Raw genomic sequence first — 115,343 nt, 5'->3', positions numbered from 1 at the left:
TTTAAAAAACTGCTGCAGTACTTTCCTGCTCGCAGCGGTCATTCCCTTCCAGCCCAACAGTTCAATTTCTGACACGAAGGAAATAGCCAGCTTTTTCTGATTGACAAATGGATAAATGGTGGGATTCTGGTTCAATGCATATAAAACAATATTCGTGTCAATCAGGATTAAATCTTTATTCATCACGCCACTGTTTTTGCAGTGTCAGCGGATCTCCACCCGTCCATTTTATCTTACCCGCATATTTTGATAAGTCGACCGGTTTCAGCTTATCCGGTAGGGAAGCAATGATTTCTGTCGCCTTCTTTTTCGTTACTTTTTTCTTTACCTGGATGGTCATAAGTACAGGTTTTGGCTAAATTTAGTATTTTTTCCCCAATGCCAGGTAATGGCGCACATAGTCCTGCACACCTTCTTCCAGCGAATAAAACGGTTCGCTGTAACCAGCCTGGTGAAGCTTGTTCATATCGGCTTCTGTAAAGTACTGGTATTTGTCGCGTATATCCGCAGGCATATCAATGAATTCAATGTTGGCCTCTTTATCCAGCCCGGCAAACGTAGCATTCACCAAATCAATAAAGCTCCTGGCTTTGCCTGTGCCAAGGTTGTAAATGGCAGATACAGGCTGCTGCTTCATTAACCAGTAGATCACTTTCACCACATCTTTCACATACACAAAATCACGCAGCTGTTCACCGTCTTTATACCCCGCTTTGTGGCTCCGGAACAGTTTCATATGGCCATTTTCCCGTATCTGGTTAAATGCATGGAATATAACGCTGGCCATGCGTTTTTTATGCGCTTCATTCGGACCGTATACATTGAAGAACTTAAGTCCGGCCCAAAACGGCGGATGTGTGGCCTGCTGCAGTACCCACTTGTCAAACTCATTCTTGCTTTTGCCATAGGGATTCAGCGGCTGCAGTTCATTTACAATGCCATGATCATCTGCATACCCGTGTTCGCCATCGCCATAAGTAGCTGCAGAAGAAGCATAAATCAACGGCACCTGGTTAGCGGTGCAATATTCCCATACCTTCTGTGAATATTCCAGGTTCAGCTCCTGGTGAATGGCGTAATTGAATTCAGTAGTATCGGTACGCGCGCCAAGATGAATGATGCAAGCCGGTTTCACCGATTGCTGCAGCCAGTTAAAAAAGTTATACCGCTCTACAATTTCACTGAACTGCTTGTTTTCCCAGTTACCCCTTTTCGCTTCCACTCCAAAATCATCTACCAGCACCAGGTTGGTAAAGCCATTATCATTAAGATATTGCACCATGCAGCTGCCAATAAACCCTGCCGCACCTGTAACCACGATCAATGCCTGTGTATCTGTAATCTTATCTGTCATCTTTGTTCTGTATTATGGATTGCTTGTTCCAATTGTTCCATTGTTCCATTGTTCAATTGTTCAATTGTTCAATAATCTTAAACTTTAAACCTTAAACTTTTAAACCCTTGAACAATGAAACATTTGAACTCTTGAACATTTAAACTATTGAACGCGTAAAACGCGGCTTCGCCGGTGGCAAACCTAAGCCAAAACCCCGAGCCTCCCAAGCATGCCCGCAGGCGCAAAAATCCCCTTTGTAACCTGGATGAAGGGCCCAACCCATTACATTTTTTTAAATATTTGAAAAAAGCGTTCATTTTATACACAGACTACGAACAAAAAAGGCAAAACATTACGAAAATCAGGTTTTTTGGGACTTTTTTCCACATTTTTGTATTTTCGAGTTGTTATTCTTTGCAAATTAGCTTTGCTTTGTCCACGCAAAAATCAAATACCATATGTCTTTACGATTTCAGGCAATCAACAACTTAACAGATTTGGAGGAGGTGAAAGTAGAAGGCCCATCCAAAATCACGGCCATTTTTGGCGAGAATGTGTTCACCCTAACAAAAGCCCGCCAGTTCCTGAGCGATGAGGCTTATAAGAGCCTGATTGCCAGTATCAAAGGCAGCAAAAAAATTGATCGTGTAGTAGCCAACCAAATTGCCAACGGTATCCGTGCATGGGCCGAAAGCAAAGGTGTTACCCACTTTACGCACTGGTTTCAGCCTTTAACCGGTACCACTGCTGAAAAACACGATTCTTTCTTTACCATTAAAAGTGATGGCACGGCTATCGAAGAATTCGACGGCGCTGCGCTGATCCAGCAGGAGCCCGATGCCTCTTCTTTCCCAAGCGGTGGTTTGCGCGCAACTTTTGAAGCACGCGGTTATACTGCATGGGATCCTTCTTCACCCGCATTCATCATCGAAATTGGTTTTGGTAAAACCCTTTGTATTCCTACCATTTTCGTTTCTTATACAGGCGAATCACTCGATTACAAGGCTCCCCTGCTGAAAGCGCTCGAAAGCCTGAACAAGAGTGCCGTAGAAGTATGTAACTACTTTGATAAAAATGTTACCAAAGTAACTGCTACCCTCGGCTGGGAACAGGAGTATTTTGTAATTGACGAAGCCCTTGCCAATGCACGTCCTGACCTGGTACAGTGCGGCCGCACCGTATTCGGCGCTTCACCTGCAAAAGGCCAGCAGCTGGAAGACCACTACTTCGGTTCTATCCCCGAAAGAGTATACGCTTTCATGCGCGATTACGAAAACGAAGCCTACAAACTGGGTATTCCCCTGCGTACACGCCACAACGAAGTTGCGCCTGCACAGTTTGAGTGTGCGCCTATCTTCGAAGAAGTAAACCTGGCGGTAGACCACAACACCCTGCTGATGGACATCATGAGCCGTGTTGCCAAACGTCACAAACTGAAAGTATTACTGCACGAGAAACCTTTCGCAGGTATCAACGGTAGCGGTAAACACAATAACTGGAGCATGGCCACCGATACCGGTGTAAACCTGCTGGCTCCCGGCAAAACGCCGAAAACCAACCTGATGTTCCTTACATTCTTTGTAAATACCATCAAAGCGGTACACGATTATGCCGATCTGCTGCGTTCTGCCATCGCCTCTGCCGGTAACGACCACCGCCTGGGCGCAAATGAAGCTCCTCCTGCCATTATCTCCGTGTTTGTGGGTCAGTACCTCGCAAAAGTGCTGAACGACATAGAAACGCGCGTAGGTGACAAATTCGACGAGCAGGACGAAGCCATCCTGAAACTGGACCTGCACCGCAGCATTCCTGAACTGCTGTTAGACAATACCGACCGTAACAGGACTTCTCCTTTTGCCTTCACCGGTAACAAATTTGAGTTCCGTGCAGTAGGTAGCGCAGCCAACTGTGCCAGTGCTATGACCGTGGTTAACACCATTATGGCCGACACACTGAAAACCTTCAAAAAAGACGTGGATGCATTGATCGAGAAAGGCGACAAAAAAGAAATCGCTATCATGCACACCATCCAGAAATACATTGTTGAAAGCAAAAAAGTAGTGTTTGAAGGTGACGGTTACAGCGAAGAGTGGGAAAAAGAAGCAGAAAAACGTGGCCTGGCCAACGTAAAAACTTCACCGCTGGCGCTCGATGCCATGATTACCGACAAGGCCAAACACCTGTTCGAATCAAACAACGTATACTCACATAGCGAGCTGGAAGCACGCCACGAAATTGAACTGGAAAAATACATCAAGAAAGTTCAGATCGAAGCACGCATCATGGGCGACCTGGCCATCAACCACATCATTCCTGCAGCTGTTAAATACCAGAACACACTGGCAGAAAACATCAAAGGACTGAAAGCAGCCGGTTTACCCGAAAGCGCTTATGCCAGCCAGCTGGATATCCTGAAACAATTGTCTGAGCACATCCAGGTGGTGTACACTAAAACCGACGCCATGGTGGAAGCAAGGAAAATTGTAAACAACATGACAGAAAGCCGCACCAAGGCAATTGCTTACGAAAGCCAGGTAAAAGCGCCGTTCTTCGATGAAATCCGCTACCATGTAGACAAACTCGAACTGCTGGTGAACGATGCCGACTGGACGCTGCCTAAATACAGGGAAATGCTGCTGTTGCGCTAATTACCTGTTGTTTCATTTGTTCTTTATCTATTGGCATAGATACGGGGCTGTCTCCTTCCTGGAGACAGCCCTTTTTTATTGTTAAAACCGCCGGGCGGTTGTCGCAGAAAAAACGGCATTCATCGATCCATGGCCTTCTTTTCCTGCTGCAGATGTTAATCCGCCGTTAACCAGTTAAACCTTGCGGAAAGGCCCGGGTCTATCTTTCATTAGCAACAAAAAAAATGAATGCAATGAAAAAGATACTCTTCCTCTTCGCGATCGTATTGTTTGCAGCAGGCGCTGCACAGGCACAGACACAAGACAGTACTGCTGTAAAATCGCAGCACCAGCACAACCACATGGGTAAAGCGCACCACAAGAACCCGTTCAGGGAACTGAACCTGACAAAGGATCAAAACGATAAAATAAAGGCAATCAGCCAGGACGGCAAGGCTAAACGACAGGAAATAATGAACAATACTGCCCTGTCAGACGCAGACAAAAAACAGCAGCTGAAAGCATTGCACAACAGCAACCGCAAGGCAATAGCAGCTGTGTTAACGCCCGACCAGCAAACAAAGCTGAAAGAAATGCAAAAAAATCGTCGCCAGCATTCGCCCAAAAACCAGGGTACTTCACCGAATGACACCACACCCGCTAATAGCTAAGGCACGTTATTGGTAATTTCACTACTATAAATCTTAAAATATGAAAAAGATTATCGCATGCCTTGTGATGGTATTATCACTCACAGCCCTTCATTCATACGCACAGGACGGCGGCGGAGACCGCGCAGCCAGAATGCAGCAAATGAAAGAAATGCAGAAACAAAGACTGAAAGATTCATTGCAGATTGATGACGCAAAAGCCGAACAGGTTGTCAATATCCAGTTTGAATCTATGCAGCAGCAGCGCACGATCTGGCAAGACCAGTCTATCAGCGCCGACGACAAAAAAAGCAAAATGGCCGATCTCAGCGCCAAAACAAAAGACAAACTGAAAACCATTTTAACCGACGACCAGATTACCAAACTGGAAGCCATGCAACGTAACCGCATGCGCCAGGGCGGACCAGGCGGACGTGGTGGAAGAGGCGGCGATAATGGCAATAACTAATCATAGTGTTTCGTTTAGGAACAAAAGGGTTTCATACCGCGGTATGAAACCCTTTTTATATCCCTATCGGACAATATTTAGTCGTTACTCGCCAACAAGCCTCAAACGAACCTCAGACGATCATCCGACGAACCTCGGGCGAACCTATCAAATGCACCAAACAGGCAAACTTGCACCGCTATTGCCTATTCACTATTCACCAGCGATCTCCTCACTCACAATCCAACACCTCTTCCGCCAACCCAAACGAGAGCGTCATCCCTGCACCACCAAGGCCATTTACAATGGTAACCCCAGGCGCCACGGTTTCTATAAAATCGGTTTCCCCATTCGTGCGTTTGGGATAAATACCATTCCAGCTCTGAATAAGATCCCAGTTTTTAAACTGCGCAAATGTTTTCAGGTAATCCAGCACCAGCTGGTTCATCCATTGCTTATCAAACGGGTCGTGTACCAGCCCGTATTCGTGTGTGTCGCCAATCGTTAATTCGCCTTCCCCGTTTTGCGATACCATTACGTGAATGCCCCATTTCAAATAATCGGGCATTGTGGCTTCATACTGTTTGCGCAACTCAGCTAAAGCAGGCGCTACTTCAAAAGCTTTGTAATGAATCATGGATAAACCACCGCATAATGACGGACCAATACGCCAGCTGTCTGGCTGCGCAACCAGGCGCATCATCTGCAGCTTGCACTTGGTAAAATAATTCGCGGCAAACACTTCAGGATACAGGGTTTCAAAGTCTGCGCCGCTGCATATGTAAATGTTGTCTGCCGTATATTTTTTCCCGCCTGCCAGTACCGTATTGCCCTCAATGGCTGTAGCAGCTGCGTTGAATATAAATTGAGTGTGATATTTCGAAGTAAGATAAGCAGGCAGTTTTTCAATGGCCACGCGCGATTCAATGATCATTTCATCGCCGCTCCACAAAGCGCCTTTTAAACCGCTGGTATTTACAGCCGGGGATTTGGCAGCAGCTTCTGCCGCAGTAAGCATACCCACCGGGCGAAGGCCCTTGTTGGCGGTTACAAACTCTTCCATCACCTGCAGTTCAAGATCGGTATAAGCCAGGTGCAGGCTGCCCACCTCATCGCGCCACAGGCCGGCCTCGCTGCACACCTGTTGCCATATCTGTTTGGTTTTTACTGCGCGGTTATACATTTTACCGTTGGGCTGCCCCACAGGCCATACCATACCAAAATTGCGGATAGATGCACCCACCGCACGCTCGTTTCGTTCAATAACAGTAACCTTAACACCACGCTGTCCAAGACTGCGGGCCATAGCAAGCCCTACAATACCAGCGCCAATTACAATAGCTGTTTGCTCATGCATAAGAAGTTCCCATTTGAATTTGTGAAGAATGATATTTTTTTCTGAAGTAGAGCATTGCAGCAATGGTACCTGCAACGCCCAATATACTGATAACAATTACCGCATTGGTGAAAAAGGTTGTCCATGACACATGCAGACCGGTAAACTGTTTAATAAACAGCACCGCCACACTGCCCAGGTAACCGAACGAATCGGCCACATACATAACAAAACCTACATTGCCCTTAATACGGTAACTCGCAATCATGCGCTCAAAATACAGGCAGTTAAACGGCACATAACTCAGGTACAATCCCGCCCCTACCAGCATAATCCATACTGCGCCATTAACCTGTTGGTGCGAAAACAGCAGGGTGCTTACCAATGCCAGCACATAACCACCCATAATAATGTAATGATTAATGATAAAGGCTTTGATATTGCTTTTCACCATAATCAAAAAGCTCATGCACAACAGCACCACGATAGAAATAGGCACTTCCGTAGCTGCGAATATAGAAGGCTGGTTGCCATAGCCCAGCTCGTTCCACAACTCGTTGGCAAAATTATCCCTGAAATCGCGCAGTACAGTAAGCAGTACATAGGTAGTGATAATTACCGTAAGGCCTGGCAGGTAGGTTTGCAAAAACGCAGAACGTTCGGTTTTTGTCATGGGCTTGCGCTCGCTGCGGGCACTTACATCTGCAGCAGTAGGTGCAGGCATATGGTTAAGCAGCCAGGTAAACAGCAGCATGGGTACAAAAAACAAAGCGCCTGTATAAAAAGGCATCCACCATTCAGATACATGCCAGTTAAGCAGGATATACTTGCCTACCGTTTTTACAATACCCGATGAAAAAATAAAACTCACAGACAGAACTGCGCCCATGTACTCCGTTGCCCTGCGGCCTTCGAGAAAGCTGAACACCAGCCCCCATACCATGCCCAGCGGAAAACCGTTGAGCAGCAGGAACACGATGTTATACGGTGCAGGTGTAATGGCAAACAGCAGCAATGCCAGCCACGACCAGGTAATCAGCAGTATAATACTCGGTGCTCTTTTATCGCCCTTCATACTGCTGATAAAGCGGATGCCATAAAACTTGCTGAGCATATAACCAATTACCTGTGCAGTAACCAGCCATATTTTATAGTCAATGTGCAAAAACTGCTCGGTGTTGTAACCTGCCGCAGTAAACGGTTTTCTGAATGCATACATACAACAGTACACGCCGAAAGAACACACAGCGGCAAAGGTAGAGACCAGCCATGCCGGTGCGGTGGTTAATTGTTGTTGCAGTTTACGGGAGATGATCATAGCGTGCAGTTAGTTGTCGTTTAAATAATCCACCATCATTTTCTCAAAATGCGACAAGGGCAGCAGCACCGTGTCGGTACTTTTGGCCAGCTCATCCCAGCGGCGCACCTTAATGATGTCTTCAAAAAAGGGGTGGCGACTGAAGGCAGCCGCTTCCGTATCGCTCATGGGGCCACCCTGCCATTCCAGTGTTTGCAGGCTGGCAGGCGATAATTTTGCGCGGTAGCCGGGGTCTGTAGCCACCAGGTAACGCTTGGCCTGCACATGCATATCAACCATCGCACAAATGCGGTCAGAAAAACCATGCTGTTTTAAATACGCTGCCCCAATGCCTTCATGGTTTACCACGCCATAATCGCCCATGGCTTCTGTAGGCTGTTCGTGTTTCAGTAAATGACCGATATCGTGTAAAAAGGCGCCCAGCACCAGTTCCATATCACCACCCTCGGCCAGTGCCTGCATGGCACACTGTATCATGTGCGATGACTGGGTTACCGGTTCGCCGTCGTAATCTGCTGCGCCATGCTGTTTAAACAGCTGCATAATGCCGGCAGCTATCTGTTGATTTTTGTCTGAGTGAATCATGCCAGTCTTAGTTATTATTGTTCAAGTAAATTGCTCACAGGTTTAACCACAGGATGTGCAGGCACAAAATCAAAGCCCAGCAATGCAGCCATGGTAGGCGCCAGCTGGCGTTGATACAATTGCGTATGCGTATCTTCTCCCAATGGTTTTATACCGGGGCCCATGGCTGCCATCCATATCTGGTCGGCATCTTCCACTTTGGCACCATGATCACGCCATTGTTTTTTAATCTTATCGCCACGGCCATGATCGCAGGTTACCAGTAGCACCGTATTGTTGGCATAACCGGGTGTTGACTGCAGCAGGTGCCATATATCGGCAATCATGGCATCTTCGGCGTGTGCTGCTTTCAGGTACTGATCGTACAAACCGCCATGCGCAAAATCATCTGTTTCATCAAAGGCAATGTACAGCACACGTGGCTTATTGGCTTTTAAATATTCACGTGCAGCGAGGTAGGTAATTACATCCGGGCGCACACCGATGGGGCGCGGTGCCAGGCGTTGAAAATCGTTCGTGAGCTTTAATACGGCTGCATTGCCGGCCAGCGTATCAGTATCAGTGTTCACATAAATACCGCTGCGCTGTGCGTTGAGAATATAGGGAAACACATCCCAGGTAGTAAACGCAGCCACCTTGCCTTCAAAGCCTTTCTGTTTGTTGATAAACTCCAGTACATTGGTGTTTTTGTTCAGCACCTTATCGTTCGAGTTTACAGCTGTATCAGGATAGCCGGTAAAGATTTCGTTGTAGCCGGGATAAGAGAAACGGTATGGGTTGGTTACATTCACATAACTGCCTTTGTTGCGGTTGCCGAACAACTGGCCTTTGGCAACCACTTCGCTCCACAAAAACGGGAACAAGGTGCTGCGGCGCGCATTGGCGTCGTTTACCCACCACTTCTTTTCTTCTTCTTTGGGGTCTTCTGTAAAGGCATGAATCAGTGCGCTGTCTGCGCCGCCGAATACCTCTTCCCAACGCATGCCGTCGAGGGTTACAATTACCAGGTTCTGCGCCTGTTTATGCTGCGCATGCAGACCAGTGAGGCTAAGCATTACTGCAAGTGAGAGTGCGATTTTTTTCATGGTATACACTGTTATAAAAAGAAGTAAGCAAAGCCCCGCAGGGCTTCGCTTTACACTTTATGAAAAACCTTGGTTTAGTTGCTTTTCAACAGCCACATGGTACCGTTGATATCATCGTTGCCGCTGTACTGGTTTTTAAGCGCATCGGTATAGTTGGTGGTATTGGCCGAACGTTCTGCAGAGGGGTACTGGAAACGCTTGGGAATACGCTCACTGTTACCTGTACCCGGACCAGTGGTAAACACCGGTATTTGTGTTCTGCGGTTCTGGTAGTAGGCTTCCAAACCCGAATGACGGAACAATGCCAGGTATTTCTGCAGCAATATTTCTTTCAAACCATCGGGGTTATTGCCGGCATAAGCAACCGTAGGCTGGCCATAGTATGCTGCAAAATCAGTGTTTACAGTATAGCTGTCATACGTACCCAAGCTGGCACCTCTTTTCAGGAAGTACACAGTTAATGAACCTGTTTGCGGAATACCGTAAAAAGCCAGTGAGGTAAGCATACCGGTTTTGTAGTAGCTTTCTGCATTGCCGCTTATCCAGCCGCGGTTAATGGCTTCTGCAATATTGAAACACTGTTCTGCATAACCTACCTGTATGCTGGGCTCGCCTGTATAACCATCATAATAACGTTTCCTGTTCAGCAGTGAGTACACGCCTGCATTGGTTTCCTTGTACATGTCACCCAGGTCTTCGCCGGGGTCAGCACCAACAAATGCGTCAAAGCTGGTGGCTGCAATGCCTTTGTCCAGTTTGGCTGTTGCAGGCTCGGCTGTTACAAACACACGCGGATCTTTTAAAGAAGTAAGTAGCCCGATGTAAGTACCCGAAGTATTGTAACGCAGGGCATCGTTACCAAAGTTATTCTTGTTGTTGGGATACAGGTTGGTAGGCGCGATATAGAGAAACTGGAGGTTATCATTGGCATCCTGCAGCAAGGGGTATTTGCCGGGGTTGTTGATGATATCCGCAAACTGCTGTTTGATGTTCAGGTCAGCATCTGCTACCCTGATGCTCAGGTTAATGAGCAGGCGCAGCCTGTAGGCATTCACCACTTTCTGCCACTGTGCCAGCGGGTTGGAAGTGCTGCCGAAATAAAAATCGCCTTTCAGTGTCTGGCCTTCGGCTGTGTTGCTGCTTGCCTTGCTCGCCAGCTGGCCCAGGTCGGTATTGGCCGAATCGAGCCATTTAAACGCCTGGATAAAGATCTCTTTCTGCGTATTGTATTTCGGTGTAAGCGTAGCTTCCCCCTTCAATGCATCGTTCATGGGCAAATCACCCACTTCCAGGCTCATTTTGGTAAAGAAATAAGCCCTGAAAAATTTACCCAGCGCCTCGTACGGGTTTACCGCTTCACCGCCATAGGCAATGGCCTGCGCTTCCATTTTCTGTACGTTCTTCAGCGTGTTGTAATAATCATCCATACCGCCGAAATCGTATTTGTTATTGCCATAATAATCGTAGTTACAGCAATAGTACTGGCCCCATCTTTCCTTCATGGTATAGGGCGCATCGTACATGTTAAACAACACGCCGTTGAGCAGCAGTGAAGGCTGCACGGTGGTAGGCACGTTGGGGTTTGAGTTAAGACTGTCGAAGCTTTTTTTACAGCTCGTGGTTAGTACCACCGTACCCATTACAGGCAACAGCAATAACCGGTATATTAATTTTTTCATACTATGCTTGTTAATGGTGTTTAGAATACAACATTCAGGTTAATACCATACCTGCGGGTAGTGGGCGATTGCAGTACTGACAGCGAGGTAGGACCGTTGTACTGGTCAAGATCCACATCTTTAAAGCGTTTGTCGCCATAGAAGTAAATCAGGTTGCGGCCTACCAGCGATACGGTTACCTTGCTCATAAATGTTCTGTTCAGCCATTTTGCAGGCAGATCGTAACCAATGGTTACTTCGCGCAGTTTGGCGTAGCTTTTACTCATGAGGTTCGATTCGTCGATGCCGTAGTATTTACTTACATAGTCCTGTACGGTTGCCACATTCTTGTTGGGCGCAAACGTGAGGTCTTTGTAATTGTCAATAGCACCGGTAGTAGAGTTGTAGTTAATCTGGCCGCTGGTTAATACCACACCTTCACCTACATATACACCTTTGTAGTTGGCATCACCTGCATGGTCGTTATCGGCTGAACGGGCGGCACCCAGTGCACCTTCTGCAGTTTCTATGTTACGGCCACCGCGCATGGTTTTGTTGCGCATGTAATCAACCATTTTACCACCTACGCTTCCGTCAAACTGGAAGCCCATCGACAGGCCGCGGTAGCTCAGTTTGTTGTAAATGCTCCATGCATAATCGGCATTCAAATAACCCAGGAACTGTGCAGCACGTGAATCTGTTAAAGGTTTGCCTGCGTTATCGTTGATAATTTTGCCATCCTGTGTTCTTACAAATGCAGTACCGTAGAATTTATCTACACGGTCGCCTTTTTTATAGAAGGTGTTATACAACTGCTGTCCCGGAGGCAGCTCGTCATATTTTTCACGGAAGGTTGACCAGTTTACCAGCACATCCCAGTTAAAGCCTGTCCTCGTTTTTACCGGTGTGCCCTGCAGTGATACTTCATAACCTGTTTTCTTTGTTTTCAGCGCGTTCAGATAGTAGTACCCGTAGCCGGTTGAAGAAGAAATGGTGTTCTGCAGAATTTGCGGGCCATCTACGTACTGGAATGCAGTAGCGCTTAAGCCCAGCCTGTTTTTCAGGAAGCGGATATCAAAACCTTCTTCATAGTTTACGCGCGTTGCGGTTTTGATATTGGCGTTGTAAATATTGTTGGTATAGCTCGCTGAAGGCTGGTTGTTGTAATTTTTGTTCACCGAGTAAGCGGCAATTAATGCATAGTTAGGTCCGCCATAGGGTGATAAATAGTTGTTGCCATAACCCAGCGGGTAATCGGTAATGCTGTGGCCTGATGGTGAACCGCCCAGCGCTGAAATTGTTGAGAACGGTGCTGTACCTACTTCTGCACTGGTAGCATCGGCACGTACGTTCGCATAAGATGCACGCAGCTTCAGCAATGAAATAGCTTCAGGCAGTTTTACATAATCAGAGATAACGGTAGATACGGATACGCTTGGGTAAAAGAACGACTGGTAACCGATAGGCGCTGCAGATGATTTATCCCAGCGGCTGGTAAAACCAATGTTTGCATATTTACCCAGTGCGGCGTCCAGTGATGCATAACCGCTGTACACACGCATATCGCTGGCAAAGCTGCTGGCCTGCACAGGGTTCAGCGAATTGCTGAAGCTGTATACACCAGGCACGCTTAAATAATCGGTAGAGGTAAAGCTGGAGTTGTAGTTAAAGAACCGGCCGGTACCTCCTACCAAACCGCTCAGGCCCAGGAAGTCACCCACGCGGTAGTTGAAGTTCAGCTGCAGGTCTGTATTGTTTTCAAACAGGCTGCGGCGGTCTTCGCGGTAATCACCCTGGTTCTGCTCACGGCCATAAGGGTGGGCGGAATAAGGCATTTTTTCATTGCGCAGCAGGTCGTACGTAGTGATCTGCGTACGGGCCAGCAGGTTCAGGTGGTTGTCAATTTTATACGTAGCAGCTACATAACCGAAAATATCGTTTTTGTAGTGGCCGCGTGTCCACTCTTTCACCATGAACCATGGGTTGTGGTAACGCTGGTATTCGGCAAAAACAGACTGTGTACCTACTTTACCAGGCTGCCAGATGCCTTTGATATCAGGCGCATTCACATCCCAGTCAGCACCTGTCCATACAGCCATGTTGTAGATTAAGCTGTTGGGACCATAATCCACATCCGGGAAGTTGGGGGTATACTGCCTGTTGTAGTTCAGGCTACCTTCCACTTTTAAACGTGAACTGGGATTGTAAGAGCCGTACATGTTAAAGTTGGTAATGTTCAGCTGCTCGTTGGGAATAATGCTCTGCTGGTAAGAATGCGATAGAGAAAAACGCAGGTTGTAGTTGTCACCCGAAGTGCTCAGCGAAATATTGTCGGTGGTTTGGAAACCTGTACGCAAAAAGTGCTTCAGGTTGTCTTTACCGCGTGCAATAAACGGTGTTGGCTGAATATGACCTGTCCATACCTTACCACCCGGGAAAGTAGTGGTGAAAGTGGTGTTGGGATCGTATTTGCCATCATACTGGGGAATAAGCTGGCCGTTGAATTTGGGACCCCATACGTCATAATCATTGTCATTCAGGCCACCGCCCTTACCGTCACCGAATGCATACAGTTCGTTTTCGCCTGGACCGTATTCATCCTGCGTACGTGGGAAAGCGATAAAACCTTTATCAAATGAGTTGGTAGAGTTCAGCTCAACAGTAAAGCCTTTTTTCTTCAATCCTTTTTTGGTCGTGATCAAAATGGCACCATATTGTGCACGGGCGCCATACAGGGCAGCAGCAGTTGGCCCTTTCAGTACGGTGTAGGTTTCCACATCATCCGGACTGATATTCCAGGTGTCTGAGCTAATTGGCACACCATCTACCACATACAGGCTTATTTCGTTACCGCGCAGGATAACGGTAGGTTTGCGCAGCAGTTCGGCAGAAGGGCCTACAGATAAACCGGCGATTTTACCGGTTAAGCCTGTAACCGGGTTTTGATCCCTGGCTTTTACCAGGTCTTCACCCTTGATTTCCTGAACGGCATAACCCAGCTTCCTGGTTTCTTTCTTGATACCGAAAGCGGTTACCACCACTTCGCTCAGCTGCTTGGAAGAAGCGTTGATTTCGAGGTCGAGAAACGCGTCGCCGGTTACATCCACCAGCTTCACATCATAACCTACATAAGAGATGGTTAAGGCGTCACCTTTGGCAGATGGAATGCTGAAAGCACCATCATTACCGGTGGCTACGGATTTGCCCGATACACGGCTTGCAATGGTAGCACCGGCTACGGGATTTTTGGAAGTAGCGTCTGTAATCTTCCCTTTTAACTGGAAAGATTGCGCAAACACCACACTGAACATGAAAAGGGCAATTACGGTAAGTAACGGCGCCCTGAACCTTTGGGATAGTTGCAGATTCATAAGTGTTGTCAATTAGTTGGGTGACAACACAAATCTACCCGGCTCTATCCCGAAGGACGAAGAATGGGCGTTAACAAATAGTAAAGTAATTGTAAACTTTTAGCGCTTAACAATTGCTTAATTTTAGAATCACTAAACTTTAAAGTATTTTATTTAACATTTAGGAAGGATCGTCAAAAAAGTAAAATACCAGCATCGTGCAATCGTCACTGCTTAAACAGGTGGTTAAATGCGGTTTCCTGGCATCATAATAAAAAGAGTCCCCTTCTTCCAGCACATATATTTTATCGTCGATGGTATACTGCATGGCCCCTTTAATCATATAATCAAATTCGTAGGCATTGGTAGAAACAAAACCGCGCGGCGCATCTTTTTCCTGGCGGTACAGCACCACATCTACCAGTTTGCCGTTTTGTTTGAAAGAAGTAATACGCCTGTAATAGGAACCCTGCTTGTATTCGCGCTCTACCGTCTCGTACTGGCTGGCTTTTATCAGCAGTGGCTCATCGGCCTCTTTCATGGAGATATTGTCGAAAAACTCGTTCAAATCAACCTGCAGGGCCTTTATAATGCTCAGCAGTACTGTTAATGACGGAACGGTGCGGTTGTTTTCGATCTGTGAAATAAGGCCCTTGGTTACGCCTACCGATTCTGCCAGCTCCTGCAGGGTAATACTGTTCTCTTTTCGCTTTTCCTTAATGCGGTTACCTATTTGAAGAATAATATCATTTTGCATACTCAACGGTTTAATGGGCTCTTGCAATGTACATAAATCCATACGCCACTGCCTGTTTATTCCGGCATATGGGCTAAAGCTTCGGGCAATATATATAAACAAAAAGGTCCCGGCAAAGCCAGGACCTTTATCTTAAGATTATCGTTGTACGTGTTTACTTCATTTTAAAGCTTTCGAGGAACTTGGTATTGAAGTTACCGCTCCTGAAATCTTCGTTCTGCATCAACTGCAGGTGGAAGGGGATGGTGGTTTTAACACCTTCAATCACGTATTCGCTGAGGGCACGGTACATGGTATCGATGGCTTCGTCGCGTGTACGTGCCACGGTAATGAGCTTGCCGATCATGGAATCGTAATAGGGCGGAATAACATAACCTGCGTATACATGGCTGTCTACACGCACACCGTGCCCGCCGGGTGTATGCAGCGTGTTGATGCGGCCCGGTGAAGGACGGAAATCATTGTACGGGTCTTCGGCATTGATACGGCATTCGATGGCATACATCTGTGGCTCGTAGTTGCGGCCGGAGATTTTTTCACCCATCGCAATCTTCAGCTGTTCTTTAATCAGGTCGAAGTTGATCACTTCTTCTGTTACGCAATGTTCTACCTGGATACGTGTGTTCATTTCCATGAAGTAGAAGTTGCGGTGCTTATCTACCAGGAACTCGATGGTACCTACACTTTCATAGTTAATGGCCGATGCAGCTTTAATAGCTGCTTCACCCATTTTCTGGCGCAGTTCTGGCGTCATGAAAGGAGAAGGTGATTCTTCTACCAGTTTCTGGTGACGGCGCTGGATAGAGCAATCGCGTTCGCTGAGGTGACAAACAGTACCATAACGGTCGCCTGCTACCTGTATTTCAATATGGCGCGGCTCTTCCACGAATTTCTCCATGTAAATGCCGTCGTTTTTAAAAGAAGCGGCTGCTTCTGCTTTTGCTGTGTTGTAAGCGCGTTCCATCTCACTTTCTTCCCATACCACGCGCATACCTTTACCACCACCACCGGCTGTGGCTTTCAGGATAACAGGGTAACCCACCTGGTTTTTAGCCAGGTCAATGGCCTGTTCCAGGCTTTGCAGCAGGCCGTCGCTGCCCGGGATAACGGGAACGCCTGCTTTAATCATGGTTTCCTTGGCAGTGATTTTATCGCCCATGGCATTAATCATATCCGGCGTGGGGCCTATGAATTTAATACCATGATCACCGCAAATCTGTGCAAAACGGGCATTCTCGGCCAGGAAGCCGTAACCCGGGTGAATAGCGTCTGCATTGGTAATTTCTGCAGCAGCCATAATATGGGGAATGTTGAGATAAGAATCGCTGCTCTGGGGCTTGCCGATACAAACAGCTTCATCCGCAAATTTTACATGCAGGCTGTCTTTATCTGCTGTAGAATAAACAGCCACCGTTTTAATACCCATTTCCCTGCAGGTGCGAATAACGCGCAGGGCAATTTCGCCACGATTGGCTATCAATACTTTTTTAAACATCAAACTAATTTGAAAATTTGAAAATGCGGTGTAATGGTTCGATGGACAGATGGTTATATGGTTAATGCAACCATTCAACAATGCAGCCTGCAACCATCAACCAGTTAAGGTTCTACCAGGAATAATGGCTGATCGTATTCTACCGGGCTGGCGTCTTCTACCAGTATTTTTACGATTTTGCCGCTTACTTCACTTTCAATTTCATTAAACAATTTCATGGCTTCAATAATGCACACCACTTTACCGGGTGCAATTTCGTCGCCGATTTCTGCGAAAATGGGTTTATCGGGCGAGGGACGACGGTAGAATGTACCAATCATCGGGCTTTTAATGGTAATCAGGTTGTCTTTCTGCGGTGCAGCAGCAGGTTGCTGTGCGGCAGGCAGTGAACCGGCTGCAGGCGCTGCGGCCAGCTGCTGTACGGGAGCCTGTGCGTATATGGGAGCTGAGGGGGCAGCAACTACGGTCTGTATCTGCTGGTCTTCTTTCTGTTTGATAGTGATCTTAAATTCTTTCTCCTCAATGCTCAATTCCCCGATGTTGCTCTTATTGATAATCTTAATCAGCTCCTGAATTTGTTTAAAGTCCATACGACGTCAATTTTTGGGGTTTTAGTAAGTTTCTCGGCGTTTTTAGCTGAAAACGGGTGGCAAAATAGGTAAAATAGACAAAATTCCACCTTTTTTTTCAATTTTTTGCCATAGGGCACGGGATGAAAAAAGGGATGGTTTGCACCACCCCAAACAAGTATATCACCAGAAGGTTTATTCTTTTTCTTTTACTCTTTCTACGTACTCACCGGTTTTGGTGTTTACGCGGATCAGTTCGTTCTCATTTACAAACAGGGGAACGTTTACAGTGGCACCTGTTTCAATGGTAGCAGGTTTTAATGCACGGGTGGCAGTATCACCTTTTAAACCCGGTTCGCAATAGGTAACCAGCACTACAATTTTCTCGGGCAGCTCGGCACCGATAGGTTGTTCTGTTTCATTGTTGATGAAAACATACACTTCAGAACCTTCTTTCAGAAACTGGGGCGCGTCAATCATTTCTTCGCCTAAAGCAATCTGCTCAAAGGTTTCATTATTCATGAGGTTATAACCCGAATCATCTTTATACAGGTACTGGAAGGTTTTCTTCTCTACACGCACAGGAAAAATGTTCTCACCGCTGTTCCAGGTTTTTTCAATGGTACGGCTGTTGTCAACGCCTTTTAATTTTGCCCATACCTTGGCTGCCGCGCGGGCAGTTTTGTTCTCACCAAACTCTACCACTGAATACAGACTGCCGTCCAGTTTCAAAATCATGCCACGGCTGATATCTGATGTAGTTGCCATAAAAAATTTTGTTGATGGTTTAATGTCCTTTAACAACCGGCCCGGCGCCGGATTTTTGCAAAGTGTGGCAAATGTAGGGATTACGGTTGAAACCTGCATAAACAGGCAGGTATTTTACCGTATTCAACATTTTTCCCTGAAATTTGAGCCAAAATGAAGTCTTCCATGAAAAAAGCAGCCCTGGTTATTTTGTTACTGGCCGGATTTTTCACCGTTCATGCCCAACGTGATATCAGTTACGACACAACCGCCCCTTACCGCCACCACCCCGCTATTCCCGATTTTAAATTGCTGCAGCCAGACAGTACCTGGTTCAACAGCGCCGATTTACCCAAAAACAAGCACGTAGTTATTGTATACTTCAATCCTGATTGCGGCCACTGCCAGCAGGAAGCCAAAAGCATGATTGAACACAAAAGCGAATTAACCAACGGTGCTTTTGTATTTGTAAGTTACCACAACCCGCAGCAGATTGGTGAGTTTGTAAAAGAATACAAACTGAAAGAACTGGCGTATGTGGTAGCCGGACGTGATACCCAATATTATATACCTTCCTTTTTCCGTATAAAATTCACACCATTTGTAGCGGTATACGACAAAAAAGGTAACTTACAGAAAACGTTTGAAGGCGGTGCGGAAATTGACGCATTGAAGAAAGAGCTGTCCCTTTAAACAATACGTTGTATCCGGCGTTTTTCTTTCAGCAGGCGATCCCCCTCGGTATTAGTCACATCATTCCATAGAATTTTGTCATTTAATTATACCCAATTAAACAGGATGCTATATGAAAGTAACAGTAGTAGGAGCGGGCGCTGTAGGTGCCACTTGTGCCGACAATATTGCCCGCGCTGCTTTATGCGAAGAAGTTGTACTGCTCGACATTAAGGAAGGGCTTGCCGAAGGCAAAGCGCTGGATATAACCCAAACCGCAACACTGCTCGGTTTCGACACAAAGATTACCGGCAGCAGCAACGATTACAGCAAAACCGCCGGCTCACAGGTGGTGGTTATTACTTCAGGCATACCCCGCAAACCGGGCATGACGCGTGAAGAACTTATCGGCACCAATGCCGGTATTGTGCAAACCGTAGCACAAAACATTCTCCAATACTCCCCCGATGCCATTATTGTAGTGATCAGCAACCCCATGGACACCATGACTTACCTGGCACTGCAAAGCACCGGCCTTCCAAAAAACCGCATCATTGGCATGGGCGGTATTCTCGACAGTGCCCGTTTTAAATGCTATCTCAGCGCTGCACTCAACTGCTCTCCTGCCGATTTAAATGCACTTGTTATAGGCGGCCACGGCGATACCACCATGATACCGCTTATCCGCTACGCCACCTGGAACAGTGTGCCTGTTACACAGTTCCTGTCGGCCAATCAACAGCAACAGGTAGTGTCCGATACCATGGTAGGTGGTGCTACTTTAACCAAACTCATTGGCACATCTGCCTGGTATGCCCCCGGCGCAGCAGGTGCTGCATTGGTAAAAAGCATTCTCCGCAACGAGCAGCGCCTGTTCTCCTGCTGTGTTCACCTCGATGGTGAATATGGCGAAAAAGACCTCTGCCTGGGTGTACCTGTAACCATCGGCAAAAACGGCTGGGAAAAAATCATCGATTACCGGCTCAATGAGACCGAACAGGCCCAGTTCGCCAAAAGCGCCGAAGCCGTTCGCAGCATGAACGCCGTACTGCAGACTTTATCGTAGCGGTTTTGTGTTTCAAGTTTCAAGTTTAATGTTTCAAGTTCCATTGTTCCAGCGTTCAATAGTTCAATTGTTCAATTGATTGCATTGTTTAATACCCCTGCCCAAGGCTGTGTCCCCACAGCCGACGTATAGGCTATCTGTCTAAATTGAACAATGAAACTTTTGAACAAAACACTCATCGCCGATACCCACACACAAAAGCCATGTCCAACATTAAACGTTCAACGGGAAATCTTGAAACAGGAAACAGTTCTGTTTAGCGCCGGTTCCAGCGTTCAATAGTTCAATTGTTCAATTGATTGCATTGTTTAATACCCCTGCCCAAGGCTGTGTCCCACAGCCGACGTATAAGCTATGTGCCTAAATTGAACTTTTGAACAATGAAACTTTTTGAACAAACACTCATAGCTGATACCCACACACAAAAGCCATGTCCAACATTAAACGTTCAACAGGATATCTTGAAACAGGGAACAGTTCTATTTAGCGCCGGTTCCAGCGTTCAATAGTTCAATTGTTCAATTGATTGCATTGTTTAATATCCCTGCCCAAGGCTGTGTCCCCACAGCCGACGTATAAGCTATCTGCCTAAATTGAACTTTTGAACAATGAAACTTTTGAACAAAACACTCATCGCCGATACCCACACAAAAGCCATGTCAAACATTAACGTTCAACAGGAAATCTTGAAACAGGGAACAGTTCTATTTAGCGCCGGTTCCTGAGTTCAAATGTTCAAAAGTTCAATTGATTGCATTGTTTAATATCCCTGCCCAAGGCTGTGTCCCCACAGCCGACGTATAAGCTATCTGTCTAAATTGAACTATTGAACAATGAACTTTTGAACAAAACACTCATCGCCGATACCCACACACAAAAGCCATGTCCAACATTAAACGTTCAACGGGAAATCTTGAAACAGGAAACAGTTCTATTTAGCGCCGGTTCCAGCGTTCAATAGTTCAATTGATTGCATTGTTTAATATCCCTGCCCAAGGCTGTGTCCCCACAGCCGACGTATAAGCTATGTGCCTAAATTGAACTTTTGAACAATGAAACTTTTTGAACAAACACTCATCGCTGATACCCACACAAAAGCCATGTCCAACGTTAAACATTAAACTTGAAACGTTAAACCGAAACAGGTTAGCCCCTTGAACAATTGAACGCTTGAACTATGGAACCTTCAAACTATTGAACCTTCTTAATCCCCTTCTCCACCGCCTGCACAATGGCCGGGATATCCTGGTTGTTCATGCATTTAAAATGACCTTTGGGACATTTTTTATACCCTATTTTACTGCAGGGACGGCACGAGAGGCCATTTACTTCAAACACAGGGGCATTTACTACGGCATTGCCGTAATAGGGTGTCATACCAAAAGCAGGGACCGTATTGCCCCACACAGAAATGATTTGTTTTTTAAAAGCAGCCGCCACGTGCATTAAGCCGGTATCGTGTGTTACCACCAGCCTGGCATTGCGTACCAGGTGCGCGCTTTCATTGAGATTGAATTTGCCGCAGGCATTGTAAATTTTAACTGTATCCTGTGCGGCAATCAGTTCACCTGCTGCCCTGTCTTCAGGGCCGCCCAGCAACACAACAGGGTGTTGCAGCGAGGCGCACAACTGCTGCAGTTTGGCCAGCGGCAATTTTTTGGTATTGAGTGCAGCACCTATTACCACGGCTACGTAACCGGCATGATGGCTCATGGGTAAATCGGTAACAGGCACCTCATCTTTGGCCGGAATAAAATAATCCAGCCCGCGCCCATCGTTCACCACACCCAGTGTTTTGGCAGCATCCAGGTAGCGATCAACGATGTGCACCGGCGGCATGCGGTTTATTTTAAGTGCAGTGAGTAGCCATTTCTGCACATTGAGTTTATTGAACGAATAAGCAGGCACTTTTTTTAAAGCCCGTTTAATGCGAAGGGTGCGCAGGTTATGATGCAGGTCTATAATGCAGTCGAACTGCTCAGCCTGCAATGCTGCAATCATCGCATCCCAGTCATCGCCCAGCACATGCACCTTGCTTACATACGGGTTGCTGTTAAGCAGGGTGGCAAAGCTTTTCTTGGTTAAATAATGCACCTCCGCCTCCTGCACCTGCTGTTTAACGCAGCGTACAACAGGCGTTGTTAATACAATATCGCCAATGGATGATAAACGGACAATCAACACCTTCATAACAACTTATTTTACGCTGCAATGCGTGCTGCACAGCTATTCTTCTATAAAATTCAGATCCCTGCCGTAGGTTTCCTGTATTAAAATGGTGGCTACAACGCCGATGCTCATTACAATAACACCGGTAATCCATGCACCGGTAATATAGTCACCTGTTGTATTGCGCAAAAACTGGAACAACATTAACACCAGCGGCAGCATGCCACGCACCATATTGGGCACTGTAGTGGCAGCGGTAGCGCGCAGGTTGGTGCCAAACTGCTCGGCCCCCATGGTTACGAATATGGCCCAGAAACCGGTGCCAAAGCCAAGACCGGCTGCAATAATGTACATGTTCATGGCAGAGCCGTTATACTGTACGGTAAAATACAGTATCATAAACAGCGCCGTGATGGCATAAAACACATACAAGGCTTTTTTACGGCTTTTGAACCACTGGCTTACAAAACCGATTAATATATCGCCGATAGAGATACCCGCGTAGGCAAACATAATTGACTTGCCCGCGTCAATAGGTTCGGCAATATGCATTTCCTTGCCAAACTCTTTTGAAAAGGTAACCAGTACGCCAATCACAAACCAGGTGGGCAAACCAATGAGAATGCTCAGCAGGTAACGTTTAAAGCGTTCGCCTTTTTTAAACAGCATGAAAAAGTTACCGCGCTGCACATCCAGCTTTTTCACTTCATGAAACATGCCCGATTCAAAAACGGAAATGCGCAGTAGCAACAGCAGCACACCTAGGCCGCCACCAATAAAATAACAGGTACGCCAGTGAAAGTTCTGTTTAATAAAAAAGGCTACCACGGCACCGGTTAAACCCAGCCCCGCCACCAATGAAGTGGCCACGCCCCTTTTTTCTTTGGGTATTAATTCAGATACCAGTGTAATACCGGCACCCAGTTCGCCTGCCAGGCCAAGTCCGGCAGCAAAACGCACCCAGGCATACTGGTGCACATTCTGTACAAAGCCATTGAGTATATTGGCGGTGGAGTATAATAATATAGAACCGAAGAGCACACTTAAACGGCCGCGCTTGTCGCCCAGCACACCCCAGAAAATACCGCCAAGCAAAAGGCCCGTCATTTGGAAGGTAAGAATGGTTTCGCCCTGGTTGCGGATCTCGAGGTCGGTTAACCCAAGCTCGTGCAAACTGGGCACGCGGATAATGCCAAACAATAACAAGTCATAGATATCTACAAAATAACCCAATGCCGCTACCAATACCGGGATTGATAAAATTCCTAGCTGTTTCTTAACGTTCGTCATATAATATATCTGTTATTAACTATTGGTTGGAGTTGAATCTTTCTTCCTGCCGAAGAAGATTTTAATGATAACAGGTAATGTGGTAATCAGGATAATGATAATGGTAATGGCTTCAATATGATCTTTCAGGCTGAAGTTGTATTTAGACTGAACCCAGGCCTGTAAAAAATGCCCGCCGAGAATCATGGAAGTTACCCAGCAGATACTGCCGATGATATTGTAAAAAATAAAAGTAGACCTGTTCATTTTTACAATACCCGCAATAATGGGAGCAAACGTGCGGATGATGGGCAAAAACTTGGCGAGAAAAATAGTGCCTTTGCCGTACTGCTCATAAAACTCCTGCGCTTTAATCAGGTGTTTCTTTTTAAACAGCAAGGTATCCTTTCGTTTAAACAATAGCGGACCTGCTTTATAACCAAACCAGTAACCTGCCGCGTTGCCCAGCACAGAAGCAATCACAATCATCAGGATAATGATGCTGTAGTGTACGCCGAAAAACTCTGCAGCAAAATCCTGGATATACAGGCCGGCAGCAAACAGCAGGCTGTCGCCCGGCAAAAAGAAACCAAGAAACAAACCGGTTTCAGCAAAAATTACGAGCAGCAGTACATATAACCCGCCGTTATGAATAATCCATTCAATAAACTGCTGGAGAATACCTTTTTCCATGTTGAGTGTGTTAATCTATTGGATTTGTTAATGCCTTTTCCCATTTACTCACCACGCTTGTAGCCAGGGCATTGCCCAGCACATTGGTAGTGGTACGGAACATATCGCAAAAATGATCGATGGGCAAAATCAGTGCAATGCCTTCCGGCGGAATATGAAACATGCCGCAGGTGGCGGCCACCACTACCAGCGATGCACGGGGCACACCGGCTATACCTTTGCTGGTAAGCATCAGCACCAGCAGCATGGTAAGCTGGGTGCCAAGGTCGAGCGGAATGTGATAGGCCTGTGCAATGGCAATGCTGGCAAACGTCATATACATCATGCTGCCATCGAGATTGAACGAATAACCTAACGGTAAAATAAAGGATACTATTTTATTATTGCATCCAAAACTTTCCAGTTGTGCTGTTAATCTTGGAAACACCGCTTCGCTGCTCGTGGTACTAAAGGCAATCAGCAGCGGGCTGCCAATACGTTTCAGCAAATCGGGCAAACGCTGTTTCAATATCAGTACCCCCACCAGCAACATTACTACCCATAACAGCGCAATACCCATAATGAAATACAACAGGTAGGCACCGTAAAACGAAAATACTTCAAAACCTCTTTCAGCTACCACAGCTGCCAAAGCCCCCAGCACGCCAACCGGCGCAAAGTACATCACATAGCCTACCATTTTCAATACAATATGCGCGGCTATATCCAGCGCACGCACCAATGGTTTGGCTGCCTCGCCTATGGCAGCGGCGGCCAGACCAAAAAATACAGCGAACACAACTATATGTAAAATTTCGTTGGTGGCCATAGCCTGTACCACACTTTGCGGCACCACGTGTTTTACAAAGTCTTCCAGTGTAAAACCATGCGTACCCGCAACAATATCACTGGCCAGGTGTGCGTCGGCAGTGTTTAAGCTAATGAGTTTACCGGGCTGGGTAAGATTTACCATTAACATGCCCAGTAATAATGATACCAGCGAGGCAGACACAAACCACAGCATGGCCTTGCCGCCTACACGGCCTACAGATTTTAAATCGCCCAGTTTCGCAATACCTACTACCAGCGTTGTAAATACCAGCGGCGCTATGATCATTTGTACCAACCGCAAAAAAATGGTAGTCAGCAGCCGTATATTTTTGGCAAACCCCGTTATATATGCAGGAGAAGTATGTTCATGCACCACATAGCCTATTGCCATACCTACTATCATTGCCAGAATAATATATAAGGTAAGGCCATTCAGTTTTTTCATGCAGCACTTTTGATTAATTGGCGCAATATAATACTTATAACGCAAGTTCATTGATCAGGCAGGCGATTACAGCAGCTTGTCAATGATCGTATTATGATGGTGTACCTGGTCAAAAAGCAATACAGCCCTTTGTCATATAACATATTTAGGTAATGTAAATTATTATTCAGTTTTAATGCAATTGCTGCAGTTTGATAAAAGTTTTGATCCGGTAAATGAATAAATCCTTATTTTTCCAAATCGTTTTGCTAAAAATTCAACGCTATTTATGAGCTTATTTGTTAAGAAACCTTTGAATCAGTTATTGGCGCAGGCTGCCGATAGTGAAAAGGGTTTGAAACGTACCCTTGGAGCAGGAAACCTTGTCGCACTCGGTATTGGTGCCATTATTGGCGCAGGTTTATTTGTAAGAACGGCAGCAGCATCTGCTGAAGCAGCCGGCCCCGGTGTTACCCTTTCTTTTATTGTTGCAGCAATAGGCTGTGCTTTTGCCGGTTTATGTTATGCTGAATTTGCCTCTATGATTCCCATTGCAGGCAGTGCCTATGCCTACTCTTATGTAACCATGGGCGAACTGGTAGCCTGGATCATTGGCTGGGCGTTGATTATGGAATATGCACTGGGTGCAGCCACGGTTTCTATTGCATGGAGCGAATACTTAAATAACCTGCTTGGGGGGAGCATTCCATACCAATGGTGCCACTCGCCGTTTGAAACCTTGCACAAGGTAGTAGGACAAGTCAATATTGACCAGATTGCTACTGCAGGTGCCGACTTTGTAAAAACTGCCAAAGAAGGTTCATTGATCTTAACATCTGAACAATTTTCAAAACTGCCTGCTGCTTTAACCCCGCTGGTACAGGTATCGCATGGCATTATGAACCTGCCTGCATTGGTTATTTTGTTAGCGCTTACCCTGCTGTTGATTAAAGGCACAGAAGAATCTGCCAAAGTAAACTCTGTGATCGTATTTATTAAAGTAAGCATCGTATTACTGTTTATATTCCTCGGCTGGAAATTCATTAACCCCGCCAACCACACCCCTTACCTTATTCCTGAAGGAACACCCGGCCATGAAGGCTTCTTCAAACATGGCGCAGGCGGTATACTAGGTGGTGCGGCTATCGTATTCTTCGCGTTTATTGGCTTTGATGCGGTAAGTACTGCTGCACAGGAAGCCAAAAACCCCAAGAAAGACATGCCCATCGGTATTCTTGGCTCACTGGTGGTTTGTACCATTTTATACATCCTGTTCGGTCACGTACTCACTGGTGTTGCCAACTGGCAGGAGTTTCAGGCAGCCGGTAAAGAGGCTTCTGTAACTTATGCTATCAAAACCTACATGAAAGATTATGCATGGCTGGGTACTGCGGTTAACATCGCCATCCTCGCAGGCTTCTCTTCTGTAATATTGGTAATGCTGCTGGGCCAGAGCCGCGTGTTTTATACCATGAGCAATGATGGCCTTATTCCAAAAGTATTCAGCGACCTGCATCCCAAATTCAAAACACCTTACAAAGCCAATATGATCCTGTTCGTATTTATTGGCCTGTTCTCAGGATTTGTACCAGGCAGCGTGGCAGGTGACCTTACCTCTTTTGGTACCCTGTTTGCATTTGTGCTGGTAAGTGCCGGTGTATGGATTCTGCGCAAGAAAAGCCCTGAACTGGAACGTCCGTTCAAAGCCCCGCTGGTACCCATTGTCCCAATACTGGGTATTGTTATTTGCGGTGGTATGATTGTGGCGCTGGACAGCCAAACCCTGAAAGTGGCATTTGCATGGATGGCCATTGGCCTGGTGGTATACTTTACCTACAGCAAAAAACACAGTAAACTGCGCGTACCGGAAACCACCGGGAAAAGCACGCAGCCTGCACAGAGAGAAACAGTATAGCTGCTGTATAGATAAATCATTTACGGCGTAAGCCAGCGCAAAGCCCTTTTTCAACAGGAAAAGGGCTTTTGCGTAAATCAATTGCTTCGTTTAATTTTGCCGGAAAGAAAAAAGTTAATCAAATAACCATAGCATGGGAAGGATTTTTGAAGTTCGTAAAGCCACGATGTTTGCCCGCTGGGACAGGATGGCCAAACAGTTTACCCGTATAGGGAAAGAGATTGCGATTGCTGTAAAAGCCGGCGGCCCCGACCCGGCCACCAACCCTGCGCTGCGCCGCTGTTTTCAGAACGCCAAAAGCGTAAACATGCCGAAAGACCGTGTAGAAGCGGCCATCAAGCGTGCACAGGGTAAAGAAATGGATAACTACGAAGAGATATTATATGAAGGTTATGGTCCGCATGGCGTGGCCATACTCGTAGAAACAGCCACCGACAACCATGTTCGCACGGTAGCCAACGTAAAAAGTCATTTCAACAAAGGCAACGGCGCCCTTGGCAACAGCGGCAGCGTTAGCTTCCAGTTTAAAAAAATGGGTGTGTTCAAATTAAACCCTGCCGGTTTAAACATCGATGATCTTGAACTGGAACTGATTGATTTTGGCCTGGAAGAACTGGGCGAAAGCACCACTGAAAACGGCGACCCCGTACTGGTATTGCGCAGCGCCTTTACCGATTTCGGCAAACTGCAGAAAGCACTGGAAGATAAAGGCATCACCCCTATCAGCGCCGAGCTTGAATGGATCCCCTCTACCACCGTTCCTGTAACCGACGAACAGGCAGAAGATATCTCCAAATTAATCGAACGCCTCGAGCAGGACGAAGATGTGAGCAAGGTGTTTCATAATATGGGCTAGTAGCAGATGGTTATATGGTCAGATGGCTTGATTGTTATGAGAAATAATCATCTGGCTTCTTAATAAAAAAAGTCCCCGGCTGTAATTACAACCGGGGACTTTTTAATTTATATGTCAGCGAAATGTTTAACCATCAAACAATCCCAGCCATCTAACCATTCCCTCGATTATTCAGTCACCATCTCCATAATCACTTCAATAATATCTTCTGCATTGGGTTTGCTGAAATAATCGCCGTCGCTGCCGTAGGCCGGGCGGTGTGCCTGTGCGGTAATGGTGCGTGGCGCCACATCGAGCCACTGGTAACCGCCCTGCTGTTCCATTACATGATTAAACATATAAGCAGTAGCACCGCCGGGCACGTCTTCATCAACAAATACAATACGGCTGGTTTTCTTCAGCGATACCAGTATGTCGTGGTTAATGTCAAACGGCAGCAGGGTCTGCACATCTATTACCTCGCAATGTATGCCCAGTGCGGCGAGGCGTGTAGCGGCTTCCAGCACAATGCGCAGGGTTGAGCCATAGCTCACCACTGTAATGTCTGCACCTTCGCGCACCACTTCAGGTATACCCAGCGGAACAGTATATTCAAGCAGGTTGGCCGGTAATTTTTCTTTCAAACGGTAACCATTCAGGCATTCTACCATAATGGCAGGGTCATTGCTTTGCAGCAGTGTATTGTACATACCAATCGCCTGCACCATATCGCGGGGCACACATACATACATGCCACGCAGCGAATTAATAAGCATACCCATAGGCGAACCGCTGTGCCAGATACCTTCCAGCCTGTGGCCGCGTGTGCGGATAATGAGCGGGCAGCTTTGCTGGCCACCGGTACGGTAATGCAGTGTAGCCACGTCATCGCTCAGTGTTTGCAGGCCATACAATACATAATCCAGGTATTGAATTTCGGTAATAGGGCGCAAACCACGCAGCGCCAGGCCTATACCCTGACCGACTATGGTCAGTTCGCGGATGCCTGTATCAAATATGCGGCTGCTGCCATGTTTGTCCTGCAAACCTGCAAAACCCTGGTTCACGTCACCTATTTTACCAACATCTTCACCAAAAGCAAGTACCCTCGGGTTGTGTGTAAACAGCTGATCAAAATAGCGGTTCAGCACTTCGTAGCCGTTGAGCATTTGTGCATCGGCCGGTATATGCGCCGCAACCACCGGCACTTTCAATGCGCTTTTAGGGCCTTCGTTGTATAAGTCTGAATTATATAAAGCTTTATTAACCTGCTTCAGTGTTTTGCGGAATGCTTTCACCTCGGGTACAGAAGGAGAATGCGGTGCTGTTTCCAGCGCCAGCGACAATCCCCTGAAAATATCCCTGCGCAAAGGTTCCCGGTTGTTTTCAAGATCTGTGGCCAGGTGCTGCAATTTCTGGTAAACTTCCATATCGTTTACCACCATGCTTTTCACCATTTCCGCAGCCTGCAGCGCCTGTTCTTTAATAGGCTGCTGGTATTTTTGCCAGGCCCTGTTTTTGCTTTCGCGCACCTGTTGGCGAATGGTCATTTCCATTTCACCCAGTTCTTCTTCTGTGGCAATACCGTTTTCAAGCACCCATTCGCGCATTTTGCGCAGGCAATCCCATTCTTTCTCCCATTCCAGTCTTTCAGCGCTTTTGTACCGCTCATGACTACCGGAAGTAGAATGCCCCTGCGGTTGCGTAATTTCTTCTATGTGAAATACAGCGGGAACATGCGTATCACGTATTTTCTGCAAAGCGGTTTCAAACACCTCGCACATGCCTGCATAGTCCCAGCCCTTGAGGCGGTAAATATCCAGGCCATTGGTATCTTCTTTTTTCTGGAAGCCTTTTAAGGCAGCAGAGATAGAACCTTTGGTGGTTTGCAGCGAGGTGGGAACAGATATGCCATAGCCATCATCCCATATAAATATAGCCAGCGGCACCTGCATTACACCGGCAGCATTCACCGCTTCCCAGAAATGCCCTTCAGATGTAGATGCATCGCCGATGGTGCAGAAACAGATTTCATTCCCATTGTCAGACAGGTTTTTCATTCCCTGCAGCTCACGCACCTGCCTGAACGATTTGGAGGCTGCTGCAAGGCCGAGCGCGCGTGGCATCTGGCCTGCTGTGGTAGAAATATCTGCTGAAACGTTCATCAGGTTGGCAATGGGTGCCCACTCACCATTGGGTTCGGTGATACGGGTAGCAAAGTGCCCGTTCATTTGCCTGCCCCTGCTGAAAGGTTCGTTATTAATATCCGGATCGGCATACATCTGGGCAAAAAACTGCTCCACTGTAGCCAGTTGGGTTGCAAACATAAAGGTCTGGTCACGGTAGTAACCCGCGCGCCAGTCGCCCGGCTGAAAAAACTTGGCCATGGCCACCTGCGCCACTTCCTTCCCATCACCAAAAATGCCAAACTTCGCCTTGCCGGTAAGCACTTCGCGCCTGCCCAGCAAACTTGTTTCACGGCTTTCCAGTACTACCCGGTAATCGGCCAGTACCATTGCGCGGAAACCTTCGTAAGACAACATATCGTCTTTAACCTGAATAGTGGTGGGTGAATTTTCCATGTAGCAAAAATATTGATTTAGAGGGTAGTGCGGTCAATTTTAAAAACACATGACAGTTTTGTGAATAGCGTGTTTATTACTTGAATAAATTGATATTTGTTAAAATCGGTCCGCTGATCAAAATTCTGAAGTTTCTTAATAACTTTAAGCGCTCAAACCACAAATCCATGAAGAAAATCATTCTTTTCGCGTCTATTCTGATAGCAGGTACCGCTGTGAAGGCCCAAACAGCCGCAACCCCGGCCCAGCCAACACAAATTACCCCTGCTGCAACAATTGAACAGGTGCTTAAGTTTCAGGAAGCTGACCATGAAATGGGTAAAATCCCTTACGGCAAACCCGTAGAATACGATGTAACCATCACCAACATCAGCAAAGATTCTGTGAAAATACAGAATGTTCAGGCTGGCTGTGGCTGCACTACCCCCAAATGGAAAGCTGGTCCGTATGCACCAGGTGAAACTTTCAAAATAACTGTAGGTTTTAACGGTTATACCGAAGGCCATTTCAACAAAAATGTAACCATTTATTTTGCAGGTGGCTTAACCAAATTTTTGACTTTCCACGGCGAAACCTTTAAACCGGCTGCCACCACGCCAACAACGAAATAACCACCAGATATGAAAAAACTGTTATTCATTGCCACACTTTTTGTAAGCATCGCTGCATTTGCCCAAACAAAAGCTCCGCTGGAGTTTGCTTCTACAAAATATTCTTTCGGCAAAATCAAACAGGGCACACCAGTGACCACTGAGTTTAAGTTTACCAATAATGGCGACAAACCTGCCATTATTGAAACTGCTACCGCAGAGTGCGGCTGTACCACACCTGATTACCCTAAAACACCTATTATGAAAGGTAAAACAGGCGTTATCAAGGTTACCTACAATGCCGCAGCTATGGGCGCGTTTACCAAACACGTAAATGTAAAAGTGGCCAATACCCCCGAACCCATTGTTTTAACCATCGATGGCGAAGTGGTAACTACTGCTAAAACAGGTAAATAAAATAGCTAGTATAAAAAAAATGGCCGCCCACCGGGCGGCCATTTTTTTTATACTATGGCTGAATGGCTCAATTGCTTTATGGCTGCATACATTCAACCATACAACAATTTGCTGTAGGTTTGCGCCATGTCACAGTTAACCATCAGTCAGCGTGGTCAGCAAATGCCGGCCTCGCCCATACGCAAGCTGGTTCCGTATGCAGAAGCAGCCAAGAAAAAAGGGGTCACCGTATATCATTTAAACATTGGTCAGCCCGATATTGAAACGCCCAAAGCAGTGCTTGACGCAGTGCGCCACGCCGAGTTTAAAGTGCTGGAATACAGTCATAGTGCCGGCAACGAAAGCTACCGCAAAAAGCTGGTTGAATACTATAGCAAGGTAGGCATCAACGTTAACCACACACAGATACTGGTTACCACGGGCGGCTCTGAAGCTATTTTGTTTGGCTTTATGGCTTGCCTTGACCCGGGTGATGAAGTGATTATTCCTGAGCCTTTTTACGCCAACTACAATGGATTCGCCGTTGAAGCCGGTGTAAAGGTGGTACCCATTGTTTCGCATATTGAAAACGGTTTTGCACTGCCCCCCATCTCCGCTTTTGAACAAGCCATTACCCCGCGCACCAAAGGCATTGTCATCTGCAATCCCAATAACCCAACCGGTTACCTGTATAGCCGCGAGGAAATGGAAACGCTGAAAAGCATTATCCAAAAACACAATCTTTACCTGTTTTCTGACGAAGCTTACCGTGAATTCTGCTACCAGGGCGAACATTTCAGCGCCATGCAGCTTACCGGTGTGGAAGACAATGTGGTACTGATGGATACCATTAGTAAGCGCTACAGCGCCTGCGGCGCGCGCATTGGTGCCTTTGTAACCCGCAACCAGCAACTGCTGGACGCTACCATGAAGTTTGCACAGGCCAGGTTAAGTCCGCCCGGATTGGCCCAAATAGCCGGCGAAGCTGCAGTAGACCTGCCGGATGACTATTTTGACGAAACCAAGGCCATGTACCTGGAGCGGAGAAATGCCCTGGTATCCAGACTGAATGCTATACCCGGCGTATTTTGTCCCAACCCGGGCGGTGCATTTTATGCAATGGCCCAATTACCCATCGACGATTCAGATAAATTTTGCCAGTGGCTGCTGGAAAGCTTTGAGTACAATAAACAAACCGTGATGCTGGCTCCTGCCACCGGGTTTTATGGAACACCGGGTTCGGGCAGGCAGGAAGTGCGCCTGGCTTATGTTTTAAATACAGAAGCCATACACAAGGCAATGGATTGCCTGGAAAAAGCGCTGGAAGTATATCCCGGACGAATCAAATAGGCGAATAAAGGGAAAACCGGACAGGAATAATCATATATATATTTAAAATATATTATTGTTTTGTTCTTAAAAATCCTTTATTTTGTTCTTAACAAGGAATTAAAACAAATATTGATTTATTTTTAATATTAATTCCGGCACCAACAAACGATACTTTAAGACATTTCCGAAGGGAATATCTTTTTTCATATGGCAAGCAATCGAAGACGGCCCGTTGTTTCAACAATGGGCCCTTTTATTTTATAGTTAACCGGTAAGACCAAAAAGAAAAATAAAGTCCGCAAAAACAAAACCACAGCAGGCATTGCAGAAAGTCTTTTAAAAAAAGAAGCCCTGTTGTGAACAACCGGGCTCAACCAAAACTAACTGCTTTATGAGAAAAGAGATTACTTGCTTTTGTTAGTAGATACGTAGTGGTGGCTGAATGCTGACCGGCGAATTGTTAAAGGTTCGCAAAAGATAGCTATAGAAGTTATCTTGTGTTATCCATTACAGCCAAACATTGCCATCATGACGCTGAAACAACTGCTGCCCCTGTTAGTACTTATCCCTTTTGCATGTTTCGCCCGCGAAAAACCCGGTGCAACCGTTCCCTGGATCACCTATGAAGCAGAGCAGATGCGCCATACGGGTAAAATACTGGGGCCCGGATATAACCCATACCAGGTAGAAACAGCATCCTCCAATCAGCAATGCGTGCAGCTGGGCAAAGGCCAGTACGTTGAATTTACTGCCAGGGCAAAAGCCAACAGCCTTGTAATCAGGTACAGCCTGCCGGATGATGAAAGCGGCAAAGGACTTACCGCTACCCTGGGAATTTACCGCAATGGCCAGCGCATCCAAAACATACCGGTTTCATCGGCACTATGCCGGCTATACGGCAAATATCCTTTTACCAATGACCCGGCTGCAGGCAAACCGCGCAACTTTTATGATGATGTACGCATTACAAACATCTCCCTTGCCAAGGGCGATGTAACACGCATTCAATTGAACGCACAACCCGGGGAAAGCCCAACCTGCATCATTGACCTGGCAGACCTGGAAAATATTCCACCGGCTTTAAAAGCACCTGCCAACTCCTTATCCATTACAAACCCGGCCTTTTTACAACCCGGCATAAAGGGCGACTATACCGGTGCATTCAGAAAATGTATTGACAGCGCGCAGCAAACAGGCAAAAGCGTATGGCTGCCTGCCGGCACATTTATTATTACAGGTGACCTTCTTATACCCGCAGGCCTTACCATTCAGGGCGCAGGCATATGGTATTCCACCTTAACCGGTAACGACAGTTTATATACCGATGCAGCTAAACGCGTGCGGCTAAAAGGAAACGGCAGCAATATTCACCTTGCAGACTTCGCTATCACAGGCAAACTCAACTACCGGAGCGACCGCGAGCCGAATGATGGCATTGTTGGTTCATTCGGCACCCACTCAACCATACAACGCCTGTGGATTGAACATACCAAGGTGGGCATGTGGATAGAAAATTCAGACAGCCTGCAAATTGACGATTGCCGCCTGCGCAACACCATTGCCGATGGTATTAACTTCTGTGTGGGTATGCGCCATTCTGTAATAAACAATTGCACCGCGCGCAATACCGGCGACGACTGTTTTGCCATTTGGCCGGCTGTGTTTGCCAAACAGCAGTACAAGCCCGGTTATAACCTTATCACACATTGCACCGGCCAGCTGCCTTTTCTTGCCAATGGCGCAGCCGTGTATGGCGGAGAAAACAATGCAGTAAAAAACTGCTCCTTCACTGATATCACTGCGGGATCAGCTATTTTAATCAGCACCACCTTCCCTACTGCCACCAAAAACAACAGCACCAACAATAACTTCAGCGGCACAACGATCATAGAAAATTGCAGCATCACCAACAGCGGCGGCTTTGATCATGAATGGGACTGGCGTGCTGCCGTGGAAATATGCCTTGACAAGCGTGACATCGCTGGCATTCAACTGCGCAACCTGGTTATTCAAAACAGCCTGTCCAACGCAGTAAATATAATCGCTAAAAACGAGGTGGATAAGGCAGGTAAACTATCCAACACACTATTCAACAATGTACAGATAAACGGTTATGGCATTGCCACAAAAGAAAGCCATGCCCTGTATATTTCACCTGCAGCGCATGGCAGTTTAAAAATGAATGATTGCAACATAACTTACCCGGGAAGCACGGAGCAGTTTAGCATTACCAGTACACATGCACCTGAATAAATTACTGCACCAACTTACACTTTACATAAAAATTCCTGTCTGCTGCAATAGCCGCAACACCAGTACCAATGGGCATTTTCTGCCATTGCGTGTCCGGGTAAATGAATCGCGCCGGCTGTGGCCCTGCGGTTATTTTTACCGGCATATCAAAACCATCCACACAGTTTGCCCAGCGGTATTGTAAAGTATCATTCCTTAAAGCATACTCCAGCACCGGAACATTGGTTGAACGTAAATACTGATCGAATACCTTTGAAAAATCCCGGCCCGTAACCTGGTTCAGTACAGGCAATATATCAGTTGTACTTACCAGCGTGTCGGGAATAGTAATGCTGAATACCACGCCATTGTCCGGCTCATCATACGCTGCGCGTTTGCAGGGCAACCATAATGCCCCGCCTGCTGCCTCGCAGGCAATACTCATCCACGGCCTTCCCTGTTTGTCGGCCGACCATATCCAGCCTGCATCCCATGGTGGCCGTTTAGCCGCTACGGGGTTACCTTCGAAGTGAACGGTAATGCTTACTGTTTCTCCCTTTGAAATAGCTTTGGGAAAACTTACCTGATAGGCAGTTCCCTTTTTCATAAATGGCAATGCACCTTGCTTCCAGGTAACAGCAGTTATTTTCATTGGCTCCAGCAAATCCAGCTGCAGCAATCTTCCTGCCTGCAAAGCCCGGAAGCGGATGGTATTGGTACCGGCTAAAAATTTCTTGTTGTAATCTGGTGTAATGCTGATGGTGTAGTGCAGCAGGTTCCACCAGCTGTATTCGGGAATAGTACCTGCGGGCATGTGCTCTTTACCGGGCTGGGCACCTGCAGTGCAAACAACGATTAATAAGCAAAGGAGCTGTATCAAAGATTTTTTCAAAGCAGTCTTTTCCAGCTATAACGCGGTTTGCTTTCGAAAATTGCTGAACCCACTTTACTTAAATGAGAACTTGAAATTACCTTTGATTACATGAAGCAAGGCTCATTTATCAAAAGCACCCCATTGCTGAATGATACCGTTTTTGAAAACACGGTACTATTCATCACAGAATACAATGACAAAGGCGCAATGGGCTTTATCATCAATCAGCAATTCCCCCGCAAATTAAACGAGCTGGAAGCGTTCAAACACATCACCCCATTCCCCCTATACCTCGGCGGCCCCGTTGATCAGGAGCATCTATATTTTATACACCAACGCCCCGACCTGATAACCGGAGGCACCCCAATCACCAGCAGCATCTTCTTTGGAGGAGATTTCCAATCCGCCATAAAACACATCCACAACAACACCCTCACCCAAAAAGACATCAAAATATTCATCGGCTACTGCGGCTGGGATAACCTTGAACTGGATGAGGAAATAGCGGAAGGCAGCTGGGTTGTACTGAACATAGAAGACAACCCAAACAATGCTTTTTTATGAATACTGATTAAATAGCATAAAAACGACTATTTAAAAGGTTAATATTAAACTGGTAAATCTTTGTTCCGATCCGGCAACGGTGTTGTTCTCCTTAAACGGTAAAGGTGTCCATTATAACACAATACGTATTTCATATTTGTTTGCTCAGCAACCGCCTTTGCGAGGAACATGTTTAAAAATTACATTACCATCCCGTTCTGCATATTCGCACGATACTATTGGGTATGAATACTTGGGCGCGTACGATACGTTATGGCTTCGTATAAATATCTTGTCGTTAACTTTCAGGCTCAGCAATTGTCCAAGTTGAGACTTTTCCGGCTCAAACGTTACAATGTAATCAACATCATTAATCCTGGCCATCACACCGAAACCCAATCTTGATCCTGGCGGAAGAGAAAGAGCGGTTATAACAGCCTCCATATTGGTAAAAGCACTTATCTGCTTCCATATGTTAGCAATACCGGCATGCACTTTTCTACCTGCGGGAGACACTTCCCATTCTTTGAACTTTATACCTTCAGGCGTAGCCTCCCATTTTTTCAGTTCGGCTTCCCTTTCAGCAGCAGAGAGGGGTTTTGTGGTTGGCCTTTTGGAAGTTTCATTTTTAATTTCGCGATTAGCAAATACTAGTCCGCATACCACAACCAGTGGTAAGATCAGCGCATAAATAACTTTTTTCATATTTTTTGTAGGTTTAATTAACATAGATCTATCTGCTGATAAATCAGATTCGTTTAAAGCATTTTTTTTATTTTCCATATCCTTCTAAAGTTGTTGCAGCGAAATTATCCTGATCCCTTTCAACGCGGGGATTTGGATTGTAAATAAAAATGTAACCTTTGTAAATAAATGGTAAATAGTATGTCTGAAAGCCGAAATCTCCTTTCCGGGAAACGCAGGTACCTGTTGGGATTGATACTATTCCTGTTTATCTCTCTAATCTGCGTGGCTTTCAGTATAACTGGCGGTGACGACTTTTATACTGCCAGGAGGGAAGTTTTACTTCGGAAGATAGGAGATGAACTACTCACTCAGTCGGGCGACAACAAATCAAGGGTTCTTCCGGTAAAAAAGATCGCAGAAAATGAATACCAGATCAGGTTTGAAAATGAGCTTACTTTTCAACCAGATTCGCTGGTGAATACTACCCGGCGTTTGTTGGCTAAAGACCCTCTGGCAAGTGATTATGTAGTTAACGTTCTGAACTGTGGCAATTCCAGTGTAGCCTATGGATACGCCATAGCTAACAATAAAAAAGATGATATTGTAGCTTGCAGGGGAAGAGTTCAACCCAAAGGATGTTACATGGTAAACATTAAATTTAAACCGACAGGAATAAATACAGCAAAGAATATATATGTGTTGGGTAGCCTGTCATTTTTAGCATTTGTTGGTTTCATTTTTTTTAGATCGGGCAAACCGCGAAGCGCCGCGCCTGGGGCTCAAAATCCTGGCATGTTAACTTTGGGCTCGGTGTTGTTCGATGCGAAGAATCGGCAATTGACAATAAATGGGAAAACCATAGACCTCACTGGAACTGAAACGCGACTGCTGCTTATTTTTGCTTTGTCTCCTAATGAAACTATAGAGAGAAGCCGACTTCAAAAAGAAATATGGGAAGATGAAGGTGTTATTGTGGGGCGCAGCCTGGATATGTTCATATCAAAACTTAGAAAAAAACTGGAGCCTGATCCCAATATCAACATTGTTGTTATACGTGGCAAAGGATACAAACTTGAAATTAGCGCTTAAGGAAGAATCGCTCCGTTACCTTAGGGTTAGCTTTTAGCGCCCTGATGATTGGCTAATCCTGACTGGCTCAACCGCAAGTTGTACCCCGGAGCCGTAAATGAGTACAGTATGCCGTATGCATAAAAATAAAGCCCCGCATTATACGGAGCTTTTGTAGCGAGATCGGGAGTTGAACCCGAGACCTCCGGGTTATGAATCCGACGCTCTAACCATCTGAGCTATCTCGCCAATGGGCGGCAAAAATAGGAGTTAATATGATTACCGCAAACAGTTTGCTGAAAAATTTTATAAAAAATAGGCAATCAGCACATTAGCCCCCAAAAATCAAAATGCAACAATTAAACTATTGAACCCCAAAACCAACGTTAAACCTTAAACCTCCAACTTTAAACCCTCCTCACTTCACGTTTTTCGAATACTCCTCCAGCATTTGCTTTTCCTTTCTCGACAAAGCTCCCATCCCGCGTTTGTGAATTTTATCGAGAATCTGGTCTATCTCCTGCTGTTTCTCCTTGCGCTCCACATTATAGCGTTGGTCAATGGTGTAGTTGCCATTTGATTTGAAAAATAGTTTATTCACCAGCAGCAACGACGGGTTAGCCACCATGGCATAGATAAAAAATACAATCGGTAACAGTATACATAAAATGGCCATATAATTTACCGCCAGCACACCGGGATAAAGCGCAATGGCAATCAACATTCCTACCAGGGCGCCGCCAAGGTGTGCATCGTGCCCAACGCCTCTTTTTCCCGAGCGGATGCCATAAATAGAAAACAGCACAAAGGCCACACCATACAGCCAGGCCGGCAGGCGGATGGGCAGCGGAAATAACCCGATTTTCATGCCCGGCAGCAACGCAATACAGGCAAATACCAATCCTATCACCGCGCTGGATGCACCCACCGAAGAATAACCCGGTTGATTGCGGTGCAGGTACAAGGAGAACAGGTTACCCCCTAACAAACTCCCGAAATAAATTACCAGCATTTGCCAGCCGCTGAGCACGGCAGCCATATCGTACCCGAAGAAAAACAGGGTTACCATATTCAGAATAAGATGCAGCCAGCCCGAGTGCAGAAAGCCGGAAGTGACCAATCTTTTATAATCTTTCTCGTGCAGCACTTTACCCACCTGGAAACGGTAGGCATAATAAAAACCGGTATTGTTAAACCCGAGGTAAGAAACAAGCACATTTGCAACAATCAAAACCAGGCTTATGATAGCAACTTGCGACATATAGTTTAAGGCTTTTCTTTCAATTAATCCACACCGCAGGTTATACAGGGCGGCAATTGTTTTTATTACAAAGAAACAGTTGTGTTTACAATTGAATATACTAAAAAAGGTTATTTTTTCCTGATATTGACGCATGATTCACGGCCCGCTTTCTGCCGCCGGTACATTTTAACACTTACAATCCCTTACTATCAGGCGGGTTACTTATTTTTCCTGCTTCAATAACACAACCATGACCCAAAAACCATCCGGCGCATTTGTCGCCGCTTCGTGGGTAGCACTGCTGCTCGGCTTCGTAGGTTTCAATATCGGCCTGTGGAATGCCACCATGCAACTGAATGAAAAAGGCTATTATTTTACCGTGCTCATGTACGGGTTGTTCTCTGCAGTATCTGTTCAGAAATGCGTACGCGACCGCCTCGAAGGCATACCGGTAACAGATTTGTACTATGGCATCAGCTGGGTATCCATCCTGTTAACCATTCTATTGCTTACCGTTGGTTTGTGGAACGCGACTATTCTGCCCAGCGAAAAAGGATTTTATGCCTTTGCCTTTCTGCTCGCCATTTTTGGCGCCATCACCGTACAGAAAAACACGCGCGATGCACAGGCTGCCAAAAACAGTGTGAAACCTGCCGGCGAAGTCTCTAACCATTAATTTATTCAAAGTCCTCCCGGTTAACAGGAGGACTTTTTTAGTCCGCAAGTTGAATTGCCCGGCCCCAGTTTGTTCCCAACAGGCGCTTCCCATGCCTTAGCCCAAAAAATGGAACTTTTAAACCCTTGAAACCTATTGAACTACCCCCTCAGCAGGTTCAGGTAAAATCAATTACCTTAGGTTATTACCTTAACACCTGTTTCATGCACTATAAAAGAATGCCCATTGAAGCCGAATCGCCTGAAGAATTTGGCTACGACCGTATCAGCAATAATTTATCAGAAAGCTCCATCAAGGATAAAACCCTGCAACAGCTTAACGTAACGCTCGATATAGCGGGATTGGTACTCTTTTATGGTGACCATAAGGGACTACCAGAATTGCGTGAGCAAATTGCTGCACAGGGGCAGGGACTAACTGCAGATCATGTACTGGTTACGGCCGGCGCTGCAGGCGCACTTTTTATGATCGCCACTGCCCTGCTTACCAAAGAGGATCACCTGGTAGTAATACGCCCCAACTATGCCACCAATATTGAAACACCCAAAACCATCGGCGCGCAAATCAGCTTTATCGACTTACATTTTGAAGACGGTTTTGCGCTCGATACCCAACGCATTGCAGCAGCCATTACACCTGCCACCAAACTCATCAGCGTAACCGTTCCGCACAACCCCACCGGAACCATGATAACCCAGCAACAAATGCAGGAGATCATCGCCATTGCAGAAAAAGCGGGCTGTTATGTATTGTTTGATGAAACTTACCGTGACCTCAGTTTTAATACACCGCTTCCGCTGGGCGCTTCGCTCAGTCCGCTTGCCATCAGTGTTTCATCCATGTCAAAAGCATATGGCGTGCCCGGCATACGAACCGGCTGGCTTATTACACAGAACAATAGCCTGTTGCAACTGCTGCTTGCAGCCAAGGAGCAAATCGGCATTTGCGGCAGTGTAATTGATGAAAATATCGCCAGCTCAATACTGAAAAAGCGAACGGAATTGATGCAGGAAAACCACCTGCGCATTCAGCACAAACTGGCCATTGTGCGCGAATGGATACAACAGGAACCAATGATCAGCTGGATACCACCGCAAGGCGGCGTAGTATGTTTTCCACGGATAGATTTGCCTGATGAAAAAACAGCCGCTTTTTATGAGCGCTTGCTTCACCAACACAAAACCTACCTTGCGCCGGGGCACTGGTTTGATATGCCCGACCAGTATTTCAGGCTGGGGTATGATTGGCCCACAGAGCAGGAACTGCGCAATGGGTTAGCAGCTATTTCAGCAGCAGCACGCGAAGTATAGCAATACCAGGGGCATTAACCCGTATAAAAAACAACAGCCATCCGCTTGTAGTGGATGGCTGTTTCTATTTTTAGTTGTTGCTCACTTGCTGTGAGCGCTGCCTTTGCTGTTGCTGCTGTGGCCGGCGCTTTGCAGATTCACCATGACCTGCATTGGCTCCCTGCTGCTGGCCATGCCCATGGGCACGTTGCTGCTGGTGCTGTTTAGGACGTTGGTGCTGGCGTTGCTGTTGCCTTCCGCCACGTTGTGGCTGTTTCACCGGCTGCAGGGTGAGTGCAATGGTAGCAGCTTCGGCATCGCTCTGCGCAAACGGATGTTCGTGCTGCACAGGAATCTGCTGTGCTGTTACCTTGTGAATGTCACGCAGGTTAATGCGTTCTTCTGCATCACAGAATGACAGTGCGATACCTGTTTTCTGTGCCCTGCCGGTACGGCCAATACGATGCACGTAAGTTTCAGGCACCTCAGGCAAATCGAAGTTAATCACATGCGACAGGTCGTCTACATCAATGCCACGCGCAACAATATCTGTTGCTACCAGTACAGTCAACTCACCATTTTTAAAATTGGTAAGCGCGCGCTGGCGGGCATTCTGTGATTTGTTACCGTGAATGGCTTCTGCTTTAACACCCGCTTTGTTCAGGTGCCTGGCAATTTTGTCTGAACCATGTTTGGTACGCGCAAACACCAATGTGCGGGTAATAGCCAATTCTTTCAGCAAATGCACCAGCAAAGAAGGCTTGTCGTTTTTAGCAACCATGTAAACAGACTGCTCAATTTTTTCTGCAGTGGAAGAAACAGGTGCTACTTCTACTTTCACCGGGTTTTGCAACAGCGAATCGGCGAGGCCGGCTATTTGCACAGGCATGGTTGCAGAGAAAAACAGTGTCTGCTTTTTCGCAGGTAATATTTTGATGATCTTTTTAATATCATGAATAAAACCCATGTCCAGCATGCGGTCGGCTTCATCCAATACAAAAAACTGCAGTTGCGCAAGGCTCAGCAGCCCCTGGCCAATAAAATCGAGCAGGCGGCCCGGCGTGGCAATCAATACATCCACACCACCGCGCAATGCATTAACCTGCGCCTGTTGCGATACACCGCCGAATATGACGCAAACCTTCAAACCGGTATGTTTGCCGTAAGCGGTAAAGTTTTCTTCAATCTGTAAAGCAAGCTCACGGGTTGGTGTTAACACCAATGCCCTGGGCGCAGTGCTTTTGTTGCGTGGTTGCTGCGACAGCAACTGCAATATGGGTAAGGCGAACGCGGCTGTTTTGCCGGTGCCGGTTTGTGCGCAACCCAGTAAATCCCTGCCCTGCAATACCACGGGAATGGCTTTCTGCTGAATGGGTGTGGGATTTGTGTAACCTTCCTGTTCTAACGCACGCAATATGGTGTCGGAAAGTTGTAATTCTTGAAATGTCAAAATCTGAAGTTTATTTAATCAATACCATCACACACTAATTTAACGGATGTAATGGTGAATATATGCTCGTCATCGTTATGACCTTGATGTGCTTTCAGGGAGGGAAATTATCTAAGTCTGCTAAGAGAGAGAATATTTTAACGGGGCAAAGATACTGTAATTTCCCGGAATTTACCAGTTCCAGGCTTAGCAGCTATATATCAACCGTTTAGGCAAAGAACCAGGGCATATTTATCTACTATGATCCTAAATGTATAGGCACAAAAAAAGCAGAAGTCCGATAGGTGCTCCTGCTTTTGTTTTGATCGCTCAACGGTTAGTAACCAGGATTCTGGTACATCTTAACCGGATCAAGATTGTATTCAATCAGTGGTATGGGGAAATATTCATCCTTCCTGGTGAAGTTGCTCAGGTTGGCCAAACCAAAATCACTCTGTTTTTTGGCATGCATATAATCAACCAGTTCATCAATGGTAAAGAAACGCAGCAAATCAAACAAACGGTGATGTTCAAATGCCAGCTCTACGCGGCGCTCATGCAGAATGGCCTTTTTAAGCGTTGGGCAAACAGATGCATAGAATGGATCATTCAGTGATACCTCATAGGATGGCAGCTTAGCCCTTTCACGCACTAAATTCAGGTATTGAATAGCCGCATCGTTGTTGCCCTGGTACATATTTACCTCGGCCAGCATCAGTATTACATCAGCATACCTGATCAACGGCCAGTTGTTGCCACCATATCCTTTATCGGTTGCACCGCTGCTGCTGTCACGGTATTTCGTAACAAACCAGTCCTGGATATTGGGATCATTGGCAAACTTCATAGAGAATGTTTTGCGCAGATCATTGCTTTCAAATTCATTCACCAGGTCGTGCGTAACATTGTTACCTGCACCGCCCGCCTTTTTAAGCGAATTGATAAATTCACCTTTGGCCTGGTTGTCAGCTGCAACATTAGAATGGTAGTTGAGATCACCCTGGATGTTTACAATCTGCCAGATCAGCTCAGGACAGCTATTTTTCTTGGTTACGTCGAAAACATCAGCATAAGGAATCTCAGACAGCTTGCCGAACGTACGCAATTTATAACATGCTTCCAGGTAGTACTTCGCACTATCGAGGCTATTGTTCTTGGCAGAATCAAAAATGGTTGACATGGTCAGGTATACCTGGCCCAGTATCGCATCAGCTGCAGCAATGGTAGCCCTTCCGCGCGATGCATCTGTTTGTGTGGCAGGAAGATTGCTGCCCGCAGCATCTCTCAGGTCAGCTACAATCTGTTTGTACACCTGCGGACGTTTTACCCTGAATGTATTGGCAGTAAGTTCATCGGCCTTCAGAAACCTGGTAACCAACGGCACATCACCCCATTTGCGCACCAGGTGAAAATACATCACGGCACGTACAAACTTAGCCTCTGCTGAATAAATCGTTTTGTTCGATGCATTGGCAAACGGTACCTGGTCTATATAAGTCAGTACCGCATTACAACGTGTAATGGTATTAAACAGCGATGTCCAGTGCGACTTCAGGTTTGAATTCGTAGGCAACAGTGAATAGTTGTTGAACTGGAACGGTTCGCCTGAACTTGACTGGTTATCATTCGTACCGGTATCATCAGAACGCTGATCGGTAAACAAATCACTTTCTTCACCAATATTGTTACTGCTGCGCAATGAAGTGTAAATACCGTTTACTGCCAGCAATATGTCAGATTCTGTTGAATAGTACTGCGGAATGGTTACAGAATTGGGATTGGATTGCACCAGGAAGTCCTTTTTGCACGAAGCAAATCCCAGCGCAGCCAAACCTGCTATTGTCAAAAATTTATAACGCATTAGATTGTTTTTTGAATTAAACTAGAAACTCAGTTTAGCACCTACATTAAACGCCCTTACCAGCGGATACACACCATAGTCTACACCAGGTGTTGCATTTGCACCGCTGGCGTTATTGCTGTAGTTGTAGTCAACTTCAGGATTGTAACCTTTGTATTTTGAAATAGTGAATGCATTGCTTACGCTGGCAAATACACGTACACCGGTTAAGGTATTGTTGGTCAGTTTATCCAAACCTGGTATTTCATAGGCAAGTGTTAAATCAGTACACCTGAGGAATGAACCGCTCTGCAGGTAAAACGTAGACAGCCTTGTACTGTTGCTCTGCGTACCAGCCCTTGAAGCACGGTAAACACTGCCATTGCCCGGACGGCTTTCGTTACGGTAACGGTCGTCCACTACTGAGTATTGGTTGCCAGAACCTTCCATGTTGAACAGGTAGTAATCCTGTCCGTCGAGAATTTTATTACCATATGAACCGTTGAAAGAAGCATTAAAGCTGATGCGTTTGTAGTTAGCACCGATGTTAAAGCCATAAGTAAATTTGGCGTAGGGAGAACCGATGATGCCAAGATCATTCGCATCTACCACACCGTCTTTATTTACATCTTTAAAGTACAGATCACCTGGTTTCAGCGGGTTTGTCTGGGCAAGTGAACGCGCAGGTCCCTGCAACTGGTAACCTTTGGGGAAGCTTTTGTTGTTGGCTTTATAAACAGCATCGTCAGCAGCAATACCAGCCATATCTTTTTCACGAACCATACCGGCAACCTGGTAGCCATAGAACATACCTACAGGCTGACCTTGCTGGGTAATATGGGTAAGATAAGAACGCTCAGCACCGGCAGTAATAATGGTGCTTGCACCACCCAGGCTCAGCACTTTGTTCCTGTTGATAGAAATGTTACCGCTCACATTCAGGTTAAAATCCCTGGAAGAAATGGCTTTCGCATCAACCTGGAAATCCCAGCCTTTGTTCTGCACTTTTGAATTACGCAGGTTGGTTAAGATAGTGTTGCCACCTGAAATCGCAGACACATTGTTATTAAACAACAGGTTGCGGGTTTGGCTGATGTAGTAGTTGGCGATAATGGAAACCCTGTTTTTAAACAGGCTCAAATCTGCACCAAAGTTATACTGCGAGGTAGATTCCCAGCCAAGGCGGTTGTCTGTGATCTGACCGGGCCAGTATGCCGTTGAAATAACGTTACCGGTACCAAGTGCTACACCACCGGGAGATGCCATTGTTTGAACAGCACTGTAGTTACCAATATTATTGTTCCCGCTTAAGCCCCAGCTTGCACGCAAACGCAGTGAAGAGCTGTTACCCAGCCAATCCTGGTAAAAAGATTCTTTTGAAATGTTCCAGCCTGCCGAAACAGAAGGGAATGAACCCCAGCGCCTGTCTACGCCAAAACGGGAAGAACCGTCTGTACGGAAAGCCGCACTAGCAAAGTATTTACCGTCATAGTTATACAGCACGCGTGCCAGGTAGCTGTTCAGCGTATAAGTGCTTTTACCACCGGTTACAGCAATCTGTCCGGGCGCACCAGCTGTTACTTCAGGAATCAGGTCATTCTGAAAACCTTTGGCAGTAGTAGTTACTACATCTGTATAAGTCTGCTGCGCTGTATAACCTGCCAGTACATTCAGGCTGTTTTTACCCAGCTGCTTGTTATAGTTCAGGGTAAACTCTGCCAGCTGGTCTTTCTGACCAGTGGTTTGCGCTACCGCATTCGCTGCAGCAATAGCATTGGGTGAATAAGGAGGATCAATACCGGCACTCAAACTGGTAGGCAGGTAATAATCATACTTCTCGTTATAGGTCTGGTAACCGAGATTGGTTTTAAACACCAGGTTTTTCAGCAGCTCATACGTTGCATAAGCATTGTAAGTGCCGCGGCTGCCTGTTCTGGTGATCCTGGTACGCTCAGCAGTTGCAACCGGGTTTTCTATACTCTGGTAACCATAGTCGTTTGCCTGTGCGGCAGCAAGGTTAGTAGCCAATGAACCATCTGCATTGTATACAGGCAGGTTAGGCATATAGATCAATGCACCAAATACGGGGCTGTGATCCCAACGGCCTACCTGTGTTTCTTTATTGCTGTTGGCAGTATAGGCAATGTTTGCGCCTACTTTCAGTTTGGCATTTACATCACCGTCAATATTAGCCCTGAAGTTGGTACGTTTCTGACCAGTGTTTACCATAATACCATCCTGGTTCTGGTAACCACCGCTTATTGCATAACGCACACCTTTGGCGCCGCCTGTAAACGCAAGGTTATGCCTGGTGAACAATGCATTCCTGTACAACGCATCCTGCCAGTCGGTATTGATGGTTGGCGCAATTACTTTCTGGTTGGCATAATCATACAGTCCAACAGGAATCTGCACGCTACCGGCGTTACCCACATTATTTACACGTGTCTTGTTGTCATCAGAAAAATTGGCATCACTCCATTGGTGGCCGGTATTCAGCATCAGGTCCCTGTAGCTGTTGTTCCTCGCATCTACTACCAGGTCAACAAACTGCGCGCTGTTCAGCAGCTTCACTTTTTTGCTCAGCTGATCAACACCAACCTGGAAATCATAATCCAGCCTGCCTTTACCTTCTTTACCGCGTTTGGTAGTAATCAATACTACACCACCCGCAGCCCTTGAACCATAAATAGCAGCAGAAGCCGCATCTTTCAGGATATCGATGGATTCTATATCATTGGGGTTGATGTAAACATCATTACCAGCAGGGTAACCATCAATTACATACAAAGGCTCAGTGCTGGTATTGATAGAACCTACACCGCGCACCCTTATTTTAATACCGCCATAAGGAGAACCGTCTGTTTGTGAAACCTGCACACCGGCAACTTTACCTACCAGTGCCTGGCCCAGTGAAGGAGTAGCAAGGTTCAGTTCTTTTGCTTTTACGCTCGATACCGAACCGGTGAAATCACTCTTGCGCACCTTCTGGTAACCTACAGCTACCACTTCATTCAGCACATTTACTTCACCTCTCATTTTTACATTTACTACCAGCTCTTCCGCAACAGGTACATCCTGTGCAGTTAAACCTACATAGCTAAAATGCAGCACAGATCCCTCTTCTACCGCAATGTTATAAGCACCATTGGTAGTAGTAGCTGTTTTTTTACCGGTTTTGTTGTCGCTGATCGCAACACCAGCCAGGGGGGCACCATTTTCGTCCTGCACAATACCACTCAGCATGCGTTTTTTATCGCTTGCAGGTAAATCGTTCGAAGGAACATATTTCAGCGTCACATTGCTGCCATCCTGCAGGTAATGCACGCCATAAGTCTTCTGCAATACTTCTAATGCAGCATGTAAGTCAGCAGCATCAATAGTTACCTGCTGCAGTTTTACTTTTTTCAGAGCCTCATCATTGTACGAAAAGTTGGTTTGAGGAAACTGTTGCTGCAATGCCTGCGCAACTTTCGACAAATCAGTCTTCTGCAGGCTGATGTGTGCCTGCTGTGCCAGCAACAAATGTGTATTGCCGAGCAACAAAAAAACAAATAGCCACCACCTGTTTTTTCTGAACAGTTTGCGCGGGACAGAACTGTTACAGGGGTTCACCTGTGCATTTGTAAACATACTGTGTATTGATTGTTTTATTTTATGTAAAGTGTATCACTCGTCTTATTAAACCGTATATCCCATCCAAATGAAAGGTGCCTCAACAGCGCCGGCAGTGTTATGTTACTGAAACGTGCCGTTACCTTTTTATTAGCCATCTCATCCCTGTCATATTCAATATGAACCCCATACCTGGCCTGCAATTGCAATAACACATCGGTCATCGTTGATTTATAAAACACCAGCTTGCCTTTTGTCCAGCCGTTAATGTCTTCCGCAGCCAGCTGCTCTATTTGTTGTTTACCGGTATTGTTGTTATAAATCAGCAATTCACCGGGCATAAGCACCTTGCTCACTTTACCATCGTTCTCTCCTACACCTATTTTCCCGTTCTGCAATGCAATACGCACTTCACTTGCCGCAGCATAGGCAGCTACATTAAATGCAGTGCCATACACCTGCGTAAACTTTGTGCCCGCCATTACCGAGAAAGGATGTTGTGCATCCTTCGTTACCTCAAAGAAGGCTTCACCGCTCAGCTGCACTGCACGGTTTTGTATAAAATCTTTATTGTACTTTAACTGCGAACAGGCATTAAGCCAAACCACAGAACCATCAGGCAGCATTAGTTTCTTTTGTTGCTTGTACCCGGTGGCTACCACCATAAAATCAGGGCCGGTGAATGTTGCAGCCTTCGCAGTTATGCCTTGTTGCTGCGTAGGTTTCAGCATCAGCCATGCCCCTGCCAGTGTAACCCCGAGTAAGGCAGCAGCTGCGTACCATCTCAACTTTGAACGATGTGTGCCATTAATAATCACAGCCGCATTTCTTGCAAACGTTGGTTGTGCATGCAGTGTTTTAACCAGTCGTTCCTCGTCTGCAGCAGTTAACAATGGCCCTTCCTCTTGCTGCTGCTGTACCAGCTCGAACCATTTTTTTAGTAATACAATCTCTTCAATTGAACATTCACCGCGCATATACTTGTTAAGTAGCCCGGTAACGTCCGGTGTTTTTTGCATAGCAATCAGGAGTGTTTGCATAATAGTCTCACACAGGTAAAAAAAGAACTACTCCTTTTTTTGAGTTAATATTTACATAACATTGGAAGAATACAGGCAGCTTTCACCCTCTTTGTGCGCTTTGTGGGTTTTCTCTTTGTGTCCCTTTGTGGTAAAAAATAAGACGCGCGCTTAACAAACAAAACAGGCCGCAGTAATACTGCAGCCTGTCTCATATTATTTCAATTATATTAACCTTTACGCAAGCCGGGATGCTTGCACACTATAGCTTTGACAACGCTGATGCAGGCTATTCAATACCGGAACATAACAAAGCAGGTGCAGCGAAAACAACAGTGAAGTAATTTTCACTGCTGCATTCCTGAATCGCCTTCTTAGTTTTTGCAGGTGATTTTTTACAGTATTAGGCGATACCTGTAATACCGCCGCAATCTCTGCAATACCTTTTTGCTGCACTACACTTAATATATATACCTTATGCAGCTGCTCTGGCAATGCAGCAATTTCAGCTGCAGCCATTGTTTCCCGCTCTGCGCGTAGCGCATTTTCAAATACTTCGGGCACTGTTACCTGCTCATTTGTCAATTGTTGCCAGGTTTCCAGCTGCCGGGCATTCAGTTGCTTTTTACGCAGGTAATCAAATATTTTAAACCTGGCCATACTATACAGGTAGGGGAATATCCTGTTCTCAATAACAATAGATGCACGTTTTTCCCAGATGTCCAGGAATACCTCCTGCAATATATCTTCTGCGGTAGCTGCATCTTCTGTAAACTTGTAGATAGCCGCATACAATACCTGCATGTACCTTCTGTACAACTGTTCAAACGCATTTTTGTCATTACCATTCCTCACCTGCAGCCAAAGCAGCAGATCAGTTTCCTCATGTTCACGAACTGGGTGCATCACTTAGTTTGTATTTACCAGTTTACCTTCATGCAGTGCACATTATTGCTGCGCGACGATGTTACTGCTACTCCGTTTTGATCATTCTTCAGGAAAGTAAATCCTTCCAGCTCATCAGGCTTGTCTGTTTCCGACACTTTGATTACTGATGCCGTGCCTTCATCCAGCGACTTTGCAAGGTCAACATAAGTAAAGCGCCATTTGCGACCTTCTTCCTGGTTCTGTATCAGCACCAGTATATTTTTCTCCGGCAGGTAGCAAAGATTTTGTACCCAGGGTGTGCAAGCAAATTTCTTTACCACCATACCCGGCTCACTCGTTTTACTTGCCTTTGCCAGCAATGCAGCATCGTACAAACGAACCTCGTTACCTTTATTGCCATAATCAGCAGTGGCCACATACCATTTGCCTTTGTATTTTACATACTCTGGACGACAGCCCTGTATACATGCATCATCTTCTATTGTACTGATCAGGTTATTATCAAGCGTGCCCGTTTTCAGAAAGCCCTCCCAGTTAATCTGGTAAATCAAAGCCTTCCACAAAGTGCCTTCTTTGTTCAAGCGCACGCTGTTACCCACAAATACAGGCATGCCTTTGTGATAGGCAATACCCGTTGGATGATTGATCACATCTTTACCATCCTGTGTAAACCTGTATTCATGGCCTGTATACACCAGGCTATCGTTTTGTACATGGTAAGTACGCATCATACCCACCTCGCGGTCGCCATAGAGGTATACCGTGCCATCCAAAAACTTTGCACCCTGGCAGGCCCCCAGTGAATCGATGGTAGCAGAACGGCTGATTTGCATCTCAATGGAATAAGGATGATGCGGCAAAAAAGCGCACAACAGCGCGAACGCGCATGCCGTTGCGGCGAAGGCAATAATTTTCATACTTCGGGATATATAAATTAAATGAACTATTGATACATTAACTGCAATGGACTAAGGGTCCATCGGTTCATAAGGGTTAATCTGCAGTGATTCGATGGCAGGATAAAACTCGCGCTCTGTATCAGACAAACGCTTGCCCAGTTTGTAAGGCATCAGCTGCAGTTCTTTCCTGCAGCGGCCTTCCATAGCATCGATATAATAACTCTGCGATTTATCGGTTGAAGTAATACAGGGTTTGTCAAACGGCATATGATACCTGAAGATAATACGCACGCAGTTGCGCATATTGGTAGTGGTATGGCGTGCATGCGGATCAACCAGGATAGCTTTCTCCGGTATACCCATTGCTTCTATCAGGTATTTTTTCATTTCAATGGCTTCATTGAATTTTGTTTTGTACGGATGTACACAACCGCCTGATACCATGATAAACGGCGCCAGTCCTTCGCGGTAACGCAAAGCAGCAACCCTGCAACGTAACATGCCTTCTGCACTAATGGCCACACCCTGCTCTTCCGGACCAGCACCCGGTACCAGTATCAATGTGTACTTATACTTGCTCCAATTGGTAGTGGCAATAGCATTGTAAGCCGCCTTATTCACTGTTGAAGCCATTGGTTCAAAGTCTGCCGCACTGTTGCGCTCATTCATTTCAAGAAACCGCAGCGCACCATTCAGGGGAATAGTGAAAAACAAAGCACTGTCCTTCGTTTCCTGGTGAATGGCATCTGCCGCATCATAAGCCAGTGCAGCATATGCTTTGCGATGCACGTCAAATGCAATGGAATCAATTTTAGGATAGTTGGGTGCATTGCCTTCTGCATACACGCCAATGGTATAGTTAATGCCCTTTGCATCCTGCTGCCATGCCTTTACCAGCAAGGAATCGGGTTGCTGCTGATACAAAACATAACAGCCCGATGGAATCAGTTGCTGTTTTACCAGCTTCGCCAGTGCAGGCGATTGTTTATATAGTTCGTACAAACGGCTGCTTACGCTTGCAATCTCTTCATCCGTAAACTTCAATGCGCCCGTATAACAAAAAGCACTGTTACAGCTTTTTAATGCTGCAGCCAATGCCGCTGTTTTATTGCGCGCCATGTTTGCAAATGCAGTATCCTGTTGCAACAGTTTTTTTACTGCCGCATCATTTTCCAGTAAAGTAAGCAGGTAATAATTTTTAGATTGAACCATAGCCGAACGGCTGCTACCCGGCTGCGCCAGTTTATAGTTGGCCGATGGCCCCTGTAATTGCGCCTTTGCAAAGAGGGAACAACAGAATACAATTGCCAAAGCGAAGAGGCCTTTTACCGGAGATGCTGACTTCATAAATACCATTTGTGCGCTGCAAATTGCGGCCGTAAATTGTAACAATCCCGCTATTAAATATGATGCAATTGTTAACTTTAACTAACAACCGTACATATATCCCCGCAAACGCAGCAGGGGTAAGCATTTGCAAAAATTAAGCAAATTCTTTATATTTAAAACGGTTTAGCAAATCTTGCGGGAAGGTTTTAAGGTTTAATGTTGGAAGTTTAAAGTTGGAGTGTTGGAAGAGGTTCAAAGTGGAAAAGTGCAAACAATGGCTTAGCTAAACCATATTGATTAGCGTTTACTGAAATAAACGTTTAAAAATTAATAAATGGTGGGAAGTTTTTTTTCTTTATGTGCGGGACTAAGTCTTTGACTTAACGGAAAGAAATAACTGGAAGACGAGTAAAACTAAAAATTACAATTATTAAATTATAAGATTTAATTTAGTAAAAAAGTTGGGTTAGTTCAGGGTAAGGGTTCAAAAGGCCTTTATTATGAATACTAACCCACGCAGGAACAAGTCCAGATACAAACTGGTCTTGTTGGTGCTGAATACTGGCGTACTCGTCATCAGCATCCTGGATAAACTTGTGTCGTGTCTACAACGTTTATTCCAGCTATTCAAGTGACACACTACCGCCCGCAAGGGCGGTTTTTCTGCTTAGTTTAATGGAAATGAAGCATTCGGCCTTTTCCAAATAAACCTTTCAGAACACTAAATTAAACTAAAAAGTTAATAAACTGAAAGAAAAAGCAAGAAAATTAAAAATAAAATTTTCAATTTGATTAATTGCTTATGAATGAGCTAGATAGAGGATCTAAAGAAGATAGTAAAGAATGGGAAGGAATGATTGAATATCTGCGTAAGCGAAAAAAAACTTATGAAGCGGTTGCAATGTTATTGGGCCTTAAAGGGCCAACCTTATCCCGTTATAGAAAAGAGCTCAAGACAAAAGAGGTGCCTGCTAACGTTTTCGAGAAAACAAAGGTGCTTTTTGAAAAAGAGAAGCGCATGGAAGACGATCCGGCAAAATATAAAAAATCAGTGCTCGGTAATCCTATTCCTTTTTTTACAAGCCTAACTGATGCTATCGCCAATAAGCCTATTGATAACTTCCTTGTCTTATCGGCAGACTATCCTGACGGAAGCTTTGCTTACGGTACCTATCTGGATGAGATGTATCCACGTATAAAACCAGGCACCACCTTAATATTGCAACTTGTGAAACATTGGCAATATTTACCAGAAGGTAAAAACAGGGATTATCTAGTATTGACAAAAGATAGTATTGAATATCTTCGGCATATTGAAGTAACACCTGAAAAAACGCATCTCGTTTTAACAGCTGAAAAAGACACTGTTACACCGCATACTTTACCTTTCAGTGAAATAAAAGCAGTTTTTCTTGTAAACGGCACAATAACCAGGCATTAAAATGGAATATGTTATTCCATTTTTTATTTACTTTCCATAATAAGTGTTAACTTGACACCAATTCCATATGAAAAAAGAACAGTATGTCATTGGTGTCGACTTTGGCACCGATTCCGTCAGGTCAATCCTGGTCAACGCAGCCAATGGGAGCGAAATCGCCTCCGCCCTCTTTTATTACCCGCGCTGGAAAAAGGGCCTCTATTGCCAACCCGCCACCAATCAATTCAGGCAGCACCCGCTCGATCATATCGAAGGGCTCGAATACACCATCCGCAGCTGTATTTCACAGGCAGGCCCCGATGCCGCCGCACAGGTAAAAGCCATTTCGGTAGATACCACCGGCAGCTCACCCGTAGCCGTAAATGAACAGGGTATTCCGCTTGCACTGCTGCCGGGTTTTGAAGAAAACCCCAATGCCATGGTGGTACTCTGGAAAGATCATACCGCCGTTAAGGAAGCAGAAGCGATTAACCGTCATGCCGACACTTTCACCACCAACTACCTGCAGTTCGTAGGAGGCATTTATTCATCCGAATGGTTCTGGGCCAAACTGCTGCATATTCTGCGTGAAGATGAACAGGTGCGTGACGCCTGCAGCAGCTGGGTAGAGCATTGCGATTACATTCCCTTCCTGCTTACCGGTGGCAGCAATGTTAAGCAACTGAAACGTGGTGTTTGCAGTGCAGGCCACAAGGCCCTGTGGTCTAACCTGTTTGGCGGCTTCCCGCCCGATGGTTTTTTTGCATCACTCGATCCCCTGCTCAAAGGCTTTACCGCTAAACTATTCACCGAAACATATACTGCCGATAAACAGGCAGGAATGCTCAGTGCCGATTGGGCTAAACGCCTCGGCTTATCTACGGATGTTGTGGTAGGCATCGGCGCGTTTGATGCGCATATGGGCGCCGTTGGCGGACAAATTGAGCCTTACTACCTCAGCAAGGTAATGGGCACCAGTACCTGCGATATGCTGGTAGCACCACTCAGCGAAGTAAAAGGCAAGCTGGTAAAAGGTATCTGTGGCCAGGTGCCTGGCTCTATTATCCCGGGCATGATGGGCATGGAAGCAGGCCAGAGTGCCTTTGGCGATGCCTATGCCTGGTTCAGGGATTTGCTGAGCTGGCCGCTGAACAATGTATTATCGCAAACGCAGTTGGTTGAAGCCGACACTGCCGATGCGCTGATTAAAGAAACCAGCGATGTCTTGCTCAAACAACTCAGCGAAGCCGCTGCCACCCTGCCTTTCAGCGCAGGCACTGAACTGGCGGTAGATTGGTTCAATGGCCGCCGCACGCCAGATGCCAACCAGGCGTTAAAGGGCGCCATCACCAATTTAAACCTGGCCACAGATGCGCCGCGCATTTTCAGGGCCATTGCAGAAGCCACCTGCTTTGGCGCAAAGGCTATTGCAGACAGGTTTGTACATGAAGGCATTCCTGTGAAAGGCTTGATAGGTATGGGTGGCGTTGCACAGAAATCACCTTTTATTATGCAGATGATGGCCGATGTAATGAACATGCCCATCCGCATACATCGCTCTACACAAACCTGTGCGTTGGGTGCTGCCATGTTTGCCGCTACTGCCGCAGGTATTTATAATAAGGTGGAAGATGCCATGGAGGCCATGGGGCAGGGTTTTATCACTACCTATCTTCCGGATGAAACAAAGGTGCCCTTATACGCACTACGTTACCAGCGGTATTTACAAACCGGTCATTTTCTTCACCAGCAATCCATCAACGTATAATATGTCACGTTATCAACATATACAGGAAGCTGCCTATGCAGCCAATATGCAGCTGCCGCAGCTGGGTTTGGTATTGTTTACTTTTGGAAATGCCAGCGCAGCAGACGACGCTATGGGTGTGTTTGCCATAAAGCCAAGCGGCATGCCCTATGCAGACTTATCACCTGCCAAAATGGTGATCGTTGATTTCGATGGTAAAACGGTGGAAGGCACACTGCGCCCATCTTCTGACACACTTACCCACGCCGTATTATACAAACACTGGCAGGGCATCGGTGGTATTGTACATACCCACAGCACGTATGCCACCGCATGGTCACAATCGCTGCGCGATATTCCCCTGTATGGCACTACCCATGCCGATCATACCACCACCAGCATTCCCTGCGCCCCACCCATGAGCGACGAAATGATTGCAGGCAATTATGAATACCAAACCGGTTTCCAGATAATGCAAACCTTTGCGGAGAAAAAGCTGGATTACCATGAGGTGGAAATGGTGCTCGTTGGCTGTCATGCACCCTTTACCTGGGGCCGCACTGCCGCACAGGCGGTATACAACAGTGCCGTGCTGGAAGAGCTTGCACGCCTCGCCCTGCTTACTGAGCAAATCAACACCCAATGCGCTATCATGAAAGAAGCACTCATAAAAAAACACTTCGAGCGCAAACACGGTGAGGGCGCCTATTACGGCCAGGAATAAATAAAGCATTAAACAAAACACGCAACATCAATCATCGCCATATGATCAACTTAAAAGCCCTCGAAGTTTGGTTTGTTACCGGAAGTCAGCACCTGTATGGTGAAGAAACATTACAGCAGGTAGCCGCACACGCGCAAACCATTGCAAACGCCCTCAGCAGTGCATCGCAGATACCGGTTACTATAGTCTATAAGCCCACTGTTAAAACAACCGAAGAAATCTATCATACCTGCGCAGCAGCCAATAACGACACCAACTGTATTGGCATCATTGCCTGGATGCACACTTTTTCTCCGGCCAAAATGTGGATAGGTGGGCTGAAAATATTGCAGAAGCCCTTACTGCACCTGCATACACAATTCAACCGCGATATTCCCTGGGGCAGCATTGACATGGATTTCATGAACCTGAACCAGAGCGCACATGGCGACCGCGAGTTCGGCTTCATGGTAAGCCGCCTGCGCCGCAACCGTAAAATAGTGGTGGGGCATTGGGAAGCCACCAACGTACGCAGCAGCATCGGCGACTGGACACGTGTTGCTGCCGGCTGGCATGATTGGCAGGGCGCCAGGTTCGCCCGCATTGGCGACAATATGCGCTACGTAGCCGTTACAGAAGGCGATAAAGTAGAAGCCGAAATTCAGTTTGGTTACTCCGTAAACACCTACGGCATTGGCGACCTTGTAAACATCATTGACACCATTAGTGATAAGGCAGTTGACAATCTGGTAGAAGAATATGCAGGTACATATACACTCGCACCAGCCTTGCACAAAGGAAACAACAAACACCAGCACCTGCGCGATGCGGCACGCATTGAACTGGGCTTAGCCAGCTTCCTGCAGCAGGGCGGCTTTAAAGGATTTACGGATACTTTTGAAGACCTGCATGGCATGATTCAACTGCCCGGCATTGCCGCACAACGCCTGATGGCTTCGGGCTACGGCTTTGCCGGTGAAGGCGACTGGAAAACAAGTGCCCTGGTACGCGCCATGAAGGTAATGGGCAGCGGCCTCAACGGCGGCAACTCTTTTATGGAAGATTACACCTACCATTTCGATCCCGCGAATCAATTGGTACTCGGCTCGCACATGCTCGAAATTTGCCCCAGCATTGCAGCAGGCAAACCTTCCTGTGAAGTACATCCTTTAGGCATTGGCGGCAAGGCAGATCCTGTACGCCTGGTATTTAACGCCCCCGCAGGCCCCGCACTCAATGCATCGGTGATTGATATGGGCAACCGTTTCCGCCTGCTGGTAAACGAAGTGGAAGCAGTTACCCCACAACACGAACTGCCCAACCTGCCCGTAGCACGCGTACTCTGGAAACCTTACCCAGACTTGCCCACAGGCTGCGCAGCCTGGATACTCGCCGGCGGCGCCCACCATACCTGCTACAGCCAAAACCTCAGCAGCACCCAACTCGAAGACTTTGCAGATATGGCAGGCATTGAGTTTGTATTAATCGGCAAAAACACCACCATGCGCGATTTAAAGAATGAACTGAAATGGAGTGAAGCGTACTATCGCTAAAAGCGTGCAAATATAACAAAGCCCGCAAACACGCATTACAACTGCGTATTTACGGGCTTTTATCTTTATCATATCTTGGGATACCGGTTGTACTGCCGTTATGCATCCAGCAGTTGCTGCAGGCGCTGAATCAGTTTTACTGCTGATGGTAACATGGCTGCTTCCAGTTGGATATTGATAGGCACTGCAGGCAGGCTAAGCGCGCCCATTACTTCAACAGGCACATCCAGCCAGCTGAAACAGGCATGGGATATGCGCCAGGCAAGTGCTTCCGCAAAAGAATTATTTTGCTGTTCTTCGGTAAGCACCAGGCAACGGCCATGTCTTTTTACTGCGTCGAAAACCAGCGCTTCATCCAATGGATACAGCGTGCGCAAATCAACCACTTCTACCCTGCCATACAGTTTGGCAGCCGCAGCCTTGGCCCAGTGCACGCCCATGCCATAGGTAACCACACAAACACTGTCGCCCTTGTTGATATTGCTTTCCGCAGCAGTCACCACCACATTGGCTTTGCCCAGCGGCAGTATATAATCTTTATCCGGTTCAATAGTTTTGGCATCTTCCGTACCCGGCACCTTGCTCCAGTATAACCCTTTATGCTCAAGCATAATTACCGGGTTAGGATCATAGTAAGCAGCTTTCATCAAACCTTTTAAATCAGCTGCATTGGATGGAAAACAAACCTTCAGGCCTTTGATGCTTAAAAGTGTAGATTCAATGCTGCCGCTATGATACGGCCCGCCGCCACCATACGCACCTACAGGCACACGCAGTATCATGGGAACAGAAAATTTACCGTTGGAGAGATAACTGGATTTCACCAGCTCAGAAGCCAGCTGGTTAATAGCAGGGTATACATAGTCGCCAAACTGCACCTCAACAATGGGGCGTAAACCAACAGCTGCCATGCCAATGGTAGAGCCTGCAATATAGGCTTCCTGTATGGCTGTATTAAACACACGGTGATCACCAAACTTTTCTGCCAGTGTAGCCGCTTCACGAAATACACCGCCCAGCGTGCGCCCCACGTCCTGGCCATACAGCAAACATTCGGGATGCTGCTGCATAATCTCTTCAATGGCATGCAGGGCTGCATCTACCATAATTGTTTTTTCACCGCCAACAGGCATACGTGTGCCTTGTTCTTCAGTGATGGGTGTTGGCGCAAACACATGGTCTGCAACTGTAGCCGGGGCAGGGTCTGCTGCAGCCTGTGCCTGTCTAAAATCGCTGTATACCTGCTTTACAGCCTCACGCTCCAGCTGTTCAATATTGTCCTGGGTAAATCCATCCTGCAGCAATAAGCGGCGCAGTTTGGGGTAAGGATCGTTTTTGGCGTGCGCTTCCAGATTCTCCTTACTGCGGTAAAATTCGCGGCGTACACCACTGGTATGATGCGCCAGCAGCACCACGGAAGCATGCACCAGCACAGGCCCGCGTTGCGAACGCGCATAACGGAAAGCTTCTTCCATTACCGCGAAGCTGCTGAGCAAATCAGTACCATCTGCCTGCAGGCGATGCAAACCTTTAAAACCGGCTGCATATTCCCAGGCATTCATGGCACGTGCCTCTTCGGCCGAAACGCTGATACCCCATTGGTTATCCTGCACCAGGTAAATAATGGGCAGCTTCTTCAATACAGCAAACTGCAATGCTTCACTTACTTCACCTTCTGTAATACTATTGTCGCCAAAAGAACAGAGCACAACGGGAAACTCACCATTTTCGCCACGGCGCAGCGCAGCGGCGTTTACCTGGTTCAGGTATTGAATGCCCTGTGCAATACCGGTGGATGGAATTGCCTGCATGCCCGTGGCACTGCTCTGGTGTATAATACGTGGTTTGGTGTTATCGGTACTGCTGGGGTGGCAGTAGTATGAACGGCCCCCTGAGAAAGGATCATCGGCCTTGGCCAGTAACTGCAGCATCAGTTCGTGGGGTTCAAATCCCATCGAGAGCAGCATGGCATCGTCACGATAGTACGGACTTACATAATCACACGATTCCAGCAGACTGCCTGCAGCGATCTGTATAGCCTCATGACCTGTTGCCACTGCATGCACATACCTGCATGCGTTTCTCTCCTGCTCATACAGCATGGCCATGGCACGTGCTGTTGCCATTAAGCCAAATGCACGGGCAAGCTCGTTGGTAGATAACATGCCGCAAATATCGGTGTGCAGCAGCAACAGTCAACTAATTTTTTACAGATGAACCCTTATTTTACTTCCAGCGTAAACATCTTCTTTTCTTCCAGGAAACCTTCCAGCACATCACCCACCACACATTCGCCTACGCCTGCCGGGGTGCCGGTAAAAATAAGATCGCCGATGTTGAGGGAAAAAAACTGGGATATATGTGCAACGATGGCGTCAAACGAAAACAGCATATCACTGCTAACGCCTTGCTGAACCAGTTCTTCGTTGTTTTTGAGAGAGAAATTAAACGGTTTCTTCAGCATTTCGGGTGTTAATTCAACCCACTCGCCTACTACAGCCGAATTATCCCATGCCTTGGCTTTTTCCCAGGGCAGCCCTTTTTTCTTCAGCTCCTGCTGTACGTCACGGGCGGTAAAATCAATACCAACCGTAATGGCATTGTAATAGCGGGATGCATGACGCTGTTGAATGTATTTGCCGTTTTTGGCCACACGCAACACCAGTTCGGCTTCGTAATGCAGCTCGTTAGAAAACTCGGGATAATAAAATGGTGTATGCTGCTGCAACAAGGCACTTTTGGGTTTCATGAAAATAACCGGCTCGTCGGGTACTTCGTTCTTCAGTTCCTTGGCATGATCAGCATAATTACGTCCAACGCAAAAGATTTTCATAGATAGAAGTTATGGTATAAAAGATAATTCGAGTATTAAGGCATGGGCTTTCTGCAAAGAATGCACCAATTGCACGTCCCAACTCAATTATATTTTAAGCTAATTTAAAGAAAGCTAATGATTTATGATAAGGGAAAATTCAAATTATTTACAGTGTTCATGGTTCTTTCGATACCAATTGCGGCAAATTGCTCTATAACTTCAACACATTTATCTATTTTCTGTTTAACCACCGGTACTTCCTCCGGAAACCATTTTCCCAGCACAAAATCCACCTGCATACCCTTCGGAAACTTATCACCTATGCCAAAACGCAGCTTTGGATATTTATCGGTACCCACCATCAGCTGAATATCTTTTAACCCGTTGTGCCCTGCATCGCTGCCTGCGCCGCGCAGCCGCAGTTTACTCAGCGGCAATGCCAGGTCGTCTACCACGGTGAGCGTTTGCTCCAATGGTATTTTCTCCTTGTCCATCCAGTATTTAAAGGCTTTTCCGCTCAGGTTCATATACGTGGTAGGCAGAATGCAAACAAAAATTTTGCCCTTCCATTTTACTTCCGCCACTTCGGCCAGGCGGTCGGTTTTAAACATACCGCCATGTTTAACGGCAAAAGCATGTACCACATCGAAACCTATATTGTGCCTTGTGTTCGCGTATTCTGCACCTATATTGCCCAATCCTACGATAAGAAATTTGCTCATTGCTGTAAAATTAAACCCCGCTGCCGGGCTTTTCAAAAATACAGTGCAAATCTTAACTTCGTGCGTTATCTGCTCAATCCCCTCGTCTATTGAAAACAAAACCAGCAGCCAAAGGGCTTTCCGCCGCTTTGCACCAGTTACTCAGTCAGCCCGATTCTGCTTCTACATTTGAAGAACAGCAACGCAACCGGCTTATCTCTATCTGCCTGCTTATTGCCATCCCCTTCATGGTTACTTTTTTGTGCCTGAATATTATTCAGCACCTGTATTTCCAGTTTTGCACCACGTTTCTGCTGCTCGCCGGTAACCTCACCATTTTATATTTTAACCGCAAAGGCAGGCATTACACGGCCCGTGCTGTATTAATCAACCTTAGCGTGGTACTATTTGCCGTGCCTGCACTTTTTTACCGCAATGGCGCCGAAAATTACCTGCTGCTGAATATTGTGATCACTGCCATCCTGTTCCATAACAAATGGCATATGTATGGCTTCAGCACCCTGAACGGGTTGTTGTTCCTGGCCATTAAAACCGTGCAGTACCACAACCTCGACCAGCAATCGGTTTCATGGGAAAGACTGATGGTGAACCTGCTGCTGATGGTATTGCTGCTGGTGCTGAGCCTGCATTATTTTAAAAGCACGCACCGCAACCACAAACAAACGATTGAGCAAAACAACAGGCTGCTCAGTGAACAGCAACAGCAGTTGAATTTGCAAAAACTGGAACTGGAAAAGCAAAACCAGCAATTGCAGCAGCTGAACCAAAGCAAGGAAAAGTTGCTTACCATTATTGCGCACGATATGCGTTCGCCCATTGCCGCCCTGCAAAGCTCACTCGAACTGCTGCACGAAGAGTTAATTACCCAAAGCGAGTTCGAAGAAATTGCCGGCCAGCTGGGCACCCAGGTAGAATCACTGCAGGAAGGTTTAACCAATATGCTGCACTGGAGCAAAACACAGATGAACGGCATCAGGGCAACGCCTGCTGATTTTCCCCTGGCGGTATTGGTCAATCAAAAGGTAGAACTGTTTAAGCAGGCCATCGATCAAAAGCAGTTGCAGGTGCAGGTACAGGTGAGTGAATGCTTGCAGCTGCATGCAGACCGCAACCATTGCAAGCTTATTTTGCGCAACCTGCTGAGCAATGCCATTAAATTCAGTTATCCCGGCGGTCGCCTCAGCATTACTGCCGCGGAAGAAGAAAATATGGTACAGGTAAGTATCGCTGATACAGGCAAAGGCATGCCGCCCGAGAAAATGCAGCAATTGTTCGCCGGTAAAGACATAGCCAGCACCAGCGGAACGATGAACGAAATAGGCACAGGCATTGGTTTACTGCTGTGCAGGGAGTTTGTGGAAAAGAATGGCGGTTCTATATCGGTTGCGCCCAACCAGCCTTCGGGCACAGTGTTCAGTTTTCGCTTACCGGCAATAAAAAACCCCGCATAAATACGGGGCTTTTTGTAAGCTATAAACGACGGGTTTATTTTTTCTTTTCTGCTGCTTCTTCCTGTTTCAGCTGACGCGTCATTACCACAGAAGCGATAGGGATACGTGGTGAGTTCAGGATTTCCATATTCTCAGCTTTCACGTCTTCAACGCGAACGTTACCGTTCAGTTCAAGGTTCGTAACATCAAGCTCGATATTTTCTTTCAGGTATTTAGGCAGTGTTTTTACTTTCAGCGCCTTGATTTTGGTAACCAGTTTACCACCGGCTTTAACACCAGCAGATGCACCAACCAATTTCAGCGGCAGTGTAGCAACAACGTGTTTATCTTCTACCAGTTCCAGCAGGTCAACATGGATCAGCTCGTCGTTCACTTTGTCAAACTGAAGATCTTTCAGGATACAAGTGTATTTTTTGCCATCTACGGTAACTTCAGCTAACTGAAATTTTGGTGTGTACACCAGGTTTTTGAAGCTTTTTGCCGGAGCAGAGAAATTAACCTCTGTAGCACCCCCATAAATTACACCTGGCACGAGTTCCTGAGAGCGAAGCTGGCGGGTGGCTTTTTTGCCATATTCGGTCCTCAGTTGTCCTTCGATTGTAATTGTGTTCATTGTTATGCGTATTTAAAATTAAACTGACTGTTGTATTATTTCGCTCTCCTAGATTCTTTCAGTTGCGAATGAATAAAGAGGCTGGTAATACTTTTGTTTTCGTAGGCATTGCGGATGGCGATTGCGAACAAATCGGCCACGCTCAGCACCTTTATCAGCGGATGTTGCTCTTTTAACGGGATGGTATCGCAAACCACCAGTTCTTCGAGCACGCTGTTACCGATATTTTCGTAAGCTTTTCCGCTTAGGATGGGATGTGTACAAAGGGCGCGAATGCTTCTTGCACCTTTGTCTTTCAGTAACCCGGCAGCTTTTGCAAGCGTTCCGCCGGTGTCGCAGATATCATCAATTAAAATGATGTCTTTGCCTTTTACCTCACCTATCACCACCATGCTGGCTATTTCATTGGCTCTTTTGCGATGTTTGTCGCAAATAACCATTTCGGCGTTAAAATAGCTGGCAATTTCCCTTACACGATTGGTACTACCCACGTCCGGGGCGGCAAAGGTAAGGTTTTCGAGCTTTAACTGCTCAATATAAGGGATAAAAATAGCGGAGCTGTCGAGGTGGTCAACCGGGATATCAAAGAAGCCCTGGATCTGGGGAGCATGTAAATCCATGGTAATCACCCTGTTAGCACCTGCAGATTCGAGCAGTGTGGCTACCAGTTTCGATCCTATGGCCACACGGGGCTTGTCTTTCCTGTCCTGCCTTGCATAGCCATAATAAGGGATCACTACTACAATGCGGTAGGCACTTGCTCTTTTTGCCGCATCAATCATCAGCAGCAGTTCCATTAAGTTGTCAGACGGTGCAAAAGTGCTCTGGATAAGAAAAACATAGTCGCCGCGGATACTCTCGAGGAAAATTGGCTGAAATTCCCCGTCACTAAACTTCTGAATATTGATTTTTCCTAGCGGTGCACCAAAACGTTGGGCTATTTTCTCGGCAAGGACCTGCGATCCGGTGCCGGAAAATATCTTTACTGATGGGTTCATAGCAATGCAGAATGAGCGGCGAAGATAGGCAGGGAAAAAATGATATCAACGGGGCATCGCTTAATTTTTACTTGAAATGGGGAAAGTGGAAAATTTAAGGAGCGGTTCAGGAAGCCGGGAATATCTTTGTGGAGGAAACCAAGGAAAGTAAAATCTATGAAAGGCAAACCAATAAAACAATGGGCGACAGACGATCGCCCAAGAGAGAAACTAGTGCAAAAGGGCGCTCAAAATCTTAGCAATTCCGAATTACTGGCTATTGTAATCAACAACGGCACGCATTGTTTCAGCGCGGTAGATATTGCCAAATCGCTGTTAGATTGCAGCGGCAACGACCTGCACAAACTGGGCCGTTTAACACCCAAAGAAATTTCAAAACTTAAAATACGCGGCCTGGGCGAAAAGCGGGCCATGTCTATCGTGGCAGCACTTGAGCTGGGCATAAGGCGTAATGCAGGCAGTAAAAAAGAAGCCATTACACACAGCACCGATATGGTGCATTATTTAAAGGTGCACCTGCAGTTCAAAAAGCAGGAAGCCTTTGCAGTGGTATTCCTGAATGCCAATAATAAGGTGAATCACTTTGAAATTATCAGTGAAGGCGGTATTACCGGTACCGTTGCCGATCCCCGGGTTATTTTTCGCAAAGCGCTGGAGCACGAAGCGGTAAGCATTATTCTCTGTCACAATCATCCCAGCGGCAGCCTGCGCCCCAGCAGGGCCGATAAAGAACTTACCCGTAAATTAAAGGAAGGTGCAGCCTTGTTTGATATACAGGTGCTCGATCATATTATTGTAAGCGAGGAAGGTTTTTACAGCTTTGCAGATCAGGGTTTGCTGTAATCTCGTTTACATAAAAGCCAGTAATAACTCCCGGCGGTGCCTGCCGGGAATTATTTTATTGCAGGGCAGCGGTTAAGCCTGTGCGGTAGGTCCGCCAAAAGTCATGGGAATTTCTACCTGCTCCAGGTCTTGTATAGCGCCATTGGCAGCTTCGTAACGGTCTACATTTTCCTGCAATGCACGCATAAAACGTTTGGCATGCATGGGCGTTAAAATAATGCGCGATTTTACACGGCTTTTGGGCGTGCCGGGCATTACGTTCACAAAATCAATTACAAATTCAGCATGGCTATGCGTAATGATAGCGAGGTTGGCATAGGTACCTTCTGCCACTTCTTCACTGATTTCTATATTAAGCTGATTCTGCTGCTGATCGGCCATATCGTTGATTTTTTAGAGATAAAACAAATGCTTCCGGTTGCAAGCTGCGCAAATTTAGCGGTACTGCCAAACGGGGGCTGGTATTTTATGGGAGCGGCGCCAGGTAACGCAAAAGCAAAAGGGGCTGTTTCAGAAGAAACAGCCCCTTTTAAACAAGTACTATGAATTACTGAACACCACCGCGGGTATCCCACCACATCTGCTGACCCCAGAAGTAGTCTTTCACTTTGGCAATAGATTCGCCACTGTTGGCGCCATTCAAAGTAGTCTCTTCTGTTGGATAAGGATAGCGGAAAGGCGCACGGTTGTGACCAGCGTAGGCCGAACCTCTTGCAGCAGGCAGCAAAGGAACGTCTGTTCTTCTGCTTTCTGCCCATGCTTCATGACCGTCTTTAAATAAAGCGATCCATTTCTGCAGGTATATTTTCTTAACATCACCGTTCCATGCAACGTTGCTACCACCAAGATAGGTGTTCACAGCAGCCGGGTTGGTAATGCCATTTTCAGCCAGAGAAGCTTTCACACCTGCTTCATAAGCATCCTGTGCAGTAGCGCCTGCATTCCATCCTTTAGCAGCAGCTTCGGCGATGATAAACTCCACTTCAGCATAACGCATGTAAGGGGTAAAGCCTGTAGCGTTTTCACGGAAAGCAGTACCAATGCGTGAATATTGTGCCAGTGTAACCTGACCCGGAGGACCAATTTCAACACCGCGGTATGCACCATCTGCAGTTGCAGGCTTTGCATATACAGGCAAACGGGGATCTGCCAGGCTGATTAAAGTTGTAACCAGCGGTTCGCTCACAGCATGATCGTCCCTGCCCTGGTAATCGGCTGCCCATGGTTCGATGTAAGGATCGGTACCAGGCCAAACAAGAAATGCGTTATCGTCATTGCTTTCAAAAACAGGGTACTTGCTCTGGTTACCCAGGATCTCTTCGATATTTGCTTTCGCCGCGTCGGGTGCAACATTCGAAATACGAATCGCTAAACGCAAACGCAATGAGTTACAGAATTTCTGCCATTTTGTGATATCGCCATTGTATATCAGGTCACCTTCGCCCAGTTTATCTATTGCATTTGTTGCAAACAAATCGCCTGCTGTTTTCAGGTTAGCGATTAACGCGGGGTAAATGTTTTCCTGTTTGTCGTATTTGGGAGTAAGATAACCAGAATCACCTTTTATGGCGTCAGAAAACGGAATATCTCTCCAGGTATCAGTAGCTTTCTGAGCAATAAAAGTCTGGAATGTTAAAGCCGCAGCCTGCATATTAACCGCTTTGTCGTTTTTAGCAGTAGCGATAACATTCGCCAGGTTTTTCAGGTCACGGTAATAATAAGTCCAGTCATTGCTTACGGTACCTGTTCTGAATACATAGCGCGCTTCATCGATGTATTGAATTTTACCAAGATGACCAGCATAGGTTTCTGGTTCATTCATGTCGCCCCATGCATCGTAGAGGTGAGCGCCAAAGTCTTCGATGGCATATGCCAACACGTTGGTAGTAGGTGCAACAACCGGATGGTTCGGGTCTGTATTCAGCTCCTCGAACTGTTTAGTGCACGACTGGCCTGCTATTATCAGCACACTGCCAGCTATTATATTGATAACTTGTTTTTTCATGTAATTACTGCTGATTATAAATTAACATTCAGTTTCAAACCAATGCTGCGGGTAGAAGGGATCTGGTATTGTTCAATACCCAGGCCATCGTTACCAACACCAAAACCAGAAGTTTCAGGATCTACGTGCGCCCTGTTGCTTTTATCGGTATGCAGCAATGCCACATTATGAGCAAACACTGATACACCCATGCCTTTTACCCAGCCTATGCGGTTAACAAATTTTGCAGGGAAAGTGTAAGCCAGTTCAATTTGACGCAGTTTAACAAAGCTACCATCGATGATAGATGTTTCACGACCACCGTACAGGCTGTGGAAATAATCCATTGCGCCAACACGGGTAGTGTTTTCTTTACCATCAGCAGTAACAACACGTTGGTTGCTTAATACATCTTTACCAACAACAACACCATTTTCACGGATATTGCCGGCAGCGGTATAATCAAGCACACCAGTGTAAGAACCAAACCAATCGGTAACACTGAAGAAATCACCACCTTTGCGAACGTCGATCAGGAAGCTAAAGCGGAAGTTGCGGTAGCCAAAGCTGTTGGTGATACCACCCACCCAGTCAGGCGTGATATTACCCAACTCAACAGGAGTTCCGGTAAAAGTAGGCAAGCCATCTGTACCTACGATAATAGCGCCGCTTTTATCACGTGCAAAACCAGTACCTCTGATTACACCGAAAGCTTCGCCGGGAATAGCATCCACCGTTGTGCTCCACGCAGAGGCAATGTTGAAAGAAGACAGTTTTTGACCAGTGATAGGATCTGTGTATAGCTTGTTAACCTTATTGGTATTTTTAGCCCAGTTAACAGTAACATCCCAGTTCAAACCTTTAGAAGAACGGATGATACCAGCATTCAGCTGCAACTCCAGACCTTTATTCTGAATTTCACCTGCGTTCAGGTTCAGTTTGCTGAAGCCTGTTGCATTTGAAATATTTACTGCCATAATCTGGTTAGTAGTATTCTTGCTGTAGTAAGTCGCGTCGAAGTTAATACGGCCTTTCAGGAACTGCAACTCTGCACCGATTTCACTACTTTTTGTAAACTCAGGTTTCAGGTTTTTAGCAGGTAAAGTAGAAGCAATCTGGTACAGTGTAACGCCATTGAAACCAGCAGCATTGGCAAGATATTCGCCCACCAGCTGATATGGGTTATCACCGCCGCTACCAACTTTAGCCCAGCTGGCGCGCAGTTTACCATAAGTCAATACATCAGACTTCAAGTTCAGCGCATCTGTAAAAATCCAGCTTAAGCTAACTGAAGGATAGAAGAATGACCAGTTAGTCTGAGGCAGGGTAGAACTCCAGTCGTTACGGCCGGTAACATCAAGGTATAACCAGTTTTTATAACCAAGTGAACCCTGTGCATACAAGCTGTTGGTGCGGAAGCTCAGATAGTTCTGACCTGTTACGGGAGCACCTTTTGCATTGCTGATGGTAAACAGGTTGGGAACAGTTAATTTATCTGCACCCAATGTTGAACTACGTTGGCTAACGGTGCGGTAGTTAGCACCGGCAGTATAGCTCAGCGAGAAATCTTTATTCAATTTGCCGTTACCTGTCAGTATCGCATCAGTATTCATTTCATTCAATGCATATTGATACTGCCTGAATTTACCTCCGCCCCATAGGTGCTGTGAAGCACTCACTAGGGTAGAGTTTGATTTATTGGCAGTTAATTCCTGGCGCAGTTCATTTGACCAGTCATCACCAACACGCACCATTAAATTAGCCCAGTTGCTGAATTTATAGCCGAGGCTAAAATAACCGAGTACCCTGTTTTTGTGACGTGAGTTCAGGTTGTTGTTGATGCTGAAATACGGGTTGTCATGGTAGTTGCTGTTCCAGTTGTACGGCATACCACCCACAAACTCATCTTTGTAATGTGCTTTCAGATCTGCCACATCTACCTGGCGACCAAACCAGCTACCCAATGATTGCATAGGGTTAAACTCGTTATATCCCTGGCCAATCAGGTTGTCATTATCCGTTTGAATGTAGTTGATCATCGCATCAGCCTTCAGTTTGTCGGTAAGGTTCTGCGTAGTGTTCAACTGCACGGTATATCTTTTCTGATCGGTATTCGGAATGGCACCAACCTGGTACTGATGACCGAGCGCCAAACGGGTATTACCTTTATCAGTATTAGAAGTTAAAGCCACACTGTTGTCAACAGTATAACCAGTCTGGAAGAAATTCTTTACGTTGTCTGGATGAGAAATCCACGGTGTAGCAATCCTGTTGCCATTGGCATCAAGCGGGCTGTTGTACTGAGGCAGTTTCAGGCCAATGTCCAAACGTGGACCCCAGCTTTCATCAACGCCATCGTTAACGCCGTTGCCAATACCATCTTTATAAGAGAAGCCCACCTGCTGTGCCCACTCTGCATAGCTTTGCGGGTTAAGGGTAGGATCTACACCAATATCTTTCAGGTTCAGGTTACCTGCCTTGAATTGGTTGTAATAGAATTCATCACCATACCAGCCCTGACCATATTTGTTTTGGTATTTAGGCAGGATAGCCAGGTTTTCCATTGAAATACCACCTGAATAGTTTACGCCAATACCTTTATTGCCTTTACCGTTTTTGGTAGTGATCAACACAACACCTTTAGAGGCGCGTGAACCGTAAAGGGCAGCAGCATTGGCACCTTTCAGGATAGAGATTGATGCAATGTTGTTTGGGTCAATATCACTGATACCACTGCCATAGTCAACAGCACCGGTAGCGCTGCCTGTAGCAAAGTTGCTTACCGGAACACCGTCTACTACAAACAAAGGCTGGTTATCGCCAAATGAATTGTTACCACGTAAAACAATACGTGTACCAGAACCAACTGCACCACTCGCTGCTGTAATTTGCGCACCCGCAACTTTACCAGACAGGGAGTTCAGTACGTTGTTTTCGTTTGAACTGGTTAACTCTGAAGCTTTCACTTCCTGGATAGCGTAACCCAATGATTTTTTCTGACGTGAAATACCCAGGGCCGTTACCACAACTTCATCAATAGTGCGGGTAGACCTGGTTAATTTTACTACTACATTGTCACCTGTTACAGGTGTTTCTGAAGCGGCGAAGTTGAGTGCTGTAATTACCAGCACATCGCCATTCTTGGCATTCAGCTTAAAGTGACCCTGTGCATCTGAAGTTGCGCCATGCGTGCTTCCTTTAATATGGACAGAAGCGCCTTCAATGGGCGTCCCTTTTTCATCGGCAACCGACCCGCTAATGAGTCGCGTTTGACCTACGGCTGTCATGATGCACAATAACAGCACCGGGAACAATGCTACAAGTTTTCTCATGTTGTTGATTTGTTTTTTAAACACCTAATACCCCGTTATAAAAAAAGTTCAGACAATAAAATTCCCTTCCGGTTTTTTTCGATCGAAAAAACCGGTTGATGACAAGCATAATCCTGCCAGGTCGCTTATGCAACAACTAAACAGGCTGGTGAATCTGTAGCAACAAAAATTTCAGATTACATCAATCACACATGGAAATTGATTTTACATCAGAGAACCGTAATGTCAACAATTGCTCGTGGTAAGAAGGAGGCGATGATAAGCCTATATGCAACTGCATACGCGGGGAAGTAGCCATGCAGGCATAAAAAAAACAAGTTTTTTCCATGTTAAAACCGGACGAATTAAATTATTTGACACACATGCTTTTACCAGCTCTGGAAGGTAAAAGAGTAAATTCTCTTAGAAGGGTGCAGTTAAGCAATACCTTCTAACTTAAGCAGCAGGAGGGGGTAAAATTAAAGTTAAATAATTAAGAAAAAAAACGTTTACCCTCACTTATTTGTTAAAAAAACTATAAAAGGGCCTAATGGTTTGTTAATTCGGAGCCAATAACAGGTTAATTTTTAATTACTTGATTGATAAAAAAGAGGCGCATTGGCGCCTCTTTTTATACATCTGTCCAATTTCATTTTTTAATCATGCAAATCAAGCAGCCATATAAACGTTTTTGCATTACTGCTGATAACTAAACCGGGGGCATCGGTAATGGTAAATGCTACGGCGTATTTGTGATTATTGTAATCACTTTTATCCAAAGCAAGTGATACACCAAACCTGCCTATGCGGTGATTGGCCGGTATGGTAACTGTTGCGCTGGGAATTGTAATCAGGCTTGCAGGCAATGGCTCATACGTATCGTCGTTTGCTGCGTTGTAGGCAGCAATGGCAGCAGTATCAAGCTGCACGGTTACTTTATAATCTTTGTTAATTACCTGTGGCGAAGCCAGGTTTAGTGCGATAGCTGTGTCGAGATGCACTACCGGGGTAGTATCAGACAAAGTATTGCCGTTTGCATTATTGGCGCCGCTGGCATAACTCGGAAATTCAATAACCGGCTGCGTATTGGCTGTATCCAGGAAATCATCGCTCTTTAAGCATGATCCGAATGCCATCGCAATGCAGGCGAGTAATATAAAAAAGGATGTTCTTTTCATCATTTTCAGTTTTAGAAGGATAACTACTTACAATTACTTACTCCAGAAAATAGCCTTGTATTTGTCTGCAGAAGTTTGCTTTTGCATGGCAACATTTGCGGTGTTGTTGTCAAATTCTGTTTGTGGATATAACAATCGCTCAGGAATTACATTCGTGGCAACACTGGGGTTTAACGATGGCTTGGTACGATCGGGGAAACCGGTACGGCGCCATTCGGCCCATGCTTCCAGTCCGTCCATTTCGCAAAGCGCTATCCATTTCTGGTAAATGATGGTTTTAACCGGGTTGGCAGATGCGGCAATGTTTATGCGGTCATCAGCTGATCCATCAATGTAGGCATCGGCAGCAGTTGCACCGCCGGGTACACCCAGGTAACGGAACGATTCTTCTACTCCCTTCCTGAACAGGCTTATATAATCACCGGTAATATATCCTTTGTAGGCAGCTTCAGCCTGCAGCAGGTACGACTGACTTGCCGACATCAGTACTGCATCCATCGCAGCGCTCTGCAATACACCCGGACCAAATGTGCTCAGCGTAGCCACCGGCCTTGCGCTTACACCATCGCCCAAAAAATTACCGTCATAAACACCACTGGGACTTTCGGCGTATAGGCGGCCCAGGCGCGGATCAGCACGTGCTGCCAGGTAATCGGTCATTGTTTTGTTGGCTATATAAAACACGTGGTTGGCTTTACCATTTTTACCGCCTACCTCAAAACCATAGTTATTCCACAGCGGGCTTTGCTGGTTAACCGCATCGGTATAGCCGGGGTTTACACCTGCTTCCTGTGACAAAAAACCGCTGCCTTCGGTTTGAATGGCAGTGAACTGTTGTTTGATGTAGGTTTGATCACCATTCACAGACTGGCGTATCAGAATGCGCATTTTGATGGTATTGGCAAACTGCACCCATTTGGTTTTATCACCTTTAAACAAAACATCTGCCGCATCATCTGCACCGCTTTGCGACGCTTTTAACGATATAATTGCACTGTCCAGGTCGGTGATTAATGAACGGTAAATAGTGCTGTCTGTATCGTATGCAGGCCTGATATTACCGGACGGATCAACTGCCTGTTTGTAAGGAATGTTGCCATAAATATCCACCAGGTCTTCAAACACCAGTGCGCGCATTACTTTGGCGGCGCCGGATAATACAGAAGTTGCATCACTGTTGGCGATTACAAAATTGTAGTCGAAAATATTGTGGTACTGGCCTTCCCACAAACCATTTGAATACGTGCTGTTGAGCGTAAATAACTCAATCTGCAACTGTGCACCTGAAGCAGAATAACTGGTGGTACGTGCAGTGTATCCCATCCATTCGCTGGCGAAAGCAGCTGTAGCTGTACCGGTTGAGTATACTGCCTGGCCCAATATCATGGCTGCAGTATTATTGAGTGCACTGGGAAATACGTCTTTGCCTTTGATGTCTTTACTGGGCACGCCATTCGGGTTCTGAAGGTTTTTGTCCAGCTCCTTCTTACAGGAAACTGCACCTGCCAGCATTCCCACAAACACCAGGCTGCTGTATATTTTTTTAATAATTGTCATATAAGTCATGTGTTAGTGGTTAGAAAGTTGCGCTTAAAGTAAAACCAAAACTTCTCAGCGGAGGCAGCTGGTACTCTGATGTAGAGCCTATCGCATTACCAGAACCGGAATCACTGAACTCAGGATCGGTATATGGATTGTTTTTAGGACGCCACATAAACAGGTTTTGACCAACTACTGCGAAGTTGAGACGTTTTACCACTTTGTCGAAGCCCATGCGTTTAACCGGCAAATCGTAGCCTAAAGAAAGCTCACGTAATTTCCAGAATGAGGCATTAAACACATATGGTGCACCAATGCCATTGTACACGTTAGCCCAGAAGCTGGCCACCTGGCCAGACGTGGGAACGGTTGTATTAGGCACATATTTACCATTATCGAGGTATGCAGAATTAGGAATGATAAAGTGCTCCCTATTGGTTGCACTGTTTTCTGAGATACCGGCAAAATCGAGTGCATTGCCCAATGCAGCAATACCTTTTGCACCACCACGATAATCAAACACCGCATTCAGTGTAAGACCTTTAAAGCTGAAGTTGGAGTTTAAGCCCAGCATGTACCTGTAGTTGGTATTACCCACTGCTTTCTGCGTTGTATTGGCAGAAGGCATGCCTGTGCTTTTGTTTACGATAATACGTCCCTGGTCGTCGCGGTTCCAATCGGTTACCATCAGCGTAGGGTAAGAATTACCTGCGATAGCCCTGATGCTACCTACCGTGTTGGTACCATATTTTATATCCTGCAGACCAACGTTGTTCAAGCCGCGTGAAGGATCTATTTCTTTTACTTTATCATCCAGCTGTGTAAAGTTGGCGTTGAAGTTCCATTTAAATGCACCGAATTTCAGCAGCGGTGTCAAGTGCAGTTCCAGTTCATACCCCCTGTCGAGTACTTTACCGGCGTTAACCACGTACGTAGCAACACCCGATGCGTTGGACGTAAGCAGGGGCAGCGTTTGGTTTTTAGCTGTAGTAGAGAAACCTGAAGCTTCAAAACGGATACGATCGTGCAGGAAGCCGATTTCAAAACCTACTTCGGCAGCACCATCTTTTTCAGGTTTAATACCGGTTTGCACTACGCGTGTACCCAGTGAATAACCGGGCAGGTTACCATAAGGGAAACCAACACCTACCGTTGTGGTAGGATACAGGTAGTAGGCACTGAAGGTTGGCATTGCCAAACCATTGTTGCCATTGGCACCGCTGTTATTCAGGAAACCAATGCTGGTGGTATTGGGGAAGCTTACGTTACCGGTAATGGCATAACCAGCCCTTATTTTCAGGAATGAAATGGTATTGCTGTTTTTCAGGAAATCCAGTTTATCGCTCAATACGGCTGAGAGATCCACACCACCATAACGGAAGCTGCGCTTGGTTGGTTCCAGGATAGACAGCCAGTCATTGCGGAACGAACCATGCAGGAATAACCATTTGTCATAACCAATAGTTAAATCAGCATATACCGCCTGTGATCTTGCTTTATAATCAAGATCCTGGTAAGCGCTTCCATCTGCATTGGTGCGTTTGGTGTATGAGTTGGGAATAGACATGGTGGCCACTGCCTGGTTAGAGTACCAGTAACCATGGCTGTTGCGTGAACGGTAGTTAGCACCCACGATACCGGTGAAGTCGAAACTGCCTGAACCTTTCTTGATGGTGAAGAATCCATCTGTATTCAGGTCGTCGTACTTAATCTTGATAAGCTCTGATTGGTAAGGCAGGTTTGCATAAGAAGAGGCTGTGTTACCTGCAGACCATGGATCGGTTTGTGCAATTGGCGCAAATGCATAGGCATCGATATGAGCCGGCGCATCGATGGTTGTTTTGCTGTAACCGCCGCGTGCAGAGAATGACAACCAGCTAAGCAATTTGTAATTCAGCTGCAGGTAGCTGGTGAGTGCATTGTTGGTATTTTTTGCGCGGGAGTGAAATACCTGGTACCATGGATTGGTATAATAGGCATTGATGTATCCTGAAGGAGATGCAAAGAAGTTGTGGTCAACATCTTTAAAATCTTTCAGGTTAATGTGCGGCGGCTGGTTAATAACACTCCAGTAAACCGGGCGATACTGTGTACCACCTGAGAAGTTCAAACCTGTTTGATCTGTTACCTGGTGACTATAGTTAAAGCTACCGTCTGCGCTAAAGCGGCCAAAGTTCAGTCTGCCGCCAATACGACCGCTGGTACGTGTGTATTTATCGTTATATACAACACCCTTGTTCACTACGTTCTGGCCCGAAGCAAACAGGCTGCCCCAGGTTGTACCGGTGCTTACTGAAAGGTTGTTCTGTTCGTTTAAGCCTGTCTGAAAGAAATCTTTGCGGTTGTCTTTAATGGCTTTGTACGGGCCATAAATAATCTTACCGTTGGGATCAGGACCACCAATCGCAATCTGTGCCAGCGGGAAGTCGAGATCGTTGTAGGCAGGACCAAAGTTCTGGTTCTCGAAAGGCGTGGCGAGTGGTTTTCCGGTAAAGGGATCTACATAGGTTACACAACCGACACAGCCGGTAACAGGATCGTTAAAACCGCCGCCTTCACCACCGTACGGACCATATTCAGTTTGCAGTGCAGGCATGTAGGATACCTTGTTCCACATGGTTGTGTTGCGGTAGGTAACAGCCAATTTTGAGCGCGCCCCTTTTTTGGTGTTGATGATCATTACACCGTTGGAAGCATCTTTACCATACAAAGCAGCAGCGTTGGCGCTTTTAAGGATAGATACATTCTCTACGTCATCAGGGTTCAGGCTCGCGATATAACTTTGTTCAACAGGTATACCGTCTACTATAATCAACGCAGTATTGTTACCGGTTAATGAACGGTTACCCCTGAAAGTTATTTTCACGTTAGGGTTTACACTGTTATCGGCCAGGCGTATTTCCACACCCGACACTTTACTCGACAAACCGTTGGCCAGGTTGGTAACCCTTGCCTGCGTTAGCTCGGCGTTGCCAACAGTTGCGGTTGAATAACCCAGTTCTTTGGGCTGGCGTTTAATACCGAGCGCCGTAGTAACCACCACTTCAGACAAAGTATTTTGTTCTTTGGTCAATGTGATGAAAAGCTGTCCTGCAGGAATGGTTACTGTTTGGGCGGTATAACCTACTGCCGAAATCACCAGCTTATCGCCGGATTGTGCTTTAATAACAAAAGTACCATTGTCATCGGCACTTACACCGGCACGGCTGCCGGAGATCTTGACAGATGCGAACGGGATGGCTGCCCCGGATGCATCCGTAATCTTTCCACTTACGGAACGGATTTGAGCTGAGGCAATGGCTATACTTACAAGCCATAATACCACCAGCATGAAGGAAAACTTCCTCATAAGTCAGGATTGGTTTTGTTGATGATGATTGTTTGTTTTGGTGTAGCTGAATAACGGCATAGCGATGCCCTGGCTGTGAAACAGCCTTTATTGCCGGCCTTGGTACAGGACATGCGAAAACACCCGGGTTTTATACCGGATCATGGAGGTGGTTTTGCAACCCCGCACGTTTGGCTGTAAACACTAAAGTTTATGGAAACGGGTGCACTTGCACCGGATGCAAGGCAAAATCGGGTAAACGCCGTAGCATAGGTTTACGTCGCTTTGGGCAGGCAGTTGTGCCGCAGTTAGCAGTGGTTCTCATGTGAAGGAATTTTATTTAATACACAATGGGTTTTTCGGTTTTTTTGGAGGAAGTGTTGAGGAAGTGCGACTTATGTTAATCAAATTAACATATTAGGTAAATATACTATTAAATTTCAATCGTCCAAATTACCCACATCCTTCTTCCCGGTTATTTGCAAAAAAAATGTAGAAACAACATTCCTCATACCCCTATTGATATTCAGCTATTATTCCAATCAATCATTTCAGGTAAAGCATACAGGCCATCCGCTCGGATGGCCTGTATATATGTATGCCAATCAATAATCATCGTCAGGCCAGTTTGTTCTGGCACACCCCTTTAAGATATAAGTAGTGGGGTCTCCTGCCAGTTGAACTTCCATATAAATACTGTCGCACACTACACCTGTTTTTGAATGCGCGGCCTTTGGCAATACCTTGCCATTGGCAAATGTAACGCTGGGCGCCAGGGTTGAATCAGCCGGATAGTATTCATTACCTGAATTGGTACCGGCGAAGGTTTTGCCGGCAAAATCAGCTTTTGCCTTGGCCTTAAACCCGAAAATATTTTCGCCGTCATCTATCCATATGGAATCTTTGTTTACATCGTCATTGTAGGTATATATTTTAAAACGGGTACCGCCAATATCATCAGAGCCCACCAGCACGCTTACCCACCATTCACCGGCTACAGGAGATGCCGGCAGTTTTTCAGGATCCAGCAAATTGTTTTTGTAGCAGGAGGAGATACACACCGCTACAAAAAGCACGATCAGTATATTCAGTTTTTTCATCGCTTAATGTTTAATTGTGTTGATGAATGCCTATTGCTTGTGCCATTTTCTCAGTGTACCATTTATATTCTGCGAAGGAATGGTTACTACGTAGGTTAATGCTCCCGAAGCGTCAAGTGTACCTGTACCATTCAATGCACCAAAGCCTGTGGGCTGCACTGGCATAGTGATATTGGTACCGTCTGTGCAGATAAACAGGCAGGGAATGGTGGTTGCCGCACTCCAGCAATTGGAAGTGCTGTAAAAGCCTTCCGCCAGTTTTACTACGGAAGACAGCGTGCTGGGAGACGCTATGTAGTAGTAACTGCCCGAAATATCTGTACCGGGTGTTTCTGCAACTGGCAGCACCGCAACAGTGCGTGTAGCGGTGGCAGCAAACCCGTCGGCATTTACGGCACTGTACGTTAGTGTATACAATCCCGGGGTGCTCGCATCTACCGAACCGCTTACGGTAACAGGTATATCTTTTCCCTGGGCTTCGGCTGATGCGCCGGGATCGGTAAATGTACCGCCTTTTACTATGGACATGTAGGGATCACCTTTCAATGTTACAGTGGCGTAATAGGTAATGGTGGAATGCCCTACTGTTCTGTCGTTTTGTGTTACGTCGTTCTCTTTGTTGCAACCAAACAGCAGCAGTGCAGTGGTTATGGTAAAGAGTAAATATTGTATGGTATATTGTTTCATAATATAGATGTTTTATTTACCCCACCATACTGGTGTTGAAATGGGTACCAGTGCCGGTGCATTTGCATTACGTGATGTTTCTACATAAGGATATACCAGTCGTTTTGGTAATAAGCCTGCAGCCAATGTTGTGCTTGCCGATACCACGATCTGGCCAGGCACATAGTTGATGGCATTTGAATACACCGGACTTGTTTTGGGATAACCTGTACGGTTTTTATCGAAGAATGCCTCAAGCTGGTGGGTACCGTAGGCGAAGGAGGCCCATTTTTGTACGATGATTGCTTCGATCTTATCTTCTGTTGAACCTCCTGTGGGAAACTCATACGCTCCGCCGGGTGCAACAAAACTGGTTCCATCCTGGCCTACATCAGTAAATGCCTGCAGTACGCCCTGGTTGTACAGGCTTTGTGCGTGCGATCCATCACCATAGCGCACATCAGCCTCTGCCTGCAGAAAATAGGATTCTGCTTTTGAAAGAAACAGTACCGGATCTGTGGCAGATTGCACAAACACTGTTGCCGCTGTATTACCATTGCGATCGCCCTGGTCGAGTGAAGTGGCACCGGTTGATCCGAAATAGCTTACAATACGCGGATCGGAGTTGGCAATTAACCAGCTTAAGAAGGTTGTACTGGCCCTTAGGTTATCGCCGGTATTGAGCTGGCGGATGTTTTGTTCGTACATGGGGTTATCCAGACCGGGTGCGTCAGTAAATGTGGTAACACCTGCATTATTGGTCAGGAAGGTAGCACCACTGCTCAGTAAATCTGTAATACCTGCCTGCGCCACATCTGCATGCGCATTTACCATACGCAGGTATAATTTCAGCTTCATGGTATTCGCAAACGCAATCCATTTATCCAGGTTGCCGTTAAACAACAAATCCGTATTGGCATTGGAAGGAGTAAATATCGTGCTGGTACGTGCTGAGAAGTCTTTTCCCAACGCTGAATCAAGCCCCTTGATCAGGTCCTGGTAGATTGCATAACCATCATCAAATTTCGGCTGCAGGTTACTCGTTCCGGCCAGGGCTTCGGTGTAAGGTATTTTGTCGTACAAATCTACCAGCTCTCCGGCAGTGTAAGCCTTCATTGTCCATCCCAGCAAATAGAATGTCCAGTCACTTGCCGCACGTGCCTTGTCAATTACATATTGGTAATTTTTAAGACCATTGGCAAACAACAGTGTGTACGGGCCATTTAAGTCTGCTGTTTTTACGTTGTACGCATCTATGTAGATGTACTGGTTGGCAATGGCAGATTGTGTAAAATGCTCAGCCCACAAACCACCCAATATGCCAAGGTCGCCGGCTGCGCCTGCTGTACCCAGTACAGCTGCAGGAAATACAATAAACGGTGTACCCTGTTCAAGCGATGGATTGTTTGGATCCTGGTTTATATCGAGGTGTTTTTGACAACCGGTTGCAGCAAGCAGCACCGATAGTAAAGCAACACCCAGTAATGTTTTTATATTCATGATGTTGAACTGCATACTTTAATTTTTTCAATTAGAAACTAGCTCTCAATAAAAGACCTACCTGGATAGACACAGGTGCTGCACGGAACTCACCCAACTCACTGGTAAGATCATTACCCAGGTTGCCTGCCTCAGGATCGAGGTAGAGGTTTGATTTGGGTGTCCATAAAAGCAGGTTACGTGCATAAGCACCCACCGATAAGCCACTTGATGCAATTTTAGAAGCCCAATGCTGCGGCAGTTTATAAGAAAGCGTCACATCCCTCAATTTCAAAAACGATTTACTGATGATGCGCTGGTAGTAAGAGCTGCCGGGGTTGGTGGTAGGATAAAAATAAGAGTAGAAATTATCCGATGTAATGGCTGTGCTGTTGGTAGCATATACATCTTTACCACTGGCATCTGTTCCGGTAACCTGTACTGAATTGGGTACTACAAAGGCATTACGATCGTTAAATGTGGTTAACCTGCCGTTACCCACAAACAATAACAGATCGGAAGTACCACTGTACATTACACCGCCAAACCTGAAATCGAGCGAGGCATTCAGTGTCCAGTTTTTGTAGCTGAAGGTGTTTACCAAACCCATCATGTAGTTGTACTGTGTGCTACCGAAATCGCCCTTTTGCTGCGCCGCTGTTGGCAAGCCTTTGCTGTCTACAATGATTTTACCATCTGGTGTGGTGGCAGGCACAAGTGCGTACATTTCAGCAACCGGCTGACCGGGTACGGCACGTATTTCAGCATCGTAGGCTGTATTGAGAATTACATTGGAAGGACCACCATTGAGGTTATTTACCTTATTCCAGTTTTTGGTGTAGGTATAGGTCATTGACCAGTTAAAGTTTTTGCTTACAACCGGTTTCACATCCAATGCCAGCTCAACGCCTTTATTGGTAATTAAACCAAGATTCTGCACCAGGCCTGTATAACCAGATCCCGGAGCAATAGGCACTACGAGAATCTGACCATCTGTGCGTTTGTTGTAGTAAGTCGCATCAATACCAATCCTGTTTTTAAAGAGGCGTGCTTCCAGGCCTGCTTCCAGTTCTTTGGTAATAACCGGTTTCAATGCAGGGTTACCAATAGTATTGGCAATTCTGAATGCAGATACACCATTAAACGGTGAAGTGATGGAACCAAACGGCAAACCTACCAGCGGTGCTGTAGGTGTTCCGGCAGTTAACACAGGGTACACCTGGTATGGTTCAGCATCAGAACCTGTTTTACCATAACCCACCCTGAACTTCAGGAAAGATACAGGGCTATGCGTCATGTCGAATGTTTGTGAAGCTACCCATGCGAGGTTTCCACCCGGATAGAAGATAGAATTTTTATTGATGGGCAATGTAGAAGACCAGTCGTTGCGGACGTTACCAGACAGGAACAACTGGTTTTTGTAACCCAGTGTTGCCTGTGCGTACAAGCCAACACGTCTTCTGAGGCTGTTGAAATCAGAAACAACGGGTGGCAGTTTGCTGTTTGACAAGTTAAAGAACCCTGGTATTACCAGGTTGGTAACCTGTGCAAATTCATTGCGCTGATTGCTCTGGTAGTAGTTGGCACCGCCGATCACTTCCAGGTTCAGGTCTTTGTTCAGGTCCTGGTTGTATTTCAGGATCAGGTCCATGTTAATGATACCATAGTAATCGGAAGCCTGCGATACTGAACCGAAGTCTTCTTTTCTTGTGGCGCTTTCTACGTTGTTACCATCATTCCAGCTGTCTGGCGATGGTTTATTGGGTTGTTTAAAGCCCAGTGTGCGGGCATTGGTAAAGTCACCACCCAGCCTGTATTGCAGGCTCAGGTAATCGGTGAATTTGTAATTCATGTCGAGGCTACCGAAAAAGCGATCTAATTTTTGAACGTTACCGTTTTCATTCAGCGGGTAATAGGGGTTTTCGGCGTAGGGGGTAAAGTAGTTGTCTACGTTAAAGAACTTGTTGTTGTAGGCGGAGAAATCTTTGATTGGTATATCAACGGGTATTTGCAGCAAGGCTTCAAATGTTGACTGACCATCGCTGCCGCCCTGGCCTGTAAACGGTGCGTTCTGTTTACGGTTGATGTAGTTGAAAGAAGTATTGATAGAGAATTTACCGTAGTTGCTGTTGGTTCTTAAAGCGAACGTGTGCCTTTCAAGGTAATCGGCTTTGGTAGGCAGCACGCCATCGCTGAACACGTTACCATAAGAGAAGTAAAAGCGGTTGATATCTGTACCACCGGATAAGGCGATGCTGTTGGTGAGCTCAGTACCGGTATTGTAAAAATCGCGGATATTATTTTTGACAAAAGAGAACGGTTTAATGAGCTGTGAATTATCAACGGTAGCACCCCAGGGGCGCATTTTACCATCCAGTCTTGGTCCCCAGCTGCCATTTTCAGACAGGATAAACTGGCCGCCCCATCCCTGTCCAAATTCATTCTGCATTTCGGGCAGCTTCCCTACTTTACTTAAGTTATAGCCACCGCTGTAATCTACCCGCAGCTTGCCGGCCTTACCTCTTTTGGTGGTGATCATGATAGCGCCATTTTTGGCAGTAGAACCGTACAGTGAAGCAGCAGCTGTGCCTTTGAGCACGGTGATGCTTTCTATATCATTGGGGTTAATGTTGGTCATACCATTACCAAAGTCGGTATTGCTGGTTCCGTTTGTTTGGGCTGAAGGCGAAGCATCACTTAACGGCACACCGTCAATTACGTAGAGCGGCTGGTTGCTGCTGCCTCCGCCAATTACACTATAGCCCCTGAGCACCACCTTGGTAGAAGTACCGGGGCCACCTACGTTGGAGATGTTGGCACCTGCAATTCTGCCCTGTACCCCATCGAGCAGGTTTACCGGCGCGTCTCTGTTCAGCACGTCGGATGTAACGGTAGTGGCAGTGTACCCCAGTTTGGCCTTGCTCCTGCTTTGGCCCAGGGCAGTTACCACCACTTCCTGCATTACATTGGCAACGGAATCGAGTGAAACATCAATGGATGAAGAAAGGTTGGAGATACGTACCTGTTGTGCGTGATAGTTTACACCGGTAATCAGCAATACATCGCCCACTTTGGCATTAATGAAAAATGTACCACTTTCGGTAGTGGTAGTACCTTTCGATGTACCTTTTACCTGTACAGAAGCGCCTTCAACCGGCTTGCCGGTTTTGTCCTGCACTTTACCTGTAACTGTACCGGTTTGCCCGGTGGCTGTTATGATGCACCATAACAGAACCGGGAAAATAAGCAACAATTTTCTCATGAAATTATGGTTTTTGAATTGGTGACACAATTGATGATTTCCAGGCAATACACTGCCTGCCCTCTTTTCAGAAGGTTTTTCTCATGTGTTAATAGGAATAAAATCAGGAGGCTATCAATGCCGGGGCAGGTCCCTGTGTGAAAGACATAAGCAGTTAGTTGTAACGCAAAGCGTTAAAACAAAACAAAAACAGTAGAAAATGCCTAAGTCGAAAACACCGGGTACTATTTTTCAATACCGGGCTGCTGTAACAGCAGCTAATACAAACAATTCCTGTACACCAAACCATTAAAAGACATTCATTGCCTCAATTGTTCATCACGTACATCAGGTTGTTGCCAAACACAGCGGGTTTAAAAAGCTGAAGAGATGGTTACGCAAACGTAAACAGGGGCAGTAGGACAAAATGGACGTTTACCCATTTCAATTGTTGACTGCACATGACGTTCTAAACGTAGTAGACATTGAAATAAATGTTAATTATGTTAAAGCTAAGTTAATAAAACGTTAATCACTAACATTTGTCAGCTTTTTCAGGGTGCAAGGAAAAAAATAGGCACTTCGGCTACTGCTTAATATTTTTGCAGCATGTTAATACTAGACGGAAAAATTGCCGCAGAATCGGTAAAAAATGTATTGCAACAGGAAGTTCAGCAACTGCTGGTCCAGGGCAAACGGGCTCCCCACCTCGCAGCAGTGCTGGTAGGCAACAATGGTGCAAGTGAAACATACGTAGCCAGTAAAGTAAAACAATGTGCAGAAATCGGGTTCGAATCTACCCTCATACGCCTGGACGCTACCGCTTCTGAGGGCGAACTGCTCGATACCATCCGCCAGCTGAATGACGACGACAACATCGACGGCATCCTGGTTCAGCTGCCGCTGCCCAAACAAATCAGCGAACAAAAGGTGATTGAAGCCATCAACCCAACGAAAGATGTGGATGGTTTTCACCCGGTTAGCGTTGGTAAACTGGTGCAGGGACTTGACACGTTTATCCCGGCTACCCCGTACGGCATTATGCTGATGCTGGAGCATTTTAACATTACTACCAAGGGTAAACATGCCGTGGTAATTGGCCGCAGCAATATTGTTGGCCGCCCCATGAGTGTTTTGCTCAGCAGCAACCTGCCTTATGGCAACTGCACCGTTACTTTATGTCACTCACAAACGCCTGACCTTGCAGCTGTATGCCGCGAAGCAGATATTATTGTAGCTGCCCTTGGCCGCGCCGAATTTGTAAAAGCGGATATGGTGAAAGAAGGCGCCGTGGTAATTGACGTGGGTATTACCCGTGTAGACGACCCTACTGCCAAAAAAGGTTACCGCATTAAAGGCGACGTAGCCTACGCCGAGGTTGCGCCTAAAACCCAGGCCATTACGCCCGTTCCCGGTGGCGTTGGTTTGATGACTATTGCCGGTTTGCTGAAGAATACACTGGCCGCCTATAAAAGAAGAACAGGGCTGTAAACCCCGGTTTACCTCTTTTTTTAAATACCCCATTGCCTGCGTGCTGTTAACAGTAGGCAGGCATTTTTTGCATTCTGCCACCCTATGCCTGGCTCCCCCCCGTTATACCTTTACTATACCGTGGCCTCGCGGGTTTTTCCATTACCTTTGCACGATGTTATTAATGAAGGAACAAACAGGCACGCTCCCGGTGATGGAATCTTTTTACACCATCCAGGGTGAAGGGTTTCACCAGGGAAGGGCTGCCTATTTTATCAGGCTGGGTGGCTGCGATGTGGGCTGTTTCTGGTGCGATGTGAAAGAGAGCTGGGATGCATCCAAACACCCTCAAATGACCATTGATACCCTGGTGCAGGAAGCCTCGGCTTTCCCGGGCAGGCTGGCCGTAATTACCGGCGGCGAACCCCTGATGCACCAGCTTGATGCCTTAACAGGCGCCTTGCAGGAAGCCGGCTTTGAAACCAATATCGAAACTTCCGGCTCCAGCGAACTGAGCGGTAGCTGGGACTGGATTTGCCTTTCTCCCAAAAAATTCAAGGCGCCACTACCCGGTATACTGCCCCGCGCCAATGAACTGAAAGTGATCATCTTCAATAAAAGCGATTTTGAATGGGCCGAGCAGTATGCTGCACAGGTATCGCCCTCGTGCAAGCTGTATTTGCAGCCTGAATGGGACAAATCGGCCCAGATGACCCCGCTGATCATCGACTATATTAAGGCCAACCCGAAATGGGAACTGAGCCTGCAGGTGCACAAATACATCAACGTACCTTAACGGCAGTTTTTTGCGCTGGCTATGCAGCGGCGTATTTCAAACGAAATGGCATTATGAAAAACATATTCTTAGCAGTTAGTATTTTGTTCTGCGCTGCAAGCGCCATGGCCCAGAACGGTCAAAAGCCGGTAAACAAGAAATCGCTCGAAGCATATGAAAAAGCCATGCTGCAACTGCGCGACGGGCTGGTGAAAGATGCCATTCCCCTGCTGGGCAAAGCCATTGAATACGACCCCGCCTATATTGAACCCTACCTGTCGATGGCAGGTGTGTACGGGGAACTGAAAGAATACCAGAAAAGTGTTGACTATTATGAAAAGGCGCGCAGCCTGGACAGCACTTATTTCAAATACTATTGCCTGCCCTACTCTATCAACCTCGCCGGCCTCGGCAGGTTCGAAGATGCACTGCATGCAACCGATAGCTTTTTATCTATTCCCAACCTCAACGAAAAAAGCGTACGCGGCGGCAGAAGTGCCAGGCATTGTTATGAGTTTGCCATTGACTATGCGCAAACACATCCTGCTACCGGTTATGTGTTTCAACCGGTGAACATGGGCGACAGTATTAATTCGCCGCAGGCTGAATACTACCCTTCTTTTACCATTAACGACAGCGTGTTTGTATTTACACGCCGTGGCCAGGGCATCAGGGAAGATTTTATGCAGAGCCTGAAAACACCTGCAGGTTATACCAAAGCTTCGGTGATCAATGGCTCTATTAACAATGAACCTTCCAAAGGCGCTATCAATATTTCACAGGATGGTGAGTGGCTGATTTTCGCCGGCAATTTCGGCAATAAGGGTTTTGGCAATTTCGACCTGTATATTTCCTACAACACGCCCAATGGCTGGAGTGAACCGGTAAACCTGGGCGGCAATATCAATACAGAATACTGGGAAAGCAGTCCCAGTCTCAGTTCTGATAAAAATGCGCTGTACTTCAGCAGTGACCGGCCGGGTGGTTATGGCGGCAATGATTTGTACGTAAGCTACCGCCAGCCCAACGGGAAATGGTCGCCCGCAGTAAACATGGGCCCTACCATTAACACCAGGGGTGATGAACTGGCTCCCTTTGTGCATGCAGATAACCAGACACTGTATTATACCTCCAGCGGTCTGCCCGGTTATGGCGGTACCGATTTGTATGTACTGCGCAAAGACAGCAGTTTAAACTGGGGTAAACCGGAAAACCTGGGGTATCCCATTAACACCATTGAAAACGAAGGCAGCTTGTTTGTAGCATCGGACGGTGTTACGGCCTACTATGCCAGTGACCGTGCCGATACACGCGGCCAGCTTGATTTGTACAAGTTTGACCTGCGGCCCGATATTCGCCCTGCACGCACCTTATATGTGCAGGGTTATGTAACCGATGCCGATACCCATAAAGGTATTCCCTGTACCGTAGAACTCACCGATAATGTAAGTCGCAAAGCACTTACCCGCCTGCAGACTGACGAAACAGGCTTTTATTTTGTAACACTGCCGGGCGGTAAAGACTATACCTTTACCGTGAACCGCAAAGGATATTTGTTTTACAGCGACCTGTATATTTTATCCAACAAAACGCCTGACAGCACCTATAAAAAAGACATCGCCTTGCAGCCCATCAGGCTCAATGCAGGGCTTACGTTCAGGAATATCCAGTTTGCCACCAACTCATTCCAGCTGGAGCCGGTGAGCACAATTGAACTGGATAAGCTGGTGCAGCTGCTGGGTGATAATCCTACTTTGAAAGTGCAGATCAGCGGTTATACCGATAACACGGGCAATGCAGCAGACAACCTGAAATTATCTGCCAACCGCGCCAAATCGGTAGTTGATTACCTGGTAAGCAAAGGTATTGCAGTTACGCGCCTCAGCTCGAAAGGTTATGGTGCAACTATGCCTGTAGCCAGCAATGCCACCGAAGAAGGCAAAGCGCAGAACAGGCGCACAACGTTTACCATTACCGGTTTGTAAACAGGTGCAGCCGGCTGGTATAAGTTATGACAACCGGGTTCTTTGTTTTTACAAAAAACTTGTGATTGCGGCATGCACTTTGTAAATTGTAGGTTCCAATAATCCGATATTGTAAAAGCCGCTGTTTTCTTCCCTGGCCCGTACCATTTGTCAATTTATTCCCGTACGTATGTTACATGCTGACCTGTTATACCAGCTGGCGTTGCTGCAGGTGCCACAAATAGGCACTGTTCAGGCAAGGGCCCTGGTTGAATATTTTGGAGATGCCAGGAGTATTTTCACTGCCCGCAAAAAAGAACTTGGCGCACTTGAGCAAATAGGTGAGGTGCGCGCAGGCAATATCAAATCATTCCAGTCTTTTCAAAAGGCCGAAGCAGAGATCGGCTTCATCGAAAAATATAAAATACAGCCGCTGTTTATTACCGACAGTGCATACCCGCAACGGCTGCTGCATTGCAACGATGCACCAACCCTTTTGTTTTACCGCGGCAGCGCCGATCTTAATACCGCCAAGGTGGTAAGCATCATAGGCACGCGCACCAATACCGATTATGGCCGCGAAGTAACCGGGCAACTGATCAGCGATTTATCGCAACACAATGTACTGGTGGTAAGCGGGCTGGCCTTCGGCATAGATGCCATTGCCCACAGGGCTGCATTACAGCACGGGCTGCCAACAGTAGGCGTGCTGGCGCATGGCATGCATACCCTGTACCCCTCACTGCATAGATCACTTGCAAAAGATATGCTGCAAAACGGCGGCCTGCTTACCGAGTTTACCCACGAAGTAGGAGCAGACAAGCACAATTTTCCCAAACGCAACCGTATTGTAGCCGGCCTGTGCGATGCCACCGTTGTGGTAGAAACCGCTCTTAAAGGCGGCAGCATTATTACCGCCTCGCTTGCCAACAGTTATAACCGCGAAGTATTTGCCTTCCCCGGCAAAACCACCGATGCCAAAAGCAGCGGCTGCAATGAGCTGATACAACAAAACAAAGCCATACTGCTGAAAAATGCGCAGCAACTCATAGAAACCATGGGTTGGGAAACCCCGCAGCGGGTGATTCGCCGCAATACGGCCACTCCCCTGTTTATTGATTATTCTGCCGATGAAAAAATATTGCTGCAGGTATTAACCCTGTACGACGAACTGCACATTGATGAACTGCATTCGGTAAGTAACCTGGCGCCCGGGGTTGTTGCCGCTTCATTGCTTAATCTCGAATTGTATGGCATGATACAATCAATGCCAGGGAAGCGGTACCGGCTGATTGCGGGGGTGTGAGGGGTGAGTGATCTTGTTCCCTGTTCGATATTCAAATCGTTAAATATTTATCAAGATTTGTGCTGATTGTGTGGTGGCAATAAATTAGATAAACGTGTCAGATGCGTTTCTGCACAGGCACTTGAAACCGCTTGCTGCATTGCCTGTTAGCGCCTGAAGGATGCATTTTGATGGTGGCCCGTTAACTAAAATTTGCCTCATATCTGTTTAGGACACTATCTTTGCACATGGCAACAAGAAATACTTCTTCCGGAAACAACTCCTATCAATCAAGATTTTTTGGCGAAGGGCTCACATTTGACGACGTTTTGTTGATGCCCGCTTACAGTCAGGTCTTACCACGCGAAGTAGAACTCCGCACTAAATTAACCAAGTCTATATCCCTCAACATTCCCATGCTCTCTGCAGCCATGGATACGGTTACCGAGGCCAATCTCGCTATTGCGCTTGCACGCGAAGGTGGACTGGGCATATTGCATAAAAATATGTCTGTCGAAAAACAGGCCGACCAGGTACGTAAAGTAAAAAGAAGTGAAAGCGGGCTGATCCTCGATCCCATCACCCTGCATATTGATGCTACCATTGGTGATGCACTGCGTTTAATGAAAGAGAACAGGATTGGCGGTATTCCCATTACCGATGCAGCAGGCAAACTGGTAGGCATACTTACCAACCGTGACCTGCGTTTTGAAACCGACCAGCGCATTAAGATCAGCAAGGTGATGACCAAAGACAATCTTATTACCGCGCCGGAAGGAACAGATATGAAAAAAGCGGAGCAGATACTCCGTCAATATAAAATTGAAAAACTACCCGTTGTAAGCAAACAGGGTAAACTCATCGGCTTAATCACCTACCGCGATATTCTGCAGCTGAGCAATAACCCCAATGCAGTAAAAGATGCCTATGGCCGTTTGCTGGTAGGTGGTGCGCTGGGTATTACAAAAGACCTGAAAGACAGGGCGTATGCCTTGCAGCAGGTAGGTGTGGATGTGGTGGCGCTTGACAGCTCGCACGGCCATACCAAAGGCGTGATCGACGCGCTGAAAGCACTGAAAAAAGATTTCAAATCCCTCCAGGTAATTGCAGGCAATATTGCAACCGCAGCAGGTGCCAAAGCACTGGCCGATGCAGGTGCCGATGCAGTGAAAGTGGGTATCGGGCCTGGTTCTATCTGTACCACGCGTATTGTGGCAGGTGCAGGTGTTCCGCAGCTCACCGCTATTATGGAAGCTGCTGCTGCGCTGAAAGCAAAAGGCATTCCTGTTATCGCTGATGGCGGTATCCGCTATACCGGTGATATGGTAAAAGCCCTTTCAGCAGGTGCACAGGTAGTAATGATGGGCAGCGTGTTTGCAGGAACAGAAGAAAGTCCGGGGGAAACCATTATCTACGAAGGCCGCAAATTCAAGGAATACCGCGGTATGGGCAGCATCGGCGCAATGACGCAGGGCAGCGGCGACCGTTATTTCCAGGAGGGTGCCGACGCCAAGAAAATGGTACCCGAAGGAATTGAAGGCCGCGTGGCTTACAAAGGTTACCTGAGCGAAATTGTTGCACAGTTTACCGGTGGCCTGCGTGCAGGTATGGGTTTGGTTGGCGCCAAAGACATCACCGCATTACAGCAGGCAACCTTTATCAAAATAACCAATGCAGGTATGCGCGAAAGCCATGCCCACGACGTGGAAATTACCAAGGAAGCACCCAATTACAGCAGAAAATAAATATTTGCTGCCTGTTGCCAGCCGGTTATGTATTCCGGCGCTTCTTTTGCAATACATTATACAACAGCCCCGGTTACACGCCGGGGTTTTGTTTTTAAATCTATTAACTTAGCGGCCATTATGATCGAGATAAAGAACATCAAAAAGAGCTTTGGCGAAAAAACCATACTGCAGGATATCAGTGCGGTAATGGAAGCTGGTAAATGTAATCTCATCATCGGCGCCAGCGGAAGCGGCAAAACCGTGCTTACCAAATGCATGGTAGGCCTGTTTAAACCCGACGAAGGAGAGATCATTTATGACAAGCAGAATATGCTGAGCATGAGCGATGACGAGCGCAAACAGCTGCGCCAGCAGATAGGCATGCTTTTCCAGGGCTCGGCGCTGTTTGATTCCATGACCGTTGAACAGAACGTGATGTTCCCGCTCGACATGTTCTCCAATCTCAGTTATAAAGACCGTAAGAAAAAGGCCGACGAAGTGCTGGATAAGGTGGCCCTGAAAGAAGCCCATAAAAAATTCCCTGCCGAGATAAGCGGCGGTATGAAAAAAAGGGTAGGCATTGCCCGCGCCATTGTGCTGAACCCGAAATACCTTTTCTGCGACGAGCCCAATTCTGGTCTTGACCCGCAAACCTCCCTGCTGATTGACAAGCTGATTAAAGACATTACCACGGAATATAAAATTACCACCACGGTAATTACCCATGACATGAACAGCGTGATGGAAATAGGTGACCATATCGTGTACATGCACCAGGGCAAAAAACAGTGGGAAGGTTCTAATAAAGACATCATTTATTCGAAAGACAAGCTGCTGAACGACTTTATTTTCGCTTCAGACTTCCTGCAGGATGCTAAGGAAATGCGAATGATGCAGGAAAAAGGTGAGATTGAAAAAAACGATGAACGATTGTGACCGGTAATACCTATTTTTGCCCATCCTTAAACGCAAAATTGAAAGGTTTGCCATGGCAGTTTTAGTAAATAAGCAATCGAAGATTATAGTACAAGGATTTACCGGCACAGAAGGTACATTCCACGCATCGCAAATGATTGAATATGGCACCAACGTGGTTGGCGGTGTTACGCCCGGTAAAGGCGGCTCTACCCACCTCGACAAACCTGTATTCAATACTGTGGCCGATGCGGTAAAAGCAACAGGCGCCAACGTAAGCATCATTTTCGTTCCACCGGCATTCGCAGCTGATTCTATTATAGAAGCGGCTTCTGAAAACATTGAGCTGGTAGTATGTATTACTGAAGGCATTCCTGTACAGGATATGGTAAAAGTAAAGAACTACCTGCAGGGTAAAACCACCCGCCTCATTGGCCCCAACTGCCCTGGTGTAATTACCGCAGGCGAAGCCAAAGTGGGTATCATGCCTGGTTTTATCTTTAAACAGGGCCGTATTGGTATCGTATCCAAATCTGGTACCTTAACTTACGAAGCAGCTGACCAGGTGGTGAAAGCCGGTTTGGGTATCAGCACTGCAATCGGTATTGGCGGTGACCCGATCATTGGCACTCCTACCGTTGAAGCAGTTAAATTGCTGATGAACGATCCTGAAACAGACGGTATCATCATGATCGGCGAAATCGGCGGCAGCATGGAAGCTGACGCAGCACGCTGGATCAAAGACAATAAAACAAAACCTGTGGTAGGCTTTATCGCAGGCCAGACAGCGCCTCCCGGCCGCCGTATGGGTCACGCAGGTGCCATCATTGGTGGTGCAGAAGATACAGCAGAAGCCAAAATGAAAATTATGGCTGAGTGTGGTATCAGCGTGGTAGCAAGCCCTGCAGACATTGGTAAAACCATTGCCGCAGCACTGAAAAAGTAAGCATCCACTTCTACTATAAAATCCCGCACATGCTGCGGGATTTTTTTTGCCGTTCCCCTTCACTAAATGGCATTGCTTTACGTATCAGGTTGTATCAACTACTTTTAACAACCGTTAGGATAAGCCCGACACCTGCTGCGTACCCCGGTGCAAGCGCTTACCGCCCGGCAAACTATTAAACCCTTATGCATTTTTCTTCTTTCCGGCATCGTTATTCCGGTAAACCTGTATTTTGTTCACACAAACAGCCCAAAATGAAAAACAGACTGTTATTGATTTTATTTGGCTTATTGTCTTCTGCTGCCCTGCATGCACAAAAAGCAGATACCGCTTTCACTGCCCGCTGGCGGGAGGCCGACTCCCTGGTTGATAAGCAATCACTGCCCAAATCTGCGCTGGAGAAAGTAAAGCACATTTACAACATGGCCGTGCAGCAACACAACGAAGGGCAGGCTGTAAAGGCGTTGATATATACCATTAACCTGCAAAGCCTGACCAGTGACCAGCATGTGGACTCGCTGGTGATCAAAATAAAAAAACAATTGCAGTCGCCTTTTTCTACTGCACACAAAAGCATGCTGCAGGTAGTGCTGGCAAAACTATATACGGCATACTACAATGCTTACCAATGGGAAATCAGGGGCAGAAGCAAAACCACGGGTATAACTAAACCCGATATCGCCACCTGGAACAACCAGGATTTTTATACAGCCATTACCGGTTTGTATGATGCAGCACTTGCACCTGCGGTGACACTGCTGCAAACATCCGTTACAAAATATGCACCGGCAATGGAAGAAGATATAAATTCAGGCAAATGGCGGCCCAGTTTGTACGATTTTATTGCGAATACAGCCATCGACTTCCTGAACACTACGGGCCGGCAGCTTGCTGTATTACCTACATCTACGCCCGGCAAAATTGCACTGGCACCTTTCAACGAATTGCTGGCCTGGCAGCCTGCGCCGGGTGACAGCTCGAACAACACACGCATACTGCGCCTGTACCGCCAGCTATTGCAGCAGCATTCAGCAGACAGCAACCCTGCCGCTTTTATTGATGCAGACATTAACCGCATCCGCTGGGCAAGACAGGAAACAAACCTGGCAGATAAAGACAGTCTTTATGCACATGCCCTGCAGCATATAACCAATATTTACGGCAGCAACCCTGCGGCCAGCAATGCCTGGTACCTGCAGGCACTACTGCTGAGTGATGCGTCTTATACGCCGCTTACAGACACAGCGAATCGTTACAGCAAATTGAAAGCGCTTGCTATTATACAGCAGCATGGCAACCCGGCAGACAGTCTTAACCAGGGTTACCGCCTGATGCGCAAACTGCAGCAATACATTGAAGACAAACAGGTGAACATACAGGTAGAGCAGGCCAATTCACCCGGCATTCCGTTCCGCGTGCTGGTGTCATACAAAAATGCACCGGTACTGTATAGTAAAGTTATAAGCGTAGGCTTTGAAGCAACAAACGGTGAAAACCTTTACAACAGCGATGAGATCTGGAAAAAAGCAGCCGCTGCAAAAGCTGTATTAACATCCACACAACCTCTTCCCGTTACAGGTGACTACCAGCAGCACAGCACTGAAATAAAAATAGATGCACTGACACCCGGCAAATACCTGCTTATCGTGAGCTCCGGCGCAGCATTTAATGTTACTGATGCAATGGCTGCCCAATATTTGGTAGTGTCTGGATTGGCTTATACCAAACACAGGCAGGATTATTTTGTACTGAACAGGGAAACAGGCGCCCCCGTAAAAAACGTAATTGTTCAACTACAGAAAATAAAGTGGAACAATGAAGGGAAAAAGGTGTACAATAAAATCGGGGAGCTTGCAACAGATGCCAACGGCTATTTCAACCCGGGCAAAGTGCTGAAAGAAGGCAATGATTTTATTGTACGGCTGGTAAATGGTAACGATACGCTTTATCCTTCCGGCTCAGAATACATACCTTACACCAACCGCTCTCAAACAAACGAATCATCCGCTACCAACCTGTCTTTTTTTACCGACAGAAGTATCTATCGCCCCGGGCAGACAGTTTATTTCAAGGGTATTGCCTTACATGATAAATGGTTCAATAAACGCAATGAAACTACCCTTCAACTACACGACAGTGTATGCGTGCAATTGCGTGATGTAAATAGCCGCATCATTGATTCAGTAAAACTGGAAACAAATGAATACGGTTCTATTGCAGGTAAATTTACGCTGCCACAAACAGGCAACCTGAACGGCAACTACTCACTCGGTGTTAAAAAGGGCAACGGGTACATGTCATTTCGTGTGGAAGAGTACAAACGGCCTACTTTTTATATTGATTTCGACACACTACGCAACTCCTACCGTTTAAATGATTCGGTTGTGGTAACCGGCCAGCTGAAAAGCTATGCAGGTGTTGCGTTGCGCAATACCGCTGTACAGCTTACGGTAAACCGCATGGTGCATTATCCGTATACCTGGCTTTTTTACAATCGCATATGGCCGTCTGCACAAGCGGAACAGGTGAGTTTTGAAACGGTAAACACAGATGAAGCCGGCAGGTTTACCCTTCGCTTTATTGCAGCACCGGCCAGCAATGCACTTCCGCAAAACAATCCTGTTTTTGATTTCGACATAGCCGCTACTGCAACTGATAACAGTGGTGAAACCAGAACCAACACCACCAGGCTCAGCGTATCTTATAAACCAGTTTTACTGCAATGGAGACTACCTGAAACCAGCACCATTGACAGCTTCAAAACGGTAAAAATAGCCACCACCAATCTTGCCGGTATACCGGTTACAGCCACAGTGCACATAACTATTTCTCCACTGCAGCATCCTGAACGACTTACACGTACGCGTTACTGGGAGCAGCCCGATCAGTTTGTAATGGACAGCATTGCCTACGTTAAATTGTTCCCCTACGATGCTTACAAAAATGAAAATGATTTTCGTAACTGGCCGCAGCAGCAGCTGGTGATCAGTGAAACACTCGCCACCGGTGCAAACACCCTGAGCATATCCCGCAAATTACTGCCAGGTATATATGTTGCGGCAGTATCTGCCATAGTACAAGGTGATACTGTTACCGATAAACAATACATTCAGCTGTATAACAATCAATCCCTGCCTGTGATGGCCTATAACTGGCAGTATAACGGCGACCAGCATATTACACCCGGCAAAACAGCCAAACTTACGGTAGGTTCTGCAGCTAAAGATGTTCACCTGATCAGTTATAGTATTGACGAACGCGACAGCGCCATCTACCAATTTAAAAAAGTCTCTGAAGCAATTACCACCATTGAAGCGCCGGTTACTGCTTCAACTGGTATTTTTTACACGTTCGTAAAACACAATCGTTTTTACACAGGCGGCAGCAGTTATCAGTTACAGGATGAAGACAGGGCCATCGACGTAACATACAGCAGCTTCCGTGATAAAACAATGCCTGGCAGCGCAGAACAATGGACCATTCATACCAGCCGCCAGGGCGGCAAAACAAACGCCGCAGAACTGCTTACCGGCATGTATGATGCTTCTTTGGACCAGTTCATTAAACATGACTGGGCAATACCCGGCTTACGTAATTCACGCACGTTTTATGCAGAATGGAATAACTCTGCTGATTTCGATGCACAGGAAGGTATTCGTAAAGGCGGCATTGCGATTAACGAAGATTTATCTGGAGATCAGTATGACAAATTATTGCCGATTGAACTGCAATCTGAACGTCCACCTATCCGCCTGAGAGGAGCACATGTAGTAATGAAAAAGGTAGCGCCAGGCATTGTCAGTGATGATGCCGTGTTCGGTAATGTTGCAACCCTTAGCTATAGCACTTCAATAGAAAAGCCCGCTGCAGCCGCGCCCCCGGCACCGCAGCAGGAAAGAGAAGAAGCGCAGGCAACAGCAGCGCCGGCCGCCCAATCACTCCGCACCAATTTCAACGAAACCGCCTTCTTCTTCCCGCAACTGCTGGCAGACAGCGCAGGCAATTACAATATCAGTTTCACCATGCCCGATGCCGTTACGCAATGGAAATGGATGAGCCTGGCACATACCAAAGACCTCGCATTTGCTTATACGGAAAAACTGGTCACTTCACAAAAAACGCTGATGGTGCAGCCTAACCTGCCCCGCTTTGTACGCAATGGTGACCAGCTGGAATTCAGTGCACGCATCAGCAACCTGAGTGATCAGGAACTGAGCGGCCAGGCAGGTATACAGTTGATTGATCCTGTTACCAACCAGCCTGTTGATGGCTTGTTCCAGAATGTATTCCCGATGCAGTATTTCACTGTGGCAGCCAATGGCACGGCCAGCGTGAAATTCCCGGTATCCATACCGTTTAATTACAACCAGCCGGTAACCGTTCGCATTACTGCAACTGCAGGCAAATACAGCGATGGCGAGGAACATGCTCTGGCTGTACTAAGCAACCGCTCCCTGGTTACAGAAAGCATGCCCATACTGGTAATGGGCGACGGCAGCAAAAACATCAGCTTCAGCAAGCTGCTGCACAACGAAAGTGAAACCCTCACCCAGCAAGGTATTACAGTTGAATTCAGCAGTAACCCATTGTGGTACGCCATACAGGCCCTGCCTTATTTAATGGAGTTCCCGCACGAGTGCGCTGAACAAACCTTTAACCGTTTATATGCCAACCTGCTGGCCACACAAATAGTACAGCAACACCCGGTGATCAAAACCCTGTTTGAGCAATGGCAGAAAGATTCTACTGCCCTGCGCAGCAACCTGCAAAACAATACCGAACTCAAACAACTGGTATTGCAGGAAACACCCTGGGTGGCAGATGCAGAGAACGAAGCCACGCAGCGTAAAAACCTGGCACAGTTGTTCGACCTTGTTAAAATGCAGGACAACACTACCAGCGCGTTGAACAAACTAAAAGACCTGCAATTATCAACCGGTTATTTCCCCTGGTTTAAAAACGGGCCCGATGACCGCTACATTACCATTTACATTCTGAACGGCATCAGCAGGCTTAAAAACCTGCATGTACTTACGCCAGCCATTGAAGCCAGCTTGAACAATATTGCCGCCCAGGCATTGCTGAACCTTGATGCAGCTGTATTGCGTGACTACAAAGCCAGCCTGAAATACAGCAAACAGCCAGGTGCAGGCTCCCCGCAACTGCAATACCTGTTCATGCGCAGCAGCTTCACCAACATACTGCTGGCCAATAAAACAGCTTTCAATTACTACTATACCCAGGCAAAAAAACAATGGGCAGGCGAAAGCAATTATAACAAAGCGCTGATCGGGTTAACCTGCCTGCTCAACAACGACCAGGTGCTCACAGAGAAAAGCATTCTGCCTTCTGTGCTGGAAAATGCCGTGGCAGACAGCACCAGGGGCATGTACTGGAAAGATCGGCAAACCAGCTTCTGGTACGCATCGCCCATTGAACACCAGAGCCTGATGCTGTTACTGGCCGAAGAAATGAACAAACGCAAACCTTCAGGCAAACTGGCATCAGCCATCAGCGATATGCAAACCTGGTTATTGCTAAACAAACAGGCCAACAACTGGAAAACCACTATTGCAACAGCAGATGCCTGTTATGTGTTACTAAACGATCAGCCCAAATTAGATGCAGTACCCTTGGTAAACATTACGCTGGGCGATACACATTTCAGTAACGATAACGGTGAGCAATACCTGAAACAAAACATCCCTGCCCAGAAAGTAAACAGCAACATGGGTAATATTACCGTTCAGGTAAAAGGCAATGCAGGCAAACCATCCTGGGGTGCAGTGTACTGGCAGTATTTCGAAGACTATAACAAAGTAACCGGAGCCGGCGGGCCGCTGTCTGTTAACCGCCGCCTGTTTGTGCAAAAAACAACAGCCACCGGCCCTGTGTTAACACCCGTAAACGAAGGTGATGAATTAAAAACCGGCGACAAAGTCGTGATACGCCTTGAAATACGCAGCGACCGCGACCTGGATTATGTGCACCTGAAAGATACACGCAGCGCCACCATGGAACCTGTAAACGTATTAAGCGAATACAAATGGCAGGACGGGCTCGGGTATTATGAAACCACGCACGATGCCAGCACCGATTTCTTTTTCAGCCAGCTGAACAAAGGCACCCACGTATTTGAATATCCCGCATTTATTACCCATACCGGTAGTTTTACCGCAGGCATGGCCACCATACAATGCATGTACGCCCCGGAATTTAATGCGCACAGTGACGGTATTAAAATCAGCGTGCAGTAAATCATTATTCAACGGTTCTACTATAAAAGAGGCCGGCCCAAAATTGGGCCGGCTTCTTTTTATTGCTTTCTTTGCAGCATGCAGGTTCAGTACATCATAGTTGGGCAGGGCATTTGCGGCACATTTCTCAGCTGGCAGTTAATGCAGGCAGGGCAAAGCATTTGCGTGATAGATACCGCACAACCTTTTTCTTCCACCAAAGTGGCAAGCGGCGTAATTAACCCGGTTACCGGCAGGCAGATTGTCACTACCTGGCTGGCAGAAGAGCTGCTGCCTTTTTGTATGAACAGCTATACAGCCATCGGCGAAACCATTGGTGCCGATGTTATTCAAAACTGCCCGGTAATGGCGTTTCCGCCTTCACAGCAAATGCAGGAAGCCTATGCAAAAAAAATGCAGCTGCCCGGCAGTTATATTCAACCGGTTGCCGAAACAATACAACAGCAGTACGACCCGCTTTTTTATTTCAGGCATGGCGTGGTGGCAATTAATCCCTCGCTCCTCATACAGCTGCACCCATTGCTGAAAGGCTGGCGCAGTGTGCTATCGGGTAAAGGAGTGCTGAGAGAAACAGCTTTTGATGCGGGTCGTTTAGCATTACATGAAGGCAGCGTGGCATACGATGATATACATGCTGAGAAAATTATTTTCTGCGATGGCCTCAATACATTCGGCAACCCGTGGTGGGGCAAGCTGCCGTTTGTAGCCAATAAAGGGCAGGCACTGATTATTGATGTGCCGGGTTTGCCGCAAAGCAATATTTACAAATTCGGGCCAACCACATTGGTGCCCTGGTACGATGGATTGTGGTGGGCAGGCAGCAGTTATGAAAATGATTTTGAAGATGCGCTGCCAACAGATGCCTTCAAAAAAGCCGCTACCGCAGCATTGCAAACCGTGATACGGCAGCCGTTCACCGTGGTTGATCACCTCGCTTCCATTCGCCCGGCCTGTATTGAACGCAGGCCGTTTGTGGGTTTTCACCCGCAATACCCGCAGATAGGCATACTCAATGGCATGGGCACAAAAGGCTGTTCGCTGGCACCCTATTTTGCGGCGCAGCTAACGGGCTACCTCGTAAACAATACACCCATTATGCCCGAAGCAGCTGTGCAGCGTTTTGCACGCAGCCTTGCCCGCGGATAGTAATAACCAGCACTTTGGCCGCCGGTACAATTCACCGTTTAATAGGCCAGCAGTCCGCAGGTATGGGCATCCGTGAAGCCGGTACACTGGTAACCAATAATACCAGCCGTTTTGTACCGCATCTTATTGCATAAAACAGTTCAGGAGTTCACAGGTTGCATAGTTTCATTTCAACCTGTGAACATTGAAACCGCCTGAACTATTGAACTGCATCTACAGCCATACTTCCATACGTATATCAGCACGCGCATAGGGTGTTGTCGTCATGGGTATTTCTTTAAAACCCAGGCTGCGGTACAGGTTCAGCGCTACTTCCAGCCGCCTGTTCGATTCGAGCCACACACGCCTGGCCCCCAAAGCCCGCGCTTCTTTCAAAGCAGCTTCGCACAGTTTTTTACCAATATGTTTGCCCTGCACGGCAGGTGAAACACCCATTTTTACCAGCTCATATTCAGCCTCGCCTGTTTTCACCAATGCGCAGGTGCCCACAGCCTTGCCTTCGTATACAGCAAATAAAATGCTGCCGCCTTTGTTTATAATATAAGTTTCCGGGTTGTCAAGCTGCTCCATATCGTGCGGCTCTACCGCAAAAAATTTCTCAATCCATTCTATGTTCAGTGCTTTAAAAGCTGCGGCATACTCCGGCCGGTAGCCGCTGATGGTTACTTCGTTGTTCATACCTTTTATATTTCCTGGAATCGTTTATAATAATTCTGCTCGTCCAGCAGGGCCTCCATTTCTCCCAGCGCTGCAAGCAGGTTGTTTTGCTGCAGGGCAAACAGCTGGTTGTTCAGTTTCTCTATTTTCTTCCACACCTTTTCAAAAGCCGGTAAACTCTTCTGCCCTTTTTTAGACAGGCGCAGCAGGCGTTTGCGGCTGTCATCAGGCGATTTTACCGATTCGATATAGCCTTTCTTCTCCAGCTCTTTGGCCATATGAATAACAGCGGGATGCGAAAAACTCAGTTCTTCGGCAATCTCCATAATACCAATGCCGTTACGGCGGCTAACCAGGTAAAACAGGATAAAATGCCTGGTTTCAAAATCCAGGTCATGCTCCTTGTAAATACGCTCTACATTGCGCGCCAGGTCGTCGCCTAAACGGCGCATACGCGCTCCGATTGCTAAGCCGCCAAGGGCGTTGATGATGTTCTCAGGCATTGCGATAGGTAAATAATTACGTAAATATTTACCTAAATATACAAAGCTTTCCAATTTCCACCATCTTTGTTTTTCAACTGCGTTATATGATGCCAATTATACAGCTGGTGCGCGGCGATATTACCACCATACATGCCGATGCCATTGTAAATGCTGCCAACAGCTCCCTGCTGGGCGGCGGCGGTGTTGACGGCGCTATTCACCGTGCAGGCGGCCCGGCTATTCTTGAAGCCTGCCGCGCCATACGCGCCAAACAGGGCAGCTGCGCTGCAGGCGAAGCCGTGATTACTACCGGTGGCAAACTGCCTGCACGTTATGTGATACATACAGTGGGACCGGTATGGAACGGCGGATCAAAAAATGAAGAGCAGCTGTTGGCCAATGCTTACCGCAACAGTTTGAAACTGGCGCTGGAACATGGTATTAAAACCATTGCCTTTCCCAATATCAGCACCGGCATTTATCATTTTCCCAAACAACGCGCTGCAGCAATTGCCGTGGAAACCGTACAGCAATTTTTTGCTTACAGTACGGCGATAGAGCAGGTGCTGTTTGTTTGTTTTGATGAAGAGAATTACAACATTTATCAAAAGCTGCTGCACACCTGATGTGCAGCCTTATTTTGCAATTTTGGAAGAGAAGAAAGTTATGCCAATGCCGCTGCATACGATAATACCAAAAGCCACACGCAGGTTAATGGCTTCTGCCACATAGCCCATCATAGGCGGTACCAATAAGAAGCCGATATAACTTACAATAGACACGCCCGCAATGGCATGCCCGGGTGATAACCGCGTGTTTTTGCCCGACACTGCAAACACCATGGGTATTACGCAGGATATGCCAAAGCCGGTTAATATAAAACCTGCCATGGCCGCATAGAAATAAGGAAAGGCAACTGCGATGCCCAAACCCGCTGCAACCAGCAAACCGCTTAACTGCAGCAGTTTTTTTACCCCGTATTTGTTTACCAGTTTGTCACCGGCAAAGCGCGCAGCAGCCATGGCACACATATACACGGTGTATCCCAAACCAATATGCCCGGCCGCACCTTTTACTTCATGCTGAAAATAAATCACACTCCAATCGTACATAGTACCTTCCACAGCCATGCTGCAAAATGCCACCAGCCCCAGTTTCAGCAAAGGCCTGTCTGGCAGTACCAGTATCGGCTTTTTACCGCTGCTGGGCACATCCTGTTTTAAGGTATCACCAAACGAAAAGGCAATCATGATCAGCGTTGCAGCACCTACCACCAGGAAGTGGTACAACGGCGATACATTGGCCGATAACATATAAGTACCCAATGCTGCCGCAGAAAAACCCGCCACACTCCATATGCCGTGAAAGCTGGCAATAATAGATTTATTGTACAACTGCTGCACACCTACGGATTGTGCATTTACCGCGATGTTTAAAAAGTTGCGTGAACTGCCAAACAGGAAAAGAATAACACCCAGCTGCCAGCTATGCTGCACAAGGCCCAGCACAGGCAGCAAAACGGCATACAGCAAAGCGCCGCCCAGCATTATGTAGCGGCTGCTGATGCGGCTTAACAGTATACCGGTAAAAGGCAGGGTAAGCAACAGGCCCAGCGGCATGGCAAACAGCAGGGTACCCAGTTCGGCATTGTTTAAATGCAGCTGTTGTTGCAGCGAGGGAATACGTGAAGCCCAGCTGGCCAGGGTAAAACCGGAGATAAAGAAAAAAACAGCCACCGCCACGCGCGTACGCAGGGCGGCTGAATAATTTTTACTTGCAAACACAAGGTGACTAAACATACTAATGAGATATAACTGCCCTTACATATTTCGTGTTTTCGACGCCAGCAGCGTGGTGCCGAAACCGAGTACCGCGATCAGTGTAAACGACCAGCGCAAACTGGCGGCCTGTGCAATAAAACCAATCATGGGCGGACCAACCAGGAATCCAAGGAAACCAATGGTGGAAACCGCTGCCAGCGCCACACCGGGCGACATGGTTTTCGATTTGCCTGCCAGTCCGTATACCAGCGGCACAACTGATGATACACCCACACCCACCAGCAAAAAGCCGATGGTTGCGGTAACAATATTCGGAAACAATACCGACAATAACAGCCCGGTGGTAATAATCACGCCACTACCCTGCAACACTTTTGTAACGCCGATGCGTGTAACCACCCAGTCTGCCGCAAGGCGTCCGCCTGCCATGGTACTCATAAACGCCACCAAACCAAACGTAGTATAGGCTTTGGGAACTGCTACCACTTTTTCAAAATAAATACCGCTCCAGTCAAACATAGTACCCTCGCTTACCAGGCTGGCAAACGCAATTAAACCCAGCTTCCAGATATAGGCATCGGGTTTGGCAAATACCGGCTGGTTGGTGTTGCCAATATCTTTGGGTAATGTGTAACGGTACGAGGCCAGCACCAGCACCACCGTACCTGCGCAGATTAAACTGAAATGAAAAAACGGTGGCATCCCTTTCGATACCAGGAAACTGCCGATAGCAGAACCGGAGAACCCGGCCAGGCTCCACAAGCCATGAAACGATGCCATGATAGAACGGCCATATAAATTCTCAACACCCACAGCCTGCGTGTTTACAGCAATGTTGAACATATTGCTCCACAAACCGAAAAAGAAAAGTATGCCTACCAGCTGCCATACGGCTGTTGCCAGGCCAATAAGTGTAAGTGTAAGGGGATATAAAAGCGCAGCAAAAATCAACACTTTACGGCTGGTGAATTTGGCTACTGCCCAGCCTGAAATGGGCAAACTGCACATCAGCCCTACCGGCAATGCAAACAGTACACTGCCCCAGCCTGCATCGTTCAGGTGCAGTTGGTTTTTAATATCCGGTATGCGGCTGGCCCAGCTGGCAAATGTAATGCCCGCAATAAAAAAGAACACACTCGTTGCAATACGGAACGAGCGGTTAACATCAATGGAAAGAGACAGGTTCATCTTACTAATTTGTTGTTGGTATGGCAGCAATGTTCTTTCCGCAAATGCAGCAATCACAGCACTTTTATACCCAGGGCTGTATAGGGTTTCAGTAAATCACTGTCGGTGCTTTCTTCGGTTACAATGGTATCGAGTTCGGTAATATCACACACTTTATAAGGCTCGGCAGTGCCTATTTTATCGTTGGTGGTTACTGCCACTACGCGGTTGGCGCATTTAAGCATTTCGCTTTTTACTTCTGCTTCGCCATAATCGTTGGTACTGATGCCTATTTCATGATGCAGGCTGCACACGCCGATAAAACAGGTATCTACCCGCATGCGGCGAAACATGCGCAATGCTTCCATACCCATGGTTACCTGCGAATTTTTAAACACTTTTCCCCCGGCAAGAATCAGTTCAACAGAAGGATGATCGGCCAGCAGGGCTGCAATGGGTATATTGTTGGTGACCACAGTAATGGCCAGGTCGTGCGGCAGCATACTGGCAATGGTATAAGTAGTGGTGCCGCCATCGAGCAGTATTACCTGCCCCGGCTGCAGCAAACCCAGCGCTTTTTCCGCAACCTGCTTTTTATTATGCTCCAGTAAATGAATACGCTCTTTAAACGAATGCACGTTGGGCGAATGCGGTATCGCTCCTCCCCGCACTTTCATCAGCAAACCATTATTTGCCAGCAACTCAATATCTCTTCGTACCGTATCTTCCGATACCTGCAGGGCGCCGCTTAATTCGCCCAGGGTCACTTTCTGGTTATCCTTCAGCCGCTGCAAAATAAAGTCTAAACGCTCTTCTTTCAACATCACTTGCAATATTTTACTTCAAATTTACATCAACTTTGCAAATTATTGCAATATTTCGCACTAAATTGCACAAAATTGCAAGTATGAAGCGCGTTATTATCGACATGGACCACGTGATGGCAGACATTACCAGTCAATACATTAGCTATTACCAGCAGCATAAAGGCATTACCGTAAACCGGGAAAGCCTGCTGGGCAAGCCCGAAACAGAAGCATTTCCCGACAGCCAGCTGGTGCGCAGTTTTTTATATATGCCCGGCTTTTTTCGCACGCCGCCGGTTATTAAAGACAGCCAGGCCGTAATTGAAGCCCTGAACCAGGTGTATGATGTATATATTGTTTCTGCAGCCCTGGAATTTCCGCAGTCACTGGCAGAAAAAGTGGCCTGGCTCAACGAGCACTTCCCTTTTATTACCTGGCAGCAGATTGTATTCTGTGGCAGCAAAAAAATTGTACATGGCGATTATATGATTGATGACCACCTGAAAAACCTGGACTATTTTGAAGGTGAAAAACTCTTCTTTACCGCTACCCACAACATACACATCGACAAACATACCCGCGTAAACAGCTGGAAAGAAATAGCCGATATGCTGTTACCCGGCGGTTATGCGTCAATCGGCAGCAAATTGCAACAATCAGCCGCAATTTAACGCAACACCCATCGGCCATTTCGGTTATATTTGCGTCCCTTGTGTGGTTGCCGCAGCCGGTTTCCACGCAAGGATTGAGGCTTGAAAGGCCCTGCCGTTTCAAGACGTTTCATTCAATTACAAAACGCAACAGTATATGTACCGCTCACACACTTGTGGTGAACTTAGAATCGGAGACGTTCAAAAGGAAATAACCCTCGCCGGCTGGGTGCAGACAGTTAGAAAAGTCAGCAAATCGCTCATTTTTGTCGACCTGCGCGACCGTTATGGCATCAGTCAGCTCGTGTTTGAAGAAAATATTTCAGCCTCGCTTGATGAACAATCCATCGGCCGTGAATATGTAATACAAGCCAAAGGCGTGGTACGTGAGCGTTCCAATAAAAACCCGCAGCTGGCCACCGGTGATATTGAAATAGTTGTTAGTGCTTTCCAGATACTCAATAAATCTGCAGTACCGCCTTTTACCATCGACGACAACACTGATGGCGGCGACGACCTGCGCATGAAATACCGTTACCTCGATTTACGCCGCAATGCAGTAAAGAAAAACCTTGAACTGCGTTATGCCGTAAACCGCTCTGCCAGGAACTACCTGCACGAGAACAATTTCATGGATATTGAAACCCCCTTCCTCATTAAATCAACGCCCGAAGGCGCACGCGATTTCGTAGTGCCTTCCCGTATGAACCCCGGCCAGTTTTATGCACTGCCGCAATCACCCCAAACATTCAAGCAACTGCTCATGGTAAGTGGTTACGACCGCTACTACCAGATTGTAAAATGTTTCAGGGATGAAGACCTGCGTGCAGACCGCCAGCCCGAGTTTACACAGATTGACTGTGAAATGTGCTTTGTAGAACAGGAAGACATTCTGCAGATGTTTGAAGGGCTGGTACGCCGCATCTTCAAAGATGTAAAAGGTATCGATTACAATGAAGTGATTACCCGCACCACCTGGGATGAAGCCATGTGGCAATATGGTAATGACAAACCGGATATCCGTTTTGGCATGCAGCTCGCCAACCTCAAATTCCCTTCACACACATTCCCCGGCAGGCATACTGCTTTCGGTGAAGGCAAACAGGGACTGGAAGGCGCAGGCTTTGGCGTATTTGATAATGCTGAAACCGTTATTGCCATTGCAGTACCGGGCTGCAGCGAATACACCCGCAAGCAGACCGATGAACTGACTGAATGGGTAAAACGCCCGCAGATAGGCATGCAGGGCCTGGTATACATTAAATACAATACCGACGGCACGCTGAAAAGCAGTGTAGATAAATTCTATACTGAAGACAGGCTGAAAACCATTGCTGCAGCCACCAATGCACAACCCGGCGATCTTATCCTGGTTGTTGCAGGCCGTGAAGAACGCACCCGTAAAGCAGCCAGCGAACTGCGCCTCGAAATGGGCAAACGCCTGGGCATGCGCAGGGAAGATGAATTTAAACTGCTGTGGGTACTCGATTTCCCGCTGTTTGAATATGCAGAAGAAGAAAACCGCTGGGTAGCGCGTCACCATCCGTTTACCTCACCCAAACCGTCTGATATCCCGGTAATGATCGGCAACTCACCGGTGATCGATAACCCCGAGCAGTACCTTGAACATCCGTATGCAGGCATCAAAGCCAATGCATACGACATGGTGCTGAACGGTAATGAAATCGGCGGTGGTTCTATCCGTATTTTCCAGCGCGAACTGCAGGAGAAAATGTTTGCTGCACTGGGTATGAGCCCCGAAGAAGCCAACCACAAATTCGGCTTCCTGCTGGGTGCATTTGAATACGGTGCGCCACCACACGGCGGTATCGCTTTCGGTTTCGACCGTTTGTGTTCTATTCTCGGCGGCAGCGAAAGCATCCGCGACTTTATCGCCTTCCCCAAAAACAACAGCGGCCGCGATGTAATGCTCGATGCACCCGGCACAATTGATGACAAACAATTTGATGAGTTGCAGATAAAACTCAACCTGAAATAGCAAAAGCGGCCTGCGGGCCGCTTTTTTATTGTTCAATTGCTTGATGGTTTGATGGTTATTGCCTAAATTACTTTCACTTCGAATTGCAGCTGCCGGGATACGGGTATCCCTGCGGCTGCTTTTTTTTTAAACTGTACCGAACTGATTGCCCATGAGTATTTCCGATTTGCTGCAGCAATATGCCAGCGCTCCCGGCATCTGGGATGAAATGAAATGTGATGCAGGCATACGCGACCATTACCAGAAAGTATTTACCGCACTCCGACACATGGATATGCCCACTATTCAGCAAAAAGAAATGCTGGCCGGTGAGCTGTTTATGAACCAGGGCATCACTTTCACCGTATACAGCGACAACGCAGGTATTGAACGTATTTTCCCATTCGACATTATTCCCCGTATTATCACCGGCCGCGAATGGGACACCGTTGAAAAAGGCATACAGCAACGCCTGAAAGCGCTGAACCTGTTTTTAAAAGACATTTACAACACCCAGCAGATTATTCACGACGGCATTATACCTGCTGCACTCATTGCCTCGTGCCCGCATTATACCCGCGAAGTGTTCGGCATACAGGTACCCTACGATATTTATGTGCACATATCCGGCATAGACCTGATACGTGGTGAAGACGGCCGCTTTTATATACTGGAAGATAACCTGCGCACCCCGTCGGGCGTAAGTTATATGCTTGAAAACCGCGAAGTAACCAAGCGTATTTTCCCGGATATGCTTTCTGCCAACCAGGTGCGGCTGGTACACAATTACCCGCTGCTGCTGCACGAAATACTGCTGCAGTTGTCACCAACCCAACTCGCCAATCCCACCGTGGTATTGCTCACACCAGGTGTGTTTAACTCCGCTTATTATGAACATACCTTCCTGGCCAGGCAAATGGGCATTCCCCTGGTAGAAGGCCGTGACCTGGTGATCAACAACCACAAAGTGTTTATGAAAACAACCAACGGGCTGGCACAGGTACACGTAATTTACCGCAGGATAGACGATGAATTTCTTGACCCGCTGGCCTTTAAGGCCGATAGTGTGCTGGGCGTACCTGGTTTGCTCAGCGCTTACCGCAGGGGCAATGTTGCCATTGTAAACGCAGTGGGCAATGGTGTGGCAGACGATAAGGCTGTGTATGCCTATGTACCTGATATGATCCGTTATTACCTGAATGAAGAACCGATACTGGCCAATGTACCCACCTATCAGCTGAGCGATCCCGCAGCAAGGGAGTATGTATTTAACAACATCAGCAGCATGGTGGTAAAACGAACCAACCAGAGCGGAGGTTATGGTATGATTATGGGCAATACCGTGCAGGAAGCCGAATGGGAAGCAGCACGCAAGACCATTGAACAGGAGCCGCGCAATTTTATTGCACAGCCCATTATCAAATTGTCTACCGTGCCCTGTTTGATAGACGGCCGTTTTCAGCCAAGGCATGTTGATTTGCGGCCCTATGCATTGTGCGGCCCCAATGGGATTAAAATTGTACCCGGCGGACTAACGCGTGTGGCACTGCGGGAAGGCTCGCTGGTGGTAAACTCATCGCAGGGCGGCGGCAGCAAAGACACCTGGATTATTGATGAATAAAACTCCCGGCACATTTTATCTTTTGCAACAACTACTCAACATCGTTAAAAATATCAGCCAATGCTTAGCCGCATAGCCGACGCCTTATTCTGGTTAAACCGTTACATGGAACGCGCAGACGGATTGCTGCGCACTACTTCTACCCATTTTACCCTATCGCTCGACAAAGGCGTTAACGGCCCGCTTAACTGGCGCCCGCTGCTCGAAACCTATGTACCGGGCAATGAAGCTGAAATAAGCGCGCTGGAAAACGATACACAGGGCGCATTGCAGAAACTGATCACAGATACTGGCAATCACAATTCACTCAGGATACTCATCAGTAAAGCCCGTGAAAACGCACGCGGGGTGCAGGATCACATCACCAAAGAAATGTGGGAAGAAGTAAACCAGCTATACCATGTAGTAAATCACCCTGCATTAAATAACCGGCTCAATGCACACCAGGCCATGGATGTGCTGGGCCTTTTAAGCCGCCACTGCGTAATGTACAACGGCATTACAGATATCACCATGGCGCGTGGTACAGGCTGGAGCTTTATGAACATTGGCAAGTACCTGGAACGCAGCCTCGAAACCATTTTGCTTACAGACAAACAATTCGGCCGTATTGGTTACCGCATGGACGATGCGCAAGATATTATGCAATGGCGCTACCTGCTGCTGTCGCTTTCGGGTTACGAACTGCATCTCAAAAGTTACCGCTCTGTTCATTACAACAAAAACGTATTGCAACAGGTACTCATTAACCGCGATTTTACCCGCTCGGTTATCTATTCCCTTAACAGGATAGAAAAGCACCTGAAAGACATCCCTACGGATAACCAGAATGCAGACCACATAAGGCTTTGCAGCAACTTCGGCCGTTTATTCAGCAAAGTGCAGTACCTTGATTTTGATACACTGAACAACCAAACCCTGCGGCCGTTTCTTGCCGAACTGCAAACCGACCTGTCCACCTTTGGCCAGCTGCTTGGCCAGCATTTTTTTTCCTATTCTTAAATTCATGCAATGCCAGTTTTCAAAATCCATCATATTACGCGTTACGAATACGACAGGCCGGTAAAAGAAAGTGTCAACGATATCCGCATTTACCCATACCAGGGCCCTGACCAGGAAGTGCTGCTGCACGAGCTCAATATTACCACGCACCCTGAAATACAGACCCATATTGACTATTGGGGCAATAAAAATGGCGTGTTCAATGTATTGCAGCAGCACACACAGCTTATCATAGAAAACAGGCTGCTGATACGCACCGTAGCGCCTGCACAGCTGCGCATCAACTTTCATGGCAGCTTTGAACAGTTACACCAGGAGTGCGACAACCAGCTGCAACTGCTGGAACTGGCAGCACCCGATAACATCAGCAGGCAAGCCGGGATTATAGCCATAGTGCAGGAATTGCACAAACCGGGCAAATCTGTTGCAGCCACGGTAGAGTATTGCAGCGAATATATTTTCAAGCATTTTAAATACAACAAAGGCATCACCAATGTAAACACTACGGTGGATGAGATACTGCAACACCATGCAGGCGTTTGCCAGGACTTTGCACACCTGATGCTGCAAATATTGCGCACGCTCGGCATCCCCGGCAGATATGTAAGCGGTTACATATGTCCCAATAAAAACGGCATGCGCGGCGAAGGCGCTACCCATGCCTGGGTAGAAGCGTGGCTGCCTGGTTATGGCTGGGCAGGCATTGACCCCACCAACAATGTATGGGTAACCAATACACACGTAAAACTCGCCGTGGGCAGGCATTTCAACGATTGCAGTCCGGTAAAGGGCACCTTTAAAGGCCCGGCAAAACAACAGCTGTCGGTATTTGTGTCGGTGAGTTATGAAGACGGCCAGGTGTTTGAAGAGATCAACAATGTGCACCTCAACCCGCATGCCGGTGAGCAGGCCGATGCGCCGGCAGACAAAACTTTTGCCCAACAACAATAGAAAATATCGCATCTTGCAGGAAGAATAAACCGCACGGTGACATTCATTATCCGGTAGTACCGGTGATGCAGTTACAGGCGGTTATAAAAATGCAGCGGATGAAAGGAATGATCGTATACCGTATCTTATCTTTTTTTGTGAATTTGTTTGCCGTACTTCTTGCAGTATCGCTATTGCCGGTAATTTCTATGGCGCTTGCTTCTCCGCCGGTGGCAATGATGGCTTTCCTGATGGTGGGTGTAATATTGTATGCATGGTACTCCAACGTATTTTTCAGCATTGTCATCATCCGCAAAGAGCAGTTTACCCGCAGAAAAAAAGACTGGCTGGTAGTAAACAGCTTTCTTGCCATTGTGTACAGCTTCCTGTATACTTTTGTTTGCATTGTTGTTATTACCCATCCTGATATTCTGCGTACTACGGTAAACCAATTGCCAGTGAAAGTGTCCACCCGCTTTATGGAAAACGTAGTCATTACGATGCTTTCGTTTTCTACCATATTGCTGGTACATATTTTCTGGACATACTACCTGATCCGCAAAAACAAAGATTCTATTATCGACGACACACCCACCGACACGGAATAACCTTATAATTTAATCAGCTGCCAGAAAGCAATCTCCCTGTGTTTTACAAAGCCCAGCTTTTCATAAATCCGTATTGCATGCGCATTGGCACTCAGCACCTGTAAAAAAGGCAATGCCTGCTGTGTATGAATGTTTTTACACACATGCGCCACCAGCTGCTGTGCATAGCCCCTGCCCGTAAAATCAGGATGCGTAACTACCGCGCTTACTTCTGTAATGCCCTGCATTTTCAGGCGCTCCCCTGCCATAGCTACCAGCCGGCCGTTTGCCCGTATGCCATAGTAATTCCCCATTTCAGCGGTACGGCTTTTAAAAAAGCCGGGCTGCACCAGGTTAATCAGGGTGAGCATATCAGTTTTGTCGGCCGGGGTCAACTGCAACACATTTATTTCGCTATCCGTGCGCGGGGCAATCAATACCGGGCAAATCATTTGCAGGCAGTTCAGCCTGTTCCCCTGCTGCCACATGGCGGGTATTGCTGCCGGGAACTCACCTACCAGGTACACGGTTTCTCCTGCTGCCACCAGCGGGGTCATCTCGTGCAGCAGACCGGGCGCAGCATTTTTGCCTGCAATAAACGGCACCACATCGGCCGGGTAACGCTGTGCAAGCGCTGTGCCTGCAGCAAAGTGCCGGTGTACGGTTTGCAGCGCGTGCCATACCGGGTTATTAAGCTGTATTAACTGATCGTTCGTCATAGCTGTTTAATGAACAATAAAGGTAAATATTTACGTAAATATTTACCTATTTATTTGACCAGGAAATTTTATCCCGGGAAAGCCGCTCTTTTGCTAAATAGCTTAGTAGTTTCTGCAAATTGCGTACATTGCCACTGCTATGAAACATGCAATACCACTCGCTGAACGCATGCGCCCGGCTACGCTGGACGAACTGGTGGGGCAACAGCACCTCACCGGCAAAGGCAGCATACTGCGCACCGCAATCGACAACGGCAGCATACCTTCCATGATACTGTGGGGGCCACCGGGTGTGGGCAAAACCACCATTGCCAATATCATTGCGCACACCCTGCAGGTACCGTTTTACCAGCTCAGCGCCATCAGCAGTGGCGTAAAAGATGTGCGCGAAGTAATCGAGGCCGCTAAACAGCAATTGCACGCCATCCTGTTTATCGATGAAATTCACCGCTTCAATAAAAGTCAGCAGGATGCCCTGCTGGGTGCAGTAGAAAAGGGCACCATTACACTTATCGGTGCTACCACTGAAAACCCTTCATTTGAAGTAAACGCGGCCCTGTTAAGCAGAAGCCAGGTATATGTACTGAAAGCTCTTACGCACGAAGACCTGGTGCAGCTGCTGCAGCAGGCCATGCAAAAAGATGAAGTATTAAAAGAATATAAGATTGACTTGCAGGAAACCGCTGCACTCATCAATATATCCGGCGGAGATGCCCGCAAACTGCTGAACCTGTTTGAACTGGTTATTACCGCTGCTGCCAAAAACAACCAGGTCACCCTTACCGACGACCTTGTGATGCAGGTAGCCCAGAAACGCGTAGCGCTTTACGACAAACAGGGCGAACAGCATTACGATATTATTTCCGCATTCATCAAAAGCATGCGCGGCAGCGACCCCAATGGTGCCGTGTACTGGCTGGCCCGCATGATTGAAGGGGGCGAAGATGTAAAGTTTATTGCCCGCCGCATGGTAATATTTGCCAGTGAAGATGTGGGCAACGCAAACGCAAACGCCTTGCTGCTGGCCAACGCCACTTTTGACGCAGTTAGCAAGATCGGTTACCCCGAAGCACGCATTATTTTATCACAATGTGCTACTTACCTCGCTTCTTCACCCAAAAGCAATGCCTCGTACGAAGCCATTGGCGCTGCGCTGGCAGCCGTAAAACAATTCGGCGATTTACCTGTACCCCTGCACATACGCAATGCCCCTACCCGCCTGATGAAAGACATGGACTATGGCAAGGGATATAAATACGCGCATTCATTTGAAGGTAATTTTGCAGAGCAGGAATACCTGCCCGAGCAATTAAGTGGCACACCATTTTACAACCCGGGCGCCAATGCAAGGGAAGAAGAACTGCGCCGTTTCCTGAAACAAAAATGGAAGAATAAATACAACTATTAATACAATGGCCGAAGCATTGGCCGGTTAACCGATATCGTGTTTCAGCAAACAGGGAATCGGTTATCTTTCCCTTACAAAACACAACGCATGAGAAAACTGCTACCGGCCCTGCTTGGCCTGCTGTTGCTGCAGCAAAGCACACAGGCACAAACTACCATACAACGCGACAGCGCTATCGCACGGATGGTGCAGGCTGTATCTGCCGATTCGCTGCAATCGTACATCAGCACACTTGTTACCTTCGGCACCCGCAATACATTAAGTTCAACCACCGATGCACGCAAAGGTATTGGCGCAGCCCGCAACTGGGTGCTCGGCAAATTCAACCAGTTTGCCCAAACAGCCGGCGGACGGTTGACTGCCGTGATTGATACCACCAACTTGCAGCCCGATGGCAAACGCGTAGATGCGGTAACCAACCTGGGCAATGTAATGGCCACGCTCAAAGGCACCGATCCCAACGATACACGCATCTTTATCATCAGTGGGCACCTCGACAGCCGCCGTACCGATGTAATGGACCGCACCAACGATGCACCCGGCGCCAATGACGATGGCAGCGGCTGCGCAGCCGTACTGGAATGCGCACGCATCATGAGCCGGCAGCAGTTCCCGGCCACCATTATTTTTGTTACGGTAAGCGGCGAAGAACAAAGTCTGTTGGGAAGCACCTACCTTGCCAACAAAGCCAAAAAGCTGGGCTGGAATGTTACGGCCATGCTCAACAACGATATTATGGGCAGTAACAACAGCAATGAAACCAATATTATTGAAAACACCCGCATACGTGTTTTCAGCGAAGGACTGCCTGCTTATGAACTGGATAAAAAAGCAAAATTCATTCGCCAGATGGGGCTCGAAAATGATGGCCCTGCCCGCCAGCTGGCCCGTTATGTAAAGGAAACCGGCGAGCGTTATGTTGACAATCTCGAAGTTGTGATGGTTTACCGCAACGACCGTTTTTTACGCGGCGGCGATCACTCCCCCTTTGTTGACAATGGTTTTACCGCGGTGCGCATTACTGAAATGAATGAAAACTTCAACCACCAGCACCAGGATCTGCGCACGGAAAAAGGCATCGAATATGGCGACCTTACCAGGTTCATGGATTTTGAATACCTGCGCAAAAACACGGCACTCAACCTCTGCAACCTGGCCAACCTCGCATCGTCTGCCGGCGCCCCCGATGAAGTAAAGATGGACGTTAAGAACCTCACCAATTCAACATTCCTTTACTGGAAAGCGCCTGCCACCGGCACACCCAAAGGCTACTACGTATTGCTGCGCGAAACAACCAGCGCAGTATGGCAGAAGAAATTTTTCACAACGGCTACAGAAATGCGCCTGCCATATTCAAAAGATAATTATTTCTTTGCAGTGCAATCCGTCACTGCAGCGGGCAATGAAAGCCTGCCTGTTGTTCCGGGTATTGGGAAATAACAAAACAGCAGTTATGGCACGTAAAACAGTGTATAAGTTTTTTGATGAATTAACGCCGCATGAGCTGTACAATATCATTCGCCTGCGCAACGAAGTATTTGTGGTAGAACAGAACTGTGTGTTCCAGGATGCGGATAACAAAGACCCGAAATGTTACCACCTTATGATATGGGATGATACTGTACTGGCTGCCTATACAAGGCTGGTACCGCCCGGTATATCCTATCCCGAAATGTCTATCGGCAGGGTTGTCTCCAATCCCTTATCACGCGGCACAGGTGCAGGTAAAGAACTGATGCAGGCTTCTATTGATGCCTGTATGCAACTGTTTGGCGAAGGGCCTATCACCATTGGTGCGCAGCTGTATCTAAAAAAATTCTACGAATCATTCGGGTTTGTACAGTCCGGCGATGTGTATGATGAAGATGGCATAGACCACATCATTATGAAAAGAGCATAACAAGAAGAGGCCGTCTCAAAAGTATTTGGGGCGGCTTTTTCAATATTGGCCGGTATACCACGCTATATAGCGGAGACTTTGATTAAGTGAGGTAAAATTATAAGATCACAGGATTGTGTTAGTAGAAGGGC

The 115,343-nt window shown here is 46.8% G+C and carries 90 protein-coding genes and 1 tRNA gene (1 of these 91 running past the window's edge); 41 read left to right on the top strand and 50 right to left on the bottom strand.

The window, feature by feature from the left end; genetic code table 11:
• The 3 genes in view from DXN05_RS22180 to rfaD are tightly spaced (at most 21 nt apart) and all read right to left on the bottom strand, a layout consistent with a single transcriptional unit that may run on beyond the window.
• Positions 1 to 183: the 5' end (the start) of a type II toxin-antitoxin system VapC family toxin gene (locus DXN05_RS22180; protein ID WP_116849487.1), read on the bottom strand. It extends 195 nt beyond the left edge of the window; the window shows 183 of its 378 coding nt (coding positions 1–183); it begins with the start codon at positions 181 to 183; the stop codon falls past the left edge of the window.
• A complete protein-coding gene (locus DXN05_RS24790; protein ID WP_158559404.1) occupies positions 176 to 340 on the bottom strand; it encodes a hypothetical protein in 165 nt (54 codons plus the stop codon). Before DXN05_RS24790 ends, DXN05_RS22180 begins: the two co-directional genes overlap by 8 nt.
• 21 nt (positions 341 to 361) lie before the next feature.
• Positions 362 to 1,354: an ADP-glyceromanno-heptose 6-epimerase gene (gene rfaD / locus DXN05_RS22175; protein WP_116849486.1), complete on the bottom strand. Its 993-nt coding sequence runs from the start codon at positions 1,352 to 1,354 to the stop codon at positions 362 to 364.
• Between the two features lie 440 nt (positions 1,355 to 1,794).
• On the opposite strand from rfaD, the gene DXN05_RS22170 reads away from it, so the two are divergent.
• The 3 genes from DXN05_RS22170 (at position 1,795) to DXN05_RS22160 (ending at position 5,082) form a co-directional block, all read left to right on the top strand.
• A complete protein-coding gene (locus tag DXN05_RS22170; RefSeq protein WP_116849485.1) occupies positions 1,795 to 3,984 on the top strand; it encodes a glutamine synthetase III family protein in 2,190 nt (729 codons plus the stop codon).
• Between the two features lie 233 nt (positions 3,985 to 4,217).
• Complete coding sequence (locus DXN05_RS22165; RefSeq protein WP_147314037.1) at positions 4,218 to 4,634, top strand: hypothetical protein; 417 nt, start codon at positions 4,218 to 4,220, stop codon at positions 4,632 to 4,634.
• Between the two features lie 40 nt (positions 4,635 to 4,674).
• Positions 4,675 to 5,082 (top strand): hypothetical protein, encoded by a 408-nt coding sequence (locus tag DXN05_RS22160; protein WP_116849483.1) that lies wholly within the window; start codon positions 4,675 to 4,677, stop codon positions 5,080 to 5,082.
• 211 nt (positions 5,083 to 5,293) lie between these two features.
• On the opposite strand, the gene DXN05_RS22155 is transcribed toward DXN05_RS22160, so the two are convergent.
• From DXN05_RS22155 to efp, 10 genes are all read right to left on the bottom strand, one after another.
• Positions 5,294 to 6,418 carry a TIGR03364 family FAD-dependent oxidoreductase gene (locus DXN05_RS22155; protein ID WP_116849482.1) on the bottom strand — a complete coding sequence of 375 codons (1,125 nt, stop codon included), beginning with the start codon at positions 6,416 to 6,418 and terminating at the stop codon, positions 5,294 to 5,296.
• The gene (locus DXN05_RS22150; protein WP_116849481.1) at positions 6,411 to 7,715 is read right to left on the bottom strand and encodes a DUF5690 family protein; all 1,305 of its coding nucleotides are present in this window, start codon (positions 7,713 to 7,715) and stop codon (positions 6,411 to 6,413) included. The genes DXN05_RS22155 and DXN05_RS22150 overlap by 8 nt, the downstream gene beginning before the upstream one ends.
• Positions 7,716 to 7,724: 9 nt before the next feature.
• Positions 7,725 to 8,300, bottom strand: a complete 576-nt coding sequence (locus tag DXN05_RS22145) for a phosphonate degradation HD-domain oxygenase (RefSeq protein WP_116849480.1) — start codon at positions 8,298 to 8,300, stop codon at positions 7,725 to 7,727.
• 14 nt (positions 8,301 to 8,314) lie between these two features.
• Positions 8,315 to 9,385, bottom strand: coding sequence for an alkaline phosphatase family protein (locus tag DXN05_RS22140; protein ID WP_116849479.1), 1,071 nt, complete (start codon positions 9,383 to 9,385; stop codon positions 8,315 to 8,317).
• A gap of 74 nt (positions 9,386 to 9,459) precedes the next feature.
• On the bottom strand, positions 9,460 to 11,064 hold the full coding sequence (locus DXN05_RS22135) for a SusD/RagB family nutrient-binding outer membrane lipoprotein (protein WP_116849478.1): 1,605 nt from the start codon (positions 11,062 to 11,064) through the stop codon (positions 9,460 to 9,462).
• Positions 11,065 to 11,084: 20 nt separating this feature from the next.
• Complete coding sequence (locus tag DXN05_RS22130) at positions 11,085 to 14,414, bottom strand: SusC/RagA family TonB-linked outer membrane protein (RefSeq protein ID WP_245975276.1); 3,330 nt, start codon at positions 14,412 to 14,414, stop codon at positions 11,085 to 11,087.
• Between the two features lie 160 nt (positions 14,415 to 14,574).
• The gene (locus tag DXN05_RS22125; RefSeq protein ID WP_158559403.1) at positions 14,575 to 15,150 is read right to left on the bottom strand and encodes a helix-turn-helix domain-containing protein; all 576 of its coding nucleotides are present in this window, start codon (positions 15,148 to 15,150) and stop codon (positions 14,575 to 14,577) included.
• 154 nt (positions 15,151 to 15,304) lie between these two features.
• A complete protein-coding gene (gene accC / locus DXN05_RS22120) occupies positions 15,305 to 16,645 on the bottom strand; it encodes an acetyl-CoA carboxylase biotin carboxylase subunit (protein WP_116849475.1) in 1,341 nt (446 codons plus the stop codon).
• 104 nt (positions 16,646 to 16,749) lie between these two features.
• Positions 16,750 to 17,235 carry an acetyl-CoA carboxylase biotin carboxyl carrier protein gene (gene accB, locus DXN05_RS22115; protein ID WP_116849474.1) on the bottom strand — a complete coding sequence of 162 codons (486 nt, stop codon included), beginning with the start codon at positions 17,233 to 17,235 and terminating at the stop codon, positions 16,750 to 16,752.
• A gap of 174 nt (positions 17,236 to 17,409) precedes the next feature.
• Positions 17,410 to 17,982 carry an elongation factor P gene (gene efp / locus DXN05_RS22110; protein ID WP_116849473.1) on the bottom strand — a complete coding sequence of 191 codons (573 nt, stop codon included), beginning with the start codon at positions 17,980 to 17,982 and terminating at the stop codon, positions 17,410 to 17,412.
• A gap of 165 nt (positions 17,983 to 18,147) precedes the next feature.
• On the opposite strand from efp, the gene DXN05_RS22100 reads away from it, so the two are divergent.
• A complete protein-coding gene (locus DXN05_RS22100) occupies positions 18,148 to 18,654 on the top strand; it encodes a TlpA family protein disulfide reductase (protein ID WP_158559402.1) in 507 nt (168 codons plus the stop codon).
• A 112-nt stretch (positions 18,655 to 18,766) separates the two neighbouring features.
• A complete protein-coding gene (gene mdh, locus DXN05_RS22095; protein WP_116849470.1) occupies positions 18,767 to 19,699 on the top strand; it encodes a malate dehydrogenase in 933 nt (310 codons plus the stop codon).
• Between the two features lie 1,191 nt (positions 19,700 to 20,890).
• Here mdh and DXN05_RS22090 read toward each other — a convergent pair.
• From DXN05_RS22090 to DXN05_RS22075, 4 genes are read right to left on the bottom strand one after another with little or no spacing between them, the layout of a single operon-like run.
• The gene (locus DXN05_RS22090) at positions 20,891 to 21,889 is read right to left on the bottom strand and encodes a glycosyltransferase family 9 protein (RefSeq protein ID WP_116849469.1); all 999 of its coding nucleotides are present in this window, start codon (positions 21,887 to 21,889) and stop codon (positions 20,891 to 20,893) included.
• A gap of 36 nt (positions 21,890 to 21,925) precedes the next feature.
• A complete protein-coding gene (locus DXN05_RS22085; RefSeq protein WP_116849468.1) occupies positions 21,926 to 23,158 on the bottom strand; it encodes an MFS transporter in 1,233 nt (410 codons plus the stop codon).
• A gap of 15 nt (positions 23,159 to 23,173) precedes the next feature.
• On the bottom strand, positions 23,174 to 23,830 hold the full coding sequence (locus DXN05_RS22080) for a DedA family protein (protein WP_116849467.1): 657 nt from the start codon (positions 23,828 to 23,830) through the stop codon (positions 23,174 to 23,176).
• Between the two features lie 10 nt (positions 23,831 to 23,840).
• Positions 23,841 to 25,085 (bottom strand): dicarboxylate/amino acid:cation symporter, encoded by a 1,245-nt coding sequence (locus DXN05_RS22075; RefSeq protein ID WP_116849466.1) that lies wholly within the window; start codon positions 25,083 to 25,085, stop codon positions 23,841 to 23,843.
• A gap of 268 nt (positions 25,086 to 25,353) precedes the next feature.
• Here DXN05_RS22075 and DXN05_RS22070 point away from each other — a divergent pair, with 268 nt between their 5' ends.
• Complete coding sequence (locus DXN05_RS22070; protein WP_116849465.1) at positions 25,354 to 26,979, top strand: amino acid permease; 1,626 nt, start codon at positions 25,354 to 25,356, stop codon at positions 26,977 to 26,979.
• Between the two features lie 133 nt (positions 26,980 to 27,112).
• Entirely contained in the window at positions 27,113 to 27,835 is a 723-nt protein-coding gene (locus tag DXN05_RS22065; protein ID WP_116849464.1) for a YebC/PmpR family DNA-binding transcriptional regulator, read from the top strand.
• Between the two features lie 167 nt (positions 27,836 to 28,002).
• Here the strand turns inward: DXN05_RS22065 and DXN05_RS22060 are convergent, their stop codons facing one another.
• The gene (locus DXN05_RS22060) at positions 28,003 to 30,396 is read right to left on the bottom strand and encodes an alpha-ketoacid dehydrogenase subunit alpha/beta (RefSeq protein ID WP_116849463.1); all 2,394 of its coding nucleotides are present in this window, start codon (positions 30,394 to 30,396) and stop codon (positions 28,003 to 28,005) included.
• A gap of 167 nt (positions 30,397 to 30,563) precedes the next feature.
• Between DXN05_RS22060 and DXN05_RS22055 the strand changes: the two genes are divergently transcribed.
• From DXN05_RS22055 to DXN05_RS22040, 4 genes are all read left to right on the top strand, one after another.
• Positions 30,564 to 31,007 carry a DUF1573 domain-containing protein gene (locus DXN05_RS22055; RefSeq protein ID WP_147314036.1) on the top strand — a complete coding sequence of 148 codons (444 nt, stop codon included), beginning with the start codon at positions 30,564 to 30,566 and terminating at the stop codon, positions 31,005 to 31,007.
• 9 nt (positions 31,008 to 31,016) lie between these two features.
• Positions 31,017 to 31,403: a DUF1573 domain-containing protein gene (locus tag DXN05_RS22050; RefSeq protein WP_116849461.1), complete on the top strand. Its 387-nt coding sequence runs from the start codon at positions 31,017 to 31,019 to the stop codon at positions 31,401 to 31,403.
• 126 nt (positions 31,404 to 31,529) lie between these two features.
• Entirely contained in the window at positions 31,530 to 32,732 is a 1,203-nt protein-coding gene (locus DXN05_RS22045) for a pyridoxal phosphate-dependent aminotransferase (RefSeq protein ID WP_116849460.1), read from the top strand.
• Between the two features lie 510 nt (positions 32,733 to 33,242).
• Positions 33,243 to 34,967, top strand: a complete 1,725-nt coding sequence (locus tag DXN05_RS22040) for a glycosyl hydrolase family 28-related protein (protein WP_116849459.1) — start codon at positions 33,243 to 33,245, stop codon at positions 34,965 to 34,967.
• A gap of 1 nt (position 34,968) precedes the next feature.
• On the opposite strand, the gene DXN05_RS22035 is transcribed toward DXN05_RS22040, so the two are convergent.
• Positions 34,969 to 35,838, bottom strand: coding sequence for a gluzincin family metallopeptidase (locus DXN05_RS22035; RefSeq protein WP_116849458.1), 870 nt, complete (start codon positions 35,836 to 35,838; stop codon positions 34,969 to 34,971).
• 90 nt (positions 35,839 to 35,928) lie between these two features.
• Here DXN05_RS22035 and DXN05_RS22030 point away from each other — a divergent pair, with 90 nt between their 5' ends.
• A complete protein-coding gene (locus DXN05_RS22030; RefSeq protein WP_116849457.1) occupies positions 35,929 to 36,384 on the top strand; it encodes a YqgE/AlgH family protein in 456 nt (151 codons plus the stop codon).
• Between the two features lie 144 nt (positions 36,385 to 36,528).
• Here DXN05_RS22030 and DXN05_RS22025 read toward each other — a convergent pair whose 3' ends face one another.
• Positions 36,529 to 37,146: a hypothetical protein gene (locus DXN05_RS22025; protein WP_245975275.1), complete on the bottom strand. Its 618-nt coding sequence runs from the start codon at positions 37,144 to 37,146 to the stop codon at positions 36,529 to 36,531.
• Positions 37,147 to 37,248: 102 nt separating this feature from the next.
• Between DXN05_RS22025 and DXN05_RS22020 the strand changes: the two genes are divergently transcribed.
• Positions 37,249 to 38,139: a winged helix-turn-helix domain-containing protein gene (locus DXN05_RS22020; protein WP_116849533.1), complete on the top strand. Its 891-nt coding sequence runs from the start codon at positions 37,249 to 37,251 to the stop codon at positions 38,137 to 38,139.
• Between the two features lie 154 nt (positions 38,140 to 38,293).
• On the opposite strand, the gene DXN05_RS22015 is transcribed toward DXN05_RS22020, so the two are convergent.
• Positions 38,294 to 38,367: transfer RNA gene (locus DXN05_RS22015), tRNA-Met, on the bottom strand.
• Between the two features lie 169 nt (positions 38,368 to 38,536).
• Positions 38,537 to 39,379, bottom strand: coding sequence for a rhomboid family intramembrane serine protease (locus DXN05_RS22010; protein ID WP_116849532.1), 843 nt, complete (start codon positions 39,377 to 39,379; stop codon positions 38,537 to 38,539).
• A 232-nt stretch (positions 39,380 to 39,611) separates the two neighbouring features.
• Here DXN05_RS22010 and yiaA point away from each other — a divergent pair, with 232 nt between their 5' ends.
• Both yiaA and DXN05_RS22000 read left to right on the top strand, forming a co-directional pair.
• Positions 39,612 to 40,037, top strand: a complete 426-nt coding sequence (gene yiaA / locus DXN05_RS22005; protein WP_116849456.1) for an inner membrane protein YiaA — start codon at positions 39,612 to 39,614, stop codon at positions 40,035 to 40,037.
• A gap of 203 nt (positions 40,038 to 40,240) precedes the next feature.
• Complete coding sequence (locus DXN05_RS22000; protein ID WP_116849531.1) at positions 40,241 to 41,347, top strand: aminotransferase class I/II-fold pyridoxal phosphate-dependent enzyme; 1,107 nt, start codon at positions 40,241 to 40,243, stop codon at positions 41,345 to 41,347.
• A 70-nt stretch (positions 41,348 to 41,417) separates the two neighbouring features.
• Here DXN05_RS22000 and DXN05_RS21995 read toward each other — a convergent pair whose 3' ends face one another.
• The 7 genes from DXN05_RS21995 to DXN05_RS21965 all read right to left on the bottom strand — a co-directional run bounded on the left by DXN05_RS21995 (position 41,418) and on the right by DXN05_RS21965 (position 52,363).
• Entirely contained in the window at positions 41,418 to 42,776 is a 1,359-nt protein-coding gene (locus DXN05_RS21995) for a DEAD/DEAH box helicase (protein WP_116849455.1), read from the bottom strand.
• 316 nt (positions 42,777 to 43,092) lie between these two features.
• A complete protein-coding gene (locus DXN05_RS21990) occupies positions 43,093 to 44,616 on the bottom strand; it encodes a RagB/SusD family nutrient uptake outer membrane protein (RefSeq protein ID WP_116849454.1) in 1,524 nt (507 codons plus the stop codon).
• Between the two features lie 21 nt (positions 44,617 to 44,637).
• Positions 44,638 to 48,228 carry a SusC/RagA family TonB-linked outer membrane protein gene (locus tag DXN05_RS21985; protein ID WP_211330122.1) on the bottom strand — a complete coding sequence of 1,197 codons (3,591 nt, stop codon included), beginning with the start codon at positions 48,226 to 48,228 and terminating at the stop codon, positions 44,638 to 44,640.
• Between the two features lie 17 nt (positions 48,229 to 48,245).
• Positions 48,246 to 49,229 (bottom strand): FecR family protein, encoded by a 984-nt coding sequence (locus DXN05_RS21980; protein ID WP_158559401.1) that lies wholly within the window; start codon positions 49,227 to 49,229, stop codon positions 48,246 to 48,248.
• Between the two features lie 237 nt (positions 49,230 to 49,466).
• On the bottom strand, positions 49,467 to 50,135 hold the full coding sequence (locus tag DXN05_RS21975) for an RNA polymerase sigma factor (protein WP_116849452.1): 669 nt from the start codon (positions 50,133 to 50,135) through the stop codon (positions 49,467 to 49,469).
• 14 nt (positions 50,136 to 50,149) lie between these two features.
• Entirely contained in the window at positions 50,150 to 51,034 is an 885-nt protein-coding gene (locus DXN05_RS21970; protein WP_211330121.1) for a hypothetical protein, read from the bottom strand.
• Positions 51,035 to 51,085: 51 nt separating this feature from the next.
• Positions 51,086 to 52,363 (bottom strand): YdcF family protein, encoded by a 1,278-nt coding sequence (locus tag DXN05_RS21965; RefSeq protein WP_245975274.1) that lies wholly within the window; start codon positions 52,361 to 52,363, stop codon positions 51,086 to 51,088.
• Between the two features lie 784 nt (positions 52,364 to 53,147).
• Here DXN05_RS21965 and DXN05_RS21960 point away from each other — a divergent pair.
• The 4 genes from DXN05_RS21960 to araA all read left to right on the top strand — a co-directional run bounded on the left by DXN05_RS21960 (position 53,148) and on the right by araA (position 57,768).
• Positions 53,148 to 53,786, top strand: a complete 639-nt coding sequence (locus DXN05_RS21960; RefSeq protein WP_116849451.1) for a hypothetical protein — start codon at positions 53,148 to 53,150, stop codon at positions 53,784 to 53,786.
• 67 nt (positions 53,787 to 53,853) lie between these two features.
• Positions 53,854 to 55,533 (top strand): ribulokinase, encoded by a 1,680-nt coding sequence (locus DXN05_RS21955; RefSeq protein ID WP_116849450.1) that lies wholly within the window; start codon positions 53,854 to 53,856, stop codon positions 55,531 to 55,533.
• 1 nt (position 55,534) lies between these two features.
• Complete coding sequence (araD, locus tag DXN05_RS21950; RefSeq protein ID WP_116849449.1) at positions 55,535 to 56,236, top strand: L-ribulose-5-phosphate 4-epimerase AraD; 702 nt, start codon at positions 55,535 to 55,537, stop codon at positions 56,234 to 56,236.
• Between the two features lie 41 nt (positions 56,237 to 56,277).
• Positions 56,278 to 57,768 (top strand): L-arabinose isomerase, encoded by a 1,491-nt coding sequence (araA, locus tag DXN05_RS21945; RefSeq protein WP_116849448.1) that lies wholly within the window; start codon positions 56,278 to 56,280, stop codon positions 57,766 to 57,768.
• 98 nt (positions 57,769 to 57,866) lie between these two features.
• Here the strand turns inward: araA and DXN05_RS21940 are convergent, their stop codons facing one another.
• The 3 genes from DXN05_RS21940 to pth all read right to left on the bottom strand — a co-directional run bounded on the left by DXN05_RS21940 (position 57,867) and on the right by pth (position 61,305).
• Positions 57,867 to 59,960, bottom strand: a complete 2,094-nt coding sequence (locus DXN05_RS21940; RefSeq protein WP_245975273.1) for an alpha-ketoacid dehydrogenase subunit alpha/beta — start codon at positions 59,958 to 59,960, stop codon at positions 57,867 to 57,869.
• Positions 59,961 to 59,989: 29 nt separating this feature from the next.
• A complete protein-coding gene (locus DXN05_RS21935) occupies positions 59,990 to 60,601 on the bottom strand; it encodes a fumarylacetoacetate hydrolase family protein (protein ID WP_116849447.1) in 612 nt (203 codons plus the stop codon).
• A 122-nt stretch (positions 60,602 to 60,723) separates the two neighbouring features.
• Positions 60,724 to 61,305: an aminoacyl-tRNA hydrolase gene (gene pth, locus DXN05_RS21930; protein ID WP_116849446.1), complete on the bottom strand. Its 582-nt coding sequence runs from the start codon at positions 61,303 to 61,305 to the stop codon at positions 60,724 to 60,726.
• An 89-nt stretch (positions 61,306 to 61,394) separates the two neighbouring features.
• Here pth and DXN05_RS21925 point away from each other — a divergent pair, with 89 nt between their 5' ends.
• The gene (locus DXN05_RS21925; RefSeq protein WP_147314034.1) at positions 61,395 to 62,756 is read left to right on the top strand and encodes a sensor histidine kinase; all 1,362 of its coding nucleotides are present in this window, start codon (positions 61,395 to 61,397) and stop codon (positions 62,754 to 62,756) included.
• Between the two features lie 34 nt (positions 62,757 to 62,790).
• Here DXN05_RS21925 and DXN05_RS21920 read toward each other — a convergent pair whose 3' ends face one another.
• Both DXN05_RS21920 and DXN05_RS21915 read right to left on the bottom strand, forming a co-directional pair.
• Positions 62,791 to 63,369 carry a 50S ribosomal protein L25 gene (locus tag DXN05_RS21920; RefSeq protein ID WP_116849444.1) on the bottom strand — a complete coding sequence of 193 codons (579 nt, stop codon included), beginning with the start codon at positions 63,367 to 63,369 and terminating at the stop codon, positions 62,791 to 62,793.
• A 35-nt stretch (positions 63,370 to 63,404) separates the two neighbouring features.
• Positions 63,405 to 64,367, bottom strand: a complete 963-nt coding sequence (locus DXN05_RS21915; RefSeq protein WP_116849443.1) for a ribose-phosphate pyrophosphokinase — start codon at positions 64,365 to 64,367, stop codon at positions 63,405 to 63,407.
• Positions 64,368 to 64,523: 156 nt separating this feature from the next.
• Between DXN05_RS21915 and radC the strand changes: the two genes are divergently transcribed.
• A complete protein-coding gene (radC, locus tag DXN05_RS21910) occupies positions 64,524 to 65,210 on the top strand; it encodes a RadC family protein (protein WP_116849442.1) in 687 nt (228 codons plus the stop codon).
• Between the two features lie 72 nt (positions 65,211 to 65,282).
• Here the strand turns inward: radC and DXN05_RS21905 are convergent, their stop codons facing one another.
• The 10 genes from DXN05_RS21905 to DXN05_RS21860 form a co-directional block, all read right to left on the bottom strand.
• Positions 65,283 to 65,591 (bottom strand): DUF3467 domain-containing protein, encoded by a 309-nt coding sequence (locus DXN05_RS21905; RefSeq protein WP_116849441.1) that lies wholly within the window; start codon positions 65,589 to 65,591, stop codon positions 65,283 to 65,285.
• Positions 65,592 to 65,757: 166 nt separating this feature from the next.
• Positions 65,758 to 67,215: a SusD/RagB family nutrient-binding outer membrane lipoprotein gene (locus DXN05_RS21900; protein ID WP_116849440.1), complete on the bottom strand. Its 1,458-nt coding sequence runs from the start codon at positions 67,213 to 67,215 to the stop codon at positions 65,758 to 65,760.
• 14 nt (positions 67,216 to 67,229) lie between these two features.
• A complete protein-coding gene (locus DXN05_RS21895; RefSeq protein ID WP_116849439.1) occupies positions 67,230 to 70,526 on the bottom strand; it encodes a SusC/RagA family TonB-linked outer membrane protein in 3,297 nt (1,098 codons plus the stop codon).
• A 635-nt stretch (positions 70,527 to 71,161) separates the two neighbouring features.
• Complete coding sequence (locus tag DXN05_RS21890; protein WP_158559400.1) at positions 71,162 to 71,683, bottom strand: DUF1735 domain-containing protein; 522 nt, start codon at positions 71,681 to 71,683, stop codon at positions 71,162 to 71,164.
• Between the two features lie 33 nt (positions 71,684 to 71,716).
• On the bottom strand, positions 71,717 to 73,240 hold the full coding sequence (locus tag DXN05_RS21885) for a SusD/RagB family nutrient-binding outer membrane lipoprotein (protein ID WP_158559398.1): 1,524 nt from the start codon (positions 73,238 to 73,240) through the stop codon (positions 71,717 to 71,719).
• Positions 73,241 to 73,259: 19 nt separating this feature from the next.
• Complete coding sequence (locus DXN05_RS21880) at positions 73,260 to 76,571, bottom strand: SusC/RagA family TonB-linked outer membrane protein (RefSeq protein ID WP_116849436.1); 3,312 nt, start codon at positions 76,569 to 76,571, stop codon at positions 73,260 to 73,262.
• A gap of 584 nt (positions 76,572 to 77,155) precedes the next feature.
• On the bottom strand, positions 77,156 to 77,650 hold the full coding sequence (locus DXN05_RS21875) for a lipid-binding protein (protein WP_116849435.1): 495 nt from the start codon (positions 77,648 to 77,650) through the stop codon (positions 77,156 to 77,158).
• A 30-nt stretch (positions 77,651 to 77,680) separates the two neighbouring features.
• The gene (locus DXN05_RS21870; protein ID WP_116849434.1) at positions 77,681 to 78,337 is read right to left on the bottom strand and encodes a DUF5011 domain-containing protein; all 657 of its coding nucleotides are present in this window, start codon (positions 78,335 to 78,337) and stop codon (positions 77,681 to 77,683) included.
• 12 nt (positions 78,338 to 78,349) lie between these two features.
• Positions 78,350 to 79,831, bottom strand: coding sequence for a SusD/RagB family nutrient-binding outer membrane lipoprotein (locus DXN05_RS21865; RefSeq protein ID WP_116849433.1), 1,482 nt, complete (start codon positions 79,829 to 79,831; stop codon positions 78,350 to 78,352).
• Positions 79,832 to 79,847: 16 nt separating this feature from the next.
• Complete coding sequence (locus DXN05_RS21860) at positions 79,848 to 83,057, bottom strand: SusC/RagA family TonB-linked outer membrane protein (RefSeq protein WP_116849432.1); 3,210 nt, start codon at positions 83,055 to 83,057, stop codon at positions 79,848 to 79,850.
• A gap of 588 nt (positions 83,058 to 83,645) precedes the next feature.
• Here DXN05_RS21860 and DXN05_RS21855 point away from each other — a divergent pair.
• The 10 genes from DXN05_RS21855 to DXN05_RS24530 all read left to right on the top strand — a co-directional run bounded on the left by DXN05_RS21855 (position 83,646) and on the right by DXN05_RS24530 (position 99,655).
• Complete coding sequence (locus DXN05_RS21855; protein WP_116849431.1) at positions 83,646 to 84,527, top strand: bifunctional 5,10-methylenetetrahydrofolate dehydrogenase/5,10-methenyltetrahydrofolate cyclohydrolase; 882 nt, start codon at positions 83,646 to 83,648, stop codon at positions 84,525 to 84,527.
• Positions 84,528 to 84,681: 154 nt separating this feature from the next.
• Positions 84,682 to 85,302: a 7-carboxy-7-deazaguanine synthase QueE gene (locus DXN05_RS21850; RefSeq protein WP_245975272.1), complete on the top strand. Its 621-nt coding sequence runs from the start codon at positions 84,682 to 84,684 to the stop codon at positions 85,300 to 85,302.
• A gap of 53 nt (positions 85,303 to 85,355) precedes the next feature.
• Positions 85,356 to 87,266 carry an OmpA family protein gene (locus DXN05_RS21845; protein ID WP_116849430.1) on the top strand — a complete coding sequence of 637 codons (1,911 nt, stop codon included), beginning with the start codon at positions 85,356 to 85,358 and terminating at the stop codon, positions 87,264 to 87,266.
• Positions 87,267 to 87,435: 169 nt separating this feature from the next.
• Positions 87,436 to 88,551, top strand: coding sequence for a DNA-processing protein DprA (gene dprA / locus DXN05_RS21840; RefSeq protein WP_116849429.1), 1,116 nt, complete (start codon positions 87,436 to 87,438; stop codon positions 88,549 to 88,551).
• Positions 88,552 to 88,778: 227 nt separating this feature from the next.
• A complete protein-coding gene (gene guaB, locus DXN05_RS21835) occupies positions 88,779 to 90,275 on the top strand; it encodes an IMP dehydrogenase (RefSeq protein WP_116849525.1) in 1,497 nt (498 codons plus the stop codon).
• Positions 90,276 to 90,395: 120 nt separating this feature from the next.
• Positions 90,396 to 91,193, top strand: coding sequence for an ABC transporter ATP-binding protein (locus tag DXN05_RS21830; protein WP_116849524.1), 798 nt, complete (start codon positions 90,396 to 90,398; stop codon positions 91,191 to 91,193).
• Positions 91,194 to 91,245: 52 nt separating this feature from the next.
• A complete protein-coding gene (gene sucD / locus DXN05_RS21825) occupies positions 91,246 to 92,118 on the top strand; it encodes a succinate--CoA ligase subunit alpha (protein WP_116849523.1) in 873 nt (290 codons plus the stop codon).
• A 254-nt stretch (positions 92,119 to 92,372) separates the two neighbouring features.
• Complete coding sequence (locus tag DXN05_RS21820) at positions 92,373 to 98,375, top strand: alpha-2-macroglobulin family protein (protein WP_158559396.1); 6,003 nt, start codon at positions 92,373 to 92,375, stop codon at positions 98,373 to 98,375.
• Positions 98,376 to 98,453: 78 nt separating this feature from the next.
• Positions 98,454 to 99,521, top strand: coding sequence for an NAD(P)/FAD-dependent oxidoreductase (locus DXN05_RS21815; protein WP_116849427.1), 1,068 nt, complete (start codon positions 98,454 to 98,456; stop codon positions 99,519 to 99,521).
• Positions 99,522 to 99,535: 14 nt separating this feature from the next.
• Positions 99,536 to 99,655 (top strand): glutathionylspermidine synthase family protein, encoded by a 120-nt coding sequence (locus DXN05_RS24530; protein WP_211330120.1) that lies wholly within the window; start codon positions 99,536 to 99,538, stop codon positions 99,653 to 99,655.
• Between the two features lie 79 nt (positions 99,656 to 99,734).
• On the opposite strand, the gene DXN05_RS21810 is transcribed toward DXN05_RS24530, so the two are convergent.
• The gene (locus DXN05_RS21810) at positions 99,735 to 100,199 is read right to left on the bottom strand and encodes a GNAT family N-acetyltransferase (RefSeq protein ID WP_116849426.1); all 465 of its coding nucleotides are present in this window, start codon (positions 100,197 to 100,199) and stop codon (positions 99,735 to 99,737) included.
• A gap of 5 nt (positions 100,200 to 100,204) precedes the next feature.
• Positions 100,205 to 100,681 carry a MarR family winged helix-turn-helix transcriptional regulator gene (locus DXN05_RS21805; RefSeq protein WP_147314032.1) on the bottom strand — a complete coding sequence of 159 codons (477 nt, stop codon included), beginning with the start codon at positions 100,679 to 100,681 and terminating at the stop codon, positions 100,205 to 100,207.
• 86 nt (positions 100,682 to 100,767) lie between these two features.
• Here DXN05_RS21805 and DXN05_RS21800 point away from each other — a divergent pair, with 86 nt between their 5' ends.
• The gene (locus tag DXN05_RS21800; RefSeq protein WP_116849424.1) at positions 100,768 to 101,289 is read left to right on the top strand and encodes an O-acetyl-ADP-ribose deacetylase; all 522 of its coding nucleotides are present in this window, start codon (positions 100,768 to 100,770) and stop codon (positions 101,287 to 101,289) included.
• 9 nt (positions 101,290 to 101,298) lie between these two features.
• Here the strand turns inward: DXN05_RS21800 and DXN05_RS21795 are convergent, their stop codons facing one another.
• Genes DXN05_RS21795 through DXN05_RS21785 form a run of 3 tightly spaced genes read right to left on the bottom strand, consistent with a single transcriptional unit; the run spans position 101,299 to position 104,435 of the window.
• A complete protein-coding gene (locus DXN05_RS21795) occupies positions 101,299 to 102,462 on the bottom strand; it encodes an MFS transporter (protein WP_116849423.1) in 1,164 nt (387 codons plus the stop codon).
• 21 nt (positions 102,463 to 102,483) lie between these two features.
• Positions 102,484 to 103,632 carry an MFS transporter gene (locus DXN05_RS21790; protein WP_116849422.1) on the bottom strand — a complete coding sequence of 383 codons (1,149 nt, stop codon included), beginning with the start codon at positions 103,630 to 103,632 and terminating at the stop codon, positions 102,484 to 102,486.
• A gap of 53 nt (positions 103,633 to 103,685) precedes the next feature.
• Positions 103,686 to 104,435: a DeoR/GlpR family DNA-binding transcription regulator gene (locus DXN05_RS21785; protein WP_116849421.1), complete on the bottom strand. Its 750-nt coding sequence runs from the start codon at positions 104,433 to 104,435 to the stop codon at positions 103,686 to 103,688.
• 83 nt (positions 104,436 to 104,518) lie between these two features.
• Here DXN05_RS21785 and DXN05_RS21780 point away from each other — a divergent pair, with 83 nt between their 5' ends.
• The 6 genes from DXN05_RS21780 (at position 104,519) to DXN05_RS21755 (ending at position 111,206) form a co-directional block, all read left to right on the top strand.
• A complete protein-coding gene (locus DXN05_RS21780; RefSeq protein WP_116849522.1) occupies positions 104,519 to 105,088 on the top strand; it encodes a 5' nucleotidase, NT5C type in 570 nt (189 codons plus the stop codon).
• 136 nt (positions 105,089 to 105,224) lie between these two features.
• Positions 105,225 to 107,066 carry an aspartate--tRNA ligase gene (aspS, locus tag DXN05_RS21775; RefSeq protein ID WP_116849420.1) on the top strand — a complete coding sequence of 614 codons (1,842 nt, stop codon included), beginning with the start codon at positions 105,225 to 105,227 and terminating at the stop codon, positions 107,064 to 107,066.
• 151 nt (positions 107,067 to 107,217) lie between these two features.
• Complete coding sequence (locus tag DXN05_RS21770; RefSeq protein ID WP_116849419.1) at positions 107,218 to 108,666, top strand: circularly permuted type 2 ATP-grasp protein; 1,449 nt, start codon at positions 107,218 to 107,220, stop codon at positions 108,664 to 108,666.
• A 60-nt stretch (positions 108,667 to 108,726) separates the two neighbouring features.
• Complete coding sequence (locus DXN05_RS21765) at positions 108,727 to 109,668, top strand: alpha-E domain-containing protein (protein ID WP_116849418.1); 942 nt, start codon at positions 108,727 to 108,729, stop codon at positions 109,666 to 109,668.
• 9 nt (positions 109,669 to 109,677) lie between these two features.
• A complete protein-coding gene (locus DXN05_RS21760) occupies positions 109,678 to 110,619 on the top strand; it encodes a transglutaminase family protein (protein WP_116849417.1) in 942 nt (313 codons plus the stop codon).
• A 98-nt stretch (positions 110,620 to 110,717) separates the two neighbouring features.
• Positions 110,718 to 111,206 (top strand): hypothetical protein, encoded by a 489-nt coding sequence (locus DXN05_RS21755; RefSeq protein ID WP_147314030.1) that lies wholly within the window; start codon positions 110,718 to 110,720, stop codon positions 111,204 to 111,206.
• A gap of 2 nt (positions 111,207 to 111,208) precedes the next feature.
• Here the strand turns inward: DXN05_RS21755 and DXN05_RS21750 are convergent, their stop codons facing one another.
• On the bottom strand, positions 111,209 to 111,904 hold the full coding sequence (locus DXN05_RS21750; protein WP_116849415.1) for a GNAT family N-acetyltransferase: 696 nt from the start codon (positions 111,902 to 111,904) through the stop codon (positions 111,209 to 111,211).
• Between the two features lie 139 nt (positions 111,905 to 112,043).
• Between DXN05_RS21750 and DXN05_RS21745 the strand changes: the two genes are divergently transcribed.
• The 3 genes from DXN05_RS21745 to DXN05_RS21735 all read left to right on the top strand — a co-directional run bounded on the left by DXN05_RS21745 (position 112,044) and on the right by DXN05_RS21735 (position 115,212).
• Entirely contained in the window at positions 112,044 to 113,312 is a 1,269-nt protein-coding gene (locus tag DXN05_RS21745) for a replication-associated recombination protein A (protein ID WP_116849414.1), read from the top strand.
• Between the two features lie 87 nt (positions 113,313 to 113,399).
• Complete coding sequence (locus DXN05_RS21740) at positions 113,400 to 114,752, top strand: M20/M25/M40 family metallo-hydrolase (RefSeq protein ID WP_116849413.1); 1,353 nt, start codon at positions 113,400 to 113,402, stop codon at positions 114,750 to 114,752.
• Positions 114,753 to 114,765: 13 nt separating this feature from the next.
• Positions 114,766 to 115,212, top strand: coding sequence for a GNAT family N-acetyltransferase (locus DXN05_RS21735; protein ID WP_116849521.1), 447 nt, complete (start codon positions 114,766 to 114,768; stop codon positions 115,210 to 115,212).
• Positions 115,213 to 115,343: the final 131 nt, after the last annotated feature.

The sequence above is a fragment of the Deminuibacter soli genome (genome assembly GCF_003412455.1).
GTDB lineage: Bacteria > Bacteroidota > Bacteroidia > Chitinophagales > Chitinophagaceae > Deminuibacter > Deminuibacter soli.
This window is presented reverse-complemented; position numbering and strand designations above follow the sequence as displayed.

Bases quoted from the DNA above. Each gene is read 5' to 3' on its own strand.
- DXN05_RS24790 (WP_158559404.1), bottom strand. From the start codon at position 340: ATGACCATCCAGGTAAAGAAAAAAGTAACGAAAAAGAAGGCGACAGAA.
- rfaD (WP_116849486.1), bottom strand. From the start codon at position 1,354: ATGACAGATAAGATTACAGATACACAGGCATTGATCGTGGTTACAGGT.
- DXN05_RS22170 (WP_116849485.1), top strand. From the start codon at position 1,795: ATGTCTTTACGATTTCAGGCAATCAACAACTTAACAGATTTGGAGGAG.
- DXN05_RS22165 (WP_147314037.1), top strand. From the start codon at position 4,218: ATGAAAAAGATACTCTTCCTCTTCGCGATCGTATTGTTTGCAGCAGGC.
- DXN05_RS22160 (WP_116849483.1), top strand. From the start codon at position 4,675: ATGAAAAAGATTATCGCATGCCTTGTGATGGTATTATCACTCACAGCC.
- DXN05_RS22155 (WP_116849482.1), bottom strand. From the start codon at position 6,418: ATGCATGAGCAAACAGCTATTGTAATTGGCGCTGGTATTGTAGGGCTT.
- DXN05_RS22150 (WP_116849481.1), bottom strand. From the start codon at position 7,715: ATGATCATCTCCCGTAAACTGCAACAACAATTAACCACCGCACCGGCA.
- DXN05_RS22145 (WP_116849480.1), bottom strand. From the start codon at position 8,300: ATGATTCACTCAGACAAAAATCAACAGATAGCTGCCGGCATTATGCAG.
- DXN05_RS22140 (WP_116849479.1), bottom strand. From the start codon at position 9,385: ATGAAAAAAATCGCACTCTCACTTGCAGTAATGCTTAGCCTCACTGGT.
- DXN05_RS22135 (WP_116849478.1), bottom strand. From the start codon at position 11,064: ATGAAAAAATTAATATACCGGTTATTGCTGTTGCCTGTAATGGGTACG.
- DXN05_RS22130 (WP_245975276.1), bottom strand. From the start codon at position 14,414: ATGAATCTGCAACTATCCCAAAGGTTCAGGGCGCCGTTACTTACCGTA.
- DXN05_RS22125 (WP_158559403.1), bottom strand. From the start codon at position 15,150: ATGCAAAATGATATTATTCTTCAAATAGGTAACCGCATTAAGGAAAAG.
- accC (WP_116849475.1), bottom strand. From the start codon at position 16,645: ATGTTTAAAAAAGTATTGATAGCCAATCGTGGCGAAATTGCCCTGCGC.
- accB (WP_116849474.1), bottom strand. From the start codon at position 17,235: ATGGACTTTAAACAAATTCAGGAGCTGATTAAGATTATCAATAAGAGC.
- efp (WP_116849473.1), bottom strand. From the start codon at position 17,982: ATGGCAACTACATCAGATATCAGCCGTGGCATGATTTTGAAACTGGAC.
- DXN05_RS22100 (WP_158559402.1), top strand. From the start codon at position 18,148: ATGAAAAAAGCAGCCCTGGTTATTTTGTTACTGGCCGGATTTTTCACC.
- mdh (WP_116849470.1), top strand. From the start codon at position 18,767: ATGAAAGTAACAGTAGTAGGAGCGGGCGCTGTAGGTGCCACTTGTGCC.
- DXN05_RS22090 (WP_116849469.1), bottom strand. From the start codon at position 21,889: ATGAAGGTGTTGATTGTCCGTTTATCATCCATTGGCGATATTGTATTA.
- DXN05_RS22085 (WP_116849468.1), bottom strand. From the start codon at position 23,158: ATGACGAACGTTAAGAAACAGCTAGGAATTTTATCAATCCCGGTATTG.
- DXN05_RS22080 (WP_116849467.1), bottom strand. From the start codon at position 23,830: ATGGAAAAAGGTATTCTCCAGCAGTTTATTGAATGGATTATTCATAAC.
- DXN05_RS22075 (WP_116849466.1), bottom strand. From the start codon at position 25,085: ATGAAAAAACTGAATGGCCTTACCTTATATATTATTCTGGCAATGATA.
- DXN05_RS22070 (WP_116849465.1), top strand. From the start codon at position 25,354: ATGAGCTTATTTGTTAAGAAACCTTTGAATCAGTTATTGGCGCAGGCT.
- DXN05_RS22065 (WP_116849464.1), top strand. From the start codon at position 27,113: ATGGGAAGGATTTTTGAAGTTCGTAAAGCCACGATGTTTGCCCGCTGG.
- DXN05_RS22060 (WP_116849463.1), bottom strand. From the start codon at position 30,396: ATGGAAAATTCACCCACCACTATTCAGGTTAAAGACGATATGTTGTCT.
- DXN05_RS22055 (WP_147314036.1), top strand. From the start codon at position 30,564: ATGAAGAAAATCATTCTTTTCGCGTCTATTCTGATAGCAGGTACCGCT.
- DXN05_RS22050 (WP_116849461.1), top strand. From the start codon at position 31,017: ATGAAAAAACTGTTATTCATTGCCACACTTTTTGTAAGCATCGCTGCA.
- DXN05_RS22045 (WP_116849460.1), top strand. From the start codon at position 31,530: ATGTCACAGTTAACCATCAGTCAGCGTGGTCAGCAAATGCCGGCCTCG.
- DXN05_RS22040 (WP_116849459.1), top strand. From the start codon at position 33,243: ATGACGCTGAAACAACTGCTGCCCCTGTTAGTACTTATCCCTTTTGCA.
- DXN05_RS22030 (WP_116849457.1), top strand. From the start codon at position 35,929: ATGAAGCAAGGCTCATTTATCAAAAGCACCCCATTGCTGAATGATACC.
- DXN05_RS22025 (WP_245975275.1), bottom strand. From the start codon at position 37,146: ATGGAAAATAAAAAAAATGCTTTAAACGAATCTGATTTATCAGCAGAT.
- DXN05_RS22020 (WP_116849533.1), top strand. From the start codon at position 37,249: ATGTCTGAAAGCCGAAATCTCCTTTCCGGGAAACGCAGGTACCTGTTG.
- DXN05_RS22010 (WP_116849532.1), bottom strand. From the start codon at position 39,379: ATGTCGCAAGTTGCTATCATAAGCCTGGTTTTGATTGTTGCAAATGTG.
- yiaA (WP_116849456.1), top strand. From the start codon at position 39,612: ATGACCCAAAAACCATCCGGCGCATTTGTCGCCGCTTCGTGGGTAGCA.
- DXN05_RS22000 (WP_116849531.1), top strand. From the start codon at position 40,241: ATGCACTATAAAAGAATGCCCATTGAAGCCGAATCGCCTGAAGAATTT.
- DXN05_RS21990 (WP_116849454.1), bottom strand. From the start codon at position 44,616: ATGCGTTATAAATTTTTGACAATAGCAGGTTTGGCTGCGCTGGGATTT.
- DXN05_RS21985 (WP_211330122.1), bottom strand. From the start codon at position 48,228: ATGTTTACAAATGCACAGGTGAACCCCTGTAACAGTTCTGTCCCGCGC.
- DXN05_RS21980 (WP_158559401.1), bottom strand. From the start codon at position 49,229: ATGCAAAAAACACCGGACGTTACCGGGCTACTTAACAAGTATATGCGC.
- DXN05_RS21975 (WP_116849452.1), bottom strand. From the start codon at position 50,135: ATGCACCCAGTTCGTGAACATGAGGAAACTGATCTGCTGCTTTGGCTG.
- DXN05_RS21970 (WP_211330121.1), bottom strand. From the start codon at position 51,034: ATGAAAATTATTGCCTTCGCCGCAACGGCATGCGCGTTCGCGCTGTTG.
- DXN05_RS21965 (WP_245975274.1), bottom strand. From the start codon at position 52,363: ATGAAGTCAGCATCTCCGGTAAAAGGCCTCTTCGCTTTGGCAATTGTA.
- DXN05_RS21960 (WP_116849451.1), top strand. From the start codon at position 53,148: ATGAATGAGCTAGATAGAGGATCTAAAGAAGATAGTAAAGAATGGGAA.
- DXN05_RS21955 (WP_116849450.1), top strand. From the start codon at position 53,854: ATGAAAAAAGAACAGTATGTCATTGGTGTCGACTTTGGCACCGATTCC.
- araD (WP_116849449.1), top strand. From the start codon at position 55,535: ATGTCACGTTATCAACATATACAGGAAGCTGCCTATGCAGCCAATATG.
- araA (WP_116849448.1), top strand. From the start codon at position 56,278: ATGATCAACTTAAAAGCCCTCGAAGTTTGGTTTGTTACCGGAAGTCAG.
- DXN05_RS21935 (WP_116849447.1), bottom strand. From the start codon at position 60,601: ATGAAAATCTTTTGCGTTGGACGTAATTATGCTGATCATGCCAAGGAA.
- pth (WP_116849446.1), bottom strand. From the start codon at position 61,305: ATGAGCAAATTTCTTATCGTAGGATTGGGCAATATAGGTGCAGAATAC.
- DXN05_RS21920 (WP_116849444.1), bottom strand. From the start codon at position 63,369: ATGAACACAATTACAATCGAAGGACAACTGAGGACCGAATATGGCAAA.
- DXN05_RS21915 (WP_116849443.1), bottom strand. From the start codon at position 64,367: ATGAACCCATCAGTAAAGATATTTTCCGGCACCGGATCGCAGGTCCTT.
- radC (WP_116849442.1), top strand. From the start codon at position 64,524: ATGAAAGGCAAACCAATAAAACAATGGGCGACAGACGATCGCCCAAGA.
- DXN05_RS21905 (WP_116849441.1), bottom strand. From the start codon at position 65,591: ATGGCCGATCAGCAGCAGAATCAGCTTAATATAGAAATCAGTGAAGAA.
- DXN05_RS21900 (WP_116849440.1), bottom strand. From the start codon at position 67,215: ATGAAAAAACAAGTTATCAATATAATAGCTGGCAGTGTGCTGATAATA.
- DXN05_RS21895 (WP_116849439.1), bottom strand. From the start codon at position 70,526: ATGAGAAAACTTGTAGCATTGTTCCCGGTGCTGTTATTGTGCATCATG.
- DXN05_RS21890 (WP_158559400.1), bottom strand. From the start codon at position 71,683: ATGAAAAGAACATCCTTTTTTATATTACTCGCCTGCATTGCGATGGCA.
- DXN05_RS21885 (WP_158559398.1), bottom strand. From the start codon at position 73,240: ATGACAATTATTAAAAAAATATACAGCAGCCTGGTGTTTGTGGGAATG.
- DXN05_RS21880 (WP_116849436.1), bottom strand. From the start codon at position 76,571: ATGAGGAAGTTTTCCTTCATGCTGGTGGTATTATGGCTTGTAAGTATA.
- DXN05_RS21875 (WP_116849435.1), bottom strand. From the start codon at position 77,650: ATGAAAAAACTGAATATACTGATCGTGCTTTTTGTAGCGGTGTGTATC.
- DXN05_RS21870 (WP_116849434.1), bottom strand. From the start codon at position 78,337: ATGAAACAATATACCATACAATATTTACTCTTTACCATAACCACTGCA.
- DXN05_RS21865 (WP_116849433.1), bottom strand. From the start codon at position 79,831: ATGCAGTTCAACATCATGAATATAAAAACATTACTGGGTGTTGCTTTA.
- DXN05_RS21860 (WP_116849432.1), bottom strand. From the start codon at position 83,057: ATGAGAAAATTGTTGCTTATTTTCCCGGTTCTGTTATGGTGCATCATA.
- DXN05_RS21855 (WP_116849431.1), top strand. From the start codon at position 83,646: ATGTTAATACTAGACGGAAAAATTGCCGCAGAATCGGTAAAAAATGTA.
- DXN05_RS21850 (WP_245975272.1), top strand. From the start codon at position 84,682: ATGTTATTAATGAAGGAACAAACAGGCACGCTCCCGGTGATGGAATCT.
- DXN05_RS21845 (WP_116849430.1), top strand. From the start codon at position 85,356: ATGAAAAACATATTCTTAGCAGTTAGTATTTTGTTCTGCGCTGCAAGC.
- dprA (WP_116849429.1), top strand. From the start codon at position 87,436: ATGTTACATGCTGACCTGTTATACCAGCTGGCGTTGCTGCAGGTGCCA.
- guaB (WP_116849525.1), top strand. From the start codon at position 88,779: ATGGCAACAAGAAATACTTCTTCCGGAAACAACTCCTATCAATCAAGA.
- DXN05_RS21830 (WP_116849524.1), top strand. From the start codon at position 90,396: ATGATCGAGATAAAGAACATCAAAAAGAGCTTTGGCGAAAAAACCATA.
- sucD (WP_116849523.1), top strand. From the start codon at position 91,246: ATGGCAGTTTTAGTAAATAAGCAATCGAAGATTATAGTACAAGGATTT.
- DXN05_RS21820 (WP_158559396.1), top strand. From the start codon at position 92,373: ATGAAAAACAGACTGTTATTGATTTTATTTGGCTTATTGTCTTCTGCT.
- DXN05_RS21815 (WP_116849427.1), top strand. From the start codon at position 98,454: ATGCAGGTTCAGTACATCATAGTTGGGCAGGGCATTTGCGGCACATTT.
- DXN05_RS21810 (WP_116849426.1), bottom strand. From the start codon at position 100,199: ATGAACAACGAAGTAACCATCAGCGGCTACCGGCCGGAGTATGCCGCA.
- DXN05_RS21805 (WP_147314032.1), bottom strand. From the start codon at position 100,681: ATGCCTGAGAACATCATCAACGCCCTTGGCGGCTTAGCAATCGGAGCG.
- DXN05_RS21800 (WP_116849424.1), top strand. From the start codon at position 100,768: ATGATGCCAATTATACAGCTGGTGCGCGGCGATATTACCACCATACAT.
- DXN05_RS21795 (WP_116849423.1), bottom strand. From the start codon at position 102,462: ATGTTTAGTCACCTTGTGTTTGCAAGTAAAAATTATTCAGCCGCCCTG.
- DXN05_RS21790 (WP_116849422.1), bottom strand. From the start codon at position 103,632: ATGAACCTGTCTCTTTCCATTGATGTTAACCGCTCGTTCCGTATTGCA.
- DXN05_RS21785 (WP_116849421.1), bottom strand. From the start codon at position 104,435: ATGTTGAAAGAAGAGCGTTTAGACTTTATTTTGCAGCGGCTGAAGGAT.
- DXN05_RS21780 (WP_116849522.1), top strand. From the start codon at position 104,519: ATGAAGCGCGTTATTATCGACATGGACCACGTGATGGCAGACATTACC.
- aspS (WP_116849420.1), top strand. From the start codon at position 105,225: ATGTACCGCTCACACACTTGTGGTGAACTTAGAATCGGAGACGTTCAA.
- DXN05_RS21770 (WP_116849419.1), top strand. From the start codon at position 107,218: ATGAGTATTTCCGATTTGCTGCAGCAATATGCCAGCGCTCCCGGCATC.
- DXN05_RS21765 (WP_116849418.1), top strand. From the start codon at position 108,727: ATGCTTAGCCGCATAGCCGACGCCTTATTCTGGTTAAACCGTTACATG.
- DXN05_RS21760 (WP_116849417.1), top strand. From the start codon at position 109,678: ATGCCAGTTTTCAAAATCCATCATATTACGCGTTACGAATACGACAGG.
- DXN05_RS21755 (WP_147314030.1), top strand. From the start codon at position 110,718: ATGAAAGGAATGATCGTATACCGTATCTTATCTTTTTTTGTGAATTTG.
- DXN05_RS21750 (WP_116849415.1), bottom strand. From the start codon at position 111,904: ATGACGAACGATCAGTTAATACAGCTTAATAACCCGGTATGGCACGCG.
- DXN05_RS21745 (WP_116849414.1), top strand. From the start codon at position 112,044: ATGAAACATGCAATACCACTCGCTGAACGCATGCGCCCGGCTACGCTG.
- DXN05_RS21740 (WP_116849413.1), top strand. From the start codon at position 113,400: ATGAGAAAACTGCTACCGGCCCTGCTTGGCCTGCTGTTGCTGCAGCAA.
- DXN05_RS21735 (WP_116849521.1), top strand. From the start codon at position 114,766: ATGGCACGTAAAACAGTGTATAAGTTTTTTGATGAATTAACGCCGCAT.